Below are 112,406 nucleotides of genomic sequence, written 5' to 3'. Positions count from 1 at the left end.
CCGTCACTCCGTGTTGGCGACGACCAGCAGGGCGTTCCCGTCCACCGTGACCGGCCCCTCCGAAGCCGCGACGAAACATGACGCGCCCCGGGTCAGCGCGAGCTGATCGCCCGACGTGCCGTGCACCGTCGCCGCACCCTCCAGGCACAGCAGGATCCGGGGGCCCTTCATGGGCACCGCGGTCCGCCGCCCCGCCAGCGTGACCACCCCCAGCCCGAACTCGGGCACGGGCGCGTCGTACACCGAGATTCCCTCGCCGGCCTTGACGGGACTCAGCACGGGCACCGGCACGTCCGGTGCCGAGATCCTCAGCAACTCGTCCACGTCGACGTGCTTACCGGTGAGCCCCGCTCGCAGCACGTTGTCTGAGTTGGCCAGCACCTCGACCCCTACGCCCTTGACGTACGCGTGCACTCCGCCAGCGGGCATGAACAGTGCCTCGCCGGGAGGCAGCTGCACGTGGCACAGCAGCAGTGAGGCGACGATGCCCAGGTCGTCCGGGTGGTCCTCGGCGATCCGCGTCGCCACGTCGCACGCTGCGGCGTACCGTCCGCCCGCGGCGGCCACATGATTGCAGGCGGTCACCACCCGCTCCAGGAATGCCGCGCGGTCCGGCCGGGGCCAGGTCAGGATCCGACGAAGTGTCGCCGTGCGGGCTGCGGTGCCGTCGCCGGTGCGCAGCGTCTCGGTGAGGGGGCGGAGTTCCTCCAGGTGCAGCTCATCCAGAAGGTCCGCCGCGTCCCGGCTCGTGCGAAAGCCAGCGAGCGCCTCGAACGGTGTCAGGGTGTATACCAGTTCTGGCTTCGGCCAGTCGTCAACGTAGTTGCGGGTCCGGTCGTCCGGGGCGAGGCCGCGCTCGTTCTCCGCCCGGAAACCCGCCTTGGCCTGCTGGCGGTCGGGGTGGACCTGGATCGACAGCGGCTTCTCTGCGGCGATGACCTTCAACAGGAAGGGGAGCCGAGGTCCGAACCGTTCGACGTTGTCCCGCCCGAGAGTGCCGGTCGGGTCGGCGGACAGGACCTGGTCGAGCGTGGTGCGGATCCCGTCACACCGGACGCCGGAGGGGCCGCCGGGATGGGCCCCCATCCACAGCTCGGCCTCGGGCCCCTTGGAAGGTGCGGCACGTTCCTGTAGCTCGGCGATGGCGTGCCTCGAACCCCAGGCGTACGGTTTGATCACGGGTTCCAGAAGGTCCATGCGTCCAATCCTATTGATCTGCGCACCGGGCCGGCCTTCCTCGCGGGAAGGGATGCTCGGCCGCCGTAGCCCGTTGTCGGGCGTTCAGGCCAACTCACGCCGGTGGCGCAGCGAACTCCCCCAGAGCACCGCAGGTGTCAGGAAAGCCAGTCCGCAGATGATCCAGAAGGCCTCCCGGTTGCCCAGAGTGCTGGCCACGATACCGGCCGTGACGGCACCGAGCGGAACGGCCCCCCACGAGATGAATCGCACGGTGGCCATGACCCGAGGCAGCAGGTCCGCGGGCGTCGTGGCCTGCCGGTGGGTCCGGGTGAGGATGCTCAGCACCACCACCCCGGCGGAGAAGCCGGCGTTGCCGATCACGAACAGCAGGAGGCCGGCCCCGGGCATGGCCAGGGGCATCAGCAAGGACAACGTGGCACCGACCAGGGTCGCCCAGCGGAGCGTGCGGGCGCTACCCAGCCCTCTCGCCACCCGAGTGGTGACGGTGGCGCCGAGGAAGCTGCCGACGCCACCGGCGGCGATCACGATGCCGACGAGGCCCGCCGGCGCGTCGAGCGTGCGGATCAGGAACACCGGGGTGAGCGCCATCAGGGCGCCGGCGACGAAATTGGTGCTGGTCGCGGCCGCCACGCACGGCCTGATGACCTCGTGTCGGACGACGTACTGCCATCCAGCTTTGATCATCTTTGTCATCGACAGGCCACTGCCGGTCGGGGCGACTCGCGCGGGCCGGGGCACCGTCCACAGCAGAACGGCTGACACGAAGTAGCTGACCGTGTCCACCAGGAGGCTGTTCACCGCCCCGACGAGCTGCACGAGGATGCCGCCGAGCGAGGGACCGCCCACCTGGGTCACGGCCTGGGTGCTGGACATCAAACTGTTGCGGGAGGTTAGTTCCTCCTTGCTGACGATCGCCGGCAGGAACGTCGAATTGCCCACGTCGAACACGACGCTGGCGAAGCTGATGACCAGCGCCACGGCGACAAGCTGCCAGAAGTGCAACACGTCGAGGAACGCCGCGACCGGGATCGACAGGAGCGCGAACGCCCGTAGCAGGTCCATCGCGACCTGGGTGCCCCGCAGCGGCAGCCGTTGCACGATTACGCCGGCCGGGAGGCCGATGGCCAGCCAGGCCACGAAGCTGGCTGCGGTGATGAGACTGACCTGGAAGCTGCTGGCATCGAGGACCTGGACCGCCAGCAGCGGCAGAGCCACCGCCGTGATCGCGTCGCCCGTTTGGCTGACCGTCGACGCGGCCCAGAAGCGCCAGAACAGACCGGCCTGCCGCCCTTCCTCCGGCTTGGTCGGGCGCTCGGTTTCTGCCGTCATCATGCCTCTCCAGAACCACCGGGTGCAGACGGCGCGACTCTATCCAAATATTGATCGCCGGTGTGCCCCGCCGTGGTTGCGCGGCGACGCCGGGTGCGCGGCTTTCGGGACCGCGCCCCGAGCGGGCCGAGGTGCCCTGCCCCCGGGACCTGCGGCGCGACGTGCGGCCTGTGCCGCCGGGAGGTGAGGGATTGAATCGATGCCTGGTGGGGCGGGCGGGACTCGAACCCGCGACCGAGGGATTATGAGTGGCCCTCGTGGCGGAGACTGCGCCCGCTAGCTGCGACTACAGCCACAGTCGGGGCAACTTCCTTGCACTACAACCACTTGAACCGCCCTCGCTTCGCACCATGAGCCGCACCACGGCCGATCGCTGTTTCCCACCGCTTCACGGAAGCGGGGGCGCAACGGGGTGCCCACACGGTCCGGCAGGTCGGTAGTAAGCGGTCGGTGCTCTAGAGTGTTCCTTGCACCGCTTGAAGCACCTCTGATCGATGGCTCGACGCTCGGTCGTCGCCAACGACGTCGGGAGGCGACCGCCTTTCGTGTCGGTTCCTCGATCAAGGAGGTAATTCATGGGTGCAGCGGGCGAGCCCACCGGCTCGACCAACGCCACCCCGCCGGATGGCCTTAGCCGTCGGCAAAAGGTGGTGCGGGCGGCAATGCTGATCATCCAGGTGATCGCTTGGCTGGCCACGATCGCAAGCGCTGCGGTCGTGGTAAGCAGCAGGCTCACCTGACCGGATGGTCAGATGAGCCGCTGACTGCGCGTTCGCCCCCGTCGGGCCGAGAACCTAGGCGGGGGCGTTCGTGTGCACGAACGAGGGAGCGCTGCATAACCTCATCCGTGTTGTCATGGATGAGGTTACACCGACTCCCTACGCAACTCGATAGAAGTCACCCCTACCGAGTTGATTACTTCTAAGCGGTCCGGCTGCCCAGGGGGTTACCGAACGAGCGGCGTAGCCGCCTCCCGGAGTTTCGTCAGCAGCAGTTGGTCGCGATCCGCGAGGCGATCGCAGTGTTCCTGCGCGAGGGAGACGAGTCGGCACTGCAGGCGATGGTGCAGACCCGAGGGCCGCTGGAACCTGCACCACGGATGGCCTACGGATCCAGACGCACGAAGCCGCCACCCTCCTGTTCGAAGATGCAGGCGACGTTGACGCTGTGCAGCAGATCAACGAGGTCTGAGCCCGGGTAGGACGGAAGCAGGACAGCCCTGGACTTGTGCTCGACGTAACGCGCGTAGTCCAGCAACTGACCGAGAGCCAGCCGTACGTGGTGGCGAGCCGCAGAGCTCTTCGCCTCGACCAGCTCAGCCCGGCCCCCGTCGAAGAGATCGGTGTAGAGGGCCCTACCGAGGTCGGGAAGCTTGATCTCCTTGCGCGTCGTGGTGCCGCCTTCCGCTGTCACGGCGGCTACGTATCGGTCCACAAGGTCAGCCTCACGCCGCTCAGCGGTTGTCGGTTCACGTTTGGGCTCTACCTGGAAAGTCTCGGCGCGGTGGGCCTCCATCGGAACATCCCGCACTGTCGGCTTACCCGCGCTCGCCGCACCGAGCTCGGGCACCTCGGCATCGACGGGCAGGAGCCGGAATACGATGACCTTCCGCAGGTCCCCCAGCCGGTCCTTTGCCTCTTCCGCGTACCAGGGGTGCTCCGGGTCAACCCGGAACTCGCCGAGGTAGCGCACGACCGAACGCTTGACCTGGTCGAAAAAACGAAGCCGTAGACCGCGGTCAAGGTGGTCCCTCACTGCTCCGTTGCCACGCACGAAGGTCTGATCGCCGACCTGGCCCTCGCCCGTGTAGTGGAACGCCCCGTCAGGCCGCCACCCATCAAAGTCGTACCCGAAGCGAGCACCAGCCGGGGACGAGAAGAGAAGTACGTCCGCGCTCATTGCCGGCCGCGTGATGCCGCCCTGCCAGGAGCCGCCCACCCGCTGATGGAGCTGCCGCCGAACGATCACGTCGCCAATCTGAATGTCCCACGCCACGCTGAAACGATAGAGCAAGACAGCAAAGGGGCAGAAAGCGCAAACAACCCGATAGCCTCATATCGGCTATTCTGCATAAGCCTTCAAACCAGAACCATCGGCCAATGTCAACTCGTTACATTCTGAATTCCCTCAGATACCTTCAGTAGCCGAAGGCGCAACCCGCGAGACCTACAGGGGGCGGCTATGGCTCGATACTGGCCCGTACTCAAGGCACGCGCAGGCGAGTTCAAAGCGCTTGGGCAACTTCGAGACCACGAGGTTAGCCGTATGCATCCCCTGTTCGAGGTTTCCCCCTCGGATGACGGTCCAACCAAGGCCGGCCTCAAGTTCGTGCGTCAGGTCCGAGACGCAGCGCCGACTGGCCTGGCCCTCGGAGTCGACACCACCTACGTCAGGGTCAACGATGACGGCCGACCTCTGATCACGGAGATCGCTTACGACCTGGCGCAGTGGGGCGTCCCTATCGCGCCAGTCATCCGCCTACACGATCCAGACGAACAGTTGTCCGCTTGCGGTGAGGCGGCTCGCCTCCACAACGAAACAGCTATCGTGCGCCTCGGCAGCATCACCACAGATCCCGACCCTGTCGCCGATGCATCCCGGGTATCCAGAGCTTTGTCAATCGCCAAGGTCAGTCCGGAACAATGCCACTTGATAGTGGATATGGCCGAAGTTTCATCCGAAAGAGACGTCAGCCGAGCAGAGCAGGTCGTCAGAAACGTGCTTGACTCGCTGGGCAACCATGAATGGGCATCCATTGTGGTCGCATCAGGCGCCATGCCGGCCGCCATCACAAACCTTCCCCGCAACGAAGCGACACCTCTAACGAGATGGGATTGGGATCTCTGGAAGCGGCTAGCCGACCGCGGCCCAGACTTCGGCGACTACGCCATCGCACATCCAGCTCTGCCAGGAACTGGGGCCCGCGGTCCTCTGCCCAGTCTCAGGTACGCCACGAACGACAACTGGTGGATCTACCGTTGGGCCCGTAACGAGACCGGCGGTAATGACAGCTTCTATGACCTGTGCCAAGCCCTAGTCGCATCCGACCATTGGCCGGCCGAGGGCTCAGACTTCTCGTGGGGCGACAGCGAGCTCGCGCGGTGCGCCAGACGCCAGCCTGGCCCAGGAAGCGCCACACAGTGGCGAGCGTGGGGAACCTCCCATCACCTCGCGCACGTCATGAGCGAGTTGGCCAGTCCTCCCGCGTCCTAAGCACGCGCCGCACCTCCGCCTGCAACTCTCCCAACTCCAGAGTCTCGGCGAGGCGTTCCCAGACGAACCACCTTGGCGCCTTGGACAAGCCGCGGTGGTTGCCTCGCTCACGCAGGAGCGCCATTGCCTCATCTCGCCAGAGCAGCTGGGCCACTGAAAATGGATTGGGGCTTGGATTACGGGTGCCCCGGCGGACATTCCGAAGCTGGACCGCGCGCTTACCAGGAAGAGCGAGCCACACGCCCCACCAAGAGGGGACGATCTCGGTAGCCTGATCCAGGTATCGGCCCGTCGTCACTAACGAAGCCCGATCTAGCACCCGGCTATACAACTCGGCCTGGACCTCTAGCCGAGTCAGCCTGTCCTGGTCACTCTTGATCTCGAAACCCGAGATGTGACCGTTAATGACGGCCACATCGACTCGGGTTCGGCCAGCGCAGAGACCCAATTCGTGCCGAATCTGGGTGTCAGGATGCGAATCGTACTTTGTAGCGAGACGAGCCGTTAGCGCCTGACGGATATCGCTATCGCGCATCGCACCCCCACTCGGCCTACCGCTGCCCGAACACCCGCCAATACTTCCATACACGGTTTCCTGCCTCTAGCGCACCGGTGCCCGTGTCCATCCGGCGGCTCCTGCTGGCATCGTCAGCAGGAGCCGCACCAAGAGTCGGCGGAGGGCACAGATGGTGGCCAGGACTGCGAGTGAGTGCCGGCGCGCCCGGTAGCCCCGGGGGCATCCGTACCATCCGTACCAAGCTCGTTTTGCCTGGTCAGGGACGGTACGGATTGGATCGCGGTACGGATTAATGCGTACCAGGGGCAGCAGTGAGGGTGCGTCGTGGTACGGATCGATCCGTACCAGGGGGGCAATCCGTACCTGGGGTGACCTGCGGAAATGAGGTTGGTACGGATGGTACGGATACCCCGGTGGAAGGGGTTTCGGGTGCGGGGCAGTAGCGCTGCCAGGCATCGTTGAAGGAGTCTCGGGTGTAGCCCTTGGCCTGGCCCACGGGGAAGCGGATCGTGTCGGAGCGAATCTCGAAGTCGCGAAGCAGGTCGCCGAGTTTCTTGCCGGTGAGTCCGTGGGGGCCGCTGTCGGCCCAGGGTGCTTCAGGGTCGCCGTTGAGTGCGGCGAGCAGGTCCGAGGTAGGCGCGGCGGGCGGGTTGCCCAGGGTGGTGAAGGCGGTGCGGATGTCGGCGAGCAGCCGTACTCGCTGGGAGACGTTGCCGGCTTCGTCGGCTTCGGCGGTGAGGGTGGTGACGGCGTGTCGGGCACGCTGGGGCCAGGTGCTCCCGGCGAGGTCGGCGACGGCGACGAGGGGTTCCCAGGTGTCGGCGGCCCGGTCCTCTACGGGCATGGGCGGTTCCGCGGCTTCGAGTGCGGTGAGGTTGGTACGCAGCCATCCGGCTAGTTGCTGGGCGACCGCGCGCAGGGCGGGACCGTCGCGGCGGTGCCGGTAGGGAGAGACGGTTTCGCCGGGTGCGCGGCGTCGCATGCGGATGACGACGGCACGGTCTTCGATGGTGTCGGGCATCGCACCGATACCAGCAAGAGCGGCCATAGCGAAGGTGGGAATTCTCTCCAGTTGCTGGCTGGAGGCATCCCACCGGATGGCGGGGCGGTTGCGCTGGTGGCCGGCGTTGAGCAATCCGCGTAGGTCTTCGTTGGCGTCGGCGTTCTTTCCGCCGAACAGGGTGTCGGCTTCGTCTACGAGCAGGGTCGGCGGTTGGCCGGTGCCGATGGCTCGGTAGACGGCGGCGGGCGAGGCGTTGACCGTGATCAGCGGATCGTGGCAGCAGCCCTCCACCACGTCGAGCAGCCGCGACTTGCCGCATCGCTTCTCTGGTGCCCGAATCACGAGCCGGGGCGCGTGCGCCCATGCGGCTTGGGCGTGGGTTGCGGCGATCCACAGCGCCACCGCGTCAACGGCCTCAGCGCTGGGCAGAATCACGTACTTGGTGAGGCATGCATGCAACTGGTCGAGAATGGCCGCGCCGTCGATGGGCTGATCGGTGCTGGATGGTGGGTTCATGCGGCGAGTCCTTCGGCGCGGAAGCCACCACGGATGGCGGCGCGGATGTCGCGGTCGGTCTGGTCTGCCTGTCGGCCGGCGGTGGTGAGGGCGGCGATCGCGTCGTCGTGGCTGATCGCGTCTGCGGCGACCATGCGAGCCACACCCCGGGCTGCGCCGTAGAGGGTGGTGCGGCGCGCGCCCTCGGTGGCGGAGGCCACCGCATCGAGGTGTGCGGCCAGGAGGCGATCGGGGCAGGAGATGCCCCCCGCCGCGCGGATGGTGGTCGGAGATGGCGGCAGGGCCGGCGGCGGGGCGGGCGTAACGGGCTGGCAGGCGGTGACCAGCGCGGGGGGCATCTCCTGCATCTCCCTGCGCGGCGCCCACCGGTACGGGCGGCCCGTGCGCGGGTGCACGCTCGGAGGCAGCACGACGTATCCGCCATCTGCCTTCACGTCGATACCAGGGCCAAGTCCTTGGCCGGATTTGCCCTGGCTGCACTGCACGCGCTGTCCGGGGTGCCGGTAGTACAGGTGCAGGCCATCGGACCCGGTCACCACGTACGCGGTCGGTGGCAGCAGCCCATCGGCGATGAGCCCGTTCATGGTGTCTCGGCCGCCGTGGGCCGGGTCGACGTCGACCACGACCGTGCCGGAGGCGGCACCCGTGCGCAGCGCGAGTTGCCCGCGGGGCACGGCGTTGAGGATCGCGGCGATCCGGTCGGGGTCGGTGGTGGCGGCGTAGAAGTTGTGGCAGGTCAGGCAGGGGCAGGATTCCTGATCGTGCGTGGGATCTTCCTCTGCCTTCGGGCAGTCGGGGCAGTTCGCGACGGGCCGCTTTGACCGGGCGAGCATGAACACGGGCCAGCCGCGGGCGGCGTAGTCCAGGGCGGCGGCGAGTAACGCGGTGGTGTCGTGCATGAGGCTCCTTCCTGGCGGTTCGGATCGGCCAGCGAGGGCCGATGGCGTGTGGTCGGGACAGCGGGGGCCTTGCAGGTAGGGACGGACACCGTCCGGGCTGTGGCAGTAGCGCCGGTCCGCGCCGATCCAGTGCCCGCACCGGGTATCGAGCAGGTTCATGGCTGGTGTCCCTCCTTCCTGGTGCGGCGGGCGTGACCGGTGCCGGGGCGGGCGCTGGCCACCCGGGGGTGAGTGCGCGAAGCGCGCCGTTGATTACGTCGGGTAGTCGTGTGTGGGTGTGCGGGATCGCGCCGGGGGTGCTCCGGCGTGTGGGTGTGTGTGGGGCGTGTCAGGCGTGTGAGGGAAGGGGGGTGCTGGGCCGGTTTTCGGGCCGGGACCCCCCTGTTGGGGTGTGTGGGTCACACGCCTTCACGGGCAGTTCAGTGCATGGGACAGGGGTGGGACGGGGCGTGTGGGTCACACGGTTGTGTGAGGCGTTCGTGTGTGACCCACACGCCGGTTTGTGTGAGGCTCAGGCGGCGCGCTGGCCACCGGCCCGGTAGGCGTCGATGGCGTCACGCAGAGTTGCGGAGTGGTACCCGGGCTTTACGGCGTCGCCGATGCGGACGCTGCCGGTGGCGTTGTGCCGCTCGACGCCGACGTCGCGCAGCAGCCGGTTAAGTTCGGTGCCGAGGGTGGCCGGGTCCATGTCGAGGCGGGCGGCGAGGTCTCCGGTGTGGATGCGCCCGCCGTTGGCCTCCGTGGCGTCGAGAGCGCGGGTCAGCAACTCCGGCACCGGGTTGGGGTTGAGGTGGTTGAGGGCGGCGGCCATGTCGATGCCGAGTTCGGTCACGTTGCGGGCCGCGATGGTGCGGAAGCGGTCGAGCGCGGCGTCGAGGGTGTCTCCGGGGATCGGGTCGAACAAGTGGCTGATGTCGCCACCCCGACCACCGTTGGCCGGGGCGGTGCTGGTCGTCGGGGCCGCCGGGACGCCCGGCGCCGGCGGGGCCGGGGGCGGGGTGGTGATGGTGATGGGTTCGGTGAACAGGGTGGGCATGGTGCGCGTCCACCGGTCGGTGTAAGCGCGGGTGCCCCTGACCGTGACCTGTCCGGCCAACTGCTGGGAGATGGCGTCGAGGTCGGGCCGCCACGGGGCGACCGCGACCGCGGCGGCGTCGATGCGGCCGGGGTCAGTGCGGTAGCCCTTGAACGGCATCGGCGCGGCCTCACCGGGGGTGCCGGCGAGAAGGAAGCCGGTGCCTTGGTAGGGGGCGGCTTCGGCGTCGATGTTGTACTTCCAGCCGAACAGGTAGTTGAGTTCCTTGTCGTCGGTGACCCGCATCCCGATCCGGATCCGAGCCTGTTCCTTGATTGCGATGGGCAGGTAGTCGTCGGTGGCGCGCAGGGCGCAGCAGAGGGTGCGAACTCCGGCGGCGCGTCCGGTGTCGCTGATCTGGGCGAGCATGTTCACGATGTGCGGCGGCACGGTCTTGATCTCGTCCACCACGATCACGATCTCGGGCAGGTCCGGGCCGACCGGGATCTTGTCGTCGTTGGCCTGCCGCATCCGCTGCTGGTACGCGGGCTTACGACCGTTGATGATCTCGATCGCGGCGCGAACCATGATCTCCGCTTCCGCGACGTTCGTAGCCACCCAGTCGACGGCCGGACGAGGGGCGCGGCCTTCGGCGTAGGGGGTGACCCACGGCCGGGACAGCCCACCACCGGCCAGGTCGATTTGCCACACGATCGTGTCGACGCACCGCACGAGCTGCGTGTTGATGGTCTGCAACTGGTTGGTCTTACCCGAGTCGGTCTGCCCGACCAGCACCCCGCACGCGTAGCGGAGGTTGATCAGCGCCTGCTCGCCGTTGCGCAGCGGCCCGATGGCGAGGGGGTTGTTGATCGACAGGGGGCTGTAGTCGTCCAGGTAGTGATCCTGGGACAGGGCGTTGACGGTGGAGACGTGCAGCAGCACCGCGCCGCGGCTGTCGCCCGGCTCGACGGTGACCTCACAGCCGTGCGGCAGTCGGGCGTCGGCGGCGAGTCCTTCGGTGCGGCGGGCGATGTCTCGCCATGTCGCCCCGCCCGGGGGGAGGTCGGCGTCGAGGGTGAACCCGGTCCGGGTCGCCCACCCCTGCACGTTGCGCACCCGGACCTTCACGTCAGTGACCCGCGCGATGCGCGCCTCCCACACGGCGGCGAGCCGATCGCGGCGGGCGGCGGCGTCGAGCATCGCGGCCCGGTCCTGGGCGGCGGTGGCCCGGCGGCGGCGGGAGCGGCCGATCGCGGTCGCGGCGGTGGCGAACCCAGCCGTGCCGGCGGCCAGGGTGCCCAGTGCCCACCCCGACCAGATCGCGTCAGTCATCAGCGCGGTAGTGGCCCAGGTGCCGGGCATCATCCAGCAGCAGCCCCGCCACAGCAGCCGATGCCCCGGCTGGTCCTCCGCCATCCCCGCAGCGACCGCACCCGCCGCGCCCAGCGCACCGCCGATCGCGGCGAACGGACCCGGCACGCCAGCGGCGGCAGCCATGCTGGCCGCGCCGAGGGTGGCACCGGCGGCATTGAGGGTGCCCCACGCGGGGTGCGGGTGCCGCCAGTGCCACGTCGACAGGGCGTAGGCGGCCCACGACATGGCCCGCCCCCGTGCCGGCTTGGCCGGGGCGGGAGCGGTGGCGGGGGTGGGGGTGGCCCCCGGTGCGTTGGCCGGGGGCACCATCGGGTTGTTGGTGATGGTCATCAGACGTTCCACTCCTGCTCGTTGGTGCGGGGGGCCTCGCGGCGGGCGAGGTCGCGTTCGTGGACCTTGCGGAACACCGGGGCGATGGTTTCGGCGGCGGCGATCGTGGCGCGCTGCACCTGGTAGAGCGCGGCGAGGGCTTCCACCACGCGGGGGTCGACGGGCCGCTCGGCGTGCGTGCGCAACGCCATCGCCTTGAGCCCTTCGGCGATGTCGAGCATCGCGGCGGGCATCTGCGCCAGGTGCGCCCCGAACTCGTACATGTCATCGGGCGTGTACCTGCTCGCCGCACTGCGGAACTCGCTCGCGGCTCCGGGGAGAGGGAACTGACCCATCTGCGCACCTCCTGAGATGAGTGCCAGCAGACCGGCCACATCAGCCGGGCCGCTGTCGTTGCCGTTCTTGTCGGTCGTGGCCTTGTTGGTCTCGTCGGTCGTGGGCTTGGTCTCGTTGGCTTTGCGGGCTTCCTCGGCCTTCCGCGCGGCCTCATCCGGGCCAGCGATCGCCTTCGGGGACGCCTTCGGGCCGCTGGTCTTTCCTCGGGGCGTGGCGCCCGTGCGGGGCCGCAGCCCGGGGTCACTGATCAGGTGGGGCTTCATGCCCTTACCGGCGGGCTTGCTCCGGCCACCGGGGGTGCCCTTCGACCCGGCGGGCTTACCGCGATCGAACAGGCCACCCGGGGAGCCCTTCGACCCGCCGGGCTTGCCCTTGCCGAATAGGCCGCCGGGTGTGCCGGCGGAACCCTTGCCCTTGCTGGGCTTGCTCCGTCCGAACGGGCCACCACCGGCGGACGGCTTGCCCGCACCGCCGTTCTTGCCGCCGGGCTTGCTGCGGCCGAACACCCCGCCGGGGGTGCCCTTTCCGCTGCCGGGCTTGCCTCGGCCCCGACCACCCCCGCCGGGTATGCCGCCAGCGGCGGCGGCCCGGCGGGAGGGTCGCGCGGTCTGGCCGGTGCGTCCTGCGGCGGCGTCGCGCTTGCGCTTGTTCTTGCGCTCGGTCAGGGCGAGCCCTGCGGCGGCGGTCGCGGCGGCGGCCAGCAGCAACGCCCCCAACCCACCGGCACCGGCCAACACCGCCCCGCTACCTACGGCCAGGACGTCACCGACGCTGATCAGGATCGCGCCACCGGGAAACCCGGCCGGGCCGTCAGCCTCCGAATCGGGGTCGCTGTCGTCGCCGGGCGATTCCGCGGGCAGCTCGTCCGCGTCGGTCTCCGGCAGGTCGCCAGGGCTGGCCGGGTCGTCGGCGGCGGGATCCGGCTCGCTGTCAGCGGGCGGCGCGGCGGTGGCGTCGATGGTGGTGGTGCTCACCGCGAACCCGCCACCGACCGCAGCACCAGCCGCACGATCCCGTAACCACCGGCGGCGATCAGCACGGCCAGCAGGAGCCACGCGGTGAGCTGCGCGTCTCGCGCCATGCCGAACCCGGCAGCGAACACACCGACCGGGCCACCGACCGTCACCGCGACGGCTACCCCCGCCCGAGACCCCTTCGACCGAACCGGCGGGGTGACATGCGGTCGGTAAGACTGCGTACTCGACGTTGCTGACATGACAGGTGTTCCTCCCAGGACGAAGCCGGATACGTGGGATGCGGTCGGGTCTGGGACCATGGGTGTCCTCTCCCGACGTCCGTAAGGGCTGAGGGGCTGAGGGCCGGCGGCACGGCACGGGTTGCGAGCCAAGGGCCGTGCCGCCGGGCGGGGCTAGCTGCTGGTGTTGTGGTCACTGGTCTGCGCGGCGGCGAACACCTTGCGGACCGTGCGGTCACTGGTCTTCGCAAGCGCGGCAAGCTGCTTCTGGTTCGCCTTCGGGTTGTCCCGGCGCGCTTCGAGCACCGCCAGAACGGTTGCCGCGCTGACCCGCTCCACTAGCGGGATCGGCTTGGCGTTGAACAGCACCGGTTCGGCCTCGGTCCGTGCGGGCGCGGGGGTGCGGCGGGTCTTGCGGGCCGCCTCAGCGGCAGCCAGGGCAACCGCCGCCCGCAGCTCTTCGGCTTCCTGGCTGATGGTCTCGACGCGAGCCTCTGCCCGGTGCCGGGCTTCGCGCTCGCTGGCCAGCTCCTGCCGAACCCGTGCGGCGTCGGCCTCAACAGCCTGTAGGCGCTGCTGCCATTCGGCTTGCGCCGCGTCGAGCTGACCCTGTGTGCGGGCTGCTCGCGCCGTCTCGGAGCGCACATCGGTGCGCGCTGCTTCCGCTTCCATCCGAAGGCGCTGCAACGCCTGTCGTGCGTCCGCTTCCGCCTGACGCGCCAGCGCCACGTTCGCTGCTTCCGCTTCCGCCCGGCGCACCGCCGTTGCGGCGTCCGCTTCCGCCTTGACCCGACGCGCCGTTTCCGCTTCCGCCCGCTCGACGGCGGCGCGTGCGTCCGCTTCCGCCCGACGCACGATCGCGGCTGCTTCCGCTTCCGCCCCGGCGCGTCGCGCTGCTTCCGCCTTCGCCCGCTCGACAGCCGTGCGGGTGGCTGCTTCCGCTCGTGCCTGCGCCCGACGCGCCTCGGCGGCGTCGGCACGGGCGGCGTCTGCCTCTGCCCGGCCCGGGGACGGCAGGGCCAGCAGCGGGGCAGGGGTACCGGTGGACGCCAGCCGTACCAGCGCGGCGAGGGCGGCTCCGGCGTCGCCTTTGCGGGTGGCCTTGGTCGCGGCCTTACGCGCCCGATCGGCCACCTCCCGCACCAGCGCCTCACGACGCTGCGCGGCCCGGCGAGCCTCCGCGCGGGCGATCAGGTCGGCAGCGCCAGGGCTCAGCCGGTCACGGACGTCGAGCTTCCACGCCTCCAACGTCGGCCGGAAGTACGTCAGCCACCGGCGCCACCCGAACCGCTCCGGAGGCTCCGGGATCATCCCGGCCTCGCGCAGCGCCTTACGGTGCTTCGCACCCGAGCGAACCTCGTAAACGATGATGCCCAGCGCCGAAAGCACCGACAGACCCGCCGCCTTCACCGGCTCCGCACTGTGGCCGTAGGCGTTGATGCCGACCGCGATGGCCGTGCACACCCACACCAGCGACCGGGCGAGCATCGCGCGTTCGCCCTTGAGGCGCTGCTGCTGCGCGGTCAACGCCATCGCAAGGCCAGTGCCCTCGATCGCCACCGCGGCGACCACCCCCACCGGGGTGGGCAGGTTGTGCGCGCGGGCCGCGTCGACCTGCCCGTAGACCGCGCCGGACACGGCAAGGCCGTAGATCAGGCCGGAGTAGACCGCCGCGGCGTTGTCCCGCACGTAGGCAGTCTTCGTCGCCCACCAGCCGGCCAGCTCCTGGCGGCGGGCCTGCCGACGCTCCCGCTTCGCCGCCCGCGCGGCGTCCCGCTCGACCCGGCGGCGCTCGCGCCGGTTGGCCTTGACCTGGTCGCGCTGCGCGTCCAGGCGTAGCCGGCCTTCCTCAGTGCGCAAACGCCGATCCGCCGCCGCATTCTCGACCTCAATGCGCTGCTGCACCGCCAACCGCTCCCGCTCAGCGGCGGCCAACTCTCGCGCCACCCGCCGGTCGTTGCTGGCGAGGCCCGTCAGGTCACCGACCATCGTCATGCCGCCACCTCCACAGCCACGGCGGCGGCAAGCCGGTCGACGGTCTGCGCGTCGAGGTGCGCGCCACCGTCGGTGTAGTCGGTGGCGGTGGCGTAGAACGTCCAGCCGTGCCACGTCGGGTAGGCGTTCATCTGCCGGTACGGGCGACCATCGTCGGTGGTGCCCTGGTGCTCACCGGTCAGCATCTCCGGGTCGTTGAGCCCGGCCAGGTGCAGCCACGACTTCAGTTCCGCGATGCTGTCGAAGTCGACCGCCAACGACACGCCGGTGGAGTGGACGCGAATCGCAGCGGGGTTGGACAACAGCAGCAGTTCGGCCAACACGGCCCGCCGGCTCTTACGGATACTCACTCGTCCTCCTCGATCAGATAGGCACAGGTCAGGCACTCGCCAAGCGAGCGCGGGATGTAGTAGCTGCGCACCTGGCCGCAAATGCGGCAGGTACGGCGGGCGAGCAGCGCGGCGCGAACCGCCCGAAGCTGGGCGGGGGTGGCCGTGCGCTTCGGCCGGGCCAGATCGACCCGGTACAGGTAGGCGGCGCGGGTACCGCCGACACCGCGCCAGAGCACCTGAGCAGCCACCGGCTGACCACCGGGACACAGCCCAGCAGCGCACAGCTGCCGACGGGTGGCGTAACCGGCAGGGGCACCGCGCCACCAGAACGTGGGGATGCCGTACCGGGTGCCCTCCGGGTCATGGAAGGCGGCGCGGATTCGGCTCACCGTCACCACCGCCTACGCAGCCCGGCTGGCAGACGACCGGACAGCAAGCAGCTCGCGAGCTTCGCGCAGCACGCGCCGTTGCGCCCGACGCAGCCGCTGCCAGTCCAGCTCGGTCGGCCCGGAGTCGCTGGTCAGCACGACGATCTGTGCGTCGAGCAGCAGAACCTCGGCTTCGATCAGCGGCAACTCCTGCTCAACCTCAGCGAGTTCCGTCGCGCTGGGCTCACGGTCATAGGTCGTCATCACGCCACGCTCCGGGGGCAGTAGTCGGCCACGTCGACCAGGCCGTTGGTGAGGGCGCCCGCCTCGATCGCGTCGATGGCTTTCGCGGGGACGACGTACCGACCGCGAATGCGGACCGCCGGGAACTCGCCCGCACGAATCGATCGGTAGAGCGTCATGTCGCAGGTACGCAGCAGTTGAGCCGCTTCTGCGACGGTGTAGAACCGCTGGGGGTGGCCAGCAGGTCGATCGGTCCTCATCGGTGTCCTTCCGCTTCATCGATTGGGGTGCGCATAGCTTCCGATCGCGAAGGGTGACACCTTCACCACAGGGCTGGACGACTAGGGACGTCCTTGATAGCGTGCAGTCGTCCCTACTCGTCCCTTGGAGGCGACAGTGCCCAACGACCGGCTACGTGACGCGATGCTGCGCAAGGGCCTCACGCCGACGGCGATCGCCGAACATGTGGGCGTAGATCCGAAGACTGTGGAGCGTTGGATCACGCAGGGCCGCGCTCCATACCCGCGCTACCGGCACGCGATCGCCGCGCTGGTCAGGGAGAGCGAGTCGTACCTCTGGCCGAACGCCACGCCACAGGAACGCGCCAACCGCGTGGCGGAATCCGAGGTGGTACAGGTCTACCCGCGCAGGGCGGCCGTACCGGATGACCTCTGGCGACGGCTGATCTCAAAGGCACAGGACCGGATCGGCGTCCTCGTATACGCAGGACTGTTCCTGCCTGAGCAGCAACCGCAGCTGGTCGCCACGCTCAAGGCAAAGGCCGCGGCCGGCACCCGAGTCGAGATCCTCCTTGGCGACCCGGATAGCCCCGAGGTCGCGCAGCGAGGCGCCGAGGAAGGCATCGGCGACGCGATGGGCGGCAAGGTACGGAACGTGCTCGCCTTCTATCAGCGCCTACGCGACGTCCAGGGCGTGACGGTGCACTTCCACCGGACGACGCTCTACAACTCCATCTTCCGGTTCGATGACGAGATGCTCGTCAACTCGCACGTCTTCGGCTTCCCTGCGGCACACACTCCCGTCATGCATCTACGGCGGCTCGCCGGCGGCGACCTCTTCGACACGTACGCAGACAGCTTCGACCGAGTGTGGGAAACCTCAGTACCCGTGTGGGAGCCGGTGGTGGCAGGCTAACGATATGGCGAGGACCGAGTACTACAACGACCCCCAAGCACCGAAGCCGAACAGCATCGTTCCAGCGGTGACGGTGTTCGTCCTCGATGCGCAGGACCGGGTACTACTCATCCGACGGACCGACAACGGGCTGTGGGCAATCCCCGGCGGCGCCCAGGATTTTGGCGAATACATCGCCGAAACTGCGGTGCGCGAAACCAAGGAAGAGTCAGGGATTGATGTCGAAGTCATGGGCATTGTCGGCATCTATACCGACCCAAGGCACGTCATGGCGTACAGCGACGGGGAAGTGCGTCAGCAGTTCTCCATCTGCTTCCGCGCTTGCCCCGTCGGCGGCGAGCCGTCAACAAGCAGCGAGTCATCCGAAGTCCGCTGGGTCAGGCGCGAAGACCTGGATTCCTTGCCAATCCATCCATCCATGCGACTTCGCATCGATCACGGGTACGAGCATCGACAAGAGCCCTACATCGGCTAGCCTTTACGTGTCCCGAGCCGCCTCTCCGTTCGTCGCACAGCAGCGATAATTTGAGGCTGCGCCCGCGACCAGAAGCGCGTGACCACGTGATCCGGTCCGTAACGAGATCGAATCTCCGTTAATCGCTCCATAATTTCGAAATCCTGACCATCAGGGCCAGTCGTCATGTCGGCGTACCACAGCGCATCGGTTACATCTGACGCTTCATTCCGAAACTCTGTACGTAACTCCCGTTCAAGCTGTCGCTCTTCAGCTTCGAAAGCTGCGCAAGAGTGATAAGCGACGAGGTCCGCCACTCGCTTGTCCCACCCCGCCCGGCGCAACCACCTAGCCCCATCAAGGGCATGAAGCCCGGAGGATTCAACGCCGGGGGCGTATCCGATGTCGTGCAGCCAGGCAGCAGCAACGAGAATCGGTCGATCAGGCGCAGCGAGCACCGAAGAAACCTCGGATGCCTTGTCAGCAACCCTCTGTACGTGCAGCCAGCGACGCGGCAGCGCGTCAGCGAGCAGATCGTGAGCTAGGCCAGAGGCGGCTTCGAAGTTCGTCATCCGAGCGAGCGTACGCCAGCCCGAGGTCAACTGCCCGGATGTACACCATCGAAACCACTACTGTTTTGAGCGATTCAAGCGGTATGGGCAATTTCGCACTTAGGCCCGATACCTCCTATGGGGTTGCCTTACGCCACCAGCTTCGGGAAAATTCCATGCTCAACTCCGACCCCTCACCCGAAGTGGACCCTACTTTGCTCGGACTAGAGGAATCGTTCAAACTTGCGGTAAACCACATCTCACGCTGGGGAGATACGGATGTCTTCCCTTTCGCACCAGAAAATATCATCTTCCACGATCGCAAAGATGAGACTGTCTCCCTCCTCAAAAAGATCGACGCCAACTTGACGTCGGCCCTTGATTCGCATCCGCCATATATCGAGGGCGCACTTTCGCTAATCACCTACGAAGGATTCCGGTACGTATCCCAAATAGACCCCATTTGGAATGCGTACATGCTCGGCTTGGCGTTGAGGATATCCCCAGAGATAGAAGCAGCAAGAATTCCCCCTTCTCAGCAGGCCGTTTTCTCATATCGATTGAACATCAACCGCGAAACCTCTTCCATTTTTGAGATCGGTTCCTGGAATAGCTTCTCTGAGGCGAGCCAGAGTATCGCCCAGAACTACAACTACATAGCGATCTGCGATATCGCAGATTTCTACGGCAGGATCTACCACCACCGGCTGCAGAACTCCCTCAATCTTCTCGGAGAAGTGGGCGATGTTCCAAGTAAAATAATCAAGCTGCTCACAGGATTCTCTGGCGGCGTATCCTATGGCTTGCCAGTAGGCGGACAGGCGGCCCGGATATTCTCAGAACTCCTCTTGAACCGCGTTGACCGACTGCTAGTTTCGAGGGGGATCAAGTTCTGCCGTTACGCCGACGACTACCGGCTATTTGCAGACACCCGAGAAGATGCTTTCAGGGCTCTAGTGTTTTTGACCGAGGCGCTTCTACGGAACGAAGGGCTGACTCTGCAGAGACATAAGACCCGGGTGCTCTCCACCAAGGACTTCGTTAGATCCCCTCTACTTCTGCCCGAGGATTCGGACGAACTAAGCCCTCAAGAGCGCGACGAAAGACGACTGCTCAAGCTATCCCTGCGTTTCGATCCCTATTCGGATACCAGAGATGAGGATTACGAACGCCTGAGGCACGACGTCGAGCAGTTCGATGTTATCGGCATGCTAACTGCCGAGGTCGCCAAGAGTCGCGTTAACTCACCGGTGGTCAAGAAGTTGGCACGAATCATCAAGCTCTTCGACGTCGAGGTTCGCGACGCCGCCGCAGAAATGCTTGTGGCGAACCTAGACGTACTAGCTCCAGCACTTCCAGTTGTGCTGCGCGTTCTAGAGGAGGTGCTGCCGAATGTCTCTCCAGCACTGGCGAAGAAGCTCCCCGCAGAGATCCGCCGAAGGATTGAGGCTGAAGAGTACTGGGTCATGGTTCCCGTAAACCTCGCCTACGCACTCCGCATTCTCAAGCACGACCATTCCGAAGAAAACGTCCCTCTTGCAGCAAAGCTATTCGAATCGGCACCGCCTTTTATCCAGCGCGATATCGTGTACCTCATGCACGGCTGGAAGGCAGACTACTGGCTGTCGGACAAGCGAAAGCAATGGAGGAACCTCCATCCATGGGTGCAGCGAGCCATTCTCCTGGCCTCATTCTCACTTGGCGACGAGGGGCGCCACTGGCGACAGAGCATCAGCCGGGGCATTTCCGGATTCGATGACATCGCTAAGAAATGGATGGAGGAACGCGTGAAGGACAACCGCAAGGATCTTCCGTTCTGATGCCTACAGCTGAACGGTTTGCCACCACAAGTAGCTCATACTGGAATGCCATACTGCCCCGCCTGGAACACTTCGTAAGAATCTCAAATGCTGGCCCACGGCGATTCGCTCCCCCAATTGAATGGGCACATCGACCGAGGAGGCACGCCCTTGTATCTGAGACAGCGTTCTATTTGTGGGCGGATCATCAACGCGGCGATAAGCCCAACTTGCGGCGGGCAATCGAGAGGGCGACGAGCCGGCTCACTCAAGTAGCCAACCAAGTCGATCTAGGCGATCAACTCGATCAGGATGAAATCGAGGTTGCGCTGATGCTGGCAAAGCGCCTCAACAGCTATTGCACCCTCACGCACGCGTTTACCTCGATAGAGGTAGAGCCAAGCTTGCCCGGTTGCGGGTGGATCTCAGGGGGCCTACCTGACCTTATCGCGAACGACTACTCCTCAGGGATGTCAATTAAGACGCTCGTGGAGGTAAAAGCGGTGAACCGGCCATTCCGCTCGGTAGATCTTCGTCAGATGGTGGCATACGTAGTGTTGTACTTTGCCGCCCATCAACGCATACCAGACGCGCTTGCTGTCGTGAATCCCGTCAAGGGAATAGCGCTAGAGGTCGGCGTGAGCGAGTTTTTTGCCGATGTAGTGGGGGTTCCGTCGTCAGAAGTAATCAACAATCTGCTGGTTGACTGGTCCACAGCCGGCGTATCCCCCTAGGCCCCTGGATTTGCTCGCGAAACTGAGGGACGAGAGGGCATCCTTGCAGCCAGGGTGACAGCGGCACGCTGATCGGACTCTGATAGCCAGGCGGCATATACACGGAGGGTCGTTGCTCCTCCACCGCCGTGGCCCAGACGTCCGGCCACGGTCCGGACATCAACACCGGATGCGATCAATTCGGTTGCCGAGTAATGCCGCAAGGCGTGCAGGTTCGTAGTGATGCCGAGTCGCGCGGCCATCCGGCTAAATCGCTGGGTGGCCGTGTCTGGCACCAGCGGAGTGCTGCCGTCTGGGTCGGGCGAGAAAACGTAGCCGCCCTTGGGAAGCGACAGGCCAAGCGCTGATGCACGTGCCTCGCAGCGGGCCAATTGGTCGCGCAGCACCTCTACCGTCTCCGCGTCCAGGGCTACGCGCCGCTGCTGATGCGTCTTGGTGTTCTTCTCCCGCAGCTTCCCCGCGTCGTCCATGTACAGGGCGCTCCGCAGCGTCAGTACGGCCGCGTCCAGGTCGACTGCGGACCACCGCAGCGCGCACAGCTCACTCCGTCGCGCTCCCGTCGTCATGGCCACCCACACGAACGCGCCCCAATCCGGGTCCTTCCACGCCTGAGAGCGCGTTTGGTTTGTGGGTCGGCCGGGCGTGTCGCACAGTGGGTCCGGTCGATGGACGTAGCTCGGTCGGTAGACAGGCATGGATCGAGTGCGGCGGTACCCGTCTGACCTGACCGACGCCGAGTGGGAGATCATCGAGCCGATGCTGCCGTCCCCGCAGTGGATGGGCAGACCAGAAAAAAATCCCCGCCGGGCCATCATCGACGCCATCTTGTACGTGGTGCGCACCGGCTGCGCGTGGCGGTACCTGCCGGTCGACTTCCCGCCGTGGCAGACCGTGTACGCGCACTTCAACCGGCTGAACAACCGGGGTGTGACCGAGCGGATCCTGACCGAACTACGCGAGCAGATCCGGGTGGCTCACGGCCGCAAGCCCGAACCGACGGCCGGGATCATCGACTCCCAGAGCGTGAAAGGCGCCGACACTGTGCCCCGCGACTCCCGCGGCTACGACGCCGGGAAGAAGATCAACGGCCGGAAGCGGTTCATCGTCACCGACACCCTCGGCTTGCTGGTCACTGTCTGGGTCCTGGCCGCGTCCTGGCAGGACCGCGACGGCGCCAAAGGCGCCCTGCTCGCCACCTACGCAGCGACCCCGATCCGGCACGTATTCGCCGACTCCGGCTTCGCCGGCCGCCTCGTCGACTGGGCCCGCGACCTGCTACGCACCACCGTCGAGATCGTCCGCAAACCCGCCGACCAGAAAGGGTTCGTCGTGCACCCCCGCCGCTGGGTCGTGGAGCGGACCCTGGCCTGGATCACCGCCCACCGCCGCCTAGCCCGCGACTACGAAACCCACCGCGCAACGTCCGAGGCCATGATCCGATGGGCCGCCCTCGGCGGCATGCTCCGCCGCCTCACCCGAGGCGAAGCCGCCACCCGCCAACAACGCCGTACCTTCAACACGCCCGACTGACAGCAATGTGAAACGCGCTCTGAGTGACCAGTCGAGCCGCTTCTGGCGCCGTTGGTGGGTGCGGGTTGGGCTGAGGCATCCCGGGCTTCTCCGCTTGATCTGCCGGGTTGACCGCGATCCACCGCCACCGGACCGCCCGGTTCAGCGCCCCGGACAGGATCCAGTGGATCTGCCGGATCGACGCTGGCGCCAGCGGCTTGCACTCGTGCGGCCGGCACTTGTCGGTGCACTCGTGCGGTCCGACCTTCCGGTGTTCGATGGTCTTCCGGCCGCCTCCACAGTGGTCACGACACTTCCGCAGCACCGCATAGAACGACTCCAGCGTCTCGGCGTCCAGCCGACCCACCGGCAGCTTGCCGAGCAACGGCCGTACGTGCTTGTTCAGCTTCTTGACGTACCCCTGCCGGGTCGACGCCTCGACGTCGAGCACTTCCAGCCACCGGTCAAGAAGCTGGTCGACGGTCGCGCGGGTCCGCGGATTGCGCCGCTCGTCCACCTGGGCCAGGAAGCGCGTACGCGCCTTCTCGGCTTCCTTCCGGGCCGTCGGGCCGGGCGGGATGGTTTCGGTCAGGTAGTGCCGCTTCTTGGTGATGGGGTCGAGACCCGCGTAGACCTTCACCCTGAGCGACCCGCTAGGCAGTTCCTCAATCTCGCCGCGCTGACGCTTCGCACGCCCGTTCGCTGTCCCCATGGGGACAGACCGTAGCTCGCTCGCACCACGAGTGGCACCACGGAAAGATCCGATGAACTGCGTTTTGCCTGGTGGGGCGGGCGGGACTCGAACCCGCGACCGAGGGATTATGAGTCCCCTGCTCTAACCGGCTGAGCTACCGCCCCCAACACCGCGCCGGATCCTATCCCGTCCGGTGCGCCACCGGCCAGCCCGAAACGGCGCCGCTGCTCATCGACGCCGTCGGCGTAGCAACACGATAGGCAACGCGAGGATAACAGTGAGCAGCCATCCCACCGCGATGACGCCCCACAGCCAGCCCTCGTCGCTCTCGGCGGTCTCGGTGAGGAACATGCCGAGGGTGAGCAGGGCGTTCGGCCCGCCGACCGCCAGCGCGGCGAGGCCGCTGACGACCATCAGCGGGATCTCCCACCAGGAGCGCTTCGCCGGTTCCCGCCGCTCGGGTCCGGTCGCGGCCCGCGGCTGCGGGATGCGCTCCGGGTCGCGGGCCGGCATGGCCACCTGCCGGTCGGCCGGCACCTGGGAGTCGATCACCCGGACCGCGCCGGGGTGCAGGTGGAACATGGTCGGCTCGATGCGCATCGAGATGGCGTCGTCGCCGATGAGCTGCCGGGCGCCGTCGGGCCAGGCGAGCAGCAGGGCGCACCGCGCGTACCGCACGGTGAGCGGGCCGCCGGGGCCGAGCCAGCTCACCCCGTCGACCCCGACGTGCAGCTCGCCGTCGCCCTCCTTCTCCCGGTAGGCGGTGCCGGTCACGGTGTCGGCCGAGCGGGTGGGCGCCTCGGTGAAGCCGGCCCAGTCGGCCCGGTGCCCCTCGGGCACCATCAGCAGCGCGCCGGCCATCGCCTCGCGGGCCACCTCGTGCAGGTCGTCGGTGCTGAGGTCCTTCAGCTCGGCCCGGTGTTCGTCGACCGTGAGGTTGCGCTCCCCGGTGAGCACGTTGAAGGCGTACGACGGCAGCCGCGCCGCGTCCACCTCGGCGGTGCCGAGGAAGTCCTCGCGCTTCGCCACGACGGCGTCGAGGTCGGCCTGTTCGATCCGACCGACGCGCAGCTTGGCGAGCGTGTCCACGAAGCCGCCGAGCACGGCGTCCTGCTTCTCCGGCAGCGCGTCGGCCAGCGCCCGCAACGTGGCGTGGCCGTCGCCGCGCGGGTCGTAGGCCGCGGTGGTCTGGTAGGAGAGCCCGCCCTCCTGGCGCAACGCCCGGTACAGCTCGCGTTCCAGCACCCCGGCGAAGACGCCCGCGGCGGTCCGGCGTCGCACGACGGTGTCCAGCACCACCGCCCGCGAGCCGCCGACGAAGTACGCGGGGGTCTGCGGCAGCGCCGACGACGCCGCCGGCACCGGCTGGCGCACGCCCGCGGGCAGCGCCAGCCGCAGCCCGGCGGGCACCGCGTTGCCGGCGATCCAGAGCACCGCGTTCTCCCGGGTGAACCAGCGGGCCGCCCACTGCCGCAGGTCGTCGGCGGTGAGCGCGGCCAGGCCCCACTCGGGGTAGCTGGTGATGCCGAAGTCGCGGGCGCCGTGGCGCCACAGCGGGATGTCGTCGGTGGCGGCGGTGCCCCGGCTGCCGTACTCGGTGCGCAGGATCTCCTTCTCCACCTCCATGCGGCCCGTCGGCAGCTCGGTGAGGTTGGCGCAGACCGAGGTGAGGAAGGTGGCGATGTCCTGCGCGGAGCCCTGCATGTGGAACGTGGTGAACACCGGCGCGGTGGCGCCGTTGACGTGGTAGTCGGCCAACCCGAGGGGGGCCAGCGCGAGGTGTTCGAGCAGGTGGGTGATGCCGCCGCGGGCGAGCGTCTCGTCGGCGGTGCCGACCCGGAAGGTCAGCCCGGCGCGCATCGGCCCCCCGGTGGGGGCGAGCAGCGTGGGCACCCCGTCCACGTCCAGTTCCTGGATCACGACTGCCCACCCTTCGCGTACGCCTGGTCGCGGAACCGCTGGAAGTGCTTGGCCGCCCCGCCGCCGAGGTAGCCGAACATCGCCTCGTCGCCGAGCGGCCCCATGGCCGCGAACTGCTGCGCCGCCGCCGGATATTCGTCGAGCAGGCTGAAGGCCATCGCGAAGACGCTACGCACCCAGACCCAACCCCAGCCGTTGCGGAACTCGGGGTGCCAGATCGACTGCTGCGCCGCCTGGTGGATTTCGCGGCGCGCGTGGGCCGAGCCGCTGAGGTGGGCGCTCGCCTCGGCGAGGGTGCCGTGGTCCAGCGCCTCCTCCAGGTGCGCCTCGACCACCAGTACCGCCGTCGGGGCGCCGGGCGGGGCGGCCTCGGCGCACTCCCGGGCGAAGCCGTGTGCCCGCTCCCAGGTGCCGCTCCACTTCGGGCAGAACTGCTGCAGCAGCGACGCCTGGGCCGGCAGGTGGTGCCGGTGGTGCTTGGCGAGCTGGTCGTAGCGGCGGCGGGCCTCGGCCTGGCCGAGCTGCAGTCCCCGCGCGTTGGTGATCCGCTGCGTCCACGCCGCCGCGTCGTCCGGGTGCCGGGCGGTGGTGTCGATCAGCACCTGCTCGGCGCGGCGGAGGTGGGCGTGGAACTGGGCGAACTGCTCCCGGCTGACGTGCTGGGCGCGGGCGTCCGAGCGGATGCGCCAGCCGGCCCGGATCAGGTAGGACCCGAGCAGGGCGCCGGCGAGCGCGTCGTCGGGGTGCCGCTCCCGCACCGCCTGGAGGAACCCCTCGATGTCGGGGGTCTCGCCGACGTCGCCGACGAGGAAGGTCCGGCCGTGGGGATCCTGCCCGTCGACGAGCGCGCGCAGGGCCGGCCAGTCGCGCGCCGCCAGGGCCGCGCGCACCTGGCTGACCTGGGGGTACGCCGCCGCGGCATCGAAGTCGGGCGGCGCAAGGGGTGCGGGCATGGCGAGGAGCATAAATGATCAACAGACGGGCGGAACCCCCCGTTCAGCCGGTACGCAGCTCCGTCAGGACGGCTCCGGCGGCGCGCCAACCGCTGGCGAGGGCACCCTGGATGGAGGGGCTGTCACGGTGGTCGCCGGCCACGAACAGGCCCTCGCCCAACGCCACCGGCTTGCGCAACCGCCCCTGGGGCGGGGGCGCGGCGGGCAGCGCGTCGGGAATGGACACCGTGCTCAGGTGGGTCCAGTCCGTGGTGGACCGGCCGTAGAGCCGGCGCAGTTCCGCGCGCACCGCCGGCTCGGGCGGGGCCGAGGGGCCGACGACCGAGGTGGCGACCAGGTGCCGCCCGGCCGGGGCGTAGGTGGGCGCGGCCCGGCTGACCACCACCGTGTTGGCGACGATCTCCCGCCGGTCGCCGTCGACGAGCAGGATCGGCTCGTCCAGTGGCGGCTCCTCGGTGCTGTGGTAGTAGGTCGTGTAGCTGTGGGTGCGTACGGCCGGCAGGCCCGGCAGCAGGGTGGCCGCCGCCGGCGGGTCCACGGCGACCACGACGGCGCGGCAGCGGATGTCGCCGGCCTGGGTGCGGACCCGGCCGGGCGCCACCTCGGCGACCGGGGTGTCCAGGTCGATCAGCGCCGCCGGCAGCGGGTCGGCGACGGCGCGGGGCAGCGCGGCCATCCCCTCGGCGGGCAGTCCGATCCGACCTCGGGCGAAGGAGCGCAGCACCATCGCCAGCACGTGGCTGGAGGTCTCCAGTTCCCGGTCGACGAGGACGCCGGAGAGGAACGGCCGCAACAGTTCCTCGATGATCGCGTCGGAGAGGCCGGCTCGGCGTAGCGCGGTCTCGGTGGTGGTCTCCGGTGCGGCCAGCAGCCGCCGCTTCGGCAGGGTGGCGCAGCCGGCGGCGAGCGCCGCGAGACGCAGCCGGTCGAACAGCGAGCCGACGCCGGCCAGCGCGGTGCCGGGCGCGCCGGCGGGTTCGCGGAGGGGGTTCACCAGGCGGGTCAGCCGCTCGCCCCGGCGCACCAGCACGCCGGAGGTGAAGTGTCCGAGGCGCAGCCGGTCGACGTCGAGCAGGGTGCCGAGCCGGGGGTACGCGGTGTTGAGCACCTGGAAGCCCCGGTCCAGCAGGTAGCCGTCGACGGCGTCGGTGGCGACCCGGCCACCGAGCCGGCCGCCGGCCTCCAGCAGCCGCCACGGCACGCCCGCGCGGTGCAGTCGCCGGGCCGCGGCGAGCCCGGCCAGGCCGCCGCCGACCACGACCACGTCGGTCTCAGCGAGCATCGCGCGCCTCCCGCTTCCGTTCGTCCGGGACAGCCGGCCCGGCCGTCGCATCTTCGGCCGACATCGGCCATCCTGCCCGCCGGGCGGGCCGGGGGGAGCAGAACGGGCCGGGGCGCCCACGCGGGGGCGCGATCACCGGCAGCGGGCGGGTGGCGGGACGACGATCGCCCGTCGGCGCGTGGCCTCTTCGAACAGGAGGGTGGCGGCTTCGTGCGCCTGGATCCGTAGGCCACTCGTGGTGCGGGTTGTGGTGCGAAGCCGTGCATCACCTAGTGCGAGTTCGGTGAGACTCTTGCCGCTACACGGCCGCCTCCGGCGAGCCTTGACCCGACCGAGAACCCCGGGCAGGAACACGCCTGCCCGACCGAGGAGACCCGCCCAGCCGCACAGTCCGCTTGACAGCCGCCAATGAGACTCGCCCGGTAGGACGCTCCACCTTGTCCCCGTCCGGGGAGGCTGGACGGTCTGGCGACTGCCCGACGAGGAAATCTGCTGATCACGAGGCAGGTGCTTGCCGTTGGCCTGGCGGGACGTGGCCTACCTGCGTCGGAAGGTTCTCACCGACTGCCCAGGACGCCAGAGCTTCACGACCAGTTCGTCGCCTTCAACCGACGTGAACACCGCTTCTTCTAGCTCCAGACGAAAGGCATGGAAGCCGCCCGGTGGCTCAGCTCCTGAGGTGTAGGCGTCCTTCGCCCCGCCGGTAACCTCGATCGCGACCCCGGCAACCTTGGCGTCACCGCCTTTGGTCGGATGCGCGTGGATCGCACACCGGCCGTCCCGTTGAAGATCGCGTGCCTTGACTGCGTTCAGCATTGATCCGAACGACAGATCCGCTCCCTGGAAGGCCACCTCCGACCCGCTGACGCGTGGCGACCCGTCCTTTCGCAGCGTTGCGAGGACGTGTGTCTCTGCCCCCTCGAACCGAGCCCGGATCAGCTTTGCGAACTCGGCCGCCTCACTCTCGAACTGTCCCCAAGTGGCCATGGGTGCCAGTGTGGCAGCGGGCACCGACAGTCTGCCGGTGGTCCGCGTCGAGGTTCGGGCCGACGTTGTCACTCCGCACTGAGTCCGCAGCGGCGCGATCCGCTGCCCGGTCAGGGTGGCCCGCAGGCGGGGCGCGCCGGCCTGCTGGCGACCTCCGCCAGCATCGACGACAAGACCTTGAAGACCTCGGGGCTCGGCGCCGAACCCCGGCCCTCCACAGAGATCCGCTCAGCTCACGAGGCCGGACGCGGTTACAACGGATCACAGCTCCTCGAACAACTCCCACTGAATGTTGTCCGGGTCGCGGAAGACAACCATCGCCGGGCCCTTCGAGTCCGCCTTCACCCCACTGTTCGGGACCTGATTTGCGGTGAGCACCTCGGCGACGCGTGCGACTTCACCCACGGGCACGCCGATGGCGATGTGGTCCAGGCCGATGCGCGCCTCGGTGAAGCGGTCGCCGGAAGGCGTGTCGGGCAAGGCTGGGTGAAGCACCAGGCTAGTTGAGGTGCCTCCCAGCCTGAACCGCAGCTTCTCGCCCGGAAAATCTTGATCGACCCGCAACCCGAGGATTCCCTCGTAGAAGCGGCGAGACTGTCCCAGGTCGCTGACGCGCAGCGTGATGTGATGGAACTGATACGTCATCGAGCGGACGTTAGGTTGAGGCTCGCTGACGGTCAACGGCATTTGGGCTCAGTCCGCAACGAGTCCGCAAGCGGTCGACCGCCAACGGAGAGCGGACCGCACCCACCGGCTCCACGGCCGGCTGTCCCACGGTGGTCTCGGTCGTCATCTGGCGTCTCTCCCCTGATCGGCCGATCAGCCGTTATTTGTGCGGTCCCGCTCGACGGGTGATCCGGATGCAAGGCCGAAGGACCTGTTCCTGCACCGCTGCTCGGCCTGGGCGGCCAGGGCGACGCCGTACCACTGGGAATCGTCACCGCGCCCTGCACCGGGCTCGAACATCGCGGCTCTCGGATCTTGGGATGCCGGTTGGTGCGGCAACAAAATTGACGAACGTGGCATTAAGATCCTAGTCAATGCCACAGATCATCTGCACTGGTCGACGGTGCCAGCGCCCCCCTCGCGCCGCACCAGATGCCCGGCCTTCCGCTCGTCTGTCCGGGTGAACACGGAGTGATCATGTACAACGCCGGAGCAAGGTCCCGCCCCGACCAGGGGCAGTGGCTGGAGCGTCCAGCATGACGATTACCGTCGAGACCTGGGAGCACCCTCCCGAAGAGTTATTCGCTTCCTCCTGCCGCTACAGCGCGGTGAGTCTTTCGCCCCGGCGCGTGCGCTCCATGACCGCTGACGCCCGTTGGGACACCTGCTGGAGCGTGGCCCGATCCGGCGGACGGATCGTAGGCGCCGTCACCACCCACCGGCCGACGACCGCCCGCTTCTCGGGTGGGCCCTACGACCTGAGGCGGTTGGCGGGATCGTTGGGGCAGCAGGTACCGGACGACCCCCGCCACTGGGCCTTCGTCGGAGGCTGCCGTGACCTTGCCGCCGGCACGGTGACCGCCGGTGATCTGAACGAGGCGGAGACCGACCAGGTGCGCCGCGTCGTGGCCGCGCACGCGTTCGCCGAGGCGCACGCCGCCGGGGCCTTCCCGGTGGCGCTCCACGTACGGGAACCCGAGGTCAGTTCCTTCGTCGCAGGGCTCGGGGCGCGGGCTTCGGCCCTGGCGATCGACGAGACGGCCGACCTGCGGCTCGCGGGCGACGACGTGGAACAGCACCTGGCGTCGCTCGGGTCCTCGCAGCGAGAGCGGTGTCGCCGGGACCAGCGTAGGTTCGCGGCTCTCGGCTGTTCCACGGCCCGGGTGCCGGCAGCGTCAGTGCTGGCCGAAGCGGCCCCACTGGTGTGGGCCGTCAAGGAGAAGTACGGGGTGGTCGATCATCCTCGCTTATGCCTGTTCCGGCTCCAGGAGTGGGCCCGGGCTGTCGGGGAGGACGCCTGCTACGCAAGCCTGGTCCGCGACCCGGCGGGACGGCTCATCGCGGTGTCGTTCTTCGCCGTTGAGGGCGAGGTCCTCGAGGGGTACGAGATCGGTCTCGCCGATGACGTGCCCGGCCGGGAATTCGCGTACCTCCAAGCCATGATCCACGGTCCGGTCCGGTACGCCTTCGAACTGGGCTGCCGCAGCATCGACCTCGGCCTGTCGTCCAGCACGGTCAAGCGGCGGCGCGGAGCGGTGATCACCAGGACCTGGCTGGTCTCACTCGCCTCGGGCGGGGGCGCCTGCCCCGCTCCAGAGGCCGGCTTCGCTTCGTGACCCGGGGACGGACTCGACATGCCAGCGTCACACCGCTTCGCCATGCACGACATGCCGGGCTTCGCTCCCTATCTGGTAGCCCGGACCCTGACGATGTTCGGGGCGACCATGGCGCCGGTCGCCCTGGCCTTCGCGGTCCTCGGAGCTGACCGATCGGCCTCGTTCCTCGGGTTCGTCCTGGCCGCACAGACTGCCCCGCAGCTCCTGTTCATCCTGATCGGCGGGGCCGTCGGCGACCGGGCCCCGCGCAAGCTGATCCTCGTCACGACCAACCTGGTCATGGCCGGTTGTCAGGCCGGAACCGCAGTCCTGCTCGTCCTCGGCCAGGTCGATCTGGTGCCGATGATGGCGCTGCAGGCGCTCTGGGGCACCGCGCGAGCCTTCTTCACCCCGGCCAACACCGGTGTCGTACCCGATCTGGTGCGGCCGGAGCGGATCCAGGACGCCACCGCCCTGGTGACCTTGAGCAGGAGCGCCGCCTCGATCGGCGGTCCCGCGACGGCCGGCGGGCTGCTGCTCGTCTGGGATGCCGGCTACGTCGTCCTCATCGACACCCTCTTGTTTCTCGCTGGCGCACTGCTGCTCAGCAGGCTTCCGCTCACCCGGCCATCGGGCCGTCCCGAGGAGTCGCTGCGCCAGTCGCTGGTCACCGGCTGGCGGGAGTTCGCCAGCCGTAGCTGGGTCTGGGCGACCGTGGCCAGCTTCGGTTTCTACCAGGGACTGATCCTGCCGGCGATCTTTCTGGTCGGGCCGGTCCTCGCGGCCGGTGAGGGGGGCATGGGCCCGACCGGGTGGTCCGTGGTTCTCGTCGCCCAGGGTGTGGGAGCGGTGCTGGCCGGAATCCTGCTCATGTGGTGGCGTCCCCGACGGCCGCTGCTCGCCTGCAACCTGCTGGTCGGCCTCGAATCCCTCTTTCTGCTGGCGATGATCGGCACTTCCCGGGTGGAGGGGGTGGCGTTGCTCGCCTTGATCGGCTCTGTCGGAGTGACCATGGCGGACGCGCTGTGGCTGAGCACCCTGCAGCGGGAGATTCCCGCTGCGGCCCTGTCCCGGGTCAGCTCGTACGAATGGCTCGGGTCGCTGGCTCTCTACCCGCTGGGCATGGCCGTCACCGGGTTGGTTCTCGCGGCCATCTCCCCGACGGCGATCGTCTTGGCCGTGGCGATGCTCAACCTCGTCGTGCGTGCGGCCGTGCTGTTGGCCCCAGGGGTACGCCAGGTCCGAAACGTCTCTGCTGCCGATCCGCCCACCACGAGAACGACCGACTCCGACCACGCGACCGCCGCTGCGCCTTAGCCAAAGAACAATTCCACCGCCGCCGATGCCTCCCAGCCACCTCCTGTTCCTCGTCACGTTCTGGAGTTCACCGTGTCCGCACCGTCTGTTGTCGCTGTCGTCGAGACCCACTGGCGTGCCGTCCTGGGCACCAGCGTGAGCACCCCGCAGGACCGCTTCTTCGAACTGGGCGGTGATTCACTGCTCGCCATCGATCTGCTCGAGCGGATCGAGCGGGATCTCAAGGTGGAGGTCCCCATTGACGCGCTGTTCCTGGACGGCACGCTGGCCGCTCTCGTTCGGGCCACCACCGAGGCTGTCGAGGGATGAGAGCAGGCGACCGCCTCTTCGCCCCGGACGGCTCCCCGGCCACCTCCGCCTGGACGACCGTGCGGGGCGGCGTGGACCCGGGCGGGGCCAGCCCCGAGGCCGGGCGGGCGAAGCCCCGAGTGGGCGTCGTGTTGTCACCACGGGGTGCGGCTGGGGTCCGCGACATCCTGATCGCTGCGGGGCGGGACATCGTCGTCGTTCCGGTGCTGCGCCGCGAGGTTTCGGCGCAGTGGCCGGGTCTGGCCACCGTCGCCGGCCGGCTCTTCGGTGAGGTGGTGGAGGTCGACGCCGCGGACCCCGTGGTGCCCGGGCCGCTCGCGGGGATCGTGACTTTCGGCGACGCCGAGTTGGAACTTGCCGCCGCGATCGGAAGCCGGCTCGGCGTCCGCCACCGGGACGCGGGGCCCGCCGACAAGTACGTGCAGCGCAGCACGCTGGCCCGGCACGGCGTGTCCCGCATCGGTGCACTTCCGCTGGCTGGCCCGGACGATCTCGACTCGGTTCGTGGAGAGTGGGGTCTGCCGTTCGTCGTCAAGCCGCGCCGCGGCGCCGGCGGGGCGGACGTGACGGTGGCCCGCACCGAAAGGCAGCTCCAGGAGATCAAGGAGTCCTGGCCGCGGCAGGGCGTCCGCTTCGCCGAGCAGTTCATTCCGGACGCCGCACACCGGGCCGGCGCGTGGCACGCGGACTACGTCTCGGTGGAAGTGCAGAGCATGTCCGGCCGGCACGACGTCATCACCGTCTTCGGAAAGTTCCCGGTCCACACCCGCAGCGGGGCTGCCGCTCAGGTCGTCACCACCGGGGACATCCTGCCGGACGCGCTGGACGAGCAGACCCGGCGTCAGGTGACGGATCTGGTGCTGAGGGCTCACGAGGTGCTCGGCATCGGTGACGGGGTGACCCACACGGAGGTCAAACTGGGCGCCGACGGACCGGAGATCATTGAGATCAACTGTCGGATCGGCGGCCATCTCAATCGGCTGCTGCGCCGTCGCAGCGGGTTCGACCTCGTACGGCAGGCCCTTCTGTGCGTGGCAGGACTCCCCCTGCAGCCGCTGCCCGATGCGGAGGGTGAGCGCGCGGTGGCAGGGCTGTTCATACCCTTCGCCAGCACAGCCGGCACCGTCGCGTCCCAGGTCTCGCCCGTCGACCTGCGGGCGGCGGGTGCCGTGGCCGTGGACGAGGTAGCTAGACCAGGTGCTTCGCGATCGGAGAGTGACGGTATCGCCTGCAACGTCGTCCTCGACGGCGCCGACCCGTCCGCGCTGCGCCACAGCGCCGCCGTCTTCCTGGAACGAGTCCGGGAGTTGTTCGCCGCGGACGGCGTGGGTGTCGAGGACTGGACCGAAGCGATGGTCGCCAAGCTGCGCGGCGAGCCGAGCGAGGCGCAGGCCTGACATGGGACACCTGTACAAGCTCTACGCCGAAGCCGCCGCCGATGCCGGGGAGGAAGTCGCCCTCGACGGGGCCGGTGGAACCCTGACCTACGCCGCGCTGATGAATCGCGTCGACGAGCTGGCCGCCCGGCTGACGCGAGCCGGCGCGGTCCCGGGACTGCGCATCGGTGTCGCCGACGACCTCGGCGGCGACCTGCATGCCGTGGCCCTCGCCGTCTCGGCGCTGGAGTGCTCGATCGTTCCCTACGTGACGAACGGGGGACCGGGCGAAATCCGGCGGCTGGACCGGCTGGGAGTGTGGGCGACGATCGGCACCGGCACTCCGGAGGTCACTCCGCTCGGCGGCGGGCGTCCCCCGCACCGCTGCGTGCAACCAGAGGCGTACGTGCTGTCCACCTCCGGCTCGACCAGCAGGCCCAAGGACGTGGCCATCGGCGAGCGGAACCTGGAGAGCTACGCGGAGCATCTGCGCGCCGTGGCCTGGATGGCTCCGGGCGACCGCATCGGCCAGAACTACCAACCCTCCTTCGACCCGTTCTACGAGGTGCTGATGACGGCCGCCCTGGGCCGTGCCACCGTGGTGCTGCCGGAGGGCCGCGAACACCTGCTCGTACAGCGTTTCTGCCAGCGTTGGGGCCTCACCGTGTGGAACTCCGTGCCGTCACAGATCGCCATGGCCCACCGGATGCGCCAGTTGACTCCCGGATCGCTGCCCGGGGTGCGGACGGCGGTCTTCGGCGGTGAGGCCCTCAGTGCCCGCTGTCTGTCGCTGTGGCGTGCCGCAGCGCCCGCCTCCACCGTGGTCAACAGCTACGGCCCGAGCGAGGTGACCATCGCCTGCGCGGAGTACGTCCTGCCACCCACCCGACCACCCGTCGGGGACGACGTTCCCATCGGCCGGGTGCTGCCTCACCTGGAGAGCCGTCTCGTCGCGCCGGACGATGCGCCGGACGAACGCGAGCTGTGCGTACGGGGGGTGCAGCTGTTCGCCGGCTATCTGGACCCCCGGGACAACATTGGCCGCTTCTATCGCGAGGAAGGCGGCCGACTGAGAGTTCTGCGCGGTGACACGCCTGCGCCCGGCGACTGGTACCGCACCGGGGACATCGTCGAGGAGACCGGGCAGGGCCTGGTCTACCGGCGCCGGATTGGTCACGAGACCAAGGTCCGCGGCAGGCGGGTCGACCTGTCCGCCGTGGAGGCCGAGTTGGGCCGCCTGCCCGGGGTGTCCGACGTCCGGGCCCTGGTCGTCGACGACGCCGTGCACGCGGTCGTCGAGACTCCGGACACCGGGGCCGGCCAGCCCTTCCCCGAACTGCCCGGGCTGCGGGACTACGCGCGGCCACGCACTCTCGTCCGCACCGCCGCGTTGCCCCGACTCGGCAACGGCAAGAGCGACCTGCGCGCCATTGAACAGCTGATCCGGCAGAACCTCGACCGGTCTGCCGCGACCGTCACGACGAACACGGGGTAGATGTATGAACGTCGACACACTGCGGGCGGCCATGGTGGCCGTACTGCTCCAGCAACTCGACCGCGAGGACCGGCGCGGCACCGTCGCCGACACCGGTTGGTCCTGGGCCCGCAACGGGGGCACCTCTCTGGAGGCGTACGCCGCGGTGATGCGGATCGAACAGGAGTTGGGGATCGCTATTCCGGTGGCGCGGCTCCTCGGTCCCGCAGCGCTGGACGAGGTGCTCGCCTCGGCCCTGCAGTTCCCGGTCCAGCGGGACCGGGGGGAGACCTGGACGAGCGGGGATACCGTGCCGGCGACCGCGTCCCAGTGCCGGCACTGGCGGCACGCGCAGGGCGAGGGGTCGGCCGCTTTCCTCAACATGGGGCAGGCCATCCGCTGCCGGCGGGACTTCGACGCCGACCGCGCCGAGTCCGCCTTCCGCGCCCTGGTGTCCCGGCACGAGTCGCTGCGCAACCGTTACGTGCTGGATCCGGACGGCCGGCTGGTGCTGCAGGAGGTCGCGGACTGGCCGGACCAGGTGGCGTTCGAACGCCACCCGGCCGCGGTGTCCATCGACGCTGCGACCACGCTGATCCGCACCGCCGTCGGGCGGCCCTTCGCACTGGACCGGGAACCTCCCGTCCGTGGCGGTTGGGTACCGCTTCCTGACGGAGCGGCGGTGGTGTACTACGTCATCCACCACATCGCGGCGGACGGCTGGTCGACAGACCTACTGACCAGTGAGTTCCTGGACTTCTACACCACACCGCACGTCGTACCCGCCCCGGCCACCCCCTTCAGCGCCTACGCCGCGATGCTGGACGCCCGCGCCCGGGCGGGGATCTACGCGGACGACATCGCGTACTGGCGCAGGAAGTTCGAGCGGGTCTCCGCCGATTTCACCATCGCCCGACGCGACGCGCAGGCCGGTGGTCAGCGGGCCGGGTCGCTCCGGCTGGGCTGGGACGGCGCCGGAGAAGCCGAGGCCGTCCGCACTGCGGCCCGTGAATACGGTGTCACGACGTACAGCTTGCTGCTCGCGGCCCTGCTCGTCGCGGCCCACGTGGTGTCGGGCGAGGACGACGTGGTGGTGATGAGTGGAGTCGCCAATCGCAACTCCGCACGCGTCCGGGAGACGGTCGGCCTGTTCACCAACCAGATCTTCTTCCTGGGCGACTTCCGCCGTACCGACGTTCCAGTCCGTTCCTACCTGCAGGACGTGCACGCGGACGTGGTGGAGAGCCTGTCGCGCAGCGAACTGCCGGTCGAGGTCGTGCTTGATGGGCTCGATGCCTATGCCAGGGCCCGCACTCTCGCCCCGTACGCCAACGTCCTCTTTCAGGCGGCGGACGCCCCCATCGAACCGCCCGCGATCCGCGACGGCAGCTGGATCGTGCACCCGCTGGGCACCGGCACCATCAAGCGGCACTGCAACATCCACCTTGTCGACACGCCGGGGACCCTCGCCCTCGAGTTGGACTACAGCCTCGCCCTGGTCGGACCGGCGGACGCCGATCGGCTGCTCGCCACCGTACGGGCCGGCGTGGAGCAGTTGACGGCCTCGCCCGACGCATCCGTCACGCAGCTCGTGCGGTGTCTGCGCGAGACGGCGGGGGAGCGTGGCCCGGAACTCACCGTGTTCACCGTCGACTATCCCGGCGCACGCAGTGAACCGGCGCTCGCGTCGATCGTCCGGGAGTCGTTCCCCGAGTGCCACGTGGTGGAGCTGCCCGTGCCCAGGAGCCTGGACCCGGAGGAGTTCGAGAAGTGCCTGAGGCGGTGCCGGGAGGCCGTCGATCGGGTGGACGGACCAGCCACCGTGCTGTCGTACTGCTCGGCGTCGGCGTGGGCCCGGTATCTGACCGCTGAACTGTCCGACCGGGCGCTCCGGCTGATCACGGTGAACGGGAACGCGGTGACCACGGTCGACTGGGCCGAGGAGTGCGCCGCCGTGATACGCCTGCTGGCCCCGGCGATCGCACCGTCCCTGCCGCCGGTGGAGCCGCTCGACGGAACCGCCGAGCCCGCGGAGCAGTGGGCCGCCGCCGGACGCATCCTCGCCGCCATGAACCGGGCGCTGGAGTCCGCCTACCGGATGCGCTTCGGTGGATCGCTGAGCCGCGTCGCCCGCGAAACCATGGGGGTCCAGTTGGCGTGGCTCGCGTACCTCGGCAGCTGCGTCGTGGTGGGCAACCGCACCGCAGCCGAGGGCGGGCAGACCCTGGTGTTCCCCGGTGACCTGCGGGACGGCGGGGCCGAACTCGTCGCGAGGTTGCGGCCCGAACTCGTGCGGTGCGGACGACGTGGAAGAGCGGCGAGATGAGCAGTGACGAGTTCATCGAGCGGGCCCTGGCCGCCCATCACCTGCAACGGTCGCGGTGCCGGGATCCCCGTCAGGTGACCGCAGCGGTCTTCGACGATCTGCTCGACCAGGCCCAGGGCACGGCGTTCGGCCGAGACCACGGCCTGCGGTCCGTGCGGACCCCGGCGGACCTGGCCGCCGCGGTTCCGGTCCGCGACTACGAGGCGTTCTGCGGCTATGTCGGACGTATCCGGGAGGGCGAGGACCGGGTGCTGACCGTGAGCCGGCCGTACGCACTGCACCCCACCTCCGGCACCACCGGCAGGCCCAAGTACGTACCCACCACCCGGCACTGGCGCGATCGCTACCGTGGGCCCGGCCTCTACGCCCAGTGGGGCCTCTACCTGCACCGCCTGGGGCTGAGCCGTTACCACCCCGGCAACGTGTTCGACCTGTCCTGGGAGCGCGCCGAGCTGGACGACCCATGGACGTCGGGGGACACACTTCCGGTCTACAGCATCACCAAGCGCCCCTCCTCGGTCGGGCCGTGCGACTGGACACCGCCGTGGTATTTCGAGCCCTGGTTCACCGTCGAACCGGGCGAGCGGCACCTGTACACCCGGTTGCGCCTCCTGGCCAGCTCGGACGTACGGCTCGTGGTGGCGGTGAACCCGTCACGGATCACCGCTCTCGGGGAACTCCTCAACGCCGAACTCGACTGCCTGGTCGAGGACCTGCGGAACGGAACCGTCGACGGGAGATCCGACCCGCGGACCCGCCCCGACCCGCGCACTGCGGCGCGACTGAGAACCGCGCGCTCGTTCGGGGCCCGGGTCACTCTGACCGACCTGTGGCCCGGGCTGTCACTGCTGGTCTGTTGGAACTCGGCCTCCGCACGCTACTACCGCGGCTGGCTGGAGCAGATCGCCCCGGACGTCCCCCTCATCCCGTTCAGCACCACCGGGACCGAGGGGATCGTCACACTGCCCGTGGACTCGCACACCTCGGCGGGCCCCCTCGCGGTCGATCAAGGGCTCTTCGAGTTCGTGCCATGCGACCCCGCCGATCCGGGCAACCCACTCTCCGCTTCCGTCACCACCTACGGAGCCGAGGAGTTGGAGCACGGCGCCACCTACCGGCTGGTGATGAGCCAGGCCAACGGCCTGTACCGGTACGACACCGGCGACATCTACCGGGTCGTGGGCCGGGTCGGCCGCCTGCCGCGCCTGGACTTCGAGGGCCGGGCTGGTTCGGTCACCTCGTTCACCGGGGAGAAGCTGACAGAATCCGACGTCCACGCGGCGATCCGCTCGGCCGTCGGCCACGCCTCGGTCAGCGGTGGCTACTCGGTGATCCCGGTGTGGGGTCAGCCCCCGGGCTACACCCTCCTCATGGAGGAGCACGAGGCGACGGCCCCGGCGTACAGCGCGCGTTTCTGCGCGCGCGTCGAAGCGGAACTCGCCCGCCTCAACACCGAGTACGCGGACAAGCGCCGATCCGGACGGCTGTCCCCGCTGCGGGCCCAGGTGGTCCGAGCGGGCACCTACCGGGCACTGACCGAGCGCAGGGTGGCCGTGGGCGCGTCGGCGGCGCAGGTCAAGCACCGCTGGCTGCACCCCGACGACTCGTTGCTGCGCGAACTCGAGGCCGCGCCAGGCTCACCGCCCCCACCGATCAGCAACCAGCCACCCGGCCAGCAGAGGAGTACAGAATGACTGTTCCGTCGACCCTGGTTGAGGACTTCCACCGGGACGGCTACGCCGTGGTGCGCGGCATCCTCGACGAGGCGGACTTCACCGCCGTACGCGAGGAGTACGCCCATCTGATCGAGGAGCGCGCGGCCCAGTGGCGGCGCGACGGACGACTGGCCCCGGGCGAGGACCTGGCCGGTCGGCCCTTCGACGAGCAGCTGATCGCGCTCGCGGCGCAGCCGGACTTCGACCCCGCTCTGCTGAGCGAGCTGGACATCACCTTGCCCCACATGCCGTTCACCTCGCTGCAGCCGGACAGCGAGGTGCACACCGGTCCCGGTGTCCTCGGCCTGCTGCGCAATGCCAAGGTGCTCGACGTGGTGGGCCGGCTCGTCGGTGACGAGATCTCGGCCAGTCCCAACCAGCACGTCCGGCTCAAGCTGCCGGCCCTCGGCACGGCGAGCCGCTTCGGGGCGCGGCGCGGCGAGACCCTGCACGCGCCCACCCTGTGGCACCAGGACGCCATGACGCAGATGCCGCAGTCCGACGACACCACCCTGGTGACGTGCTGGATCCCCCTGATGGACGTGAGCGAGGAGCACGGCTGTCTGCTCGTCGTCCCGGGCCGGCACCACGAGGAGAAGTTGCTTCCCTGGCCGATGGATCCGGAGACGGTGCGCGGCCTGGAGGCCGAGGCGGTGCCGTTGCCGGTGCGGCAGGGGGACATCGTCCTGCTGCACAAGCGCACCCCGCACGGCTCCACCGTCAACCGCTCCTCCCGGCTCCGCTGGAGCTTCGACTTCCGCTACTTCCCCAGCCACGAACTCTCCGATCGGCCCTGGTTTCCCGCGGTGGTGGCCCGTAGCGCCTCCGCCCCGCAACTGGCAGCCACCGATGCGGACGCCTGGCGCCGTCAGTGGGAGCTGGCGCGCGAACTCTTCGTCAGCACGGGCCAGATGGTGCCGGGTCGTCGGGAGTTCTCCCAGCTCGTCGCGGACTCGCTGATCGCACGCTGGGAGTCGGGCGACCATCCGCGCCTGGCGCCGGAGGACGCTCGTGCGTGAGCCGTCGGCCGTCACCGGCCCGATCCTGCGCTACAAGAAGCGTGCCGACGTGCGCCTCGCGGTGCAGCGCTGGGGCAGCGGCCCGGCCGACCTTCTCTACATTCATGGGCTGCAGAGCCACGGAGGCTGGCTCGCCGAGACCGGTCCCGCGCTGGCCGGCCGAGGGATCAGGGTGTCGGTACCGGATCGGCGCGGGTCGGGGCGCAGCAGCGGACCGCGCGGGCACCTGGCGGACGCTGCCACGGTCCTGGAAGACTACGCGGCGCACCTCGCGGACACCGTCGCCGCGGGGCGTGCGCCGATCACCGTCGTCGGCCAGAGTTTCGGGGGAAGCATACTGGCCGCGCTGGTCGCCACCGGACGAGTTCCGGTGGGGGTCCGGATCGTGTTCTGCGCCCCCGCGCTCGGGCAGCAGCGCGCCCGCCTCGACGAGGCGGCCCGGGAACGGGCGCGGCACCGGACCGGCACGGCATACTCCGTCGTTGGCCTGGACGATCGGCAGTACACCAACCTGCCCCGCTACCTGCGGGCCATGGCGAACGACGGGCTCATGGTCCGGATGGTGACGGATTCCTTCCGGGCCGTCATGATCGAGATCGAGGATCTGTACCTGAGGGCGGGCGCCGAACCCTGGGCTGGTCGCCCGGTTCACGTGGTCCTGCCGGAGCAGGACCCGATCATCGATCTGGCGGCCTCGACGCAGGTGCTCCAAGAGCTCGCCCCGCAGGCACGGATCCACCGGCTGAAGACCGTGTACCACTACGTCGAGTTCACCGACGTTCGCCAGGCGTACTGGGACTGGCTGGCCGGGGTGACCCATGCCGGAGTTTGAGCTCTACGTGGCGCGGGTGCCGATGGCCCGTGCCTTTCGGCACTTCACCAAGTCCCGCACCGCCTCCTCCTCGGTGCTGATCGTCGTCCGGGAGGGCGACGTCGAAGGCTGGGGCGAGTCGGCACCACGCCCCTACGTCACGGGCGAGACCGTCGGTTCCGTGCTGGCGGCGTTGGCTCGTCCCGAGGTGTTGCGCCCGGCCGCCGAGGCGCTCCTGCTGCCGCTCGACGATGCGCTGGACGCGGTGGCAGGGCTCCCAGCGCCGCCGGGGCCGGGCGGGGCGGACGTCGCGGCTCTGGCCGCAGCCGCCGGCCTGGAGACTGCGCTGCTTGATCATCTGTGTCGACGCGAGGGGATCACCGGATTCGAGGCCCTGCACCGCGCCGGCTTCGGCGACGTGCTCGCCGCGACGCCCGCCCCGGCCCCGGTGGCGACCGTGATCGATCTGGAGCGAGACCCGATCACCTATCTGGAGTCCCTGCCCGAGCAGTGGCGCATGGCGATCCCGCACGTGAAGCTGAAGGCGGGATCGGATCTGCGGGCGACGGCCTCGCTGGCAGCCCGGGTACGCGACCTGCTTCCGGTCACCGCCACTGTGTCGGTGGACGCCAACGGCGCCTGGGATCCGGCTGCGGTGCTCCGGCACGCGGATGCGCTGCGCGAGTCAGGTCTGACGTGGCTGGAGGAGCCGCTCGCGGCACGGCGCTGGGGGGATCTCGCGGCCCTGCGCGGCAGCGGGCTGACGGTGATGCTCGACGAGTCCTGCGCGTCGGCGCACGACCTGGCGGCCTGCCTCGCTCACGAGGCGGCGGACATGGTCAACCTGCGGGTCTCCAAGTGCGGCGGTCCGCTGCGGCTGTTGGCCATGCTCAGAACGGCCCGGAGGGCCGGGCTCGGCGTACAGATCGGCGTGCAGGTGGGGGAGGTGGGGCCGCTGTGGGCGACGGGCCGGCTCGTCGCGACGGCCGTTCCGGACCTCGCGGCCGTGGAGGCCGGACGGCAGGACGAGTGGTTCCCGCCGGACCTCACCACGCCGACGTACGCGGTAGACCGGGCCGGTTCCCTGGCCCCCGTCCTGAACGGTCCGGGTATCGGGGTGCGGGTCACGTCCGCCCTGTTGGAGCGGTGTACACCGCACCCGATCGGGTCCATCGACCGACCGGCGGGCACGACCTCACGGGGGCCGGCGTGAAGGGACGGCGGGCGTGGATCACCGGCGGAGGTTCGGGCATCGGGGCGGGGGTGGCCCGGCGACTGGCCGACCTGGGCGCCGTCATCGTCCTGATCGACCGCGATGCCGACGCACTCGCCGCGGCCCGCCGGATGCTCCCGGCGGGGACGACGGTCCTCGAGCTGGACGTCACCGCGACCGAGCGGGTCACCGAAGCGGTGGCGGCGACGGATCCGGATGAGTTGCCGGACATCCTGGTCAACTCCGTCGGCGGGGACACCCGGCAGATCCCCTTCACCGAGCTGCGCGAAGAAGACCTCATGCAGTCGATGACGGAGAACCTGCTGGGCTGCTTCACACTGACCCGGCTCTGTGCGCCCGCCATGCTCCGCCGGGGGCGAGGGCGGATCGTGAATCTGGCGTCCGTCGCGGGTCGCAGCTACTCGATCTTCTCCAATGCCGCCTACGTAGCTGCCAAGGCCGCGGTGATCGGCTACACCAAGCAGTGCGCGTACGAGCTGGCCGGCACCGGAGTGGTGGTGAACGCCGTCGCGCACGGCCCAATCGCCACGGACCGGCTGCTACGTGCGCAGCAGGCGATGTCGCCGGAGCGCCGGCGGGAGATCATGGAACGTTTGCCGATGGGGCGTTACGGCGCGGTCGACGAGGCGGTGGGTGCTGTGGTGCAGCTGTGTGGCGACGACGCCGGGTACACCACCGGCTGCGTGATGGACGTCAACGGGGGTCTGCACATCTAGGGGCGTCGCGGGACCGACCCGATTCCGGACGGCATCGGGGACAACTGACGAGTACGGGAAGGAAACGGGCTGTGCGTGAGGGAATTGCGACCATGCGGGACATGGGCCTTACCGACAAGGTGGTCATGGTCACCGGGGCGGGCAGCGGTATCGGGCGCGCGACGGTGGCCGCGTTGGCTGCTGTCGGCGCACTGGTGGTCGCCGCCGGTCGACGCTTCGAACCACTGGAGGCCTCGCTCCGGATCGCGGGCCTGGGCTCGGCGAACGGGCTCGCCGTGAGCTGCGACGTCACCGACGAGAGCAGCGTCGCCAATGCTGTCGAAACCGCTATCTCACGATTCGGTCAGCTTGATGCTGCGGTGAACACCGCTGGTAGTTTTGGGCCCATGAGCCGGCTCGCCGCTTCGCGTTACGACGACGTGATGGAGGTCGTCTCGGTCAACCTCATCGGGACGTGGCTGTGCCTCAAGCATCAGGCGAGCGCCATGAGCAGTGCGCGGGGGGGATCAATCGTGACCACCGGCTCGGTCGCCTCGTTCCTCGGCCACTCGGGCAGCCCCATGTACGCGGCGGCCAAGCACGGAATTGTCGGCCTCACCAAGTCGGTAGCGCTTGAACTCGCCCCTCGGAACATCCGGGTGAACGCGATCTGCCCGGGGTCCACCGACACTCCGATGCTCCACGAGCTCTATCCCGACGCGGCACAGCTTCAGGCCCGCGCCGACCGCGCCCCGCTGGGCCGCATCGGGCAACCGGAGGAGGCCGCCGCAGCGGCTGTCTGGCTCGCCAGTCCCTGGTCGAGCTATGTGACCGGCCAGGCTCTGGCGATCGACGGTGGCGTCACCGCCGGCAGCCCCGCGCCGGTCCGGCAATCGGCCGACTGAGGACGCGACCTCCGGCGACCCGATCCACACATAGGAGAAGCATGAGCGCCACGCTCTACGACAAGGTGTTCGACCTGCACACGGTGCACGATTACGGAGACGGGCGGGTCCAACTGTTCGTCGGGCTCCACCTGGTCCATGAGGCCACCAGCCCGCAGGCATTCGCGATGTTGCGTGAGCGTGGCCTGCCCGTGGCCATGCCGGAGCGCAACGTCGCGACCGCCGATCACGTCATCCCCACCGACTCCATCAGGCGGCCCTTCCTCGACCAGTTGGGCGAGGACATGCTCAGTGCGCTCGAGACCAACACCCGGGACTTCGGGATGCGCTTTCTCGCCCCGAGCGGCGCCGAGTACGGCATCGTCCATGTCATCGGCCCTGAGCAGGGCCTCACCCAACCTGGCATGACGATCGCCTGTGGCGACTCGCATACCTCCACCCATGGTGCGTTCGGCGCGGTCGCGCTCGGCATCGGCACCTCGCAGGTCCGGGACGTGCTGGCCACCCAGACCGTCACCATGAACCGGCTCAAGGTGCGGCGTATCCAGATCGACGGCGCGCTCTCCGCGGGCGTCACCGCGAAGGACGTCATCCTGCACATCATCCACCACCTCGGTGTGGTGGGGGGCGTCGGCTACGCCTACGAGTTCGGCGGCGCGGTCGTGGACAACATGTCGATGGACGAGCGAATGACCTTGTGCAACATGGCGGTCGAGGGAGGTGCCCGCTGTGGTTACGTCAACCCCGACAGGACGACCTTCGAGTTCCTCAAGGGCCGACCCTCCGCCCCATCGGGAGAGACCTGGGATCGGGCCGTCGAGTGGTGGCGGTCCATCGCCTCCGACGCCGACGCGGAGTACAACGACGTGGTGGTCATTCGGGGCGAGGACATTCGGACGATGGTCACCTGGGGCATCAACCCGGGCCAGTCCGTCCCCATCGACGGCGTGCTGCCGGACCCGGCGGCACAGGAACCCGAAGTCGCCGTCTCGTACGCCGAGGCCTACTCCTACATGGGGATGAAGCCCGGTACGAAGCTGAGCGACTATCCCATCGACGTCGCCTTCATCGGCTCGTGCACCAACGGCCGCCTCTCGGACTTCCTGACGGTGGCCGAGGCGCTTCAGCGGACCGGTGCCCGCGTCACCCCCGGGGTCCGCGCGTTGGCGGTTCCGGGCTCCAACGCGGTTCGCGAGGAACTGGTCCGTCTCGGTGTGGACAAGGTGCTCGAGGAGGCGGGCTTCGAGTTCCGGCTCGCCGGCTGCTCCATGTGTCTAGCGATGAACACAGACAAGCTCGTCGGCCGTGAACTCGCCGCATCCTCGTCGAACCGCAACTTCAAGGGACGGCAGGGATCTCCCACCGGTCGAACGATGATCATGTCGCCAATCGCCGTCGCCGCCGCCGCCGTTAACGGCTCAGCCATCGACCCAGCCGAGGTCTTCGGCACCGTTGCCTCCTGAAGGAGACCCTTCCATGAGCACCACTGCCGACCCGCGTATCCGATCGGTCTCCGGGACCACGGTGGTCCTCGACGGCCACGACATCGACACCGACCGGATCATCCCTGCGCGCTTTCTGAAGCATCTGACCTTCGACGCCCTCGGTGACCACGTCTTCGAGGACGACCGCAAGCAGCAGCACGCCCAAGGCGGGCTCCACCCCTTCGACGATCCGGCCCGGGCCGGTGCCGTTATCTTGCTGACCTCCAAGAACTTCGGCTGCGGCTCCTCGCGCGAACACGCCGCCCAGGCTCTGTACCGCTGGGGCGTCCGCGCCGTCGTGGGCGAAACCTTCGGCGAGATCTTCCGCGGCAACTGCGGAACCATCGGCCTGCCCTGCCTCAGCCTCTCCGCCGAGCACGCGCAGGTGGCCCGGAGGATCGCCGCGGCGGATCCGTCGGTCCGGGCCGAGGTCGATCTCGTGCCGGGCGTCTTCCGCATCGGCGACCAGGAGTTCCCGGTGGAGATCTCGCCCTCCCTGCGGGACGCTTTCGTCTCCGGCACCTGGGACACCCTCACCGAACTGCTCAAGACCGTGAGCGATGTTCGGGCCACAGTCGACCGGCTGCCTTACCTGACCGGTTTCCGGACGGCATGAGCGGATCGGTGCCCGGCGGGGGCGGGGCCCGCCCGGGCAGGGTGTGCGTCGGAACCGACCGGGTACTCGACGACCTGCTCGACGAGGTGGCCGACGAACTCACGCGACGCGGCCACGAGGTCGTCCGGGCGGACGACCCGTCGACCGTGACCGCGCCGTTCGACGCGCTGCTGGTGACGTCGCGTACACCCGTCGGTCCCGACCTCCTCGATCGTCATCCGGAGTTGCGAGGGGTGGCCTTCGCCTCCAGTGGAGTCAACTCCATCGACGTCCACGATGCCACCCGGCGCGGCATCGTCGTGGCCAACGGAGCGACCCCGCAGAACCACGGCAGCATGGCCGAAGCGACCATCATGCTCGCCCTGGCACTACGGCTGAGACTTCCGGACCGGATGGCCGCGCTCGCCAACGGCCGGCGGCGGCCACGCCCGGCGGAACTGGACAGCCACTCGCTGCTCGGAGCCACCATCGGGCTGATCGGATTCGGCCGGATCGCCCAGGAGGTGTTCGCCCGGCTGGCGGGCTGGAAGGTGGGGCGGATCCTGTGCCATACCCGCAGCCCTCGTCCGGAGGCGTGGCCCGAGGTGGAGTTCTGCCCACTCGACCGGCTGCTGAGGGAATCCGATGTGGTCAGCGTCCATCTGCCACTGACCGGGGCCACCCGCGGCCTGATCGGCCGAGACGAACTCGGGCTGATGCGTCGAGAGGCCACGCTGATCAACACCTCCCGGGGCGGCATCGTGGACGAGGAGGCACTGGCCGAGTGCCTGCACCAGGGATCGATCGCGGGAGCTGCCATCGACACCTTCCGGATCGAGCCACTGCCCGCCGACAGCCCCTTGCGGGACGCGCCGAACGCGATCCTCACCGACCATGTGGTCGGCCACACCGTCGAGATGTACCGGTCGCTCGTGCCTGCCGCCGTAGCGAACATCGAGCAGATCCTGACCGGAGGGCGGCCACCCCATCTCGTCAATCCCGATGCGCTCGCCTCATCCGTGGTGGCTTCCCGCTGACGGCTCGCCCGGCGCCGGTGTGCTGCACCGCCGCCAGTCACCCGGTGATGCCCTCCCTCCACCCACTCTCGGAAGGCCGTCCATGCTGGTGCTGTTCGAATGCACCTACGGTGCTCAGCGGATGATCGGTTTCGGCGTGCCGGTGGTCGGTGCGCCGGTGCGGATGTACCCCGCCCCAGCGGTCGGACTCGCCGACCTGCTGGGGCGGTTGCGCCACGACGAGACGGCGCTCCGCAGCGCCCTGACCATGGACCGGCCATCCGTCGAGGTGCCGAGCGCCGAGATCTCGGCGGTACAGATGCGGCCGCCGCTTCTTCCGGAAGAGGTGGGCGACGCTCTGGTCAGCGGGTTCATGATGACCCACAACGTCAAGGCCGCCGCCGACGTGCCAGAGCAGCCCAACTGGTTCGTGAAGGGGCTGGGCGACGTACTCAGGACGCCCGACCAGCCGCTGTCCGTGCCCGCCGACGCCGTGGCCGTCACCGAGGAAGCAGAGGTCGTCCTGGTCTACCGGGACGACGAGAACGCGGTCGCGCAATATGTCGGTTACACCTTCGGCAACGACCTCACCGACATCGGGTTGTTCAAGCGGCACGCGGGGCACCTGTCGTACGCCAAGCTCTGTGACACCGCCGTGGCGCCCTGGCTGCATGTCGGTCCGCCCCCGAAATCCGTCACGGGCGAGACCATCATCGAACGAGCCGGGCAGATAAAGTGGAAGAGCGCCTTCACCACCGGTACGGACGCGCTCCACTACGACCTGCACACGATGGTGAGCCGGCTCTTCTCCTACCGGTCCCTGCACCGGCCGGGCCGTGTGCACTACGTCTTTGTCGGCGCGGATCGGGGCAGCTTCCACGGCGGTTTTCGCGCCCAGCACGGCGACCGGGTGATCCTCGACTTCGCAAGCCACGGAGTGACGTTGTCCAACCAACTGGCGTGGGATCTTGGGCAGTGAACCCTCCGATGCTGCTGGTCATGCCGCCTGGCGTGTGCCCTCCACGGGAGCCTGCTGATGAGGCGCGCCACGGCCGCCGGCCGGCCGGTCCTGGTCACTTTCCTGGCGGTTAGGGGCGGGTCAGGCCGAGGGTGGCGGCCAGGCGGGTCACGTCGGCGGTGGGGGAGCCGGCGCGGAGCACGGCGGTCAGTGCGGTACGGGCGGCGGGGCGGATGCGGATTTCGGCGGGGGCGATGGCATCGGCGGTGACCAGGGCCTGGCCGGCGGCGTGCGGGTCGCCGAGGTCGAGGTGGGCGCGGGTGATGTCGATCAGGTGGGCGGCCCGGTGCTCGGCGGGGAGCAGGTGCCAGGCGTCGCCGATCGCCCGTCTGCTGCACGAGGTGGGCTGGCAGCCGGAGCACCTCGCTCGACGCCTCAACGAGTGCGCTGAACGGCACGGGCGCACGGAACGACTGCACCTCAAGACGCCGTACAAGTGGAAGAAGGGCGATATCCCCTCGCAGTCCGTGGCCTCGCTTGACGATGTGTCTCGTTTGGACTGGGCCGAGTTGACGTGGATGGATCGCGCTTCGGTGCGACGCAGTGTCGCGTTTCGACGACGGCCGTCCTCGCGACTGGTGACGTAACTCACGGGCAGCGTCCAGTTGTCGGCGTATGGGGCGACTGCTGAGCGGGCCGCCGACAGGCAGGAGCCATCGACTGCGCAGGGTGATGCTTGCGGCCCCCTGGCGGCGTCCGGATCTAGCCGATGAGAGTAGTCACGTCCTGGACGTCCAGGAGTTCTTTGGTTCTCATGGGCAACGTGAACTCGGGCCTGACTCTCGCTCAAGTAAGGCAAATAGAGAGATGCCCGAGTGTGACCGCTGATGCCCTTGATTTCCGGGGTTTAGGGCAGCCCCGGATCGTCGAAGACCACCTGGGCGAGCGGACTCCCGGCCATCCATGCCTCCACCGAGGTCCTGCGGCCGATCCGTGCCGGGTCGTGCGGCTGGTTCATGTCGGTAACGAAATGGGTGAAAGCCGCGCGCCGTTCCCCCTCGTCGGTGACGATCCGGGCGGTGGCCGAGAGGTCGGCGTGGACGCCGTGCTTGAGGTGGAACGTGAATTGGGGGGTGGCTTTGAGATTGGCCAGCCAATTGCGCCGGCCGGGTAGGCCGCTGAGGTAGATCCGGTCCTGAAAGCGGTAGAACCAGGTCTCAATCCTGCGGGGGCGTCCCGTACGCGCCCCGACGGTGGTGATGTCGACCGTTCGCTCGCGGGCGCTGGAGGCCAAGCCGATGTCCAGCGCCCGGTGGATCGACTCGCTCATGCCTGCTCCGTCGGCAGCACGCGCAGCTCAGCGACCGCGACGTGCCTGGGGCGGGTCACGATGTAGCCCACCGTGTCCGCCACGTCGTGCGCCTGCAACGTCTCCATGGAGGCGTACCAATTCTGATTCGCCTGCCGCACTCCGTCGCGAATGTGATCGGTGAGCTCAGTGCTCACCGCCCCTGGCTCGACGGCCGACACCCGGACGTGCTCACTGCCGAGCTCTTGACGCAGGGCCTCGCTGAACGCCGTGACCGCAAACTTCGACGCCGAATAGACCGCCGCACCACCGTAGGCCGACCGTCCCGCCACTGAGCTGATGTTGACGATGTCGGCCACCGATCGTGGCGAGGTCTGTGCCGCCTCACGCAGATGAGGTAGGGCCGCGTGTGTCAACTCCAGCAACGCCGAGACGTTGAGATCGACGGTTCGCTGCCATTCCTCCAGCGGCGCTTCGACAGCGGGCCCGACCAGCATGACGCCAGCCGCGTTCACCAGGGTGTCCAGCCGCCCCATCTGGTCGACGATTCTGCCGAGCAGGCTTTCGCCGCGCACGGCGGTGATGTCGGCTGCGAAAGCCTCTGCGCGGGCGCCTCGGGACCGCAGTTCGGCGGCGAGCGCCTCGATGTGTTCCGCGCGGCGTGCCACCAAGGCGACAGCAGCCCCCTGGTCAGCGAGAGCCTGAGCCACCGCATACCCGATGCCGCTGCTGGCTCCCGTGATCACTGCGGCTGTCCCGTGGAGACGACTCGCCGTCTGCTGTAGTTCACTCATTTTTCCTCCGATACGAACTAGTTCGTATCGAACGATAACGCCTTCACCGGGACGAGGCAAACGAACTGGTTCGTATATCTTGGTGAGATGGATCGCTCCGAAGCCAGCCGCCGGCGCCTGCTCGAAGCCGCTACTCGTGAGTTCGCGGATCACGGCATCGCCGGAGCCCGCGTCGACCGCATCTCCCGCGAGGCCCGGGTGAGCAAGAACCAGATGTACGCCTACTACACCAGCAAGGAGGGTCTCTTCGAGGCCGTGCTCGCTGACGTGGTCAACGGCGTGGTCGACGACGTCCCCCTCACCACGGACGACCTGCCGGGCTACGCAGTTCGCCTCTACGACGCTTACCTCGAGCGGCCGGAACTGATTCGGCTATCCATGTGGGCTCGTCTGGAATGCACTCCGACCGGGCCGCTCTTCCCAGTGGACCCCGCCAAGACGGAGGCCTTGAACCAAGCCCAGAAGGCCGGCACCGTACGAGCGGACTTCCCGGCCGTTGACATCCACGCCCTGGTCATCGCCCTTGCGCTTGCGTGGTCTCCGGCAAGCCTCACTGACGCGGTCGACGCCGGGGCACCGACGGCAGAACACGACCGGCGCCGCAAGAGCCTGGCTGCCGCGGTCCGGAGCGCCTTCACCGCCGCCTGCAAGGTGAATCCCTCTCCGATGCCCCATTTCGTGGACGAGGCTGCGGCCCCGTAGCCGGGCAGCAAGCCTCTTCCAGAGCCTCGGGCAACTCGGAGATCGTTCGGCGCTCAGCCACGCTATGGTCGGTCGTGGTGGCCAGGCAGGCGACGGCCGTTCATTTCGCGAGGCGCCAGGTCGCCCTTTCCGTACGTCATGGCTTTGATCCTGCTCAGGATCGTTCCAGCGGGCACCGTGATGATGCCGATCAGGTCGGTTGGCGGGTGTGATGGCCCAGTACCCGGCTCAACAGGTGGGTCAGTTGCTCGCGCTCGTCGGCCGAGAGCGGTGCGAGCAGCTCGTCCTGCACCCTGGCGAGCTGCTTCTCCAGCCGACGCAGTTGCCGTCGCCCGGCGGGGGTGACGGTGATGACGTTGCGTCGCCGGTCGGCGGGGTCGGGGGCGCGGGTGACGAGTTCCTGGTCGGCGAGTTCGTTGACGGCCGCGACGATGTCGCTGAAGTGGATCCCGCTGCGGCGGCCGAGGGTGGCCTGGCTGGCGGGTCCGAACTCGTCCAGGGTGGCGAGCAGGCGGTAGTGGTGGCCCCGGGCGTCGACCGCCGCGAGGCCGGTGCTCACCAGCCGCCCGGCGTGCATGGCGGTCTGCGTGATCAGCCAACTCGGCAGGCCGGCCAGGCGGGCCGGTGTCAGGTCTGGGGTCGGAGCTTCCATGTGACCAGCCTAGACAGGCTCGTTGGCGCGACTAACGAACTCGACACGATCGGCCTGCTAACGTTGGTACGACAAACGTTAGTGGGACCAATGACCGACAGTCTCGGAGATGACCTTGATCAAGCCGTTCCGCGTCGACATTCCCGCCGCCCACCTCGATGACCTGGCCGGTCGGCTGGCCCGCACCCGCTGGCCGGACGAGCTGCCCGACGCCGGGTGGGACTACGGCCTCCCGCTGGCCCGCGTACGCGAGCTGGCCGAAAACTGGCGCACCGCGTACGACTGGCGCGAGCACGAGGCGGAACTCAACCGGTACCCGCAGTTCACCACCGAGATCGACGGGCAGAACGTGCACTTCCTGCACGTGCGGTCCGCCGACCCGGACGCGCTGCCGCTGATCCTCACCCACGGGTGGCCCGGCTCGGTCGTGGAGTTCCTCGACGTGATCGGCCCGCTGGCCCAGCAGTTCCACCTTGTCGTCCCGTCCATCCCGGGGTTCGGGTTCTCCGGCCCGACGCGGGAACGCGGCTGGGACGTCACCCGCGTCGCCCGCGCCTGGGCCGAGCTGATGCGCCGGCTCGGCTACCGCCGGTACGGCGCCCAGGGCGGCGACTGGGGTTCGGTGATCTCCAGCAGGTTGGGTGGGATCGCCCCGGAGAACGTCGTCGGCGTGCACCTCAACTACCTGCCCACGCCCCCGCCGCCCGGTTGGGCGGGGGAGGCCGACCTGTCCGCGGGGGACCAGGCGCGGCTGGCGCGGATCAAGCAGCTCATGGCGCAGCGGCACCCCCACCAACTCCTCTACGCCACCCACCCGCAGACGGTGTCCTACGCGCTGATCGACTCGCCCGTCGGCCAGCTCGCGTGGATCGCCGAGAAGTTCGCGGAATGGGCCGACCCGCAATCCGCGATCACCACCGACCGCATCCTCACCAACGTCGCGCTCTACTGGTTCACCGCGACGACGGCGTCCGCGGCGCGGCTCGTCCGCGAGAGCGCATTCGGCGGCCCACCACCGCCCTGCCCGCCTCCGGTGGGCGTGGCCGTCTTCGCCCACGACATCACCCAGTCCGTACGCCCCCTCGCCGAACGGAGCTACCGGATCACCCACTGGAGCGAGTTCGATCGCGGCGGCCACTTCGCCGCCATGGAGGTGCCCGACCTCTTCGCCGACGACGTCCGGGCGTTCTTCCGCGACCTGCGATGACGCCTGCCGACCCGGGTGGCACCAGGCCCGCAGCCGTCGCCAGGGCGGCGGTCCCGCGGCCCAGCCCAGGATGATCACGACGCCACGGACCCCGAAAGGGCCGCGAGACGTCCGTGGCGTCCTGATCAAATGGACGCCGGCGCGGCGGGGCGGCCGGTTGAGCGGGCGCCGCCCGTACGAACCGGGGTCTGGCGCGGCAGTCGGTCGCGTACGACAATCTCAGGACGCTGGCCGTGCCGTCAGCCGCAACGGTCGGATTTCACGAGGGAGCTGAGCAGACATGGGGCTTATCGCGTGGCGTAGGTCGACCCGCTCGGGCGACAGCGGCCGGTGCGCCGAGACGCGGGACCGCGATGCCCTGCTCGACGTGCGCGACCGCGAGGCTCCCGCCGTCGGGATGCTGAGCTTCGAGCATGCCGCCTGGGGCGCGTTCGTCACCGGCGGCAAGGCGGACGGCGACCGCCGCCGCTGAGCTGCGGCGGCACGGATAGTCGACTCTGCGGCTCTTCACCATCTACGAACGGGAACTCGACGACGCCCGCCGGGCCGCCGAGGTCTTCGCCGCGATGCGCGTCTCGTCGGCGAGCGGTAGGGCATCGGGACGGCGGTCCACCGCCCAACCGCGGCCGGGTCTACCGCGGCAGCAACTGAAGGCCGAGCCCCCGTCACCGGTCTCCGGCGGCACCCGTCGGGAGCACGGCCTCCCGCCCCGCGATCGTGCGCGCCCGCTGGCTCAGCTCGTCGACGCGCCCGACGAGCCCGCGTACGGCCGCGTCGTCGTCCGCGCCCACCGCCGCGACCCGGTCGAGCAGCGCGGCGTAGTCCGAGGCCAGCGTCAGGTACCTGCCACGGAACGCCCTCCCCGCGCGGGTCCGGCGCGGTGCCGCCGCGTACCGCTGGTCGAGGTCGATGATCTGCTGCGCCAGCACGGCGATGGCGGCGCTGAGCGCGCCGCGACCGTCGGCGATCTCCTCGCGGCGTCGGCGTCGGGCGTCCGCCAGCCGGCCCGCCCGGCGGCCACCCAGGTAGAGCGCCGCCGCCCCGACGACGACGGCCACGATGGCTGCCGCCGCGAGCAGGAAGCGGGGCAGCGACGGGCTGATCGTGCGCGCGCCGTCCGGCACGGTGCCGGCCTTCACCAGCAGGTCGTAGTTGACGGTGACGACCTTCAGCGCCTCCAGGGGGCGGTCGGCGAAGGTGTCGACACCCCGGTCGATGATCATCTCTGCCACGGCGGCCCGGCCGAAGTTCTCGTCGTCGCGCTCGGGCAGCAGCGCACACCCGTACGTGTCGTAGTCGTCCCCGTCGCGACTCAGCAGCAGCACGACGTTCCCGTCGGCGGCGCGTTTGACCTGGTGGCATCCCCGCCTGAGGTCGGCACCCGGGGCCAACAGCAGCACGACCAGCCGGCGGTTGCCGATGATCCGTTCGGCGGCGGCCCGGTCCAGTTCGACGCCCGGTGCCGCGTACACGGACGAGGTGCGGACCTGCCGGGCGGCCGGACCGTCGAGCAACCCGCCCGTCCACGACGCCCAGCCGGCCAGCACCAGGCAGGCCAGGGTGGCGAGGCCGAAGGGCGTGGCGAACGCCGCACCGATCCGCTGGCGGTGCAACCGGGTCACGACAGCCTGCCCTGTAGGTAGAGTTCCGGGCGGTAACCGGCGAGCCCCACCGTCTGGGCGCTGTCGTCCAGTTCGTCGGCCGCCTCGTTCAGCAACGCCCACACGTGCCGCTCCGGCAGCGCCTCGTCCAGCGCGGCACGGGCCGCCTGGAGCTTGCCGATGCCCCGGGTCAGCGCCGGATCGCTGCGGGTGTCGGTCAACAGGGACATCTCGACGGCGAGCGCGGTGAGACCGGCCAGCCGGGCCGGCGCGCCTCCCCGCCGGATCCCCGCGTTGACCGGCCGGCGCAGCGACCGGACCGAAAGGGCCAGGAACGCCGCCACGCAGCCCGCGAAGAGCCACGGCAGCGCGGGCAGCGCCACCCGCAGCGGATCGACCGGCCGGTACGGCAGCGGCCGGTCGAACAGCCCCGAGTAGCGGATGTCGGTGACCCGGTCCAGGTAGACCGCCAGCACCTTGTCCTGCGAGTAGTCGTACTGGCTGATCCGGTCGGCGAAATGGCCGTAGAAGCTGGCCCCGGCCACCTCCGCGAAGTCCGCGGCCGGGCCGTGGTATTCGATCCAGAGGCCGTACATCACGATGATCGGGGTGTCCGGGAACAGCCCGGTCAGGGCCGGCCCGTACCGGGGCAGGGGTTCGCCGAACGGCTGCGCGGGAAGCGCCACGTACCGGGCTCCGCCCGGGAACGCGGTCTCAGCGGTCTCGGTGGGCACGCCGGTGAGGGTCGCTCCGGCCGCGGCGTGCAGGCCGGTGGCCCGCAGGTCGGCGGCGACGGTGGCCAGCTCCCGGTCGCTCGGCTCGCGCCACCGCAGCTCCTCACGGTCGGCTGGGACGGGCACCTCCCGCAGCTTGGCGATCAACGTGACCAGCGGGCCCGTCACGTCGACGGTGGCGAACTGCGCGCGCCAGCCGGCCAGATCGTCGAGTGTGGCGCGGTAGAGGTCGCCGACGACCTCGGTGCCGATCACCACGATGGTGGCGTTCTCCACGTCCCGTACCCGGCGTTGTTCGTCCTCATCGAGAAAGGGCGGCGCGACCAGGATGCGCAGGGGGTGGTCACCGGCCGCCTCGCGGACGGCCTGCTCGTTCCAGCGGGCGGTCGCGCCGGGCAGCCGCACCACGGGACTGGCGGCCACCAGCGCGGTCATCTCCTCCACCGACGGTACGCTCGGGTCGCCCAGCCTCGGGGCCGGTCCCTTCCCGACCTTGGCCGAATCGGCCGGCGAACGCCCGTAGCTGACCTCGATGCCGTGCTGCTGCTGGGCGTGCAGGAAGACCACCAGGACGACCGCGGCGATACCGAGGAGCACCCAGCGCAGCAACTCCCGGCCGGCGGTCACGGGTGCGCCCGCCACAACCGGTCGGCCTCCCGGGCGTGCTGCGCGGCCAGCCGCGCGGCGGACACCCCGCCACCGGCGGCCGCGATCAGCTCGGCGCGGCTCAGCGACTGCTCGGCCGCCGGCACCGGGCTCGTCGCCGCGTCCCGGCTCACGGCCGCGCTGTCGATGGCCGCGCGGGCGGCGGACCAGGCGGTCCGCCGTTCCCGGTCGCGCGCCCGCCGCCCGGGCAGCAGGGTCGTCGCGACACCCGCGCCCACCAGCAGGACACCACCGACCAACCAGACGAAGAGGGTGTGGGACATGGGCTCCAACCGTCGGACGAAGGGTACGGGGGCGATCGGCAGTCGATGGGCGGGCACGGGTACGACCGAGTCTGACTGACGGAGTCGAACCTCGTGCCCGAGCCGGCGGGCGCCGTCTCGGAGTTCGCCCGCGTCATCCCGCCCGGTGGGGTGGCAGCCGCTACGTGGCGCCGGACGGGTCGATCCGGCTCACCGCCCGGGCGTGGGCAGTCCGGGGCACGACACCGGCCTGAGCCTCGGCCGGGCTGGTGCTGCTGTTGACCACGCCCGACATTCACCCTCGACTGCCGCGCCGCCGCCCCCGGTCGACCCGGGGGCGGCGGGGGCGTCAGCGACCGCTCTTGGGCAGGTCGAACTGGTCGGCGGCCCGGCAGTCACGCTGGCCGCCGACCGCGTCCGGCCCGGCCCGGTCGAGCGCCGCGCGCGCCCGGACGCGGCCGAGGTTCCAGGCGTACCAGGGGTCCTGTTCCTCCAGGTCCTTCGCGATCCAGCTCAGCGTGCAGCGGCGCACCGGACCGGGCAGGCGGGTCAGGGCCGGCGTGGCGTCCGCCGAGAGCGCCCGCAGGTACCAGGCGTCGATCTTGCCCGTCTGCTCGTACCGGGCGATGTTGCGGCGGGCCGCGTAGTCCTCCGGGTTGAGTACGGCCAGGCCCAGCAGCATCACCACGGCGAGCGCCACGGTCGTGCCGGGGATCCAGGCCCCGCGCCAACGCAGCCCGGCCACCAGGATCATCAGGAAGACGGTGCCGAGCAGCAACTCGAACGCCATCACGAAGAGCCGCTCGCCGGTGAAGCTGTAGACCTTCTGGTACGTGTACATCCGCGACAGCGCCGACACCACGATGACGAAGCTCAACGCGCTGAGCAGGCCCAGCAGGATGCGCAGCAGGTGACGCTCGGTGGCGCTGTCCCGCCGTGCCCAGCGGGCCACCCCGCCGAGCACCGCCAGCGTCAACATGGTCACGACGACGAGCTGCCAGAAGCCGCTGCGCGCGTACTGGGCGTAGCTGAGGCCGGCGGTGCGCAGCACGTGCCGCTGCCCACCGAACAGGACGGTGAACTGCACCGCCACGAAGCCGGCGAACAGCAGCGTCAGGGCGGTGATGACCGGAGCCCACTCCACGAGACCGAAGCGGCGCGTGCCGGGCCGGTCCACCGTCGACAGGTCGACCGGCGCGGCCAGCGTGTAGACGGCGGCGACGGCGCTGAGCCCACCCACGGCGGCGAGGAAGATCCAGCGGACGACCGTGCCGACGTTGACCTCGGGAATAACCTCGCCGAGCAGTACGGAGAAGGCCCCGTCGGCCGAGGAGAGCAGCGCGCCGAAGACGACCAGCGCGGCGAGGGTGGCGGCGGCCGACCCGACGACGCGCCGGGCCAGGCCGGGGTTCACGGAACCGCGCAGGTGACCGCGTACCCACGGCTGTCCCCGGAACGCCGCGAACGGCGCCGCCACCATGCTGAACAGGATCGACCGGACCCGTTTGCCGCCGACGATCGCCAGGGCCGCGCAGCCGAGCGCGCCGAGCACGCAGAACGTCACCAGCCACCAGGCGTTGCGGAAGGTCAGCACCGACAGCAGCGCGAGCGCCGCCACCGCCCAGCCGGCGCGGAGCCGCCGGTCGGTGCGGGACAACTCCGCCCCCGTGCGCCGGACCGCGAGGAGCACCGCGACGGTCAGCACGAGCCAGCCGAGGAACCAGCCGATGCCGGTGCGGGTGAGCGGCACGAAGAACGCCAGCCCCAGCGCCCCGGCGAGGACCGCGGCCGGCACCGACCGGTCCCGGGCGGCCTTCGGCCCCGGCCAGCGGGTGGCGAGGAACGACGGCTGGCGAGGCGCCGGCTGGCGGCTGCCGTACGGCCTGAAGGCGCCAGCCGGCTCCCCCGTCCAGTAGGGCCCGTGCAGTTGGGTGGTGACCGGGGTCGCGGCGGCCAGCGGCGGGTGACCCGCGGGGGTTTCGGCGGTGACCGGCTCGGTGACGGCTGCCGGGGCGGCGGCGGGCGTTTCGGTGGCGGCCGGCGCGGTGCTGGCCGGCGGCGCGGTGGTGGGCGCCCCGGTGGCGGTCGGCGGCGTGGTGGTGGGCGCCTCGGCGGCGGTCGGCGAAACGGCGGCGGTCGGCGCGGTGTCGGGTGCCGGCGGCGCGACGGCTGACGGCGGGCCGTCGGCCTCGGGCACCGGGGCTCCGGTCGGCCGGGACCCCGCGACCGGCGTGGCGGCGACCGGCGTGGCGGCGACCGGCGTGCCGCCCTTGTCCGGCTCCACGACGGGTGCCGGGGCGGGCGGAGCCGTCGACCCGGACGACGTCGCCTCAGGGGCGACCGGCACGAGCGGGATGAACACCACGTAGCCGCGCGTCCCGGCCGGGATGTCGACGGGGATCGCCCAGGCGGGGGCGCCCTCCGCCCCGGGCCACACCAGCGGCGGCGGCGCACCCTCGGTGGCCGGCATGGCGAGCAGGTGTGGCGTCGCGGCCCGACGATCGTCGCCGCCGGCGCTACCGGAGGTCTCGCCGGAAGCTCGGGGTTCCGGCACCGGAGGCGGCTGAGTCATGGAACCCCTCTCTGATCAGTTAGGTCGGCACACTGTACGGCTGGGCCAGGCCCGCTGCCGCCCCTGACGGGGCAGGCGCGCCGTCGATCCCCGGTGACGGGCACCGCCCTGGTCGGCGGCACGGCCCGCGGCACCTGTGGGCGGCCGTGCCGCACGGGCAGGTCAGTCACCTGCCGGCGTCGCTCGCCGGCCCGCAACCATGGCCTCGGGCTGACCAGGGTGGCCGCGCAAAGGACCCCCCGTTCGCCAGGGTGGACACCCCGATGCGCCGCACCCGCCACCCCGGAGGCGCCCCGCGCCCGGACGAGGTCGTGGCCAGGGCGGGGTCGGCACAGCTTCGGCCGGAGCACAACAACCTCCGGCCGTCGGATGACCGACAGGACGCCGAGCGCCTTCCCGACGCACTGTTATAGCAGGTGAGAGGCGTAAGGATGGCGGTCCACATCCACCCCTCGGGCCCGGCGGGGACAGCAGCGTCCCCGCCGACACCGCCATCACCGAGCCCGACCCCATGACGGCCCCGGCGTAGCGTAGCGCCGGCGCACCCCACGGACCTCCGCGCTTCGGTGGCCTCGGTCCGGTCGTCGCCCCGCCTCATCCTCCCCGCCGGATCCGCCGTGGACACGAACCGGCCGGTCCGGTGACCGAGCACGAGAGGAGCCGGCCATGGCCGCTCCCACCGTCACCGCCTCCCTGAACGCCTCCACCTACTCGCCCGGCGACCAGATGACCATGACGATCACCTACGGCGACGCGGACACGAAGCCGGTGACCGTCACGATCGTGGTCACCGACGCGCAGGGCAACAGCAGTGCCCCGGTCAAGGTCACCGCCGTCATCGACCCGCTCACCGTCACCGTCGCCGACGACTCGGGCCGCACCTGGAACAGGGTGTCCGACAACGGGTCGGTCGCCGTGCACCGGGCGGTGGCGTGATGCCCCGGGTCACCGTCACGGTGCGCGACAACGGCGGGCGTACCGCCACCGCCACCGCCGACTACACGATCGCGTCCCCGGTGCTGGGCGGCTACTACCTCTCCGGCGGCGCCGACCCGACAGCCGACATGGCCGGTGGGAACTTCCGCTCGCTGACCCAGTACCGCAGCTTCGCCGACGGCTACATCTTCCCCGGCTATCAACGCCCGTGGCTGATCACACTCGGCCGCGCGGGGGTGCGGATGAACATGGTGCTGGAGCTGAAGCACTACGGCGCGCCCAATGCGGGGCCACAGACCTTCACCGTGGACGGCGTCACCTACACCGTCCCGGCGCCCGCGATGACCATCCAGCAGCGCCCCGGCACGACCTGGCCCCGGGCGTACGGCTACGGCCAGGTCCTGGCCGGGCACTGCGACGGGCTGTTCGCCCGCGCCCTGTCCCAGTACCGGACCCTGGGCTTCGGGGTGAACATCCAGCTCGCCTCCGAGCTGGACACCGACCACGAGTTCGGCACCACCGAATCCGGCGTCGCCTACACCTGGGCGCAGTCGGACGCCCGCGCGGTGCAGGCGATGACGTACATCGTGAACTGGTTCAAAGCCCGGCAACTGCCCGCCGGCAGCACCTTCTCGGTGGGGGTCGGCGGCTTCGACCGGGCCTGCTACCAGCGCACCCACCCGGAGGCGCTGATGGCCCGGCTCGACTTCCTCCAGTGGAACGTCTACGCCACCAGCCCCACCCACACGGCGCTGGCCCGGTTCCGCCGGACGAAGGACTGGGCGGTGGCCGACCTCGGCCCCGTCGCCCTGTCCCGGCCGGTGATCATCGCCGAGTGGGGCGTACGGGTGGCGGAGGTGCCGGACCAGGCGGCCTGGATCGCCACCGTGCCGGCCGCGATCACCCAGCTCAACGCCGAGCGGGGTCCCCGGATCGCGCGCACCAACTACTTCAACTCCGGCTGGGGGACGCTGTCGCCGAAGCAGGCGGGGCTGGCCGCGTTGCGGCGGGCGTACGCGACCCGGCCGTACGTGTAGGGGGAACCGGCCGGCGTCGGGTCCGACGCCGGCCAGGCCCGTCCCGGCGTCAGTAGGCCAGCTCCACCGGCCGGCCCAGCACCCGGGCGCCGTTGTTGGCGAGCCAGCCCTCGGCCGCCGCCGCGTGCTGGCTGAAGGTGTGGACGTCGCGGAACCGCCGCTGCAACGGTGACGAGTCCCGGGCCGCCCCGCCGCCGGCCGCCCGGTAGCAGGTGTCGACGGCGGCGGTGGCCCGCTCCGTCACCCAGGGCAGCGCGGCGGAGATCCGGGGGTGCAGGGCGGGGATCGTCGTCGGGTCGGTGGCGCAGGCCGCCCAGAGTTCGTCGGCCAGGTCCCGCAGCAGCGCCCGGGCGGCCCGTACGTCGAGGTCGGCGCGGCCGAGCTGGAGGCGGAAGGCCGGCGAGTCGGCGAGCGCCTGCCGGGCGTAGAGCCGCTGCCGGCCACCGTCGAGCAGCGCGACCATGTCGTCGAGCGCGCCCTGCGCGATGCCGACCGCCACCGCACCGAGGTGCAGCACGAAGTGGACGAGCGGCGCCACGAAGCCCGGCCCCGGTACGCAGGGCACGCCGGTGAACAGGTCGAAGCTCTCCGGCCCGGGGCAGAACTCGTCGGCGACCTCGATGTCGTGGCTGCCGGTGCCGCGCAGGCCCAGCACGTGCCAGGTGTCGTGCACGGTGACCCGGGCCGCCGGGAAGAGCATCGAACGCACGGCCGGCGGCTCGCCGTCCCCGGTCAGCAGGCAGTTGCCGAAGAGCCAGTCGGCGTGCCGGGAGCCGCTGGCGAACGCCCACCGGCCGGTGACCCGGAAGCCGCCGTCGGTCGGCTCGGCCCGCCCCTGCGGCGCGAACCCGCCCCCGGCCACCACGTCCGGCCCGTCGGCGTAGATCTTGTCGAACCGGTCGCGGGACAGCATCGCCAGCAGGTGCGGCGTCTCGGCGCCGATCATCACCGTCCAGCCGGTGGAACCGTCGGCCCGGGCCAGCGCCTCCAGCACCCGCAGGCCGGTGCGCAGGTCCGCCTCGTACCCGCCGTGGCTGCGGGGGACGAACATCCGGAAGCAGCCGGCCGCCCGCAGCGAGTCGAGCAGGTCGGCGGGGAGCGCCCGGGCCGCCTCGATCTCACCGGCCCGGCGGGACACCTCGGGCAGCAGCGCGTCCACCGCCCCGACCAAACGGTCCCGGTGCTGGTCCTCCATCGGTTCCTCCCCGCCTCGTGGCCTGGCCTCCACTCTGGACCGGAGCCCCGGCCGGTGGCCAGGGCACCCGCTATCGGATGCCCGCCACTTCGCCGGCCCCTCGCCGCTCCAGCCGCCGGTCGGCCCGCCCGCCGTGGGGTTGGGCCGGATCCGAGCGCCGGGCCGGGGCGGCTCCCTATGCTCGAGGCATGGAACTGCGGATCTTCACCGAACCCCAGCAGGGCGCGACGTACGACGACCTGCTCGCCGTGGCCCGCTGCGCGGAGGACGCCGGCTACGGCGCCTTCTTCCGCTCCGACCACTACCTGAAGATGGGCGCGGTCAGCGGCGACCCCGGTCCCACGGACGCGTGGACCACCCTCGCGGGCCTGGCCCGCGACACCCGGCGGATCCGGCTGGGCACTTTGATGACCGCCGCCACCTTCCGGCTGCCCGGCCCGCTGGCCATCACCGTCGCGCAGGTCGACCAGATGAGCGGCGGCCGGGTCGAGCTGGGCATCGGCACCGGCTGGTACGCCGAGGAGCACACCGCGTACGGGATGCCCTTCCCGCCGCTGGGGGAGCGTTTCGACCGGCTGGAGGAGCAGCTCGCGGTCATCACGGGGCTCTGGGCGACGCCGCCCGGCGACACCTTCGACTTCGCCGGCACGTACTACCCGGTCAGCGACTCGCCGGCGCTGCCGAAGCCGGTGCAGAGCCCACGCCCGCCGATCCTGCTCGGCGGCATGGGCCCGAAGCGCACGCCCCGCCTGGCCGCCCGGTACGCCGACGAGTTCAACCTGCCGTTCGCCTCGATCGAGGACTCCGTCGCCCAGTTCGACCGCGTCCGGGCCGCCTGCGCCGGGGCCGGCCGGGACCCGGGCGAGCTGTGCTGGTCCAACGCCCTGGTGCTGTGCTGCGGGCGGGACGACGCCGAGGTGGCCCGGCGGGCCGCCGTGATCGGCCGGGACCCGGCCGAACTGCGCGAGAACGGCCTCGCGGGCACCCCCGCCGAGGTCGTCGACAAGATCGGCCGGTACGCCGAGATCGGCAGCGAGCGGCTCTACCTCCAGGTGCTCGACCTGGCCGACCTGGACCACCTGGAGCTGGTCGCGGCCGAGGTCAAGCCGCAGCTCTGAGAAGCCGCCCCCGCTCCCCGGCGAGCCGTCAGGGGCGCGTCGGTTCGACGCCCGCGCGGGGCGCCGGCCCCGGGTGGGGCACCGGGCGCGGCGCGGGCGGGGGCGCCGGCGTCGGCCGGGGGCCGGGGGAGGTGCGGGCGGCCGGATCGCGGTAGCTGCTCATCGGCGCGGGGTTCCCCGGCCGGCCCGGCGTAACCCTGCCCGATCGACCGGTTTCCGTGCGGCCGTCGGTCGTCGGATGATGCGTCGGGTGAGCACCCCGGCGGCCGTGCCGCGTCACAACTGGGCGGGCAACGTCCGCTACGCGGCGCGCCGCCGCCACCGCCCGACGTCGGTGGACGAGCTGCGCCGGCTGGTGGCGGGCAGCGACCGGCTCCGGGCGGTCGGCACCGGGCACTCCTTCAACCGCCTCGGCGACACTACCGGCGACCTGGTCTCGCTGGCCGGGTTGCCCGCGACGGTCGAGCTCGACCCGGACCGCCGGCGGGTCACCGTGCCGGCCGCCATGCGGTACGGGGACCTCGCGGCCCACCTGCACGAGCGGGGGTACGCCCTGGCGAACCTCGCCTCGCTGCCGCACATCTCGGTCGCCGGGGCGGTCGCCACCGGCACCCACGGCTCGGGGGAGACGGTCGGCAACCTGGCCAGCGCGGTCGCCGGGCTGCAACTGGTCACCTCCGGCGGTGACCTGCTGACCGTGGACCGGGCGGCTGACGGGGACACCTTCGCCGGGATGGTCGTGGCGCTGGGTGCGCTGGGTGTCGTCACCCGGGTCACCCTGGACGTGGTGCCGGGCTTCGCCGTCCGCCAGCACGTCCGTCTCGGGCTGTCCCGCGCGGCGCTGGACGCGGCGTTCGCCTCGGCGTACAGCGTCAGCGTCTTCACCGACTGGCGGTCGCCGCTGCTGCGGGAGGCCTGGGTCAAGCAGCGCGCGGACGCGGACCCGCTCCCGGCGGACTGGCTCGGCACGACGGCGGCCGACGCGCCGCGGCACCCGGTGCCGGGCATGCCCGCGCGGCACTGCACCCCGCAGCTCGGCGAGCCCGGTCCCTGGCACGAACGGCTGCCGCACTTCCGCCTCGGGTTCACCCCCAGTAGCGGGGCGGAGTTGCAGTCCGAATACCACGTGCCGCGCGCCTCGGGGGCGGCGGCGCTGGCCGCGCTGGACCCGGTGGCGCACCTGATCGCGCCGGTGCTCCAGGTCTGCGAGCTGCGGGCGGTGGCCGCCGACGGGTTGTGGCTCAGCCCGAACCACGGGCGGGACAGCCTGGCCATCCACTTCACCTGGACCGCCGACGCGGCGGCGGTGCTGCCGGTGGTGGCGGCGGTGGAACAGCGGCTCATGCCGTTCGCGCCGCGCCCGCACTGGGGGAAGGTCTTCGGTCTCGCCCCGGCGGCGGTCGCCTCCGCCTGGCCCCGGTACGCCGACTTCCTCGACCTGGCCCGCCGGCTCGACCCGGACGGCACGTTCCGCACGGATCTGCTCGACCGCTACCTCGTGCGGTCCTAGCGGCCGGGCCGCACGGCCGACTGCTCCCGGAGGCTGCCGCGCTGCACGGCCCGGCTGATGTCGCTCGGGGAGACGATCCCGACTAGCCGGCCGTCGGCGACCACCAGCGCCCGCCCGTCGGCGCACTCGCTGAGCCGGGGCAGCAGTTCGTTGAGCGACTCGTCGGGCCGGGCGAGCACCAGCTCGTCGGCGCGGCAGGCCACCTCGGCCAGCGTGGTGCTGGCCCGGCGCTCCGGCGCGATCCCGCGTACCCGGTCGAGGGTCACCAGGCCGACGGGCCGTTCGTCCTCGGTCAGCGGCAGCGCCGTGTGCCGGTACGCGAAGAGGTAGTGGTCCACGAAGTCGCCCACCGTCATCTGCCCCGAGGCGGTCTGCGGCTGCGGCGTCATCACGTCGGCCACCCGCACGCCCTGCAACGCGCTGCCCATCCGGGCCTGCCGCTCCTCCATGCCGGCGGCGCCGATCAGGAACCAGCCGATCAGGGCCAGCCACAGCCCCCCGAAGCCCACGCCGGCCAGGAACTGCCACAGCCCCAGGCCGATCAGCACCGCGCCGAGCACCCAGCCGGCCCGGGCGGCGACGACGGACGCCTTCGTCCGGTCGCCGGTGAACTTCCAGACCGCCGCGCGCAGCAGCCGACCGCCGTCCAGCGGGGCGGCCGGCAGCGCGTTGAAGACGGCCAGCAGGACGTTGATGCCCGCCAGCCAGGCCAGCGAGCCGAGCAGCAGCCCCTGCACCCCGGCCAGGGCGAGCGCCACCGCGATCGCGCCGAAGAAGAGCCCGATCAGCAGGCTCACCAGCGGGCCGACGCCCGCGATGCGCAGCTCCGCGCCGGGGTCGCGCGCCTCGCCGCGCAGCTCGGCCACCCCGCCGAAGAGCCAGAGGGTGATCCCGCCGACCTCCAGCCCGTTGCGCTTGGCGACGATCGCGTGCGAGACCTCGTGGGCGAGCAGACCGAGGAAGAAGACGACCGCCGCGGCGAGCCCCGCCAGGACGTACGCGACGACGGACTCGTCCGGGTAGGCCCGGGGGAACTGGTTGGCCGCCAGCCCCCAGGCGATCAGCGCGAAGATGACCAGGACGCTCCAGTTGACCCCGACCGGTACGCCCGCGATCCGGCCGAGCCGGAAACTCGCCCTCATGTTCGGGTACTACCCGCGACAGCCCAGCCCATGCCCGCGCGGGTCAGGCAGTCCTGCCGGCCGGGGAACGGGCGGATCGAGGCGGTGCCGGGCGGAACTGTGCGCAGGCCCGTCGATCGCCGGGGGCCCGTCAACCGTCCGACGGTATTTATTTAGATATTTACATGTATTACAGTGACGCCGTGCCTACCCGTACGGGTAGGGGCGGCCCACGGTGGCCTCCCCGGCACCCTACCTTCTGTGGAGAGGTGCTCGTGATCAGTAACTCCTCAGCGCGTCGTCGTACCCTGCTGGCCGCCGCCGCGGGTCTCGTCGTGGCTCCGTTCGCGGCGACCGGGACCGCGCAGGCGGCGGTCCCGAAGGTCTACCTCGACCCCGGGCACGGCGGCACCGACCCGGGCGCCGTCGGCAACGGTCTGACCGAGAAGGCCCTGACCCTCAGCATCGCGCTGCAGACCCGCGACATCCTGAAGGCCAACTACAGCGTCGACGTGCGGATGTCGCGCACCAGCGACGTCACCCGCAGCCTCTCCTCCCGCACGAGCGACGCCAACGCGTGGGGCGCCACGATCTTCGTCAGCATCCACATCAACTCCGGCGGCGGCACGGGCTTCGAGAGCTACCGCTACCCGGGCACCGGCAGCGCCCTGCACAGCGCCATCCACTCCCGGGTCCTGTCGGGCATGCGCAGCGTCGCCTCGGTCACCGACCGCGGCCTGAAGACCGCCAACTTCCACGTGCTGCGCGAGACCGCGATGCCCGCCGTGCTGACCGAGAACCTCTTCATCGACACCCTGGCCAACGCGAATCTGCTCAAGCGCGCCGCCTTCATCACCGCCACCGCCCGGGGGCACGCCAACGGCATCGCCGCCTACCTCGGTCTGTAGCGGGCCGAGCAGCAGAACGCCGGCAGGCCGCGACGGGTCCCGCGGGACCCGTCGCGGTCCTGGCCAGGTACGTGCCGCCGACACCCGCGCCGCGCTCCTCCGGTCCCCCGCTCCGTCGCCCTGCCGACGGGCGACCCGGCTCGGGCGCGGGTCGTCCGTCGGGGATAGTGACGAGGTGGCGAGGCAGACCGTGGAGACCGACGACCCGTACCACTGGCTGGAAGACCTTGACGGCACGGACGCCGCGCGGTGGGTACGGGACCGCAACGCGGAGACCGTGGCCGCCCTGACCGGCGGAGAGGCGTTCGTGGCCCTGCGGGCCGAGCTCCGTCAGGTGCTCGACGCGGACGACCGCATCCCCTACCCCGGGTGGCGCGGCGACCACCTCTACTACAACTTCTGGACCGACGCGACGCACCCGCGCGGGGTCTGGCGGCGGACGACGCGCGAACAGTACCGCCGGCCGGAGCCGGAATGGGACGTGCTGCTCGACCTGGACGCGCTGGCCGCCGAGGAGGGCGAGAACTGGGTCTGGGGCGGCGCGACGGTGTTGCGGCCCGGCTACGGGCGCGCCCTGGTGAGCCTCTCCCGGGGCGGCGGCGACGCGGTCGTGGTGCGGGAGTTCGACCTCGACCGCCGCGTCTTCGTCGCGGACGGCTTCACGCTGCCCGAGGCGAAGAGCGACGTGGACTGGATCGACGCCGACCACGTCTACGTCGCCACCGACTTCGGGCCCGGCTCGTTGACCTCCTCGGGCTATCCCCGGGTGGTCAGGCGGTGGCGGCGGGGCACCCCGTTGGCCGAGGCCGAGGTCGTCCACGAGGGGCACGCCGACGACGTCGCCGTGTGGGCCGCGCACGACCCGACGCCCGGCTTCGAGCGCGACTTCGTGGGCCGCCGGCTGGACTTCTACCGCTCGGAGCAGCACCTGCTGACCGCATCGGGCGAGCGGATCCGGATCGCCGTGCCGGAGGACGCCGGGTGGGACGTGCACCGGGAGTGGCTGCTGATCCGGCCGCGCTCGCCGTGGACGGTCGGCGGGGCGACCCACCCCGCGGGCGCCCTGCTGGCGACCCGGTTCGACGCGTTCCTCGCCGGGGAGCGGGAGATGACGGTGCTCTTCCGCCCCGACGACCGTACGGCGCTCAGCGGCTGGTCCTGGACCCGTAACCGGCTGATCCTGGCCACCCTCGCCGACGTGCGGAGCCGGCTGGAGGTGCTGACGCCCGACGGGGAGGGCTGGCGGCGGGAGAGCCTGCCCGGGGTGCCGGAGTTCGACCACAGCGAGATCGTGGACACCGACCCGGACAACGAGGACGCCTACCTGCTCACCTCGGAGGGGTTCCTCCAGCCGGCGACGCTGCGCCTCGGGCAGGTCGGTGGCGCGGTCGAGACGCTCAGGCGGGCACCGGCGTCCTTCGACGCGGGCAACCTGGCGGTACGACAGTTCTTCGCCGCCTCGGCCGACGGCACGCGGGTGCCGTACTTCGTGGTCGGGGACCCGGACGCGCCCGCCGGTCCGACGCTGCTCACCGGCTACGGCGGGTTCGAGATCCCCCTGACCCCGCACTACAGCGGGGTGATCGGCCGGGGGTGGCTGGCCCGGGGCGGCACCTACGTGGTGGCGAACATCCGGGGCGGCGGGGAGTACGGCCCCGGGTGGCACCGGGCGGCGCTGCGGGAGAACCGGCCCCGGGCGTACGAGGACTTCGCGGCGGTGGCGGCCGACCTGGTGACGCGGGGCATCACCACGCCGGAACTGCTCGGCGTCGAGGGCGGCAGCAACGGCGGGCTGCTGGCCGGGGTGATGCTGACCCGCTACCCGGCGCTCTTCGGTGCGGTCGCCGCGCACGTGCCGGTGCTGGACATGCGGCGGTACCACCGGCTGCTGGCCGGTGCTTCGTGGCTGGCCGAGTACGGCGACCCGGACGTGGCGGCCGACTGGGAGTTCCTGCGCGGCTACTCGCCGTACCACAACGTCGAGGGCGACCGGGCGTACCCGCCGGTCCTGCTCGTCACCTCGACCCGCGACGACCGGGTGCATCCCGCGCACGCCCGCAAGATGGCGGCCCGGCTGCGCGAGCACGGCCACGACGTCTCCTACTACGAGAACGTCGAGGGCGGGCACGGCGCGGCGGCGAACAACGAGCAGCGCGCCTTCGTCTGGGCGCTGACCCTGGATTTCCTGTGGCGGAAGCTGGCCGGACGACCGCACCAGCCCCTGCCGCGCCAACTTGTGCTGGATGACGTCGAGTCGGCTACCGGGGTGTCAGTCGGCGGTGCCGGCCGGGACGACCCAGGTCGTGGGCTGACCGGTGATTGAGGTGATCATGTCGAAGTCGCCGTCGTAGTGCAGGACGGTGACTCCATGTCGCTCGGCGGTGGCCGCGATGAGCAGGTCCGCCATCGAGAGCGCACGGTGGTTGCCCTTGTGTAGCGCCTGCACCTGGACGTCGATCGCTCGGTCCCAGACCTCGTCGGGCATGGACAGCCACCGGAAGCCGCTCAGCAGCCACCGTGCACGCTGTGCGTCCTTGGCGGTGCGGGCGCTGTGGATGACCTCGATCTCGACCGCCCCGCACACCGCGAGGAGCCCCCGCTCGGAGAGTTCTTCGAGTACCGGGGCCACGCGCGGCTTGGGCCAGCGGGCGAGGGCTGACTTGTCCAGCAGGTAGTGCTCGTGGTTCACGCCGCGTCCGGCTTGGTCACCTCGACGGGGCCGGTGAGATCGGGCAGCCCTCCGCTCTTGAGCCAGTCGGCGAACTGCCGCCGCTTCTCGCGGTCGACGATCGCCTTGAGGGCTGCGTTGACGGTGGCCTTCTTGGTCGTGGTGCCGAGGATCTTGCTGGCCTCGGCGAGCAGTTCATCATCGACGTCAAGGATCGTCCGGCTCATGGGTGACTCCCTCCGGTAGGTGATACCAGCTGATGATATCCATCTGACGTCTCTTTGATATCTGCAGCCAGGCGCGCCACGCAGTGCGCGGGCGATGAGCCCCCGAGCAATATCTACGGATTCGTGCGGTTCGTGCGATAAAAGGGTGTGAGTGCGGTCGGGCGTGCCGGCGCAGCGGTGCAAGCCGTCAGGGCTGCGCACGGCAAGCTCGACGTGCCGAAGGAACGGTTCATCTCGTACCCGCAGGCGGGGCGGGACAGCGGCGGCAGCGAGCTGCTGGGCTGGGCCGGGTGGGACCACCTGGCGCAGGCGCTTGCCACCGTCTACCTGGACCGCAAGACGCAGGAGGCGTGGCCCGCCGAACGGCTGCTGCCGCTGCTCGCCGGGCTGCTGTAGATCGAGCCGATGCGCGGGCAGCCTAAAGCTGCCCGCGTTGGCTCCCAACGCTCAGCCGATCCGAACCGGCTTCAGCCGTGAGCCGGCTCCGCCTGCTGACCCCACGGGCTTGGGCCGGCCGCGCCATGAACTGCTTCGCGTAGCGGGTGCAGGAATGGCGCCTGTTGCCACTGGCTCGGTCCGTACCGCGCATAGGCGAACATGACGGCATGGCACCAGATGGACGGGCCGGAAAGCCGTAACGGTTCCACATCGGCGAAGGACAGGATGCAGTTGAGCCCATCGATGGAATAACTGAGAACCACATCATGGTCGAACGCCAACCAACGGCCGCTCAGGCAGCACCATGTCGTGGTTGACGTCACGATGACCCGGACGTAAGCGAACTCCCGCCATTGCGCCTGCGCCAGGCTGGCTGCGCGGGACCGAGCGATGCTGCCACCAATGAGGTTGCCGACGACCGCGCCGGTGACGACCGCTGGCGAACCGTAAACGAAGGTTCCGCCCTGTTCGTAGCTGACCGTGGTGCCGTAGAAGCGGGAGTAGGTGAACGGCGCGTCGAGGTAGATGGCACCCGGCCCGATGAATCCGGGCGCGACCACGGTGGGCGGTGGCTCGCCTTTTGCGAGCCGCTGGTAAAGATGGATCGCCTCGATCCAGCCTTGGTGCTGGGCGGCCACGGAAGGGGGCGGTCGGTATTCGGGTGGTCGGAGAGCAGGCAGTAGCCGGCCCAGCCCGTAGGCGAGGGCGTAGGCAAACATCGCCCACGGCCCGGCAATGCCTACCACGATGGCGTACACCCAGCGGCCGTGCGCGAAGCGGTGTCGCGCGCGCCCGTCAGTGACGCCGAGGACGAAGCCCACGATGACGGTTGCCGCGATGACCGTGATGAAGCCGAGCGAGAAGGCGCCTGCCCACATCATGACCGTGTAACACGGTCCCGTGACGCCGTTGATGTTGTCGGCCGATGCCGCTCCGTGCTCTGCAACACACCTTTCGTACTGCCCGTTCAGCCGGATGGCAAGCAGTCCCAACAACTGCAGCGCGGGCATGCCAGCCGCGGCGACGATCCAGTGTCGCCCGCCGCGGCGTTGGGGCTGCGACCGGCGCTGGGCGCTGCCGGGATGTGGTCCATGGGCCGACCTGCTACCGCTCGGCGGCCTACCATCCGCTGCGGCCGTGGCAGGTGCGGGAGCGGCGGTTCCGGCCGACGCCGTTCGGCCGGCGCAGGCTCGACCCACAGGAGGTGACGGAGTTCCTCGGCCGGGTCAGGGACGCGCTGCGCCGCTGGCAGTCGGAGCAGGCGCGTGCCCGCAACGAGCGGAGCTATGGCCGGTGAGCGAGCGTTGGGTGGCCCACCTGCCGGTGGTGGCCGGTGACCTGCTCGCCGCGCAGCGCCTCGCCCGCGTGGTGGCGCACTGGACGCACGTGCTTCCGCAGACCGATCCGGCGGGCACCACCGTGTCGGCCGAGGACGACCAGAACGCACGCCACTGGGTCTTCTGTGACCGGCGCCTCTCCAGCGGCCTGCGGTGCCTGCTCTGGCCCGACCACGACGGCGAGTGCTCGCGGCGGCCGAGGTGGCGGTGAGTCCAGGATCGGTGGACCGGCACCCGGGCGACGTTTCAGGCGGTCGGGGGCGGGGCCGGCAACTCGTCGACCACCACGACCTCGGTGCCGGGGCGCACCTCGGCCAGCAGTTCCCGCTGCCCACTCTTGGTGAGCCGGATGCAGCCGTTGGTGGTCTTCCTGCCCAGCTCGCCGTCGTGGTACCAGCTGTGGATGCCGATGTGCGCCCCGCGCAGGCCGGTCGGCACGGCGTCCGGGTCGTCGGGCACCGAGCCGAGGGCGTAGATGTCGACGCCCCCGTACACGCCCTCGGGCGGCGGGGTGCGGCCCAGGACGAAGGTGCGGCCCAGTGGGGTCTCCTGCCCGCGTTGGCCCAGGCTGACCTGCCAGGTGCGCATGGCGCGGCCGGCGCGGTACCAGGTGAGCCGGTGCGGCCTGCGCTCCACCACGATCTGGTCGGGCAGCGCCACCGTGGTGTGGCCGCCGGGCGGCAGCCAGGCGAGCGTGCGGTTGGCCGAGGGGAGCAGCACCGCCGCCCAGCCGGCCCGGCGTTCGGCGACGGGCATGGTCAGCTCGACGCCGCTGATGGTGGGGTCGAGGAACGCCAGGGGCCGGCCCCCGGGGGCGGTGTAGGCGGCGATGCGGCGGGTCGGGTGCAGGCCCTCGGTCAGCGGCGTGGGGTCCAGGGCGTCCGGGTCGGCCGGGAAACCGGTGGGCGCCGGTCCGTAGTCGACCACCGGCAGGTCGTCCGGCGCGGGCGCGGCCACGGGCACCCGCTGCGGCGTGGGCGCGGCGCTTGTCGGTGCCGCCCGGGTCGCTCCGGCGGGAGGCGGCGCGGTGGGCGCGGTCTCCGGCGTCAGCGCCCAGCCCGTCGCTCCGGCGGCCAGCAGGAGCAGGGGTACGCCGACGACGGCCAGCACGCGCACCTGCCATCGGTCCATTCGGTCAAAACGCACAAACATACTCTAACGGCCAGAGGGTGGCGAAAACCCCGCCCAGGCCGAATGTCGGCCGGGACGGGGCTCGCGGTGCCTCCCCGCGTCACGCCAGCCGGGCGCCCACGTGGATGGCGACGGCGTCGTGGGCGGGCACGTTCGCGGCGAACCAGCCGTTGCCGTCCACGGTGACCACCGGCCCGCTGCACGTACCCGCGCTGAAGGTGCCGTGGATGACGTCGCAGTAGCGGCCGGCCGGCAGCCCGCTCTGGTACGACCGGCCGTTGACCGCGGAGTCCTCGTCGTTGATGGTGACGTAACCCTTTCCGGCCCGGCCGAAGGCGATGTGGTTGTTGCCGTTGTCGTACCAGTTGACGACGCCGGCGCCCTCGGTGGCGTTGCGGAAGCCGACCATGTTGGCGATCGCCGCCCAGCGGTGCTCGCACTCCCAGCCCGAGTAGCAGGCGGCGTTGAGGGTCTTGCCGGAGCCGTCCGAGGGCGGCCCCTGGTCGCGCTGGCTGAACGTGTAGCTCGACATCACCGTGGGGGAGCCGTACGGCCAGGCGAGCATGAACGCGTTGGCGAGCGCGTAGATGCCCCGGTCGCGGTAGGTCAGCACCCCGCCGACGTCGCGCTGGGTGTCGTGGTTGTCCACGAAGACGGCCGCCGAGGCGCTGGGCAGGTGCCCCCAGCCCGTACCGAAGTTGCGCAGGTAGGCGAGCTTCTCCGAGCGGAAGACCCGGGCCAGGTCCTTGCCGTAGCGGAACTCGTGCACGTCGCCGTTGCCGGTGTACTCGCCCGGCTGAATCGGCTCGCCGGCACCGTGGATTACCTCCTGCACCACGTACGCCGAGCGCGACAGCTTGCCCTTGATGGCGGCGATGTCGGCGGCCGGCATGTGCTTGCTGGCGTCCATCCGGAAGCCGTCCACGCCGAGGGAGAGCAGGTCGTTGAGGTAGCCGGCGATCTTCGTGCGGACGTAGTCCGACTCGGTCTTCAGATCGGAGAGGTTCACCAGTTCGCAGTTCTGCACCTCCCACCGGTCGTTGTAGTTGGCGATGTCGTCGCCGCCGTTGCGACCGCAGTGGTGGAAGTCCTGCGTCTGGTAGATCCCCGGGTAGTCGTAGTGCCCGTACGACGAGCCGGCCCAGCCGGTGCCGCCGTTGTCCTGCCCGGACATGTGGTTGACGACCGCGTCGACCACCACCTTCACCCCGGCGGCGTGGCAGGCGTCGACCATGCTCTTGAACTGGGCGCGGGTCCCCTTGCGGGACTCGATGCGGTAGCTGACCGGCTGGTACGCCAGCCACCACTGCGAGCCCCGGACGTGCTCCTGCGGCGGCGAGACCTGCACCCAGCCGTAGCCCTTCGGGCCGAGCGTGGTGCGGCACTCGGTGGCCACCGAGGCCCAGTTCCACTCGAAGAGGTTGGCGATGACCTTCTTGGCGCCGGCCGGGGCCGCCGTGGCCGGGGGCGCCGTGGCGGCGGTGGGGACGATCATGCCCGCGATCACGCCGAGGGCGACGATCGCCGACAGACGTCGACGTCTCTGCATCGAAGGACTCCTGACGGGGGTGGGGTGGCGGGTACGGGTGGGGCGGTGGGCCCGACCCGGAGACGCTGGTGCTGGTGCTGGTGCTGGTGCTGGTGCTGGTGCTGGTGCGGGGTGTTGGTGCTGGGCGTCGGGCGGGTTGACGGCTGACCGCGTGAGCCGGGTGCTGGGAGTGGGCCGATGGGGCGGCCGGGCGGCTGGAGCGGAGTCGATGCGGGTGGTCCTGAGGCTGTCAGGATCTTGCAGCGTGGATGGAAAATTTCCGAAAGGTTACAAGCTTATTGCAACCACTGTCAATGAATGCCTATCTGTCGATGTCTGTCGTGTCGAGGGTGCCGTCGACCAGGGCGTCGCCCTTGCGGGGCGGAGTGTCTCTGCACGGGGGTGTGTTCCTGTGGCGGCGTGCCCCCGGTGGCGTGCCTCCTGCGGGGCGCATCATCGCCAGGGCAGGGCAGGATCGTTCAGAAGGTCATCGAGGGTCTCGGTGCTCTATCGAAGCGTCCAAAGCGAGTAGTCCATTGTCGCCGTCATCGCTGATCTGGGGCGTTGGCGTGCGTGCCGCTGGGCATCGTCGCGCCCATCGTCGCCGCCGGGCTGCCGCGCGCGGTATGGCCCCGGCCAGCCAGTCGCCCTTCTCGATGCAGCGACCGGCCTCATCGGAGATCTTGGTGGAAACAGGCCCCTCCAGGGGCCGTTTCAGGCCAAGATCTACCTTCATCCTAGTTAGTGGAACGCATATCCCGGAAAGTAGACCTGCTTCGGGCAGGATCGGCAATGGGCCGGTAGCGAGCACCCCTGGGCAGCGAGCACCTGGGGGCAGCCAGCATTCTCCGGCAGTGAGCCGTCGGAGGGGTGCTCGGCGGCTTCCGGTCCCGTCCCGCAGCGACCCCGCCCCAAGATCGCGCACTCGGTGATCCAGCAAAGGGAGCTGCAAGATCGAGAGCGGCAGCGGAAGCGGGGGCGACGGCGACGGCGGGATGGGTCAGCGGGGGGTGAGGCGGTCGGTGCCCAGGCGGTCGCGGAGGACCTCGGGCACCACCACCGACCCGTCGGGCTGCTGGAACTGTTCCAGGATGGCCGGGAAGAGCCGGCTGGTGGCCAGGGCCGACCCGTTCAGGGTGTGCACGAAGCGGGTCTGCTTGCCGCCCGGCTCGCGGTAGCGGATGGCTGCCCGGCGGGCCTGGTAGTCGCCGGCCCAGGAGACCGACGACACCTCCTTGTATTTGCCGGTGCTCGGCATCCACACCTCGATGTCGAGGGTCTTCTTCATCGACGCGCTGGCGTCGCCGGCCGACAGCAGGGTGCGCTGGTAGTGCAGGCCCAGCTTCTCGACCAGGCTCTCCGCGTGCAGGAGCATTTCCTCCAGTGCGGCGTCGGCCTGATCCGGCAGGCAGAACTGGAAGATCTCCACCTTGTTGAACTGGTGACCCCGGACGGTGCCCCGCTCGTCGGAGTGCGACCCGGCCGCTTCGCGCCGGTAGCACGGGGTGTAGGCGAACGCCTTCAGCGGGAGCTTCGGCGTCTCCAGGATCTCGTCCTGGTATGCCCCCAGGATCGCCGTCTCGGAGGTGGGCAGCAGGAACTGTCCGCGCGGGGCGGACTCCCGGTCCAGGTGGTAGACGTCGTCGTAGAACTTGGGGAACTGCCCGGCGGCGAAGCCGGCGGTGTCGAGCAGCAGGTGCGGCGGGAGCAGGAACTCGTAGCCGGCCCTGACATGCTCGTCGACGAAGAAGTTGAGCAGTGCCCATTCCAGCCGGGCGCCCATGCCCGTGTACATCCAGAAGCCGGAACCGCCGAGTTTCACCCCGCGCTCGTGGTCGACCAGGCCCAGCATCCGGCTCAGCTCGACGTGGTCGCGGATCTTCTCGATGGGCGGCGGCTCGCCGAAGGTGTGGACGACCCGGTTGGCCTCCTTGCCGCCCGGCACGACGTCGTCGGCCGGGAGGTTGGGCAGCTCGCTCATCACGGCGCGCAGCCGGGACTGCACCTCGTCCAGCTCGGCTTCCAGCTCGGCGAGCTGCTTGCGGCCCGCCTCCGGCGCGGAGACCTCCGGCTCGGTGCCGGCCCGCTTCGCCGCCGCGTACGCCCGGGACTCCGCCTTGCGGCGCTGCCGCTCGCCGTCGATCCCGCTGATCAGGGCGCGACGTTCCTGGTCGAGCCGCTGGATCTCGTCCAGGGTCCGGTTGACCTCGGCGGGATCCAGTCGCTTCGCCAGCGCGGTCGCCACCGCCTCGCGATCCTTCCGGATCAACTCCATGTCGAGCATGCTGCTCCGTACGCTCCGTCCGGACGTCGGGTGGACCCACCGATGCTACCGTCGCGGCCGATCGGGCCCCCGGCCCGGTCTCGCCAACCCCCGACCGACCCGGCGCGGCACGCCGGCTGGGCCGACCGGCACGGCGGTCAGAGCCGGATCGGCATCAGCACGGAGAACGCGTCCGCGTCGTCCGGGCGGCGCAACGCCAGCGGCGCGATCGGGCCGTCCCACTCCAGCAGCAACTGGCCCGGGCCGGCCGCGGCCACGGCCTCGAGCAGGTACCCGCCGTTGACCCCGAGGCGGAACGCGTCGGCCTGCCCGGTCAGCTCGTCGGGCCCGAGCAGCCGCACCCCGCCCCGGCCGTCCGGTCCCAGCACGGTCACCGCGAGCGGTACACCGTCGTGCCGACGCGTGACGACGGGGGCGTCGGCGCTGGTCAGGGCCGCCCGCAGGGCGTCGGCGTCGACCGTGAGCCGGTGCGCCGGCCCGCCGTCGGGCGTCCTGCGCAGCAGGCGGCGGTGATCCGGGAAGTCGTACGGCAGGACGTCGGCGTCGACGGTGCGGCCGGCGACGCGGAGCGAGATCGTGCCGGCCGCCACCGTCAGCCGTGCCTCGGCGACGAGCCCCACGTCACCGTCGAGCAGGGCGCGCAGTTCGTCGACGAAGGCGACCGGGGCGAGTACCCGCACCGCCGGCCCCTCGACGCGGGCGGTGGCCCGCGCCACGGCCAGCCGGTACCGGTCGGTCGCGACCAGCCACACGCCGGCCGCGTCGGATTCGAACAGCACGCCGGCCATCGCCGGCAGGTCGACGTCGGTGCCGACCGCGAAGCGGACGGCGTCCACGGCGGCGGCCAGGTCGGCGCGCGCCGAGACGAGACGGGTGGTCATGGCGGGCTCCTCGGCGTCGATCAGGGCACGGACGCGGGACAGCTCCCGGCGGGCGTCGGCGAGGCCGTCCTCCAGCCGGCGCAGGTGCGCGTCGAGCAGGCGGTGCGCCTGCGCGGGCTCGGCGCGCAGCGCGGCGGCGATCTGCGCGACCGGCATGCCGACCCGGCGCAGCCCCGCCACCAGCCGGGCCGGCGTCACCTGGTCGGTCGTGTACCAGCGGTAGCCGGTCACCGGGTCGACCAGGGCCGGGATCAGCACCCCGGCCGAGTCGTAGAACCGCAGGGCGCTCACCGTCAGCCCGCTGGCCCGGGCCAACTCGCCGATGCTACGCAGGTCGCTCTCCACGGCCCCGATCCTGCCGCCTCAACCTGGTCGAGGGTCAACCCGGCGACCGGCGGACGCACCCGCCGACCGGCCGGGCGGGATCTAGCGCGGCCGGTCCAGCACCCGGAAGGTCATCCCCGCCCGCACCAGCCGGTCCAGCAGCGCGTCGCCCATCGCGGTCACCGGGGTGACCTGGCCGGCGGTGGCCGGCAGCTCGTCGGTGGCCAGGCAGAGCGCCGACTCGGCGAGCATCTTCGCCGTCTCGTCGTAGCCGGGGTCGCCGCCGGCCACCTCGGTCAGCACCCGCCGCCCGCCGCCCGTGGCGACGAACCGCACCCGGAACCACGATTTCGCCCGCTGCTGCGGCGTCGGCCCCTGCCCGGAGGCGAGCCGGCCGAGCAGCCAACGCCGCGTCGGGGCCAGCTTCACCAGCGCCACCAGGCCGCCCATGCCCACCCCGGCGGCCAGCAGGGTGGGCACCCGCTTGACGGCGGCGAAGTGCCGGTAGCGGAAGTCCGGCCCGTACTCGGCGCGGGCGGCGGCCGATCGGCGCACCACCTGCGGGTCGATGGTCGGCAGGGGCACGATCCACATGCCCAGCTCCTTCGACCGGGACACCCGGCCGGGCACCGCGCGCACCCGCCGCCCCGTCGGCCGCGGCTCGATCTGCCGCCGCTCGCGGGCCGCCCGGGACGCCTGCGCCGTACGCGAGAAGGCGGTGAGCGCCGAATGGTACGTGCCGGCGGAGAACCGCCCGCCCGCCCGGACGAAACCGTCGACGGCGATCGGCCCGTCCTGCGGGAGGTGCCTGAGTGTGAACCAGACCCCCAGGTCGTGCGGGATCGAGTCGAACCCGCAGGCGTGCACCAGCCGCGCCCCGGTGCGCTGCGCCTCGGCGTGGTGGCGCACGTACATCAGGTCGACGAACTCCGGCTCGCCGGTGATGTCCAGGTAGTCGGTGCCGGCGCGGGCGCACGCGGCCACCAGCGGCTCACCGTGGTGGACGTACGGGCCGACGGTGGTGGCGACCACCCGGGCCGCCTCGGCCACCGCGCGCAGCGACTCCGCGTCCGTGACGTCGGCGGTGAGCAGGGGCAGCCCGGCCAGCGCCGGGTCGATCGCGGCCAGCCGGTCCCGGACGGCCGCCAGCTTGCCGGGGTTGCGTCCCGCGAGCGCCCAACGCAGCCCGGGCGGGGCGTTGCGGGCCAGGTATTCCGCGGTCAGCCCCCCGGTGAAGCCGGTGGCCCCGAACAGGACGACGTCGTACGCCCGCTGCTCACGCATCCGCCGAGTGTGCCACCCGGCACGGCGGCCCGCAGCGCCGTGCTCAACCGCCGGCCGCCGGGAGAGCGGGGTCGAGCACGGCGCGGACGCAGCCGTCGGCCCGCTCCCGGAACAGTGCGTACGCCTCCGCGCCCCGCTCCAGCGGCAGCCGGTGGGTGGCCAGGTGCTCCGTACGCAGCTCGTCGCGGGCCATCCGCCGCAGCAGCATCGGGATGTAGCGCTGCCCGTGCTGCCGTGCGCCCCGCACCGTCAGCCCCTTGTTGGTAACCGCACCGAGCGGGAAGGCGTCGACGAAGCCGGTGAACTCGCCGAGCAGGAAGACCGAGCCGCCCTTGCGGCACGCCTGCACCGCCTCGCGTACGGCGGCGGGCCGCTCGGCGCCGCCGGTGAACCGGTCGGCCAGCGACCGTGGACCGTGCCCGTTCCAGGCCGCCCCGACCGCCTCCACGCACACGTCCGGGCCCCGCCCGCCGGTGCGCTCACGCAGCTCGGCGGCGACGTCGGCGAGCCCGTGGTCGATCGTCTCCGCGCCGGCGTGCCGCTCCGCCATCCGCAGCCGGTCCTGTTCGGTGTCGATGACGATGACCCGTTCCGCGCCGAGCAGCCGCGCGGCCCGGGCCGTGAGCTGCCCGACCGCGCCCGCACCCCAGACCGCCACCACGTCGCCGGGGCGCACCCGGCCGAGGTCCGCGCCCATCCAGCCGGCCGGCGCGGCGTCCGAGGCGAACAGCGCGCGGTCGTCGCTCACCGGCTCCGGCACGGCGAACGCGCCGACGTCCGCGTACGGCACCCGGACGTACTCCGCGTGGCTGCCGGCGAAGCCGCCCAGCGCCCGGGGCTGGCCGAACGCGCCCGCCGTGGGGTGACCCCAGGTCGCCTCGGAGAGCGCCGGGTCCGCGCTGCCGTTGTCGCAGCAGGAGGGCAGGTCGCGCCGGCAGTACCAGCAACTGCCGCAGGCCACCGACGAGCAGACCACCACCCGGTCGCCGGCCCGGTGCCGGCGCACCTGCGGGCCGACCTCGACGACCTCGCCGAGGAACTCGTGCCCGAGCACGTCGCCGACGGCGAGGAAGGGCACCCGCCCGGCGAGCAGCGGCAGGTCCCCGCCGCAGGTGGCGCTCTGCCGGACCCGGACGATCGCGTCGTGGCCGTTGCGCAGCTCCGGGTCGGGCACCCGCCGTACCGCCAGCTCGCCGGCGCCGACCCAGCACAGCGCCCTCATCGGGGTGTGCCCGCCGGACGGTCGGCTGCGGCGCGGTCCGCGCGCAGCGCCTCGCCGGTCTCGGCGAGCTGCCTGACCTCCCACAACGCCCGGCGCACCAGCAGCCCCGGATCGTCGCCGACCAGGTGGGCGGCGAGCCCGGCGGGTGCCGGCGCGCCGGCCAGCGGCCGGGCGGCCAGCTCCGTGCCCCGGCAGCCGGGGGCGGGCCGCAGCTCGACCTGCACCGCGCCGCCGAGTCGACGCAGCGGCTCCGGCCAGCGTCCGCCGGGCAGCACCTCGCCGGGCGCGCGGTCGATGGTCACCACCTGCCAGCGCCCGGGCTGCGGATCGGCGCCGGCCGCGCGGGGCCAGGACGACCCGCGTCGCCGTACGACCAGCGTCCGGCCAGCCGCCGCGACGGCCAGTGCCGCCCCGGCCGTGCCCGCGACGCGTCCCATCCGTGCCCGGCGTCCCCGCCCGTCCACCCCGGCCCGCCTTCCGTCGGTTGCGACGCCGGGCGCGCACCGGGGCGCGCGGCCCGGCCGTCCGCGTACCACCCAGGCTCGGCGGTGACCGGGTGAAGCCGGCTCCCCCCGAAGGGGTGAACGCCGCCGGGCCGGGTAACCGCCGCCCGCAGGGCCTGGGGTGTGGACGCGTCCGTGGGGGTGGGGCCGGGTGGCGGAGGACGTACGGGACACGGGAGTGGTCGCCTTCGCGCGCGATCCGGCCGGTGCGCCGGTGCTGGCGTCCCGGCTGACCCCCGCCCCGACGCCGGAGCCGCTGGTGTTGCGGCCCCGGCTGCTGCGGGCGCTGGACGAGGGGACCGCCGGGCCGGTCACGCTGGTGCGGGCCCCGGCGGGGTGGGGCAAGACGACCCTGCTCGCCTCCTGGTTCCGGGCCGTCGGTGCGGCCGGCGCGCACCGGGACCGGGTGGGGGAGGGGCCGGTGACCGCCGCCGCCGGGGGAGCCCGGTCCGACGTGTCGGTCGGCGCCGCCCCGGGCGACTTCGGTGCGGCGGGCGACGTCGGCGTCCCGGCGGATCCCGACGGGCCGCGGGCGGCCTGGGTCTGCGTGGAGGCCGGCGACGACGGGCAGCGGCTCTGGTCCTACCTGGCGGCGGCGCTGCGCGCGGTCGTGGCCCCCACCGACGACGAGCCGGTGCCCGACCGGTCGCCCCGGCCCGACCAGTTGGAGCTGCTGGCCGCTGCCCTCGCCGCCCGGGAGCGTCCGGTGCTGCTGGTCCTGGACGACCTGCACCGGATCGCCGACCCGCAGGCGCTGAGCGGCCTCGAGTTCCTGCTCCGCCACGCCGGGCAGCGGCTGCGGCTGGTCGTCGGCGCCCGCGCCGGGCTGCCGCTGGCCGTGCAGCGGCTGCGGCTGGCCGGGGAGCTGACCGAGGTCGGCCCCGACGAGTTGGCCTTCAGTGACGACGAGGTCGCCGACCTGCTGACCGCGCACGGGGTGGCGCTGCCGGCGGCCGGGGTACGCCGGCTGCGGGAACGCACCGGCGGCTGGCCGGCGGCCCTGCGCTTCGCCGCGCTGGCGTTGCGCGGGCAGCCGGACCCGGCCCGCTGGGCCGCGCAGTTCGGCGGCGACCAGCCGGAGGTGGCGGGCTACCTGCGCGAGGAGGTGCTCGCCGGGCTGGACCCGGACGCGCGGGACGTGCTGCGCCGCTGCGCCCTCGCCGACGCGGTCTGCGCCGGCCTCGCCGACGCGCTCACGGGGCGGGCCGACGCCGAGCAGACGCTGGCCGCCCTGGCCGGTGACGGCGGCCTGCTGCGCCGCGACGACAGCCGTCCACCCTGGTACCGCTGCCCTCCGCCGCTGGCCGACCTGCTGCACGCCGAGCTGGGCCGGCTGCCCGCCGACGAGCTGCGTGGCCTGCACCTGCGGGCGGCCGGCTGGTACGCCGACAACGGGCGGCCCACCGAGGGGCTACGGCACGCGCTGGCCGGCGGCGACCACGCCGGGGCCGTCGCGCTGTTCGTGGCCCGCTGGCCGGATCTGGTCCGGTACGACCGGGAGGCGTTCGCCGGCCGGACGCCCCCGTCCCCGCCGCCGGAGGCCGTGCGTCGCGACCCGGAGCTGGGGCTGGCCTGCGCCGCCGAGCGGGCCGGGGCCGGCGACGCCGCCGCCGCCACGGCGCACCTACGCGCCGCCGTCGAGGCCGCCCGGACGCTGCCCGCGCCCCGCCGGGACCGGTTCCGGCGGCTGGTCACCGCGCTGGAGCTCACCCTGGCCCGGCTCGCCGACGACCCCGAAGCGGTACGCGCCGCCGCGTCCCGGCTGCTCGCCACCCGCCCCGCGCCGGCGGGTCGGGCGCCGTCGTCGATGCCGGCGGGTCCCGGTCCGTCCCCGGCGCCGGCCGAGCCGTGGGGCACCGCCGCCGAGGACGCCGACGTGCGGGCGGTGGCCGGCACCGCGCTGGCCCTCGCGGACCTGGCGGACGGGGACCTGGGCGCCGCCAGGGTCGCCTTCGCCGGGTCGTTGGGGGCGGCCCGGGAGGCCGGGCGGTCGCGGACGGAGCTGGTCTGCGCCAGCCGGGCGGCCCTGCTGCACGCCGTGTGGGGGGAGCTGCGGAGCGCCGAGGGGCTCGCCCGCGACGCCCTCGCGATGCCGCCCTGCCACGGCTGGGCCTGCCGCGACGACTGCGCCCACGCGTACCTGGCGCTGGCCCTGGTCGCCCTGCACCGGGACCAGTCCGAGGAGGCGGCGGCGAACCTGGCGCTGGCCGCGCCGGCCACCGGCGATCCCGTGGTGGGTGCGCTGGCGGCGCTGTGCCGGGCGTACCTGCTGCGGGACGCCGGCGACCTGCCCGAGGGGCACCGGGTGCTGGCCGAGGCGCGGGAGCGGCTCACCGGCCGGCCCCGGGCCGGCGAGCTGACGCACTGGCTGCTCGCCGTCGAGGCGGACGTGCACGGGGCGCGGGGTGACCTGGGCGTAGCCCGGGAACTGCTCACCGAGCGGGTACGCGACACGGCCCCCGCGCCGCTTGCCGTCGCGCTGGCCCGGGTGGAAGTCGGCGCCGGCGACCCACGCGCCGCCGGGTACGCGCTGCCGGACTGGGAGTCGCCGGAGGCGGCCGGGTGGCCGCTGCCCGTACGCCTGGAGGCCGCCGTACTGGACGCGGTGCTGGCCCGGGACGCGGGCGACGAGCGGCGGGCCGGGCGGGTGCTGGAGCGGGCCCTGGACCTGGCCGGGCCGGAGGGCTTCCGGCGGGTTTTCACCCGCGCCGGGCCCGGGGTCCGGGACCTGCTCGCCGCGCACCTGGACGCCGGCACGGCGCACTGGTCGACGGTCAGTGACCTGGTCCGGGGCGCCGACGCGCCGGCCGAGCGCGCCCCGGCGCCCCGGGCCGCGGCGCTGGACGAGCCGCTCACCGAGCGGGAGCTGACCATCCTGCGTTACCTGCAGAGCATCCTGTCCAACGTGGAGATCGCGGCCGAGTTGTCCCTGTCGGTCAACACGGTCAAGACCCACGTGCGCAACATCTACCGCAAGCTCGACGCGGGCCGCCGCCGCGAGGCCGTCCGCCGCGCCCGCGACCTGCACCTGATCTGAACCGCCGCCCGCCGCTTCCGGCCCCGCCCCGTCCGGGCGTCAGGGGGTGGCGGCGTCGACCGCCGCCAGGAGGTCGGCCACGTCGTAGTCCCCGTCGAGGCGCTCGCCGTTGACGAACAGGGTGGGCGTGGCGTCGACGCCGCTGCGGATGCCGCCCACGAAGTCGTGCCGCACCCGGTCGCCGTGCGCCTGCCGCCGTACCTCCGCGGTCACCTCGTCGCCGGGCAGGCCGAGCTGCTCGACGCCGAGCGACAGGTGTACGGGGTCGAGCTGGTCCTGGTGCTCGTAGAGCCAGTCGTGCATCGGCCAGAACGCGCCGCGCCCGCCGGCCGCCTCGGCCGTCTCGGCGGCCTGTTCGGCGTACGGGTGCAGGTTGGTGATGGGGAAGTGCCGGTAGACCAGTCGCACCGTGTCGGCGCGTTGCCGCAGCAGTTCCCGCAGGTTCGCGTACGCGGCACCGCAGAACCGGCACTGGAAGTCGGCGTACTCGACGATCGTCACCGGCGCGTCCGCCGGCCCGCGGGCGTGGTCGTGTCCGGTCACCGGGGTCCGCAGGCGGGCGGTGACCTGGAGCGGGGTGGTCATCGGGTCGTCACCTCAGTCATGTCGTCCAGCCTTCCCGGCGGTGGGGTGAGGGTTCCTCACCCCACCCGGATGGTTCGGCGGACCGGGGCCTCCCGGGTCGCCCCGGCGCTTGGGAGCGCTTCCAGAGGGCCCGGTGGGTCGGTTAGGGTGAGCCCGTTCCTCGGGTGCGGGAGCCGTCGCGCCGATGCCCGGAGCCAGGGCAGCTCCGGCGCGATCCCGCACGTCTCCGTCGCCGGGCCGTGGCCGTCACCGCGTCCGCCCCCGGCGTCCGAACCCGGAAGGAACCGTCGATGCGCAGAAGTCACCTCGGCGCGGTCGTGTCCGCGCTACTCGTCGCCGCGGCAGTCGTGGCGACCCCGTTCACCGCCGCCGGCGCGCCCGCCGCCGCAGCCGAGTCGTACACCTGGAAGAACGTCCGGATCGACGGCGGCGGCTTCGTCCCCGGCATCGTCTTCAACCCCACCGAGAAGGACCTGATCTACGCCCGCACCGACATCGGCGGCATGTACCGCTGGGAGCAGGCCCGGCAGTCCTGGACGCCGCTGCTGGACTGGGTCGGCGCCGACAGGTGGGGCTGGAACGGCGTGGTCAGCGTCGCCACGGACCCGGTGCAGACCAACCGCGTCTACGCGGCCGTCGGGATGTACACCACCGGCTGGGACCCGGACAACGGCGCCATCCTCCGCTCGGCCGACAGGGGCGCCACCTGGCAGGCCACCGAACTGCCGTTCAAGAACGGCGGGAACATGCCCGGCCGGGGCATGGGCGAGCGGCTCGCCGTCGACCCCAACAGGAACAGCATCCTGTACTACGGCGCCGAGGGCGGCAACGGCCTGTGGCGCAGCACCGACTTCGGGGCGACCTGGGCCAAGGTGACCAACTTCCCCAACGTCGGCAACTACCGGGCCGACCCGAGCGACCCGAACGGCTACAACGGCCAGAACCAGGGCCTGACCTGGGTCAGCTTCGACAGGAGCACCGGTACGGCCGGCACGGCCACGCAGACCGTCTACGTCGGCGTGGCCGACAAGGAGAACCCGGTCTACCGCAGCACGAACGGCGGCGCGAGCTGGGAGCGGATCGCCGGGCAGCCGACCGGCTACCTCGCGCACAAGGGCGTCGTCGACCCGGTGGGCGGCTTCCTCTACATCGCCACCAGCGACACCGGCGGCCCGTACGACGGCGGCAAGGGCGACGTCTGGAGGTTCGACCGCGCCACCGGCGCGTGGACGCGGATCAGCCCGGTCCCGTCCACCAGCACCGACGCCTACTTCGGTTACAGCGGCCTCACCATCGACCGGCAGCGGCCGAACACCCTGATGGTGGCCACGCAGACCTCGTGGTGGCCGGACGCGATCTTCTGGCGCAGCACCGACGGGGGCGCCACCTGGACCCGGATCTGGGAGTTCACCAGCTACCCGAACAGGTCCAAGCGCTACACCATGGACGTCAGCTCGGTGCCGTGGCTGACCTTCGGCAGCAACCCCGCCCCGCCGGAGGAGGCCCCGAAGCTGGGCTGGATGAACGAGTCGGTCGAGATCGACCCGCACGACAGCAACCGCTTCCTGTACGGCACCGGCGCCACCATCTACGGCAGCACCGACCTCACCAGGTGGGACGCCGGCGACCAGTTCACCATCAGGCCCATGGTCAAGGGCCTGGAGGAGACCGCGGTGCTCGACCTGGTCAGCCCGCCCTCCGGGGCGCCGCTGATCAGTGCGCTCGGCGACATCGGCGGCTTCCGGCACACCGACCTGGACGCCGTGCCGCCGATGATGTTCACCCAGCCGAACTTCACCAGCACCACCAGCCTGGACTACGCCGAGACGAAGCCGGCCGTGCTGGTGGGGCCGGCAACTTCGCCGACGCGGACCGCCCCGACGACAGCCACGTCGCGTTCTCCACTGACGGCGGGGCGACCTGGTTCCAGGGCACCGAGCCGTCCGGCGTCGACAGCGGCGGCACGGTCGCCGCGTCGGCCGACGGCAGCCGGTTCGTCTGGGCGCCGGGCGACGCCGGCCAGCGGGTGGTGCACTCGGTCGGGTTCGGCACCTCGTGGGCCGCGTCGACGGGCGTCCCGGCCAACGCGACCATCGAGTCCGACCGGGTCAACCCGAACAAGTTCTACGCCTTCGCCGGCGGCATGCTCTACGTCAGCACCGACGGCGGGGCGAGCTTCACCGCCTCGGCCGCCGCCGGCCTGCCCACCACCGGCAACGTCAAGTTCAAGGCGCTGCCCGGCAGGGAGGGCGAGTTGTGGCTGGCCGGCGAGGGCGGGCTGTGGCGCTCCACCGACTCCGGGGCCACCTTCGCCAGGCTGGCGGCGGTGAGCACCGCCGGCAACGTCGGCTTCGGCAAGGCCGCGCCCGGCCGGACGTACCCGGCGCTGTACCTGTTCGGCACCGTCGACGGCCGACCCGGCGTGCACCGCTCGGACGACACCGGCGCGACCTGGGTGCGGATCAACGACGACCGGCACCAGTACGGCAACGCGGGGGAGGCCCTGACCGGCGATCCCCGGGTCTACGGCCGCGTCTACCTCGGCACCAATGGCCGGGGCGTCCTGGTCGCCGACCGGCTCGGCGGCACCCCCGACCCGACGCCGACCACCTCCACCCCACCGCCGACGACCCCACCCCCGACCACCCCACCCCCGACCACCCCGCCGCCCACCAGCGGGTGCGCGGCGACCTACCGGGTGACCGGCTCCTGGCAGGGCGGCTTCCAGGGCGAGGTGGTGGTCCGCAACGCCGGCAGCGCGGCGATCGCCGGCTGGACGGTGGGCTGGACCTTCCCGGACGGTCAGAAGATCACCCAGCTCTGGGGCGGCACCCACACCCAGACCGGGGCGAGCGTCTCCGTCCGGGACGCCGGCTGGAACGGCGCCCTCGGCGCGGGTGCCACCGCCACCGTCGGCCTCCTGGCGACGACGGCCGGCACGAACACCGCCCCGGCGACCGTCACCTGCGCCGCCCGCTGACCGCCTCCCGGCCGCGTCGTCACGACCGGGGCGGCTCGGTCCCGCCCGCCCTCGCGCGGTGTGCGCCGGGCGGGCGGGACCCTAGGCGCGGGGGACCATCCGTCGAGGGAGGGCTCGTGGATCCGATCCGGGCCGAGCGCGCGCCGGCGAGCATCGCCGCCCTGTGAGGGGCCGGGCGTAGGCGGGGGCCGTCGCCCGGTGCGGTGCCGGGCGCGGGCGGGGCGTCGCCCGGCACGGCACCGGGCCCCGGCCGACCCGCTGGGGGTCGTCGGGGCCCGGCGCCGCGAGCGTGTGTCGGACCGGTCAGCCGTCCAGGCCGGCGGGGGAGTTGGGCCGGTCGACGTCGACGAACTCGATGTCGTCCATCGCCCGGTCGCCCCGGCTGCCGGCGGCCCGCGCGGCGGTGCCGGCGGCCCAGCCGAGCGCCGCGCCGACCAGCGCGGCGCTGATCAGCAGCGTCCAGGGCAGCGCCGGCCGGCGGCCGGCCAGCGCGTCGAAGGCCAGGGTGGCCCGGCGGCGGGCCTGGTCCGCCGCGGAACCCACCAGGTCGCCGGCGTCGCCGGCGAGGCCGGAACCGCCCTGGCGGGCCGAACGGGCGGTGTCGCGGACGCTGTCACCGGCGGAGCTGACGGCCGAGGCCAGGTGCTGCCACGCCTGGTCGGCGATCCGCTCGGGCTTGCTGCGGCGGTCCAGCAGGTTGGTTCCGAACATGGTGGATTACCTCCTCGGGTGCCGAAACCGGCGGCCACTTCGGACTCCGGCGTCTCACCGGTGAATGCGGTTCGCTCGTTTCCGCCTGTGCCCGGTGGGGCGGCTGCGCAAACCCCCGCCGCACACGCCGGCCCGCCACGGCGGGTGGGGGTCAGCCAAGGACGACCGCCGCCGGCACGCCCCGCGCGAAGTCGTCGTCATCGTCGTCGTCATCGCCTCCGCCGCCGCCGAACCCGCAGGCGAGCACGAGAGCCAAAAGCGCGCCGACGCCGGCCAGTGCGGCAAGTCTCCTGAGCATCGATGGTCCTCCGGTCGTAGTCGGGTCTCCGAGCCGATGCTAGGCAGTGCGGGCAAGGCCGGGGCCGAAGCGGCACAGGCCACGCCGGGGGACGGCTGCTGGGCGCTGTCAGGTGGGCCGGCTACCCTGGGGCCCGACGCGCCAGCGCCAGCTGGCCGTGGGGTGATAAGACCAATAGTCCGGATGAGGGCGGTTTGTTCACGTCCGCGTTCGTGAATTGCTCATCCCGAGGGGTGGCGACCGAGGCCATCGGAGGAATACTCTCGGTCGCGGCCCGCGTACTGATGAGGCGCCCGTCGGACGGGCGAGTGGAGGTGCTCGCGTGAGCCTGTCGATCGTGAAGTCGGTCCTGCCGGGTGGGGTCATCGAGATCGCCCCGCGGGGCGAGATCGACGTCGACACCGCGTACGAGGTGCGCGAGGCGATCGCCGAGGTCCTGACCAAGGGGCGCCCGGCTCGGATCGAGCTGAACATGCGCCTCGTCACCTTCATCGACTCGGTGGGCATCAGCGCGATGGTCGCCGGCTTCCAGACCGCCGAGGTGAGCGGCGTCAAGCTCGTCGTCACCGAGCCGAGCCGGTTCGTGCACCGGCAGCTCTGGGTGACCGGCCTGCTGGGCCTCTTCGGCGCCCCCGAGCCCTACTACGCCGGCGCGGCCACCCCCGAGGTCCTCCCCGGCGCCTGACCGCCGCGGCAGCCCACCCGCCCGCGCCCGGCCGCACCGCCGTCGGCCGCACCCGCCGTGACCGGCGCCAGCGAGGCGGCCGGCGACGTTCAACGGGCAGGCAGCACGCTGACGGCCCCGCAGCAGCCGCGACGCCACGCACCCGACGCACGCCACGCGACGCAGGCGACGCACGGGACGCACGCGACGCACGCGAGGCACGCGGCACGGCACGGCGCGCGGAAGTGTGCGGCGCTCAGTCGTCGCCGAGGCCCGACAGGTCGACGTCCGTCACCTCGGTGACCGCGCGGATCGCCGTCACCGAGGCGTACCCGCCGGCCAGCAGGGCCAGGTCGGTGCCGGACTGCACGGCCTGCCCCGGCTCCTCCAGCGACGTGCGGACGAAACCGTGCCCGGCCTCCGCCACCGTCATCTGCACCTGGCCGAAGCTGGCCAGCGCGCCCCGGCGTACCCCGCGCAGCCGGTCGTGCGGCAGGTCCGGCGCGTTCACGTTGAGCACGCTCTCCACCGGCCCGGCGGTGAGCCGGGGCAACAGGTCCAGGGCGACCCGGGCGGCGGTCGCCCAGTGCCGCTCGGCGTCGCGGACCCGGGCGGCGGCGGCCACCGCGGCACCCCCGCTGGCGGCCGTGGCCTCCCCGGCCGAGAGCACGTCGAGCGAGACGGCCATCGCCCGGCAGCCGTTCGCCGCGGCGGTGAAGGCGGCGCCGACCGTGCCGGAGTGCAGCACCGCGCGGCCGGCGTTCGCGCCCCGGTTGATGCCGGAGAGCACCACCGACGGCGGCGGACCGAAGGCGCCGTGCAGCGCGATCAGCGTGATGAAGCCGGGGGAGCCGCCGACCCCGAACGCCGGCACCTCCGGCAGTTGTGGCAGCGGGTGCTCGTGGACCACCACGTGCCCGTCGCGCTCCACGGCGGTCATCGCGGCGCTGGTGCCGCTCGCCTCCTCCAGCGGCGCGGCGACGACCACGTCCAGGCCGCGGTCCGCCGCCGCCCGCGCCAACGCCTGGATGCCCGGCGCGGCGATGCCGTCGTCGTTGGTGATCAGCACCCGCAGTGTCATCGCTCGACTGCCCGGCCGGCCAGTTCGTCGGGGGTGGTCCGCTCCTGCGGCCGGCAGCCGGCCGGTACGAGGCGTACCCGCTCCACCAGGCCGGTGATCGAATCGATCCGGCCGGTGCCCAGGCCGTGCCGGGTCACGTTGAGCGCGCCGGCCGCCGCCCCGGTACGGATCGCGGTGCGCACGTCCCCGCCGCGCGCCACCACGGCCGCCACCCCGGCGGTCATCGAGTCGCCCGCCCCGCGTGGGTCGGCCGCCTCCAAGTGGGGCATCTCCACCTCGAAGGCCTCGCCGTCGACCAGGGCGAGCGCCGGCTTGTCGGCCCGGCTCACCACCACGTTCTCGGCGCCGGCGGCGTGCAGGTCGTACAGGGCGCGGGTGAGCTGCTCCTCGTCGTCGCCGTCGGCGCGACCGTCGGCGATCAGCTCCTCGTGACTGATCTTGAGGAAGAAGACCCCGCTGTCCAGCACGGCGTCGAGGTGCTCGCCGCAGAGGTCGACCACGACCCGGCTGCCGTTGGCCCCGAGGTCGGCGGCGAAGCGCCGGTAGAGGTCGGCCGGGACCAGCGACGGTTCGTTCGGTCCGCTCAGCACGCTGACCGTGGCGCGCAGCCCCTCGCCGAGCGCCAGGTTGTAGAGCTCGTCCAGCTCGTGGCGGCTGAGCGGCTGGCCGGGCACGTCGACGATCTCGTGCCGGGAACCGTCGCGGCGGTCGTGCACGTACCCGCCGCTGCCGGACTCGCGCAGCACGACCTTGAGGTCCACCCCCTCGCTGACCAGCAGCGGCTCAAGCACCTGGCCGATCTCGCCGCCGAGGGCGGTGCAGAGCACCACGTCGACCCCGAGCGACATCACCATCCGGGCCTGCCAGACGCCCTGCCCGCCGGGGTGCAGGTGCAGCTCCGGCGCCTCGCTGGGCTGGTCGACGGTCACCGTCAGCCGGGGCGTGGGCGCGAAGACCATCACGTGCCCGCTCATCCGTCGTACCCGCCCATACGCCCAGTCCTCGCCAATCGACACTTTTGGGGACAATCCATGAACTGACCGTAGCGGGAGCGGTGCCCGGACGTCCGGACTCCGGGGGCGATCGGCGCGGCGTTGCCAGCACGCCCGGCATACGCGACGATCGGGCGACCATCGACGGTGGGAGACGGCGTGCTCAGGCGGGACTGCTTCAGCTACACCATCCAGGCGCGCTGCTCCGTCGCGCGGGCCGCGGCGTTGCTCGTGGACCTGCGCCGGCAGGAGGACCTGCATCCGCTGATCGTCCGGGTGCGCCGGGTGCCGCCCCGCCCCGGCGCGCGCGCCAGCTACGACATCACCGATCGGCTGCCCGTCGGGCCGGTGCGCCTGACGACCACCTACCGGGCCGACGTCCTCGTCGACGACCCCGACGAGATCGTCACCGTGGCCCGGCAGTGGCCCGCCACGACGGTGCGCAACCACACCCGACTGCGGGCGGAGCCCGACGGCGTGGTCCGCATCGACGTGGAGATCACCCTCGCCGCGCCCGCACCGCTGTTCGGCTACGCGTTCCGCCAGGCCCGTGCCGCACACCTCGGGCTGGCGGCCCGCCTCGGCGCCGCCCTCGACCGGCACCCGCCCGAGCCGTCGACCGACTGACCCCACGACGGCGCCGGCCCCGCTCGCGGCGGACGCGATCGGGGCCGGTCAGGTCGGGCGGTCCGCCCGGTGGCCCGCGTCGTGCGGGGTCACCGGGGGCGCGGGCGTCAGTACACCGACAGGTGCACGTGGTTGGTGTGGTCGCTGGAGGGGTCGCCGTTGGCTCCGCTGTAGGACTTCCACCCGCTGCTCGGCAGCCAGATCTGCCTGTACCAGATCACGTAGAGCACGGCGAGGCGGTCGGCGTTGCCCACGAAGTACGCCGCCAGGTTGTTGCCGTACGTCCGGTCGCCGCCGCTGGCGTCGCCGCCGAAGCCGCCCTTCTGGGCCGCGAAGTCGCAGGCGCGGCCCTTCGGGTGCTCTCCGGAGCCGCCGGAGCGGTGGCAGGAGACGTAGCGGGTGAAGCCGGCGGCCTTGGCCTGGTTGAGCGCGTGCAGCGTGCGTGGGGTGATGCAGCCGTTGGCGGGGGTGGGATCGTTGACGCTGCACGACTCGGAGGGCCAGGAGCCGTCGGAGTTGCGCGGCGCGGCGCGCGCGGTCTTGTTCGAGGTGCCGCCCGGCGAGGTGCCCCCGCCGGCCGACTGCTGCCGCTGCTGGTTGTTGGCGACCGTCAGCGCCCGTTCGGCCTGCTCCTTGCGCTTGGCCATCACGGTGACCTGCTTGCTCTGCTCCCGGATCTCGCCGTCGAGGGCGAGCTTGGTGCGGGCGACCTCGTCGCGGGTCTCCTGGAGCTGACGCAGTGCGCGGTCCTCGTTGGCGGCCACCGCGTCGAGGGCGGCGGCGCGGTCCATGAAGCCGTCGGGGGAGCCGCTGTTGAGCAGGGCGGACGCGACGCTGAGCCGGCCGGTGCGGTAGGCGGCCTCGGCGATCTCTCCGACCTTGGCCGTGCGCGAGGTCATCTCGACCTCGGTGCTCTTGAGCTGCGTGGCGAGCTGCTGTTGCCGCTTCACCGACGTGCCCAGGGCGCGTTTGGCGTCGAGGTAGCCCTTGCTGGCGGCCTCCAGTTGGGACCGCAGGGCGGGGGTGCCGCCCTCCTCGTCCTGGCCGGGTGCCGCCGCGGCCAGGCCGGCCCGGGCGGCTGTAGCCGGGGCGGCGGTGACCGGTGCCACCGCGCTGCCGAGGGCGAGCGTCGTGGCGATCAGGGCCGCCGTACGGGCGGCGCGTCGTCGTACGGGTGCCATCACTGGCATACACGTGTCCTTCCGTCAGCCGCCGACCGGGTTAGCTGACGGGTTCGGGACGGAAGATCCCTACCGCTGACGCGGATGCACCCCACGAACATGGTTCCCCGGTTCGCCCCGTCGGGCGATTAGGCGGCGGCCACCGCCGGCACCGGTGGGTGCCGCCTGGCGGAGGCCGAAGCCGAGCCTACCGGTGCCGGTGTGACAGGGGCAGCCCAGGTGACGTACGGTGCGCGTCTGCTGTCAGTCAAATCCGGCATAAGCCCACAATACTCTCCCAGACTTAAGGTTGTGCTCATTACCACTCGACTGCCTCACAGGCCCCGGGCGACGCTCCGGGTTCGAGTTGCAGCGTGGCGTGCGCGATCTGGAAGTCCTCGCGCAGCGCGGCCCGGGCGGCGGCCAGCACCGCACCTACCTCCGCGTCGGGGGCCAGGCTCAGGTGCGCCGAGACCACCTCCATCCCGGAGGTCAGCGTCCAGACGTGCAGGTCGTGCACCTCGGCGACGCCCGGCACGGCGGCCAGCCGGTCGTGCACCGCGGTGACCTGGAGGTGCTCCGGTGCGGCCTGCACCAGGATCCGCAGGGCGGCGCGGGCCAGCCGCCAGGTGCGCGGCAGGATGAACGCCCCGATCGCGACCGCCACCAGGGGGTCGGCCCACCACCAGCCCGTGGTGACGATCAGCAGGGCGGCCCCGATCACGCCGAGCGACCCCAGGAGATCGCCGAGCACCTCCAGGTACGCGCCCTGGAGATTGATGCTCTCCTTCGCCCCGGCGCGCAGCAGCGCGAAGGCGCCGATGTTGGCGAGCAGGCCGAGCACGGCGACCACAAGCATCGGGCCCGCCAGCACCTCCGGTGGGTCGCCGAAGCGGCGGACGGCCTCGATCACGACGTAGACCGCGACGCCGGAGAGCAGTACGGCGTTGGCCAGCGCGGCCAGCACCTCCAGCCGGTAGAGGCCGAAGGTGCGCTGCGGGTCCGTGACGGCCCGGCGGGTGGCGGAGATCGCGGCGAGCGCCATGCCGATGCCGAGCACGTCGGTGAACATGTGCCCGGCGTCGCTCAGCAGGGCCAGTGAGCCGGTGCGGAAGGCGGCCACCGCCTCCACCACCATCAGGCCGGCGAGCAGCCCGAACGCCGCCCAGAGCCGGCCCCGGTGGCGGTGTGCCGCGTTCGCCACCGACCCGTGATGGTGGTCATGACCTGCGCCCACGCGCCCATCCTCCCTCGGGGGATCCGGATTCGCGTTCAATTTATGCTCACATCGCTATGTGTGCAAGTAAGGGGTCCTCAGTCGATCGGGTCGACGGTGGTCAGCCGCTGGGTGGCCCGGGACAGTGCCACGTAGAGCGTCCGCACCCCCGACCCGGGGTCTGCCCGGATCTCGCCCGGAGCGACGAGGACGACCCCGTCGTACTCCATGCCCTTGGCCTCCAGGCTCGTCACCACCTGCAGGCGCCGCGCGTCCAGCCCGCCCAGCCAGCCGGCCACCTCGTCGCGCCGGGACGCCGGGGTGATCACACCGACCGTGCCCTCGACCTCGGTGAGCACCGTCGCGGTCGCCGCCACCACCGTGGCCGCCAGCTCCGGGTGCGGCACCGTCAGCTCGACCGGGTCGACACCCGTGGAACGCACCGCCCGGGGCAGCGGCAGATCCGGGTGCAGCCGGCGGATCTCGGCCGCCGCCACCGCGAAGATCTCCGCCGAGTTGCGGTAGTTGGTCGTCAGGGTGAAGTGGTGCCGCTTGCGCCGGCCCAACGCCTGGTCCCGGGCCCGGGACAGCTCCTCCGGGTCCCCCGTCCACGCCGTCTGGGCCGGATCGCCCACCACCGTCCACGAGGCCAGCCGGCCGCGCCGGCCGACCATGCGCCACTGCATCGGCGAGACGTCCTGCGACTCGTCGACCACCACGTGCGCGTACTCCCGGTAGTCCTCCGGACGCTCCCGGCCCGCCTCCCGGGCGGCGCGCTGCCGGTCGGCGTAGGTGCTCAACTCGCGGACCCCGCCGGCCAGCTGGTACGGGTCGCGCTTCGCCCGGGCCGGCCGCATCGGCTTGCCGAGCAGCGCGTCCAACTCGTCGAGCAACGCGATGTCGGCGATCGTCAGCCCCGCGGAATCCAGGCTCCGGTACGCGTCGGTCAGCAGCCGGATCTCGGCGCGGGAGAGGATCCCGTCGGCGTAGCGGTGCAGCCGGTCCGGGCGGGCCAGCCAGCCCAGCACGTGCCGGGGGTGCAGCCGGGGCCACCAGGCCTTGAGGAACTCCCGGAAATCCGACCGCTCGGCAAGCTCGCTCTCGAACGCGCGCTGCTCGGGCAGCCGGCCGACGCCCAGCCGCCGGGCCTGCGCCCAGAGCGCCGCGAAGACCCCGTCGAAGCCGACCCGGCGCACCTCGTTACGCCGGGCGCCCCGCGACAGCGCCCGCTCCCGGATGCCGTCCAGCTCGCGACGCTCCAGCCGCAGCAGCGACCCCCGGTACAGCAGGCGCAGCTCGCCCGGGCCGTCCGGCACCGCGTCGCGCGCCGCCCGCTCCAGCACCCGCCGCATCCGCAGCGAGCCCTTGACCGCCGCGACGGCCGGCGAGTCGGCGCGGGTGGCCGCCATGCCCGGGAAGAGGGTGCCCAGCGAGTGCAGGGTGGCGGTGTTCTCGCCGAGCGACGGCAGCACCGAGGCGATGTACTCCACGAAGACCGAGGACGGGCCGACCACCAGGATGCCGCCGCCGGCGTACCGGCCCCGGTCCGAATAGAGCAGGTACGCGGCCCGGTGCAGGGCGACGGCCGTCTTGCCGGTGCCCGGCCCCCCGGACACGATCGTCACGCCCGAGCCGGGGGAGCGGATCGCCTCGTCCTGCTCCCGTTGGATGGTGGCGACGATGTCGCGCATGCCCCGGCCGGTGGCCTTCGACAGCGTGGCCAGCAGCGCGCCGTCGCCGACCACAGCCATCTCGGCGGGGGCGGCGACCGGATCGAGCAGGTCGTCCTCGATGCGGGTGACCCGCTCACCCGAGGACTGGATCGTGCGCCGCCGCACCACGCCCAGCGGCTGCGCGGGGGTGGCCTGGTAGAAGGCGGCGGCGGCTGGGGCCCGCCAGTCGACCACCAGGGTCGACGCGTCGCCGTCCCGGATGCCCAGCCGGCCGACGTGCAGCACCTGCCGGTCGAGCAGGTCCAACCGGCCGAAGACCAGGCCCTCGTGCTCGGCGTCCAGCATGTGCCGCCGCCGCGCGGCGTGGAACACCATCGCGTCGCGCTCGACCAGCGCCCCGAAGTTGCCCACCCGGGCGTGCCGGTAGCCCTCCTTCTCGGCGTCGACCGCCGAACGGCGCAGCTCGGCCAGCCGGGCGTACACCCGGTCGAGATGCCGCTGCTCGACGGCGATCTCCTGTTCCAGGGTGGTCTGGTCGGTCACCGCTCGCTCCTCCTGACGTCGGCGGCGCGCGGCGCGAACCGCGCCAGGCCAACCGCAAGAGGGTACGGCCCCCGCCCCACCGGCGGCGCAACCGGTACGGGAAAGAAACCCTCGTCACGGCGCCGCGCTCCCGGGCGGGCGGCTCACGCCTCGCGGGTGCCGGCCGTCCGGGCGGTGCCGGCGTCCTCCGTCGGCGCGTCGGTGGCGGCCAGCACGCGACGGAGCACGCCGCCCAGCGCGGCGTTGACCTCGTCGGGGCGCTCCATCATCAACATGTGCCCGGCGCCGGGGCACACGGTCAGCTCGGTCGCCGGCAGCGCGGCGGCGATCGACTCCGCGCACGGCGGCGGGGTGAGCCGGTCCCGGTCGCCGACCAGGGCCGCGGCCGGCAGGTGGGCGAGCGCGGCGAGGGTGTCCAGCCGGTGCTGCGTGCCGATGGAGGCGCGGAACCCGCCGATCGAGCGCAGGGACGCGCGGGCCACCGCCGAGGTGACCAGCCGGATGTCGTGCGCGTCGCAACGGTCGCCGAAGAGCATCCAGCGGATGCTGGGGCGCAGGGCGCGCAGCAGCGCCCGGGGCGGACGCCAGGCCCCGCACCGGGCCAGCACGCCGGCCCCGGTGGTCTCGGCGAGCCGGAGCAGCCGGGCGATGCGGGGCGAGAGGCCGTAGACGGTGTGCGTGTGGCCCTCGGCCGTGGTGGAGACGAAGACCAGCCCGGCCGTGCGGGCGGCGAAGTGCCCGGGATGCCGGTGGGCGTACTCCATGATGGTCATTCCGCCCATCGAGTGGCCGACCAGCACCACCCGGCCGGTCGGGGCCACCTCGTCCAGCACGGCGGCGAGGTCGTCGCCGAGCTGGGCGACCGTCGCGGTGGGCAGCGGCATGCAGCTCGACCGGCCGTGCCCGCGCGCGTCGTAGCTGACCGTCCGCACCGCGTCGCCGAATCGTTCCCGCAGGTCGGCGAGCTGCCGGTGCCAGGCCCGCCCGTCCAGGGTCCACCCGTGCAGCAGCACGACGGTGACCTCGGCGTCGACCGGCCCGCTCGCCTCGACATGCAGGCGTACGTCGTCGGGAAGCCGTACCTCGACGTGCTCCGGCATTGCCACCTCCCAGGTCGCAGTCGACCGCGACACCGGGGATACCCGGTGGTAACACCGGCTACCCGCCATGAGACCACGACAATCGTGTCCGTGTGAAGATTGGCGACCCGCTCGCGGGCGCCCGGCGCGCCCGCAAAGCTGGGGGCATGGGATCGCCGCAGGCAGTGCCGCCCGGGTCCGCGTCTGACGGGCGTGCGTCCGGCGGCACGCCCCGGGCCGCCCTGGCGGAACTGCTCGCGGGAAACCGTCGCTTCGTCAGCGGCCAGCCGATCCACGGCCACGACGTCACCGCCGCCGCGGCGGCGGCCTCCGGCGACCAGCAGCCGTACGCGGTGCTGCTCGGCTGCATCGACTCGCGGGTGCCGCTGGAGGCCATCTTCGACCAGACCTTCGGTTCGATCTGCGTGATCCGCACCGGCGGGCACGTGCTCGACCGGGCGGTGCTCGGGTCCATCGAGTACGTGGTCGGTGAGCTGGGCGTGCCGCTGGTGATGGTGCTGGGGCACGAGCGGTGCGGCGCGGTGGCCGCCGCCGTGGACACCCTGCGCGGCGGTGGGTCGCCGGGCGGGGCGCTGGCGTACCTGGTCGACCGGATCGCCCCGGCGGTGGCCGAGGCCGGCATCGACGATCCCCAGGTGCACCCGAAGGCGCTGCGGCGGCACGTGCTCCGTACGGTGGCGGCCCTGCGGGCCGACGCCCTGCTCGTCGGCCCGGTCGCCGCCGGCCGCCTCGACGTGGTCGGTGCCCTCTACGACCTGGCTACGGGCGAGGTCGCCCTGACCGGGGGGTGAGCGGGGGCCGCCGGACGCGGAAACGCCCGCCGGGTGCTCCCGGCGGGCGTTCGCGGTGTCGCGTGGGGGTTGCTCAGCCCTCGAAGACGCCGGCCTCGACGAGGCGCTTCTCGGTGGCGTCCCAGCCGTCACCCGGGTGGGTGGCGTTGAGGTTGTTGAGCTCGACCCGGATCTTCGTGGCGTGACCGGCGGCGGCCAGCACGCGGATCTCCTCGATGAAGGCCTCGGAGTCGGTGCGCAGGTGCGCGGTCTTGCCGTTGGTCAGGTTACGCACGTAGGCGTGCTTGCCGCCGTTGAGCGGGATGACGTACTTGAACTCGCCCAGCACGCTGAGGGCGCCACCCTGGCCAGCCTGGCCGGCCCGGACTGACGCGCGCGCGGTCTTAGAGGTGTTGCTCGCCACGGAGGTACTCCTTGCAAGACGTACGGGAGGACGGAACGTCCGGGGGCTGTGCGGGTCGCACCCGGATGGGCGGGCCCGCGAAGATGTGCGCGGCACAGGCCGCCGATGGAACTGTACACGAACGCGGTCCCTGGCTGGTCACCGTGTCGTGAGGGGTAACCCGGGCCGACCGTCCGGCTATTCCGGGGCGCGAATTTTCCGATTCCCTGGCGCACCATCCGTCACTCGGGTCATCATGTGTTCCAGAAACCACTCGGTGGTCGAGGTCGTAGGGGAAGACGCACCTCGCTCTCCGGGAGGTCACCGTGCCAACGCGTGGCGTCGTATACGTCCACTCGACCCCGCTTGCCGTGTGCTCACACGTCGAGTGGGCGATCGCGCGCGTCCTCGCCGCGCCGGTCAACCTGCAGTGGACGGCTCAGCCCGTCGACCCCGGCGCCCGCCGGGCCGAGTGCGGGTGGACCGGTCGTCCGGGGACGGGTGCCGAGCTGGCTGCTGCCCTGCGGCAGTGGCCCATGATCCGTTTCGAGGTCACCGAGGAGCCGAGCGTCGGCGCCGACGGCGAGCGTTTCATGTACGTGCCCGGGCGGGGGCTGTTCCGGGCGACCGTCGGGGCGGCCGGCGACATCCAGCTCGGCGAGGACCGGTTGCGCAGCATCATGGCGGGCGCGCGGGCGCCGGAAGCCCTCGCGCACGCCCTCGACAAGGCCCTCGGCACCGCGTGGGACGCGGAGCTGGAGCCCTACCGGTACGCGGGCGACGGCGCGCCGGTGACCCTGCTCACCCGGGTGGGCTGACGCCCAGGCCGGGTGCCCGACCGGGTGAAGGTCAAGTTGCCCCGAAAAGGGGTGAACTGGTGGGATGGGGCACGTGTCGACTTCACCGCGACGTGCCGGCGTCGCGTTCGCCGCCCTGACCGCCCTGCTCGTCTCCGGATGCTCCGGGCCGGCGGACCGCCGCCCCGATCCCGCGTCGACGACGAGCGCCCCCGCGCCGACGGCCGGCCCCACACCCGCCGCGGCCGACCCCGCCGCCCGCGCCGCCGCCCTCGTCGGCTCGCTCACCGACGAGGGCCTCGCCGGCCAGGTGCTGATGCCGTACGCCTACGGCGACGCGGCCACCCGGGTCTCGTCCGGTTCGGCGGCCGGCAACCGGGCGCTGGCCGGGGTGGACACCCCGGCCCAGATGGTGGAGAAATACCGGCTCGGCGGGCTGATCCTGGTCGGCTTCAGCGCCGACGACCCCACCAAGGGCAACCAGGAGACGACGAACGTCGACAACCCGAAGCAGGTGCGCGCCCTGACCGACGGCCTGCGCGCCGCGGCCGACAGGCTGCCCGCCGGCTCGGCGCCCTTCCTGATCGGCACCGACCAGGAACACGGCGTGGTCACCCGGATCACCGAGGGGGTGACGCTGCTGCCCAGCGCCCTCGCCGCGGGCGCCGCCGGTAAGCCCGAACTGACCGAGGCCGCCTGGCGGGCCGCCGGCGCGGAACTCGCCGCGATGGGCATCAACCTCGACTTCGCCCCCGTCGCCGACGTGCTCGCCACCCGCAGCACCGTGATCGGCTCCCGGTCGTACGGGGCGAACCCCGGGACGACGGCGGGGCAGGTCGCGGGCGCGGTCCGGGGCCTGCAGGCCGCGGGCGTCGCGGCCACCGTCAAGCACTTCCCGGGACACGGGCACAGCGCCGCCGACTCCCACGAGGGCCTGCCGGTGCTCGGCCAGCCCCGCAAGACCCTGGAGAGCGGGGCGTGGCCGCCCTTCTCCGCCGGCATCGACGCGGGCGCGATGGCCATCATGTCCGCCCACCTCGACGCGCGCGCGGTGGACCCGGGCACCGCCGCGACCTTCTCGCGCAAGCTGCTCACCGACGTGCTCCGTGGCCAGCTCGGCTTCCAGGGCGTGGTGATCACCGACGGGATGAACATGCCGCCGGCGAAGCGCTGGTCGCCCGGCGAGGCCGCGGTGCGCGCCCTGAAGGCGGGAAACGACCTGATCCTGATGCCGCCGAACGTCGGCCAGGCGTACGACGGGCTGCTCGCCGCGCTCCGCGACGGCTCGCTGCCCCGGGCCCGCCTCGTCGACGCCGCGACCCGCGTGCTGACCATGAAGTTCAAGCTCGCCGACCGGCCCACGCCCGAGCTGTCCACGCTGGGCGGCCCGGCGCACCGCAAGGCGGCGGACGACCTGGCCGCGGCGGCGGTGACGGTGCTGCGCGGCGCCTGCGGCGGCGGCGTACGGGGCCCGGTGACAGTGACCGCCTCCGGCGGGCGGGAGCACACCCGGGCGGCGCTGACCGAGGCGCTCAAGGCGGCCGGGGTCAAGGTGGTGGCCGGCGGCGGCACGGTGGTGCACCTCGTCGGGTACGGCGACGGCGCCGGCGACCTGCGCGCCGACGCCGCCGTCACGGTCGCCATGGACACCCCGTACGTGCTGGCGAAGGCCAAGTCGCCGACCCTGCTGGCGACCTACTCGTCCGGCCGGGCCTCGATGACCGCACTCGCCGGGGTGCTCGCCGGCAAGACGCGCCCCGACGGCCGCTCCCCGGTGCCGGTGACCGGCCTGCCGGCCACGACCTGCGGCACCTGAGCCCGTCAGTCGCGGTTGATCCGGGCCGACTGCCGCACCAACTGGTACGCCGGCAGCAGCTCGGCGCGCCCCGCGCCGTCCAGGCTCAGCACGATCGGGCCGTAGAGGGAGGAGACCGCGACGGCCCGCTCGTGGACCTTGCTGCCCTCGCTCTTGCGGTAGCTCGCCTCCACGGCGTCCACGCTGCCGGCCTTCCCGCGCCGGTACGTCAGGTCGGCCGCCTTCGGCGCGTACGCGCCGACGAAGTGCTTCAGGTGCGCCTCGGCGCCCCCGGCGACCCCGTCGACGCGCCACAGCCGCAGGCTCCCGACGGCACCGGACGACGGGGCCTCGATCTCGCACAGCAGGTGGGCCTTGCCGCGGTTCGTCGGACTCCCGGCGGCCTTCACCTTCCACTTCGCCGGCACGGAGAAGGTGACCGGCAGCTCGCAGGGCGTGCCCTTCCGGCCCACGGTGGTGCCGGCGGGCGCGGCCACCACCTCGTCGTACCAGGGCGGCCCGGGGGTCACCGGGGAGGCGGTGGGGCTCGGCGCGGCCGACGGGGAGCCACCGGCCGGCGCCGGCTCCTTCGCGTCGGCGCAGCCGCCCGCCAGTGCGATGGTGAGCGCCGCGAGCACGGCGGCGCGGGTACGACGTCGCATGTGGAGGTCCATTTCCCGTTGACGATGAGCCGGCCCATCAAAGCGGCACGGACGCGCGCCGTCAACCCGCCCACCCGCCGGGTCGCCCCGCCCGGCCGCCGGGCGACAGTCGTTCACCCGGCGTCCGCGAGCCCCCGCGTCGCCAGCCGGTACGCCGGCAGCACGTCGTCCCGCTCGGCGATCAGGCCCTCGCTGACCGTGATCACCAGCGTCGGCCCCTCCGTCCGGACGGCCAGCGCCCAGCCGCGCGACTCCTCGTCGATCAGCGTGCTGGTGGCCAGCCAGGTGGCCTCCGTCGCCTCGAAGGCCCCGGCCCGGACCTCCCGGAACTGCTGACCGCTGAGCTTGTCCTCGGTGCCGGCGACGAACGCCTCGAGCGCGGCGCGGGGCGCGACGCCCGGCTGGTCGGTCGCCCACACCCGCAGGAAACCGCCGCCACTGCTGCGCCCGTCCACCTCGCAGCGGGCGGTGGTGCCGCCCCGCTTGGTGAGCGCGTCGCCGAGCAGCTCCGCCAGCTCGCCGGTGGGGACCTCGACGGCCTTCGCCTTCCAGCCCTTGGCCAGGGGGAACGAGACCGGCAACGGGCACGGCGTCCCCGCACCGCCCACCGTGCCGTCGCCCGGCGCCCCGGCGGGCACCTCGTCGTACCAGGGCTCACCCGTCGCCTGGGGCGCCGGCCGGTCGCTCGCCTGGCCGGCGGGGCGTCCGGTCTCCTCGGCGCACCCGGCGAGCAGTCCGATGGTGAGCGCCGCCAGCACGGCGGCGTGGCTACGAGGTCTCATGTTTTCCATTCCCCCTTGACGATGGAAGCCGGCTCATCAAAGCGGCACGGCGGGGCGCCGTCAAACCGGGTGGTCGCCGGGCCGGGCGGGTCGCCGGGAAAACGGGTCGCGGTGGGCCGCCCGCGCTGGCACCGTCGGCGCACATGGGGACAGCAGAGAATTTCGCGTACGTCGAACGGGCCGACGGCACCGTGGTCATCACGCATCACGGCAGGCCGGCGGGCACCCTGCGCGGCGGCCGTGCGGCGCAGTTCCTCGCCGAGGTCGGCGACGACCCGCAGCTCGTGATGGCCCGGTGGACGGGCAACTACCGCCGGGGCAACGAGCGGACCGCCCGCCAGCACCCCCGCAACCGGGGCTGAGCGGTACGGAAGGGTGAGCGGGTCTTCCGGTGGCACGTCGGCCCGCCCGGTGCGGGCGGATCCCCGGCCGCCCGGTGTGGGCGGATCCCCGCCCGCCCGGTGGGGACGGCTCCCGGCCGGCACGCGTCCTGCCTGATGCCGGCGTCGGCCGGGTCGCCGCGCCCGGCGCGGTGGTCGGGCTAGAGGGGGATGTTGCCGTGGGCGCCCCGGGCGGCGGGGGCGGCGGCGAGGGCCTCGGCGATGCGGCGGCGCGTCTCGGCGGGGGCGATGACGTCGTCGACGACGCCGATCTCGAGGGCGCGGTTGACGCCGCCGGCGATGCGGGTCTGCTCCTCGACGAGGTGCGCACGCAGGGCCTCGCGCTCCTCGGCGGGGGTGGCGGCGAGTTTCTTGCGGTGCAGGATGTTGACCGCGGCGCCGGCGCCCATGACGGCGACCTCGGCGTTGGGCCAGGCGAACACCGCGGTGGCGCCCAGGGAACGGGAGTTCATCGCGATGTACGCCCCGCCGTAGGCCTTGCGGGTGACGAGGGTGACCCGGGGCACGACGGCCTCGGCGAAGGCGTGCAGGAGCTTCGCACCACGCCGCACCACGCCGTCCCATTCCTGGCCGAGCCCGGGCAGATAGCCGGGGACGTCGACCAGGACGATCAGCGGCACGCCGAGGGAGTCGCACATCCGCACGAACCGGGCGGCCTTCTCGGCGCTGGCGGCGTCCAGGCAGCCACCCAGCCGCAGCGGGTTGTTGGCGACGACCCCGACGGTGCGTCCGGCGAAGCGCCCCAGGGTGGTCACCACGTTCGGTGCCCACCTGGCGTGCAGCTCCACCCCGGGGTCGTCCAGCAGCGCCTTGACCACCGGCCTGACGTCGTAGGCCCGGTTCGTCTGCGCCGGGATCGTCGCCGTCAGGTCGTGCGCCCCCTCGTCCCGGGCGGCCACGTCGTCGGGGGACAGGCGTCCCTGCCGGCCCAGCAGCGCGGCGAGCCTGCGCGACTCGCCCAGCGCCGTCTCGTCGTCGGCGCAGGTCACATGGACCACCCCGGAGCGGCGGCCGTGCGGCTCCGGCCCACCCAGGCGGGCCATGTCGACCTGTTCGCCGGTGACGCTACGCACCACCTCCGGGCCGGTCACGAAGATCCGGCCCGCGCCGCTCATCACCACGATGTCGGTGAGCGCCGGGCCGTACGCCGCGCCACCGGCGGCCGGACCCAGCACCGTGGAGATCTGCGGCACCCGCCCCGAGGCGCGCACCATCGCCGCGAACACCTGACCGACCGCGTCCAGCGCGACGACGCCCTCGGCCAGCCGCGCCCCGCCCGAGTGCCACAACCCCACCACCGGCACCCGCTCCCGCACCGCGGTGTCGATGGCGTCCACGACGTGCCGGCACCCCTCGGTGCCCAGCGCCCCGCCCATCCGCGTCGCGTCCGTCGCGTACGCGACGACCGGGGAACCCTCGATCTCGCCCCGCGCCCACAACGCCCCCGAGGTGTCCCGGGGCACCGACAGGCGCAACGAGCCCGCGTCGAACAAGGCCCGGAGCCGGAACTCCGGGTCGCGGTGGTCCACGACGGGAGTCTCGTCCACGCCGACGGCGGTGGTGGTGGTCACGTGAGCCTCCAGGGCGGTGGTGCGCTCAGGCCCGCGTGAAGACGAGAGCCACGTTGTGTCCGCCGAAGCCGAACGAGTTGTTCAGCGCGGCCGGGATGTCCATGTGGCGTGGCTTGTTGGCGGCCACGTCCAGGCTCAGGCCGTCGTCCGGCTCGTCTAGGTTGATCGTCGGAGGCACGACACTGTTGCGGATCGCCAGGATGGTGAGGATCGACTCCAGCGCGCCGGCCGCACCGAGCAGGTGACCGGACATCGACTTGGTGGAGGTCAGCACCGGGTGGTCGCCGAGCGCGGCCCGCAGCGCGGTGATCTCCGCCAGGTCGCCGACCGGGGTCGACGTGGCATGCGCGTTGACGTGGACGATGTCCCGCTTGTCGATGTCCGCGTCAGCGATCGCCTTCGCGATCGCCCGGATCGCGCCCTCGCCCTCCGGATGCGGCTGGACGATGTCGTAACCGTCGGAGGTCAGGCCGGCGCCGGCCAGCCGGGCGTAGACCCGGGCGCCCCGGGCGGCGGCGTGCTCCGCCCGCTCCAGCACCACGATGCCCGCGCCCTCACCGAGCACGAAGCCGTCGCGGCCCTTGTCCCACGGCCGGGAGGCCCGCTCCGGATCGTCGTTGCGGGTCGACATCGCCCGCATCGAGCTGAAGCCGGCGATCGGTAGCTGGTGGATGACGGCCTCGGTGCCGCCGGCCACCACCACGTCGGCCCGACCGGCGCGGATCATGTCCATCCCCAGTGCGATGGCCTCCGCCCCGGTCGCGCAGGCGCTGGCCACCGAGTGCACCCCCGCCTTCGCGCCCAGTTCCAGCCCCACCCAGGCGGCGGGACCGTTCGGCATCAGCATCGGGATGGTGTGCGGGGAGACCCGCCGCGGGCCGGACGCCTCCAGGATGTCGTCCTGGGCGAGCAACGTCAGCGCGCCGCCGATGCCGGAGCCGACGCTGACGCCCAGCCGCTCCCGGTCCATCCCGGAGTCGGCCAGGCCGGCGTCCGCCCAGGCCTGCTGCGCCGCGATGATCGCGATCGCCTCGGAACGGTCCAGCCGGCGCAGCTTGACCCGGTCGATCAGGCCGGTCGGCTCGACCGCGAGCCGGGCGGCGATCCGGACCGGCAGTTGCGCGGCCCACTCCTGGGTGAGCGAACCCACCCCGGAGCGGCCGGCGAGCATGGCGTCCCAGGTCGACGCGACGTCCCCGCCCAGCGGGGTGGTCGCGCCGAGCCCGGTGACGACGACGTCGGTGTGAGCCATGATCAGGACTGCGCCTCGATGAAGCTGACGGCGTCCCCGACGGTCTTCAGGTTCTGCACCTCGTTGTCCGGGATCTTGACGCCGAACTTCTCCTCGGCCGCGACCACGACCTCCACCATGGAGAGCGAGTCGACGTCCAGGTCGTCGGTGAAGGACTTCCCCTCGGCCACGTCGTCCGGGTTCACCCCGGCAACCTCTTCGAGGATCTCGGCGAGGCCGGCGGTGATCTCGTCACGGGTCATTGCGGTTGGTTCCTTTCATCGGTGGATCGTTCGACGGCCGACGACGTCGGCCGTCACTCCCCGGCGCGGCGGCCGGAGGGGCTTTCAGGGGCAGCGGACGACCTGACCGGCGTAGGTCAGGCCGCCGCCGAAGCCGAAGAGCAGCACCGGGGCGCCGGACGGCACCTCCCGCCGCTCGACCAGCTTGGACAGGGCCAGGGGCACGCTCGCCGCCGACGTGTTGCCGGACTCGACGATGTCCTTCGCGATGATCGCGTTCGGGATGCCGAGCCGCTTGGCGATGCCGTCGATGATGCGGGTGTTGGCCTGGTGGGGTACGAAGGCCGCCAGCTCCGACGGGTCCACCCCGGCACGCTCGCACGCCTGCCGGGCCAGCGGGGCCAGCTCGGTGGTGGCCCAGCGGAAGACCGACTGGCCCTCCTGCCGGATGTACGGGCGCCAGCCCTCGATGCGTACCGCCTCGCCCTTCTCGGGCACCGAGCCCCAGACCACCGGGCCGATGCCGGCGGGCTCGCCGTCGGCGACGGCCGACACCACGGCGGCGCCGGCCCCGTCGGCGAAGATGATGCAGGTGGAGCGGTCCGTCCAGTCGATGATGTCGGACAGCTTCTCGGCTCCGATGACCAGGGCGTTGCGCGAGGCCCCGGCCCGGATGGCGTGGTCGACGGTGCCCAGCGCGTATGCGAAGCCGGAGCAGGCGGTGTTGAGGTCGAACGCCCCGGGCGCGGCGATGCCGAGCTTGGCGGCGACCCGGCAGGCCACGTTCGGGCTGCGGTCGGCGGAGCTGCACGTCGCGACCACGACCAGGTCGATGTCGGCGGCGGTGAGCCCGGAGTTGGCGAGTGCCTTGCCGGCGGCGGCGGCGGCCATGTCGGCCACGGTCTCGCCGTCGGCGATCCGCCGGCTGACGATGCCGACGCGGTCCCGGACCCACTCGTCGTTGGTCTCCACCAACCGGGCGATGTCGTCGTTGGTGACCACCTGCGAGGGCTGGTAGTGCCCCAGCGCGACGATCCGGCTGCCGGTCATGCGTGTCCTCCGATGCGGACGAGCGGTTGCCCCGGCGCGACCGGGTCGTCGTGGTGGGCGAGCCACTCGGTGAGGACGCCGCTGCCGTGCGCGGTCACCTCGACCGGGCCCTGCCGGGTGGCCACCCGGCCGACGACCTGGCCGACGTGCAGGGTGTCGCCCTCGGCGAGCGCCCCGGCCGGCTCGAAGGTGCCGGCCGACGGGGCCACCACCACGCGGAAGTGCATGGTCGGCTCGTGGCTGGGCGCCATGCCGTGCCGGGCGATCAGATCCCGGGCGGCCGGCAGGTCGTCCGGGGTGTTGAGGGTGACGACCTCGGGGGCGTCGGCCCCCTTGAGTTCCCGCTTCACCAGGCCGGCGAGGGTGCCGGCGGGCGGCAGCTCGATCACGCCGGTCACCCCGGTCCCGGCGAGGGTGCGCATGCAGAGGTCCCAGCGCACCGGCGCGGTGACCTGGCGGACCAGCCGCTGCACCATGTCCCGCCCGTGGTTGACGGCGGTGCCGTCGAGGTTGGACAGCAGGAGCCGGGCCGGATCGGCCGGGGTGATCCCGGCGGCCACGGCGGCCAGCGCCGCCTCGGCGGGGGCCATGTACGGCGTGTGGAAGGCGCCGGCCACCTTCAGGCGGATCACCCGGGCCTTCGCGGGCGGCTCGGCGGCGAGCTTCTCCAGACCCTCGATCGTGCCGGCGGCGACGAACTGGCCGGCGCCGTTGCGGTTGGCCGGGTGTAGCCCGTGGGCGGCGATCGAGGCGAGGACCTCGTCCGGGTCGCCGCCCAGCACGGCGGCCATCCCGGTCGGCTCCAGCGCGCAGGCCGCGGCCATCTCCCGGCCGCGTAAGCCGGCCAGGGTGATCGCCGACTCGGCGGGTAGCACCCCGGCGAGCGCCGCCGCGCCCAGCTCGCCCACGCTGTGTCCGGCGGTGAGCGTGACGTCGTGCATCGGCAGGTGCTCGGCGGCGAGCAGGGCGGCGGCGACCAGCAGCGGCTGGGTCCGGGCGGTGTCCCTGATCTCGTCCGCGTCGGCGGCGGTGCCCAGGTGCAGCAGGTCGACCCCGGCCAGCGCCGAGAACCAGCGCAGCCGCGACTCGGCACCGGTGAGGTCGAGCCACGGAGTCAGGAAGCCGGGTTTCTGGGAACCCTGGCCGGGCGAGAGTACGGCGAGCACGCCTATGACTCTCCCGGATACGCGCGGGTAACGCTGTGCCGCCTCCGACCAAACCGCACTAGAACCTTTGGAGGAATCCTACAAAGATCGGCGGCGATCATCGCCTGTGTGTGCCGTTCTGGGGGGTCCGGAGCTGTTTGTCGGGGTTGGGGTGATCGGGACCACCGGGTCGAGTCGCCCGACGGTGAGGGCCACCTGGAGCGCGAACGCGTCGCGGGCCGTGAGCGGCGAGAAGCCGGTGACGTCGGAGACGCGCCGCAGCCGGTAGCGCACGGTGTTCGGATGCACGAAGAGGGACCGCGCCGCGCTCTCCAGCGTGCCGCCGGCGGCGAAGAAGGCGTCGACGGTCTCCAGCAGCTCCCCGCCGGCGCGCACCAGCGCGGCGTAGACGTCGTGCCGCAGCCGGCGGCGTGCCTCCGCGTCCCCGGCCAGCGCCCGCTCGGGCAGCAGGTCGTCGGCGGGCACCGGCCGGGGCGCGGTCGGCCAGGCCGGTGCGGCCCGGAAGCCGGCCAGGGCGGCACGCGCCGACTCCGTCGCCTCGTCCAGGCTCGGTACGGCCGGACCGACCACCACCGGACCGTCCCCGAACGCGCCGAGCAGCTTGCCGGTGGCCTCGATCGGGTCGGCGGCGCCGCCGAGCACGATGACCAGGCGGTCGCCGTGCACCCCGCCGATCACCTCCGTGCCGATGCGTCGGGCCTGCCGGTGCACGGTGTGCAGCACGGCGGAGACCTCGCCGCCGGGGGAGCGGCCGACCGCCACGGCCACCGGCGGGGCGTCCGCCCAGCCGAGTGCCGCCGCCCGGCTCGCCAGCACGTCCGGCGAGTCGCCGCGCAGCAACGCGTCCACCAGCAGCGCCTGCAACCGGGCGTCCCACGAGCCGCGGGACTCGGCGGCCCGGGCGTACACGCGGGCGGCGGCGAAGGCGATCTCCCGGGAGAACCGCAGCACCGCCTCGCGCAACTGCTGCTCCTCGCCCTTCGCCGCCAGGTGTGCGACCTGCTCCTCGACCACGTCGATCATCACCTTCACCAGCGCGACCGTCTGCTGGAGGCTGATCGACCGGGCGAGCGCCTGCGGCGCGGTGGCGAAGACCTCGTCCGAGACCTCCTGGGTGCTGTCGGCCGTGCCGCCACCGTCGCGCAGCCACTGCACGAGGGAGCGGGCGCCGGCCTGCGCCACCAGCATCACCCAGGAGCGGTGGTCCGGCGGGAGGTCGCGGAACCAGGGCAGCGTCTCGTCCATCCGGGCCACGCTGGCGCTGGACAGGGCCCCCGCCGCCCGCTCGATCTTGCGCAGCGTGGCCGACAGTTCCGTCCCGCCCGGCTCGCTCACCGCCCCAGCCTGACACGCCCCGACCTGCGGCTCCACGCCGGGCGGACCCCGGCCGTCACCACCCGGCCGTCACCACCCGGCCGACCCCGGCCGCCGCGACCCGGCCGACCCCGGCCGGTCACTGTCAGGCGGGCGGCGGGGCGGGCAGCCCCAGCTCCTGGGCCAGGATGGCGGCCTGCACCCGGCTGCGCAGGTCCAGCTTGGCGAGGATCCGGCTGACGTGGGTCTTGGTGGTGCTCTCGGCCATCGCCAACCGGTCGGCGACCTGCTGGTTGGACAGCCCCAGCCCGAGGCAGGCCAACACGTCGCGCTCCCGGGGCGTCAGCGCCTGCACCGCCCGTCGGGTCGCGTCGGAGGCGCTCGGAGCGGTCGCCGCGAACGCGGTGATCAGCCGGCGGGTGACCGCGGACGCGATGAACCCCTCGCCCCGGGCGACCGTGCGTACCGCCGCCACCAGCCCCTCGGCGTCGGTGTCCTTGAGGATGAAGCCCGCGGCGCCGGCCCGCAGCGCCCCGAAGACGTACTCGTCGAGGTCGAAGGTGGTGAGCACGAGCACGTCGGCGAGCCGGCCGGCGGTGATCTCCCGGGTGGCCGAGATGCCGTCACGCCGGGGCATCCGCACGTCCAGCACGGCGACGTCCGGGCGCAGTTCCCGGCACAGCCGGACCGCCTCGGCGCCGTCCTCGGCCTCGCCCACCACCTCGACGCCGGCCGCGCCGGCCAGGATCAGCGCCAGCCCGGCCCGCACCGCCGGCTGGTCGTCGGCGAGCAGCACCCGGATGACCCCGGCCCCGGCACGCGCCGTCACGTCGTCGCCCCGGTCGGCAACTCCACCCGTACCCGCCAGCGGCCCTCCGCCGGGCCGGCGGCGAAGCGGCCGTTCAGCAGCAGCGCCCGCTCCCGCATCCCGACCAGGCCGGCGCCCGCGCCGGTCAGCGCGCCACGGCCGGCGCCGACCGGGTTGTCCACGCCCACCACCACCCCCGCCGGCTCGTACGCGACCAGCAGGTCGGCCTCGCCGCAGCCGTGCTTGAGGGCGTTGGTCAGCGACTCCTGCACGATCCGGTACGCGGCCAGGTCCACCCCGACCGGCAACGCGCGCGGCTCGCCGCGCCGGGTCGCCCGGACGGTCAACCCGGCGGCGCGGGCCCGGTCGAGCAGGACGTCCACCTCGCTGAGCCGCGCCCGGGTGGCCTCCTCCGCCGGGTCGACGGCCGGTGCGCCCTCCGCCGGTTCCCGCAGCAGGCCGATCATCTGCCGCATCTCGCCGAGCCCCTGCACGCTGCTCTCCCGGATCACCCGCAGCGCCGAATCGACCTGCGACCGGTCGAGCCCGGGCACGGAGAGCACGGCCGTGGCGTGGATGGCCACCGCGCTCAGGTGGTTGGCGATCACGTCGTGCAGCTCCCGGGCCATCCGGGCGCGCTCCGCGCCGACGGCCTGCCGGCGGTCCAGCTCCACCAGCCGGGCCGTCTGCTCGGCCCGGGCCCGCTCGGCGGCTGCCTGGTCGCGGGACTGCCGCACGCTGATCCCGGTGAGCACCGGCAGCAGCCCGGCCAGCACCACAGGCATCCCGAAGCCGACGCCTCGCCAGTCGCCCGTCACCAGCATCCCCGCCGCCGTGCCGGCCAGGCTCAACCCGATCATGATCAGCAGCAGCCGTCGCCACGTCCGGGTCGAACCGAACACGCACGCGTCGTAGAGCACCTGGGTGTAGACCAGCAGGGTGGCCAGGGAGCCGCCCATCGCCAGGTCCGCCAGCGTGGCCACCGTGCCGAGGGTCAGGCTGCTGCGGGTGGCGACCCGGCGTACGCCCACCGCCGCGCAGGCGACCGCCAGCGGCAGCAGGAACAGCGGCTCCGGCAGTCCCGGCTGCCAGACGAACTGCGGCTGGGTGTCCAGGCCGTACATGACCGCCCCGCCGACCAGGGCGGCGCCGGCGAGCGTGAGGTCCCGGCCGGCGGTGCCGGGCCCGAGCCGGATCGGCGGACGCATGGGCCGATCCCACCACACCTTCCGCCGGCCGGGCTCAGCCGGCGGGAGGAGCCCGCCGCCGCCGCATCCTCCGAAAGACCTACGCACAGCGCCGTCCACCGGCCCTGACCGGGGGCCTTGCCGCGCGACCGGGTCCGGCTGCACGCGCCGTCGGTCCCGGCCAGTACGGTGGCAGGGCCCGTCGGAGCGACCCCGGCGGGCGGGGCGAGCGTGAGGAGACCGGGATGGCGCACGGGGAGGCCGAGCAGGGCTGCGCCCAGGGCGAGCCCTGTCGGCCGGGCCACCACGAGCAGCCGGCGGCGGCCAAGCACCGCCGGCTGACCGGCGGGTTCCCGGCCCACTCGGCGGAGCACCCGGCCCGCGCGCCCGAACGGGCCGAGGACGACGTCGCGGTGCCCCGCCAGCGCGGCACCGAGCCGGCCGAGGCCGGGTCGGCCGCGCCGCAGGGCTGCCAGAGCGACCTGCCCGGCTGGGCCGGCGCGCACCGCCACGGCCCGGTCCGCCCCCGGCAGCGTGACGCCCGCCGCGAAGGGCCCCCGCGTCGCTGGTGCTGAGCACGGGAGCGCCGTCCGACCGCTAGCGTGGTCGGTGTGGAGGCGATCGCGATCGACACGTACGGCCCGGCCGACCTGCTCGCCGTCCGGGAGCTGCCCGACCCACCCGTCGGCCCCGACACGGTGCTGGTCCGGGTCAGGGCGGCCGGGGTCAACCCGGTCGACTGGAAGGTGCGCGAGGGGCATCTGGCCGGGGCGATCCCGGGGCACTTCCCGCTCGTGCCCGGTTGGGACGCGGCCGGCGTGGTCGAGGCGGTCGGGCCGGCGGTGACGGGGTTCGCCGTGGGCGACGAGGTCGTCGGGTACGTCCGGCGCGACCACGTCCAGTACGGCACGTACGCCGAACTCGTGCCGGCCCCCGAGCGCACGCTGGCGGTCAAGCCGGTCCGGGCGTCCTGGGCCGAAGCGGGCGGGCTGCCGCTGGCGGGTCTCACGGCGTACCAGGCGCTCCAGGCGGCCCGCACGGGTGCCGGCGACACGGTGCTGGTGCACGGGGCGTCCGGCGGGGTGGGCCACCTGGCGGTGCAGATCGCCCGCGCGCTCGGTGCCGACCGGGTGATCGGCACGGCCGGTCCCGCCAACCACGACTTCGTCCGGTCGCTGGGCGCCGAGCCGGTCGCGTACGGCGACGGGCTGGCCGACCGGGTCCGTGCGGTCGCGCCCGACGGGGTCGACGTGGTGCTCGACCTGTTCGGCGGCGACGCCCTCGACGTCTCGGCCGAGCTGGTCGCGCGCCCCGCCCGCGTGGTCTCCACCGCCGACCCGGAGCACGTCACCCGGCTGGGCGGCAGCTATCTGTTCGTCAAGCCGTCGACCGTCGACCTGGGGGTGCTCGCGGGGCTGGTCGACGCCGGCCGGCTGACCGTCCACGTGCAGCGGACGTTTCCCCTGGCGCGGGCCGCGGACGCGCAGCGCCTGGTGGCGGCGGGGCACGTGCGCGGCAAGGTGGTCCTGGAGGTCTGAGCCCCGGGCGGCGCGTGCGCCGGCCGGGGCACGGCGGTCAGCGGGTGCGGCGGCGGACCAGCAGGGCGATCCCGGCGAGGCCCGACGTGATGACCAGCACCACCGCGATGTTGAGCAGCATCAGCCGCTGCAGCTCGCCGAACGCCTCGTCGAGATCCTTGGTCGGGTTGAGGGCCTCCTCCGGGATGACCCGCTCGCCGCCGCCGGCGCCGCCGCTGACGGCGTCGAACTGCCGCTCCAGCGGCACCCCCGCCGTGCGCAGGGTCTCCGACATGTTGAGCCGGCCGAGGAACCAGCCGGCGGTGGTCTTGCGGGCGTCCGGCTGCTTGGCCGGGCGGAAGACGCGCGGGCCGCCGACCGCCTTCGGATAGAGGTCGTAGGTCTGCTTGGCGACGTCACCGGCGAACACCACGACCGTGTACCTGGGACCGAGGTCGGCTGCCTTCGGGCCCTTGGCCTGCCCGGTGCGGGTGAGGAAGTTGACCTGGTCGAT

At 71.9% G+C, this 112,406-nt stretch carries 106 protein-coding genes, 2 tRNA genes, 2 pseudogenes and 1 riboswitch (1 of these 111 only partly in view); of the genes and pseudogenes, 46 read left to right on the top strand and 64 right to left on the bottom strand.

Annotated features, from left to right (window positions below; all coding sequences use genetic code 11):
* Window positions 1-3 precede the first annotated feature (3 nt).
* The 3 genes from manA to ACQ452_RS21560 all read right to left on the bottom strand — a co-directional run bounded on the left by manA (window position 4) and on the right by ACQ452_RS21560 (window position 2,825).
* Complete coding sequence (gene manA / locus ACQ452_RS21570) at window positions 4-1,197, bottom strand: mannose-6-phosphate isomerase, class I (RefSeq protein ID WP_433386926.1); 1,194 nt, start codon at window positions 1,195-1,197, stop codon at window positions 4-6.
* An 84-nt stretch (window positions 1,198-1,281) separates the two neighbouring features.
* Entirely contained in the window at window positions 1,282-2,532 is a 1,251-nt protein-coding gene (locus ACQ452_RS21565; RefSeq protein ID WP_433386925.1) for an MFS transporter, read from the bottom strand.
* 201 nt (window positions 2,533-2,733) lie between these two features.
* Window positions 2,734-2,825, bottom strand: a tRNA-Met gene (locus ACQ452_RS21560).
* A 279-nt stretch (window positions 2,826-3,104) separates the two neighbouring features.
* On the opposite strand from ACQ452_RS21560, the gene ACQ452_RS21555 reads away from it, so the two are divergent.
* Complete coding sequence (locus tag ACQ452_RS21555) at window positions 3,105-3,269, top strand: hypothetical protein (protein WP_433386924.1); 165 nt, start codon at window positions 3,105-3,107, stop codon at window positions 3,267-3,269.
* A gap of 364 nt (window positions 3,270-3,633) precedes the next feature.
* On the opposite strand, the gene ACQ452_RS21550 is transcribed toward ACQ452_RS21555, so the two are convergent.
* Window positions 3,634-4,524: a hypothetical protein gene (locus ACQ452_RS21550; RefSeq protein ID WP_433386923.1), complete on the bottom strand. Its 891-nt coding sequence runs from the start codon at window positions 4,522-4,524 to the stop codon at window positions 3,634-3,636.
* Window positions 4,525-4,710: 186 nt separating this feature from the next.
* Between ACQ452_RS21550 and ACQ452_RS21545 the strand changes: the two genes are divergently transcribed.
* Window positions 4,711-5,742, top strand: a complete 1,032-nt coding sequence (locus ACQ452_RS21545) for a beta family protein (RefSeq protein WP_433386922.1) — start codon at window positions 4,711-4,713, stop codon at window positions 5,740-5,742.
* On the opposite strand, the gene ACQ452_RS21540 is transcribed toward ACQ452_RS21545, so the two are convergent.
* From ACQ452_RS21540 to ACQ452_RS21495, 10 genes are all read right to left on the bottom strand, one after another.
* Entirely contained in the window at window positions 5,708-6,277 is a 570-nt protein-coding gene (locus ACQ452_RS21540; RefSeq protein WP_433386921.1) for a sce7726 family protein, read from the bottom strand. The two genes, ACQ452_RS21545 and ACQ452_RS21540, sit on opposite strands and share 35 nt — an antisense overlap.
* Before the next feature lie 271 nt (window positions 6,278-6,548).
* A complete protein-coding gene (locus tag ACQ452_RS21535) occupies window positions 6,549-7,778 on the bottom strand; it encodes a DUF3631 domain-containing protein (RefSeq protein WP_433386920.1) in 1,230 nt (409 codons plus the stop codon).
* Complete coding sequence (locus tag ACQ452_RS21530; protein ID WP_433386919.1) at window positions 7,775-8,677, bottom strand: bifunctional DNA primase/polymerase; 903 nt, start codon at window positions 8,675-8,677, stop codon at window positions 7,775-7,777. Before ACQ452_RS21530 ends, ACQ452_RS21535 begins: the two co-directional genes overlap by 4 nt.
* Before the next feature lie 511 nt (window positions 8,678-9,188).
* Complete coding sequence (locus ACQ452_RS21525) at window positions 9,189-11,399, bottom strand: hypothetical protein (RefSeq protein WP_433394304.1); 2,211 nt, start codon at window positions 11,397-11,399, stop codon at window positions 9,189-9,191.
* Window positions 11,396-12,706 (bottom strand): hypothetical protein, encoded by a 1,311-nt coding sequence (locus tag ACQ452_RS21520; protein ID WP_433386918.1) that lies wholly within the window; start codon window positions 12,704-12,706, stop codon window positions 11,396-11,398. Before ACQ452_RS21520 ends, ACQ452_RS21525 begins: the two co-directional genes overlap by 4 nt.
* 395 nt (window positions 12,707-13,101) lie before the next feature.
* Window positions 13,102-14,922 carry a DUF2637 domain-containing protein gene (locus ACQ452_RS21515; RefSeq protein WP_433386917.1) on the bottom strand — a complete coding sequence of 607 codons (1,821 nt, stop codon included), beginning with the start codon at window positions 14,920-14,922 and terminating at the stop codon, window positions 13,102-13,104.
* Entirely contained in the window at window positions 14,919-15,242 is a 324-nt protein-coding gene (locus ACQ452_RS21510) for a hypothetical protein (protein ID WP_433394302.1), read from the bottom strand. The genes ACQ452_RS21515 and ACQ452_RS21510 overlap by 4 nt, the downstream gene beginning before the upstream one ends.
* A 26-nt stretch (window positions 15,243-15,268) precedes the next feature.
* Window positions 15,269-15,643, bottom strand: coding sequence for an RRQRL motif-containing zinc-binding protein (locus ACQ452_RS21505; protein WP_433386916.1), 375 nt, complete (start codon window positions 15,641-15,643; stop codon window positions 15,269-15,271).
* 12 nt (window positions 15,644-15,655) lie between these two features.
* Window positions 15,656-15,886, bottom strand: coding sequence for a DUF6284 family protein (locus ACQ452_RS21500; RefSeq protein ID WP_433386915.1), 231 nt, complete (start codon window positions 15,884-15,886; stop codon window positions 15,656-15,658).
* A complete protein-coding gene (locus tag ACQ452_RS21495) occupies window positions 15,886-16,125 on the bottom strand; it encodes a helix-turn-helix domain-containing protein (RefSeq protein ID WP_433386914.1) in 240 nt (79 codons plus the stop codon). Before ACQ452_RS21495 ends, ACQ452_RS21500 begins: the two co-directional genes overlap by 1 nt.
* A 136-nt stretch (window positions 16,126-16,261) precedes the next feature.
* Here ACQ452_RS21495 and ACQ452_RS21490 point away from each other — a divergent pair, with 136 nt between their 5' ends.
* Window positions 16,262-17,020 (top strand): XRE family transcriptional regulator, encoded by a 759-nt coding sequence (locus tag ACQ452_RS21490; RefSeq protein ID WP_433386913.1) that lies wholly within the window; start codon window positions 16,262-16,264, stop codon window positions 17,018-17,020.
* Window positions 17,021-17,024: 4 nt separating this feature from the next.
* Complete coding sequence (locus ACQ452_RS21485) at window positions 17,025-17,495, top strand: NUDIX hydrolase (RefSeq protein WP_433386912.1); 471 nt, start codon at window positions 17,025-17,027, stop codon at window positions 17,493-17,495.
* On the opposite strand, the gene ACQ452_RS21480 is transcribed toward ACQ452_RS21485, so the two are convergent.
* Window positions 17,492-18,046, bottom strand: a complete 555-nt coding sequence (locus ACQ452_RS21480) for an HDIG domain-containing metalloprotein (protein ID WP_433386911.1) — start codon at window positions 18,044-18,046, stop codon at window positions 17,492-17,494. The two genes, ACQ452_RS21485 and ACQ452_RS21480, sit on opposite strands and share 4 nt — an antisense overlap.
* 38 nt (window positions 18,047-18,084) lie before the next feature.
* Between ACQ452_RS21480 and ACQ452_RS21475 the strand changes: the two genes are divergently transcribed.
* Both ACQ452_RS21475 and ACQ452_RS21470 read left to right on the top strand, forming a co-directional pair.
* On the top strand, window positions 18,085-19,845 hold the full coding sequence (locus ACQ452_RS21475) for an RNA-directed DNA polymerase (RefSeq protein ID WP_433386910.1): 1,761 nt from the start codon (window positions 18,085-18,087) through the stop codon (window positions 19,843-19,845).
* 311 nt (window positions 19,846-20,156) lie between these two features.
* Window positions 20,157-20,558 carry a hypothetical protein gene (locus tag ACQ452_RS21470; protein ID WP_433386909.1) on the top strand — a complete coding sequence of 134 codons (402 nt, stop codon included), beginning with the start codon at window positions 20,157-20,159 and terminating at the stop codon, window positions 20,556-20,558.
* Here ACQ452_RS21470 and ACQ452_RS21465 read toward each other — a convergent pair.
* Window positions 20,555-21,172 (bottom strand): annotated as a pseudogene (locus ACQ452_RS21465) (site-specific integrase); the annotation flags it as partial. The gene ACQ452_RS21470 and the pseudogene ACQ452_RS21465 overlap by 4 nt on opposite strands.
* Before the next feature lie 51 nt (window positions 21,173-21,223).
* On the opposite strand from ACQ452_RS21465, the pseudogene ACQ452_RS21460 reads away from it, so the two are divergent.
* Window positions 21,224-22,088 (top strand): annotated as a pseudogene (locus ACQ452_RS21460) (IS5 family transposase).
* On the opposite strand, the gene ACQ452_RS21455 reads toward ACQ452_RS21460, so the two are convergent.
* The 7 genes from ACQ452_RS21455 to ACQ452_RS21425 form a co-directional block, all read right to left on the bottom strand.
* The gene (locus ACQ452_RS21455) at window positions 22,072-22,779 is read right to left on the bottom strand and encodes a hypothetical protein (protein ID WP_433386908.1); all 708 of its coding nucleotides are present in this window, start codon (window positions 22,777-22,779) and stop codon (window positions 22,072-22,074) included. The pseudogene ACQ452_RS21460 and the gene ACQ452_RS21455 sit on opposite strands and share 17 nt — an antisense overlap.
* Before the next feature lie 69 nt (window positions 22,780-22,848).
* Window positions 22,849-22,925: transfer RNA gene (locus ACQ452_RS21450), tRNA-Ile, on the bottom strand.
* Window positions 22,926-22,989: 64 nt separating this feature from the next.
* Window positions 22,990-24,681, bottom strand: coding sequence for a M16 family metallopeptidase (locus tag ACQ452_RS21445; protein ID WP_433386907.1), 1,692 nt, complete (start codon window positions 24,679-24,681; stop codon window positions 22,990-22,992).
* Window positions 24,678-25,634 carry a hypothetical protein gene (locus ACQ452_RS21440; RefSeq protein ID WP_433386906.1) on the bottom strand — a complete coding sequence of 319 codons (957 nt, stop codon included), beginning with the start codon at window positions 25,632-25,634 and terminating at the stop codon, window positions 24,678-24,680. Before ACQ452_RS21440 ends, ACQ452_RS21445 begins: the two co-directional genes overlap by 4 nt.
* 43 nt (window positions 25,635-25,677) lie before the next feature.
* Window positions 25,678-26,916 carry an NAD(P)/FAD-dependent oxidoreductase gene (locus ACQ452_RS21435; protein ID WP_433386905.1) on the bottom strand — a complete coding sequence of 413 codons (1,239 nt, stop codon included), beginning with the start codon at window positions 26,914-26,916 and terminating at the stop codon, window positions 25,678-25,680.
* Window positions 26,917-27,453: 537 nt separating this feature from the next.
* Complete coding sequence (locus tag ACQ452_RS21430; protein ID WP_433386904.1) at window positions 27,454-27,903, bottom strand: pyridoxamine 5'-phosphate oxidase family protein; 450 nt, start codon at window positions 27,901-27,903, stop codon at window positions 27,454-27,456.
* 261 nt (window positions 27,904-28,164) lie between these two features.
* Window positions 28,165-28,548 carry a VOC family protein gene (locus tag ACQ452_RS21425; protein ID WP_433386903.1) on the bottom strand — a complete coding sequence of 128 codons (384 nt, stop codon included), beginning with the start codon at window positions 28,546-28,548 and terminating at the stop codon, window positions 28,165-28,167.
* A 659-nt stretch (window positions 28,549-29,207) separates the two neighbouring features.
* On the opposite strand from ACQ452_RS21425, the gene ACQ452_RS21420 reads away from it, so the two are divergent.
* The 16 genes from ACQ452_RS21420 (at window position 29,208) to ACQ452_RS21345 (ending at window position 47,419) form a co-directional block, all read left to right on the top strand.
* Window positions 29,208-30,185, top strand: a complete 978-nt coding sequence (locus tag ACQ452_RS21420; RefSeq protein ID WP_433386902.1) for a GNAT family N-acetyltransferase — start codon at window positions 29,208-29,210, stop codon at window positions 30,183-30,185.
* A gap of 18 nt (window positions 30,186-30,203) precedes the next feature.
* A complete protein-coding gene (locus ACQ452_RS21415) occupies window positions 30,204-31,481 on the top strand; it encodes an MFS transporter (protein WP_433386901.1) in 1,278 nt (425 codons plus the stop codon).
* A gap of 72 nt (window positions 31,482-31,553) precedes the next feature.
* A complete protein-coding gene (locus ACQ452_RS21410; RefSeq protein WP_433386900.1) occupies window positions 31,554-31,790 on the top strand; it encodes a phosphopantetheine-binding protein in 237 nt (78 codons plus the stop codon).
* Complete coding sequence (locus tag ACQ452_RS21405; RefSeq protein ID WP_433386899.1) at window positions 31,787-33,187, top strand: ATP-grasp domain-containing protein; 1,401 nt, start codon at window positions 31,787-31,789, stop codon at window positions 33,185-33,187. Before ACQ452_RS21410 ends, ACQ452_RS21405 begins: the two co-directional genes overlap by 4 nt.
* 1 nt (window position 33,188) lies before the next feature.
* Entirely contained in the window at window positions 33,189-34,661 is a 1,473-nt protein-coding gene (locus ACQ452_RS21400) for an AMP-binding protein (RefSeq protein ID WP_433386898.1), read from the top strand.
* A gap of 4 nt (window positions 34,662-34,665) precedes the next feature.
* Window positions 34,666-36,966 carry a condensation domain-containing protein gene (locus ACQ452_RS21395; RefSeq protein ID WP_433386897.1) on the top strand — a complete coding sequence of 767 codons (2,301 nt, stop codon included), beginning with the start codon at window positions 34,666-34,668 and terminating at the stop codon, window positions 36,964-36,966.
* Window positions 36,963-38,660: a GH3 auxin-responsive promoter family protein gene (locus ACQ452_RS21390; RefSeq protein ID WP_433386896.1), complete on the top strand. Its 1,698-nt coding sequence runs from the start codon at window positions 36,963-36,965 to the stop codon at window positions 38,658-38,660. The genes ACQ452_RS21395 and ACQ452_RS21390 overlap by 4 nt, the downstream gene beginning before the upstream one ends.
* Window positions 38,657-39,700, top strand: coding sequence for a phytanoyl-CoA dioxygenase family protein (locus ACQ452_RS21385; protein ID WP_433386895.1), 1,044 nt, complete (start codon window positions 38,657-38,659; stop codon window positions 39,698-39,700). Before ACQ452_RS21390 ends, ACQ452_RS21385 begins: the two co-directional genes overlap by 4 nt.
* Window positions 39,693-40,532 carry an alpha/beta hydrolase gene (locus tag ACQ452_RS21380; RefSeq protein WP_433386894.1) on the top strand — a complete coding sequence of 280 codons (840 nt, stop codon included), beginning with the start codon at window positions 39,693-39,695 and terminating at the stop codon, window positions 40,530-40,532. Before ACQ452_RS21385 ends, ACQ452_RS21380 begins: the two co-directional genes overlap by 8 nt.
* Window positions 40,519-41,724, top strand: a complete 1,206-nt coding sequence (locus tag ACQ452_RS21375) for an enolase C-terminal domain-like protein (protein WP_433386893.1) — start codon at window positions 40,519-40,521, stop codon at window positions 41,722-41,724. Before ACQ452_RS21380 ends, ACQ452_RS21375 begins: the two co-directional genes overlap by 14 nt.
* Window positions 41,721-42,461: an SDR family NAD(P)-dependent oxidoreductase gene (locus ACQ452_RS21370; RefSeq protein WP_433386892.1), complete on the top strand. Its 741-nt coding sequence runs from the start codon at window positions 41,721-41,723 to the stop codon at window positions 42,459-42,461. Before ACQ452_RS21375 ends, ACQ452_RS21370 begins: the two co-directional genes overlap by 4 nt.
* A gap of 101 nt (window positions 42,462-42,562) precedes the next feature.
* Window positions 42,563-43,345, top strand: coding sequence for an SDR family NAD(P)-dependent oxidoreductase (locus tag ACQ452_RS21365; protein WP_433386891.1), 783 nt, complete (start codon window positions 42,563-42,565; stop codon window positions 43,343-43,345).
* A gap of 41 nt (window positions 43,346-43,386) precedes the next feature.
* A complete protein-coding gene (locus ACQ452_RS21360; RefSeq protein ID WP_433386890.1) occupies window positions 43,387-44,808 on the top strand; it encodes a 3-isopropylmalate dehydratase large subunit in 1,422 nt (473 codons plus the stop codon).
* Between the two features lie 61 nt (window positions 44,809-44,869).
* Complete coding sequence (locus tag ACQ452_RS21355; protein ID WP_433386889.1) at window positions 44,870-45,445, top strand: 3-isopropylmalate dehydratase small subunit; 576 nt, start codon at window positions 44,870-44,872, stop codon at window positions 45,443-45,445.
* An 86-nt stretch (window positions 45,446-45,531) separates the two neighbouring features.
* Window positions 45,532-46,461 carry an NAD(P)-dependent oxidoreductase gene (locus tag ACQ452_RS21350; protein ID WP_433386888.1) on the top strand — a complete coding sequence of 310 codons (930 nt, stop codon included), beginning with the start codon at window positions 45,532-45,534 and terminating at the stop codon, window positions 46,459-46,461.
* A 121-nt stretch (window positions 46,462-46,582) separates the two neighbouring features.
* Entirely contained in the window at window positions 46,583-47,419 is an 837-nt protein-coding gene (locus ACQ452_RS21345; RefSeq protein ID WP_433386887.1) for a hypothetical protein, read from the top strand.
* Between the two features lie 109 nt (window positions 47,420-47,528).
* On the opposite strand, the gene ACQ452_RS21340 is transcribed toward ACQ452_RS21345, so the two are convergent.
* The 3 genes from ACQ452_RS21340 to ACQ452_RS21330 all read right to left on the bottom strand — a co-directional run bounded on the left by ACQ452_RS21340 (window position 47,529) and on the right by ACQ452_RS21330 (window position 49,501).
* On the bottom strand, window positions 47,529-47,837 hold the full coding sequence (locus tag ACQ452_RS21340; RefSeq protein WP_433386886.1) for a hypothetical protein: 309 nt from the start codon (window positions 47,835-47,837) through the stop codon (window positions 47,529-47,531).
* 468 nt (window positions 47,838-48,305) lie between these two features.
* Window positions 48,306-48,728 carry a nitroreductase/quinone reductase family protein gene (locus tag ACQ452_RS21335; protein WP_433386885.1) on the bottom strand — a complete coding sequence of 141 codons (423 nt, stop codon included), beginning with the start codon at window positions 48,726-48,728 and terminating at the stop codon, window positions 48,306-48,308.
* Window positions 48,725-49,501: an SDR family oxidoreductase gene (locus ACQ452_RS21330; protein WP_433386884.1), complete on the bottom strand. Its 777-nt coding sequence runs from the start codon at window positions 49,499-49,501 to the stop codon at window positions 48,725-48,727. The genes ACQ452_RS21335 and ACQ452_RS21330 overlap by 4 nt, the downstream gene beginning before the upstream one ends.
* Before the next feature lie 87 nt (window positions 49,502-49,588).
* Between ACQ452_RS21330 and ACQ452_RS21325 the strand changes: the two genes are divergently transcribed.
* Window positions 49,589-50,203 (top strand): TetR family transcriptional regulator, encoded by a 615-nt coding sequence (locus ACQ452_RS21325; protein ID WP_433386883.1) that lies wholly within the window; start codon window positions 49,589-49,591, stop codon window positions 50,201-50,203.
* 190 nt (window positions 50,204-50,393) lie between these two features.
* On the opposite strand, the gene ACQ452_RS21320 is transcribed toward ACQ452_RS21325, so the two are convergent.
* The gene (locus tag ACQ452_RS21320; protein WP_433386882.1) at window positions 50,394-50,855 is read right to left on the bottom strand and encodes a MarR family winged helix-turn-helix transcriptional regulator; all 462 of its coding nucleotides are present in this window, start codon (window positions 50,853-50,855) and stop codon (window positions 50,394-50,396) included.
* Window positions 50,856-50,964: 109 nt separating this feature from the next.
* On the opposite strand from ACQ452_RS21320, the gene ACQ452_RS21315 reads away from it, so the two are divergent.
* A complete protein-coding gene (locus tag ACQ452_RS21315) occupies window positions 50,965-52,062 on the top strand; it encodes an epoxide hydrolase family protein (protein WP_433386881.1) in 1,098 nt (365 codons plus the stop codon).
* Between the two features lie 280 nt (window positions 52,063-52,342).
* Window positions 52,343-52,534 carry a DUF397 domain-containing protein gene (locus tag ACQ452_RS21310; RefSeq protein ID WP_433386880.1) on the top strand — a complete coding sequence of 64 codons (192 nt, stop codon included), beginning with the start codon at window positions 52,343-52,345 and terminating at the stop codon, window positions 52,532-52,534.
* Window positions 52,535-52,727: 193 nt separating this feature from the next.
* Here the strand turns inward: ACQ452_RS21310 and ACQ452_RS21305 are convergent, their stop codons facing one another.
* The 4 genes from ACQ452_RS21305 to ACQ452_RS21290 all read right to left on the bottom strand — a co-directional run bounded on the left by ACQ452_RS21305 (window position 52,728) and on the right by ACQ452_RS21290 (window position 57,877).
* On the bottom strand, window positions 52,728-53,684 hold the full coding sequence (locus ACQ452_RS21305; protein WP_433386879.1) for a hypothetical protein: 957 nt from the start codon (window positions 53,682-53,684) through the stop codon (window positions 52,728-52,730).
* Window positions 53,681-55,039, bottom strand: coding sequence for a hypothetical protein (locus ACQ452_RS21300; protein WP_433386878.1), 1,359 nt, complete (start codon window positions 55,037-55,039; stop codon window positions 53,681-53,683). The genes ACQ452_RS21305 and ACQ452_RS21300 overlap by 4 nt, the downstream gene beginning before the upstream one ends.
* The gene (locus ACQ452_RS21295; RefSeq protein ID WP_433386877.1) at window positions 55,021-55,326 is read right to left on the bottom strand and encodes a DUF6403 family protein; all 306 of its coding nucleotides are present in this window, start codon (window positions 55,324-55,326) and stop codon (window positions 55,021-55,023) included. The genes ACQ452_RS21300 and ACQ452_RS21295 overlap by 19 nt, the downstream gene beginning before the upstream one ends.
* A 328-nt stretch (window positions 55,327-55,654) precedes the next feature.
* On the bottom strand, window positions 55,655-57,877 hold the full coding sequence (locus ACQ452_RS21290; RefSeq protein WP_433386876.1) for a DUF4153 domain-containing protein: 2,223 nt from the start codon (window positions 57,875-57,877) through the stop codon (window positions 55,655-55,657).
* Between the two features lie 666 nt (window positions 57,878-58,543).
* Between ACQ452_RS21290 and ACQ452_RS21285 the strand changes: the two genes are divergently transcribed.
* A complete protein-coding gene (locus tag ACQ452_RS21285) occupies window positions 58,544-58,813 on the top strand; it encodes a hypothetical protein (RefSeq protein WP_433386875.1) in 270 nt (89 codons plus the stop codon).
* Window positions 58,813-59,850 (top strand): hypothetical protein, encoded by a 1,038-nt coding sequence (locus ACQ452_RS21280; protein WP_433386874.1) that lies wholly within the window; start codon window positions 58,813-58,815, stop codon window positions 59,848-59,850. Before ACQ452_RS21285 ends, ACQ452_RS21280 begins: the two co-directional genes overlap by 1 nt.
* 49 nt (window positions 59,851-59,899) lie before the next feature.
* Here ACQ452_RS21280 and ACQ452_RS21275 read toward each other — a convergent pair whose 3' ends face one another.
* Window positions 59,900-61,045 (bottom strand): acyl-CoA dehydrogenase family protein, encoded by a 1,146-nt coding sequence (locus tag ACQ452_RS21275; RefSeq protein WP_433386873.1) that lies wholly within the window; start codon window positions 61,043-61,045, stop codon window positions 59,900-59,902.
* 188 nt (window positions 61,046-61,233) lie between these two features.
* Between ACQ452_RS21275 and ACQ452_RS21270 the strand changes: the two genes are divergently transcribed.
* Together ACQ452_RS21270 and ACQ452_RS21265 are read left to right on the top strand one after the other, a co-directional pair.
* Window positions 61,234-62,163: an LLM class F420-dependent oxidoreductase gene (locus ACQ452_RS21270; RefSeq protein WP_433386872.1), complete on the top strand. Its 930-nt coding sequence runs from the start codon at window positions 61,234-61,236 to the stop codon at window positions 62,161-62,163.
* Window positions 62,164-62,431: 268 nt separating this feature from the next.
* Window positions 62,432-63,673 carry an FAD-binding protein gene (locus tag ACQ452_RS21265; RefSeq protein WP_433394300.1) on the top strand — a complete coding sequence of 414 codons (1,242 nt, stop codon included), beginning with the start codon at window positions 62,432-62,434 and terminating at the stop codon, window positions 63,671-63,673.
* Here the strand turns inward: ACQ452_RS21265 and ACQ452_RS21260 are convergent.
* The gene (locus ACQ452_RS21260; protein WP_433386871.1) at window positions 63,670-64,815 is read right to left on the bottom strand and encodes a site-2 protease family protein; all 1,146 of its coding nucleotides are present in this window, start codon (window positions 64,813-64,815) and stop codon (window positions 63,670-63,672) included. The two genes, ACQ452_RS21265 and ACQ452_RS21260, sit on opposite strands and share 4 nt — an antisense overlap.
* 248 nt (window positions 64,816-65,063) lie before the next feature.
* Here ACQ452_RS21260 and ACQ452_RS21255 point away from each other — a divergent pair, with 248 nt between their 5' ends.
* Complete coding sequence (locus ACQ452_RS21255; RefSeq protein ID WP_433386870.1) at window positions 65,064-65,702, top strand: N-acetylmuramoyl-L-alanine amidase family protein; 639 nt, start codon at window positions 65,064-65,066, stop codon at window positions 65,700-65,702.
* Between the two features lie 175 nt (window positions 65,703-65,877).
* The gene (locus ACQ452_RS21250; RefSeq protein WP_433386869.1) at window positions 65,878-68,025 is read left to right on the top strand and encodes a prolyl oligopeptidase family serine peptidase; all 2,148 of its coding nucleotides are present in this window, start codon (window positions 65,878-65,880) and stop codon (window positions 68,023-68,025) included.
* Here the strand turns inward: ACQ452_RS21250 and ACQ452_RS21245 are convergent.
* Together ACQ452_RS21245 and ACQ452_RS21240 are read right to left on the bottom strand one after the other, a co-directional pair.
* Window positions 67,972-68,391 carry a PIN domain nuclease gene (locus ACQ452_RS21245; protein WP_433386868.1) on the bottom strand — a complete coding sequence of 140 codons (420 nt, stop codon included), beginning with the start codon at window positions 68,389-68,391 and terminating at the stop codon, window positions 67,972-67,974. The two genes, ACQ452_RS21250 and ACQ452_RS21245, sit on opposite strands and share 54 nt — an antisense overlap.
* Window positions 68,388-68,597 carry a type II toxin-antitoxin system VapB family antitoxin gene (locus ACQ452_RS21240; protein WP_433386867.1) on the bottom strand — a complete coding sequence of 70 codons (210 nt, stop codon included), beginning with the start codon at window positions 68,595-68,597 and terminating at the stop codon, window positions 68,388-68,390. Before ACQ452_RS21240 ends, ACQ452_RS21245 begins: the two co-directional genes overlap by 4 nt.
* Window positions 68,598-68,774: 177 nt before the next feature.
* On the opposite strand from ACQ452_RS21240, the gene ACQ452_RS21235 reads away from it, so the two are divergent.
* The gene (locus tag ACQ452_RS21235; RefSeq protein ID WP_433386866.1) at window positions 68,775-68,993 is read left to right on the top strand and encodes a DUF7008 domain-containing protein; all 219 of its coding nucleotides are present in this window, start codon (window positions 68,775-68,777) and stop codon (window positions 68,991-68,993) included.
* A 71-nt stretch (window positions 68,994-69,064) separates the two neighbouring features.
* On the opposite strand, the gene ACQ452_RS21230 is transcribed toward ACQ452_RS21235, so the two are convergent.
* Window positions 69,065-70,045 carry a hypothetical protein gene (locus tag ACQ452_RS21230; RefSeq protein ID WP_433386865.1) on the bottom strand — a complete coding sequence of 327 codons (981 nt, stop codon included), beginning with the start codon at window positions 70,043-70,045 and terminating at the stop codon, window positions 69,065-69,067.
* Window positions 70,046-70,119: 74 nt separating this feature from the next.
* Between ACQ452_RS21230 and ACQ452_RS21225 the strand changes: the two genes are divergently transcribed.
* A complete protein-coding gene (locus ACQ452_RS21225; RefSeq protein ID WP_433386864.1) occupies window positions 70,120-70,332 on the top strand; it encodes a DivIVA domain-containing protein in 213 nt (70 codons plus the stop codon).
* Complete coding sequence (locus ACQ452_RS21220; RefSeq protein ID WP_433386863.1) at window positions 70,329-70,583, top strand: hypothetical protein; 255 nt, start codon at window positions 70,329-70,331, stop codon at window positions 70,581-70,583. Before ACQ452_RS21225 ends, ACQ452_RS21220 begins: the two co-directional genes overlap by 4 nt.
* A 35-nt stretch (window positions 70,584-70,618) precedes the next feature.
* Here ACQ452_RS21220 and ACQ452_RS21215 read toward each other — a convergent pair whose 3' ends face one another.
* The 7 genes from ACQ452_RS21215 to ACQ452_RS21185 form a co-directional block, all read right to left on the bottom strand.
* Window positions 70,619-71,524: a L,D-transpeptidase gene (locus ACQ452_RS21215; RefSeq protein WP_433386862.1), complete on the bottom strand. Its 906-nt coding sequence runs from the start codon at window positions 71,522-71,524 to the stop codon at window positions 70,619-70,621.
* Between the two features lie 79 nt (window positions 71,525-71,603).
* Complete coding sequence (locus tag ACQ452_RS21210; protein ID WP_433386861.1) at window positions 71,604-73,052, bottom strand: alpha-amylase; 1,449 nt, start codon at window positions 73,050-73,052, stop codon at window positions 71,604-71,606.
* A 979-nt stretch (window positions 73,053-74,031) separates the two neighbouring features.
* Entirely contained in the window at window positions 74,032-75,315 is a 1,284-nt protein-coding gene (serS, locus tag ACQ452_RS21205; RefSeq protein WP_433386860.1) for a serine--tRNA ligase, read from the bottom strand.
* Between the two features lie 137 nt (window positions 75,316-75,452).
* Window positions 75,453-76,529: a MerR family DNA-binding transcriptional regulator gene (locus ACQ452_RS21200; protein WP_433394298.1), complete on the bottom strand. Its 1,077-nt coding sequence runs from the start codon at window positions 76,527-76,529 to the stop codon at window positions 75,453-75,455.
* Window positions 76,530-76,622: 93 nt separating this feature from the next.
* Window positions 76,623-77,804 (bottom strand): saccharopine dehydrogenase family protein, encoded by a 1,182-nt coding sequence (locus tag ACQ452_RS21195; protein WP_433386859.1) that lies wholly within the window; start codon window positions 77,802-77,804, stop codon window positions 76,623-76,625.
* A gap of 43 nt (window positions 77,805-77,847) precedes the next feature.
* Window positions 77,848-79,026 (bottom strand): zinc-dependent alcohol dehydrogenase, encoded by a 1,179-nt coding sequence (locus tag ACQ452_RS21190; protein ID WP_433386858.1) that lies wholly within the window; start codon window positions 79,024-79,026, stop codon window positions 77,848-77,850.
* Window positions 79,023-79,463, bottom strand: a complete 441-nt coding sequence (locus ACQ452_RS21185; RefSeq protein ID WP_433386857.1) for a hypothetical protein — start codon at window positions 79,461-79,463, stop codon at window positions 79,023-79,025. The genes ACQ452_RS21190 and ACQ452_RS21185 overlap by 4 nt, the downstream gene beginning before the upstream one ends.
* A 217-nt stretch (window positions 79,464-79,680) precedes the next feature.
* On the opposite strand from ACQ452_RS21185, the gene ACQ452_RS21180 reads away from it, so the two are divergent.
* Window positions 79,681-82,566, top strand: a complete 2,886-nt coding sequence (locus ACQ452_RS21180) for a LuxR C-terminal-related transcriptional regulator (protein WP_433386856.1) — start codon at window positions 79,681-79,683, stop codon at window positions 82,564-82,566.
* Window positions 82,567-82,605: 39 nt separating this feature from the next.
* Here ACQ452_RS21180 and ACQ452_RS21175 read toward each other — a convergent pair whose 3' ends face one another.
* Entirely contained in the window at window positions 82,606-83,151 is a 546-nt protein-coding gene (locus ACQ452_RS21175; protein WP_433386855.1) for a DsbA family protein, read from the bottom strand.
* Window positions 83,152-83,441: 290 nt separating this feature from the next.
* Between ACQ452_RS21175 and ACQ452_RS21170 the strand changes: the two genes are divergently transcribed.
* On the top strand, window positions 83,442-85,481 hold the full coding sequence (locus tag ACQ452_RS21170; RefSeq protein WP_433386854.1) for a xyloglucanase: 2,040 nt from the start codon (window positions 83,442-83,444) through the stop codon (window positions 85,479-85,481).
* Entirely contained in the window at window positions 85,478-86,131 is a 654-nt protein-coding gene (locus ACQ452_RS21165; protein WP_433394296.1) for a cellulose binding domain-containing protein, read from the top strand. The genes ACQ452_RS21170 and ACQ452_RS21165 overlap by 4 nt, the downstream gene beginning before the upstream one ends.
* 303 nt (window positions 86,132-86,434) lie before the next feature.
* On the opposite strand, the gene ACQ452_RS21160 is transcribed toward ACQ452_RS21165, so the two are convergent.
* Together ACQ452_RS21160 and ACQ452_RS21155 are read right to left on the bottom strand one after the other, a co-directional pair.
* Window positions 86,435-86,842 carry a hypothetical protein gene (locus tag ACQ452_RS21160; RefSeq protein ID WP_433386853.1) on the bottom strand — a complete coding sequence of 136 codons (408 nt, stop codon included), beginning with the start codon at window positions 86,840-86,842 and terminating at the stop codon, window positions 86,435-86,437.
* A gap of 151 nt (window positions 86,843-86,993) precedes the next feature.
* Window positions 86,994-87,140: a hypothetical protein gene (locus ACQ452_RS21155; RefSeq protein WP_433386852.1), complete on the bottom strand. Its 147-nt coding sequence runs from the start codon at window positions 87,138-87,140 to the stop codon at window positions 86,994-86,996.
* 322 nt (window positions 87,141-87,462) lie between these two features.
* Between ACQ452_RS21155 and ACQ452_RS21150 the strand changes: the two genes are divergently transcribed.
* Window positions 87,463-87,825 (top strand): STAS domain-containing protein, encoded by a 363-nt coding sequence (locus ACQ452_RS21150; protein ID WP_433386851.1) that lies wholly within the window; start codon window positions 87,463-87,465, stop codon window positions 87,823-87,825.
* A 235-nt stretch (window positions 87,826-88,060) separates the two neighbouring features.
* Here the strand turns inward: ACQ452_RS21150 and surE are convergent, their stop codons facing one another.
* Together surE and ACQ452_RS21140 are read right to left on the bottom strand one after the other, a co-directional pair.
* A complete protein-coding gene (gene surE, locus ACQ452_RS21145; protein ID WP_433386850.1) occupies window positions 88,061-88,885 on the bottom strand; it encodes a 5'/3'-nucleotidase SurE in 825 nt (274 codons plus the stop codon).
* Window positions 88,882-89,859 (bottom strand): 1-phosphofructokinase family hexose kinase, encoded by a 978-nt coding sequence (locus ACQ452_RS21140; RefSeq protein WP_433386849.1) that lies wholly within the window; start codon window positions 89,857-89,859, stop codon window positions 88,882-88,884. The genes surE and ACQ452_RS21140 overlap by 4 nt, the downstream gene beginning before the upstream one ends.
* Window positions 89,860-90,036: 177 nt before the next feature.
* On the opposite strand from ACQ452_RS21140, the gene ACQ452_RS21135 reads away from it, so the two are divergent.
* Window positions 90,037-90,504 (top strand): SRPBCC family protein, encoded by a 468-nt coding sequence (locus ACQ452_RS21135; RefSeq protein WP_433386848.1) that lies wholly within the window; start codon window positions 90,037-90,039, stop codon window positions 90,502-90,504.
* 107 nt (window positions 90,505-90,611) lie between these two features.
* On the opposite strand, the gene ACQ452_RS21130 is transcribed toward ACQ452_RS21135, so the two are convergent.
* The 4 genes from ACQ452_RS21130 to ACQ452_RS21115 form a co-directional block, all read right to left on the bottom strand.
* On the bottom strand, window positions 90,612-91,685 hold the full coding sequence (locus ACQ452_RS21130; protein ID WP_433394294.1) for a coiled-coil domain-containing protein: 1,074 nt from the start codon (window positions 91,683-91,685) through the stop codon (window positions 90,612-90,614).
* Between the two features lie 13 nt (window positions 91,686-91,698).
* Window positions 91,699-91,830, bottom strand: a riboswitch (cyclic di-AMP (ydaO/yuaA leader).
* Window positions 91,831-91,983: 153 nt separating this feature from the next.
* Window positions 91,984-92,901, bottom strand: coding sequence for a cation diffusion facilitator family transporter (locus ACQ452_RS21125; RefSeq protein ID WP_433386847.1), 918 nt, complete (start codon window positions 92,899-92,901; stop codon window positions 91,984-91,986).
* 77 nt (window positions 92,902-92,978) lie between these two features.
* On the bottom strand, window positions 92,979-95,096 hold the full coding sequence (locus ACQ452_RS21120) for a HelD family protein (RefSeq protein WP_433386846.1): 2,118 nt from the start codon (window positions 95,094-95,096) through the stop codon (window positions 92,979-92,981).
* A 143-nt stretch (window positions 95,097-95,239) separates the two neighbouring features.
* Complete coding sequence (locus ACQ452_RS21115) at window positions 95,240-96,196, bottom strand: alpha/beta fold hydrolase (protein ID WP_433386845.1); 957 nt, start codon at window positions 96,194-96,196, stop codon at window positions 95,240-95,242.
* Between the two features lie 146 nt (window positions 96,197-96,342).
* Here ACQ452_RS21115 and ACQ452_RS21110 point away from each other — a divergent pair, with 146 nt between their 5' ends.
* A complete protein-coding gene (locus tag ACQ452_RS21110; protein WP_433386844.1) occupies window positions 96,343-96,987 on the top strand; it encodes a carbonic anhydrase in 645 nt (214 codons plus the stop codon).
* Window positions 96,988-97,060: 73 nt separating this feature from the next.
* On the opposite strand, the gene ACQ452_RS21105 is transcribed toward ACQ452_RS21110, so the two are convergent.
* Window positions 97,061-97,390, bottom strand: coding sequence for a hypothetical protein (locus ACQ452_RS21105; RefSeq protein WP_433386843.1), 330 nt, complete (start codon window positions 97,388-97,390; stop codon window positions 97,061-97,063).
* Window positions 97,391-97,695: 305 nt separating this feature from the next.
* Here ACQ452_RS21105 and ACQ452_RS21100 point away from each other — a divergent pair, with 305 nt between their 5' ends.
* Window positions 97,696-98,187 carry a DUF3145 domain-containing protein gene (locus tag ACQ452_RS21100; protein ID WP_433386842.1) on the top strand — a complete coding sequence of 164 codons (492 nt, stop codon included), beginning with the start codon at window positions 97,696-97,698 and terminating at the stop codon, window positions 98,185-98,187.
* 64 nt (window positions 98,188-98,251) lie between these two features.
* Window positions 98,252-99,982 carry a glycoside hydrolase family 3 protein gene (locus tag ACQ452_RS21095; protein ID WP_433386841.1) on the top strand — a complete coding sequence of 577 codons (1,731 nt, stop codon included), beginning with the start codon at window positions 98,252-98,254 and terminating at the stop codon, window positions 99,980-99,982.
* A 5-nt stretch (window positions 99,983-99,987) separates the two neighbouring features.
* On the opposite strand, the gene ACQ452_RS21090 is transcribed toward ACQ452_RS21095, so the two are convergent.
* Together ACQ452_RS21090 and ACQ452_RS21085 are read right to left on the bottom strand one after the other, a co-directional pair.
* A complete protein-coding gene (locus ACQ452_RS21090; protein WP_433386840.1) occupies window positions 99,988-100,623 on the bottom strand; it encodes a lipoprotein in 636 nt (211 codons plus the stop codon).
* Between the two features lie 113 nt (window positions 100,624-100,736).
* A complete protein-coding gene (locus ACQ452_RS21085; RefSeq protein WP_433386839.1) occupies window positions 100,737-101,405 on the bottom strand; it encodes a lipoprotein in 669 nt (222 codons plus the stop codon).
* A 143-nt stretch (window positions 101,406-101,548) separates the two neighbouring features.
* Between ACQ452_RS21085 and ACQ452_RS21080 the strand changes: the two genes are divergently transcribed.
* Window positions 101,549-101,767, top strand: coding sequence for a hypothetical protein (locus tag ACQ452_RS21080; protein ID WP_433386838.1), 219 nt, complete (start codon window positions 101,549-101,551; stop codon window positions 101,765-101,767).
* A 179-nt stretch (window positions 101,768-101,946) separates the two neighbouring features.
* Here ACQ452_RS21080 and ACQ452_RS21075 read toward each other — a convergent pair whose 3' ends face one another.
* From ACQ452_RS21075 to ACQ452_RS21040, 8 genes are all read right to left on the bottom strand, one after another.
* Entirely contained in the window at window positions 101,947-103,335 is a 1,389-nt protein-coding gene (locus ACQ452_RS21075; protein WP_433394292.1) for an acyl-CoA carboxylase subunit beta, read from the bottom strand.
* A 67-nt stretch (window positions 103,336-103,402) separates the two neighbouring features.
* On the bottom strand, window positions 103,403-104,629 hold the full coding sequence (fabF, locus tag ACQ452_RS21070; RefSeq protein ID WP_433386837.1) for a beta-ketoacyl-ACP synthase II: 1,227 nt from the start codon (window positions 104,627-104,629) through the stop codon (window positions 103,403-103,405).
* 2 nt (window positions 104,630-104,631) lie between these two features.
* Window positions 104,632-104,871: an acyl carrier protein gene (locus tag ACQ452_RS21065; RefSeq protein ID WP_334485728.1), complete on the bottom strand. Its 240-nt coding sequence runs from the start codon at window positions 104,869-104,871 to the stop codon at window positions 104,632-104,634.
* A gap of 84 nt (window positions 104,872-104,955) precedes the next feature.
* Entirely contained in the window at window positions 104,956-105,900 is a 945-nt protein-coding gene (locus tag ACQ452_RS21060; protein ID WP_433386836.1) for a beta-ketoacyl-ACP synthase III, read from the bottom strand.
* Window positions 105,897-107,066: an acyltransferase domain-containing protein gene (locus ACQ452_RS21055; protein WP_433386835.1), complete on the bottom strand. Its 1,170-nt coding sequence runs from the start codon at window positions 107,064-107,066 to the stop codon at window positions 105,897-105,899. The genes ACQ452_RS21060 and ACQ452_RS21055 overlap by 4 nt, the downstream gene beginning before the upstream one ends.
* A gap of 78 nt (window positions 107,067-107,144) precedes the next feature.
* Window positions 107,145-108,437: a PucR family transcriptional regulator gene (locus ACQ452_RS21050; RefSeq protein ID WP_433386834.1), complete on the bottom strand. Its 1,293-nt coding sequence runs from the start codon at window positions 108,435-108,437 to the stop codon at window positions 107,145-107,147.
* 88 nt (window positions 108,438-108,525) lie between these two features.
* Window positions 108,526-109,209, bottom strand: a complete 684-nt coding sequence (locus ACQ452_RS21045) for a response regulator (RefSeq protein ID WP_433386833.1) — start codon at window positions 109,207-109,209, stop codon at window positions 108,526-108,528.
* Entirely contained in the window at window positions 109,206-110,396 is a 1,191-nt protein-coding gene (locus ACQ452_RS21040; RefSeq protein WP_433386832.1) for a sensor histidine kinase, read from the bottom strand. The genes ACQ452_RS21045 and ACQ452_RS21040 overlap by 4 nt, the downstream gene beginning before the upstream one ends.
* Window positions 110,397-110,620: 224 nt before the next feature.
* Between ACQ452_RS21040 and ACQ452_RS21035 the strand changes: the two genes are divergently transcribed.
* Both ACQ452_RS21035 and ACQ452_RS21030 read left to right on the top strand, forming a co-directional pair.
* Window positions 110,621-110,950, top strand: a complete 330-nt coding sequence (locus ACQ452_RS21035) for a hypothetical protein (protein ID WP_433386831.1) — start codon at window positions 110,621-110,623, stop codon at window positions 110,948-110,950.
* A 36-nt stretch (window positions 110,951-110,986) separates the two neighbouring features.
* Window positions 110,987-111,913 carry an NADP-dependent oxidoreductase gene (locus tag ACQ452_RS21030; RefSeq protein ID WP_433386830.1) on the top strand — a complete coding sequence of 309 codons (927 nt, stop codon included), beginning with the start codon at window positions 110,987-110,989 and terminating at the stop codon, window positions 111,911-111,913.
* 37 nt (window positions 111,914-111,950) lie between these two features.
* Here the strand turns inward: ACQ452_RS21030 and ACQ452_RS21025 are convergent, their stop codons facing one another.
* Window positions 111,951-112,406, bottom strand: partial view of a hypothetical protein gene (locus ACQ452_RS21025; RefSeq protein WP_433386829.1) — the 3' portion only. It continues 195 nt past the right edge of the window; 456 of the gene's 651 nt are visible here — the last part of the coding sequence; its start codon lies off the right edge, out of view; the stop codon is at window positions 111,951-111,953.

Origin of the sequence: Micromonospora sp. KLBMP9576, assembly GCF_050941805.1 — a bacterium.
In the GTDB taxonomy this organism is placed as follows: Bacteria; Actinomycetota; Actinomycetes; order Mycobacteriales; family Micromonosporaceae; genus Micromonospora.
This window is presented reverse-complemented; position numbering and strand designations above follow the sequence as displayed.

Bases quoted from the DNA above. Each gene is read 5' to 3' on its own strand.
- ACQ452_RS21270 (WP_433386872.1), top strand. From the start codon at position 61,234: ATGGAACTGCGGATCTTCACCGAACCCCAGCAGGGCGCGACGTACGAC.
- ACQ452_RS21325 (WP_433386883.1), top strand. From the start codon at position 49,589: ATGGATCGCTCCGAAGCCAGCCGCCGGCGCCTGCTCGAAGCCGCTACT.
- fabF (WP_433386837.1), bottom strand. From the start codon at position 104,629: ATGGCTCACACCGACGTCGTCGTCACCGGGCTCGGCGCGACCACCCCG.
- ACQ452_RS21170 (WP_433386854.1), top strand. From the start codon at position 83,442: ATGCGCAGAAGTCACCTCGGCGCGGTCGTGTCCGCGCTACTCGTCGCC.
- ACQ452_RS21160 (WP_433386853.1), bottom strand. From the start codon at position 86,842: ATGTTCGGAACCAACCTGCTGGACCGCCGCAGCAAGCCCGAGCGGATC.
- ACQ452_RS21290 (WP_433386876.1), bottom strand. From the start codon at position 57,877: ATGACTCAGCCGCCTCCGGTGCCGGAACCCCGAGCTTCCGGCGAGACC.
- ACQ452_RS21420 (WP_433386902.1), top strand. From the start codon at position 29,208: ATGACCGCTGACGCCCGTTGGGACACCTGCTGGAGCGTGGCCCGATCC.
- ACQ452_RS21285 (WP_433386875.1), top strand. From the start codon at position 58,544: ATGGCCGCTCCCACCGTCACCGCCTCCCTGAACGCCTCCACCTACTCG.
- ACQ452_RS21335 (WP_433386885.1), bottom strand. From the start codon at position 48,728: ATGAGCGAGTCGATCCACCGGGCGCTGGACATCGGCTTGGCCTCCAGC.
- ACQ452_RS21385 (WP_433386895.1), top strand. From the start codon at position 38,657: ATGACTGTTCCGTCGACCCTGGTTGAGGACTTCCACCGGGACGGCTAC.
- ACQ452_RS21310 (WP_433386880.1), top strand. From the start codon at position 52,343: ATGGGGCTTATCGCGTGGCGTAGGTCGACCCGCTCGGGCGACAGCGGC.
- ACQ452_RS21175 (WP_433386855.1), bottom strand. From the start codon at position 83,151: ATGACCACCCCGCTCCAGGTCACCGCCCGCCTGCGGACCCCGGTGACC.
- ACQ452_RS21535 (WP_433386920.1), bottom strand. From the start codon at position 7,778: ATGAACCCACCATCCAGCACCGATCAGCCCATCGACGGCGCGGCCATT.
- ACQ452_RS21185 (WP_433386857.1), bottom strand. From the start codon at position 79,463: ATGGGACGCGTCGCGGGCACGGCCGGGGCGGCACTGGCCGTCGCGGCG.
- ACQ452_RS21555 (WP_433386924.1), top strand. From the start codon at position 3,105: ATGGGTGCAGCGGGCGAGCCCACCGGCTCGACCAACGCCACCCCGCCG.
- ACQ452_RS21530 (WP_433386919.1), bottom strand. From the start codon at position 8,677: ATGCACGACACCACCGCGTTACTCGCCGCCGCCCTGGACTACGCCGCC.
- ACQ452_RS21430 (WP_433386904.1), bottom strand. From the start codon at position 27,903: ATGGCCACTTGGGGACAGTTCGAGAGTGAGGCGGCCGAGTTCGCAAAG.
- ACQ452_RS21315 (WP_433386881.1), top strand. From the start codon at position 50,965: ATGACCTTGATCAAGCCGTTCCGCGTCGACATTCCCGCCGCCCACCTC.
- ACQ452_RS21495 (WP_433386914.1), bottom strand. From the start codon at position 16,125: ATGAGGACCGATCGACCTGCTGGCCACCCCCAGCGGTTCTACACCGTC.
- ACQ452_RS21440 (WP_433386906.1), bottom strand. From the start codon at position 25,634: ATGCCCGCACCCCTTGCGCCGCCCGACTTCGATGCCGCGGCGGCGTAC.
- ACQ452_RS21280 (WP_433386874.1), top strand. From the start codon at position 58,813: ATGCCCCGGGTCACCGTCACGGTGCGCGACAACGGCGGGCGTACCGCC.
- ACQ452_RS21080 (WP_433386838.1), top strand. From the start codon at position 101,549: ATGGGGACAGCAGAGAATTTCGCGTACGTCGAACGGGCCGACGGCACC.
- ACQ452_RS21210 (WP_433386861.1), bottom strand. From the start codon at position 73,052: ATGCAGAGACGTCGACGTCTGTCGGCGATCGTCGCCCTCGGCGTGATC.
- ACQ452_RS21085 (WP_433386839.1), bottom strand. From the start codon at position 101,405: ATGAGACCTCGTAGCCACGCCGCCGTGCTGGCGGCGCTCACCATCGGA.
- ACQ452_RS21140 (WP_433386849.1), bottom strand. From the start codon at position 89,859: ATGAGCGGGCACGTGATGGTCTTCGCGCCCACGCCCCGGCTGACGGTG.
- ACQ452_RS21375 (WP_433386893.1), top strand. From the start codon at position 40,519: ATGCCGGAGTTTGAGCTCTACGTGGCGCGGGTGCCGATGGCCCGTGCC.
- ACQ452_RS21295 (WP_433386877.1), bottom strand. From the start codon at position 55,326: ATGTCCCACACCCTCTTCGTCTGGTTGGTCGGTGGTGTCCTGCTGGTG.
- ACQ452_RS21480 (WP_433386911.1), bottom strand. From the start codon at position 18,046: ATGACGAACTTCGAAGCCGCCTCTGGCCTAGCTCACGATCTGCTCGCT.
- ACQ452_RS21360 (WP_433386890.1), top strand. From the start codon at position 43,387: ATGAGCGCCACGCTCTACGACAAGGTGTTCGACCTGCACACGGTGCAC.
- ACQ452_RS21345 (WP_433386887.1), top strand. From the start codon at position 46,583: ATGATCGGTTTCGGCGTGCCGGTGGTCGGTGCGCCGGTGCGGATGTAC.
- ACQ452_RS21095 (WP_433386841.1), top strand. From the start codon at position 98,252: ATGGGGCACGTGTCGACTTCACCGCGACGTGCCGGCGTCGCGTTCGCC.
- ACQ452_RS21040 (WP_433386832.1), bottom strand. From the start codon at position 110,396: ATGCGTCCGCCGATCCGGCTCGGGCCCGGCACCGCCGGCCGGGACCTC.
- ACQ452_RS21365 (WP_433386891.1), top strand. From the start codon at position 42,563: ATGGGCCTTACCGACAAGGTGGTCATGGTCACCGGGGCGGGCAGCGGT.
- ACQ452_RS21545 (WP_433386922.1), top strand. From the start codon at position 4,711: ATGGCTCGATACTGGCCCGTACTCAAGGCACGCGCAGGCGAGTTCAAA.
- ACQ452_RS21540 (WP_433386921.1), bottom strand. From the start codon at position 6,277: ATGCGCGATAGCGATATCCGTCAGGCGCTAACGGCTCGTCTCGCTACA.
- ACQ452_RS21035 (WP_433386831.1), top strand. From the start codon at position 110,621: ATGGCGCACGGGGAGGCCGAGCAGGGCTGCGCCCAGGGCGAGCCCTGT.
- ACQ452_RS21065 (WP_334485728.1), bottom strand. From the start codon at position 104,871: ATGACCCGTGACGAGATCACCGCCGGCCTCGCCGAGATCCTCGAAGAG.
- surE (WP_433386850.1), bottom strand. From the start codon at position 88,885: ATGACACTGCGGGTGCTGATCACCAACGACGACGGCATCGCCGCGCCG.
- ACQ452_RS21110 (WP_433386844.1), top strand. From the start codon at position 96,343: ATGGGATCGCCGCAGGCAGTGCCGCCCGGGTCCGCGTCTGACGGGCGT.
- ACQ452_RS21330 (WP_433386884.1), bottom strand. From the start codon at position 49,501: ATGAGTGAACTACAGCAGACGGCGAGTCGTCTCCACGGGACAGCCGCA.
- ACQ452_RS21190 (WP_433386858.1), bottom strand. From the start codon at position 79,026: ATGAGGGCGCTGTGCTGGGTCGGCGCCGGCGAGCTGGCGGTACGGCGG.
- ACQ452_RS21130 (WP_433394294.1), bottom strand. From the start codon at position 91,685: ATGGCACCCGTACGACGACGCGCCGCCCGTACGGCGGCCCTGATCGCC.
- ACQ452_RS21470 (WP_433386909.1), top strand. From the start codon at position 20,157: ATGCTGGCAAAGCGCCTCAACAGCTATTGCACCCTCACGCACGCGTTT.
- ACQ452_RS21400 (WP_433386898.1), top strand. From the start codon at position 33,189: ATGGGACACCTGTACAAGCTCTACGCCGAAGCCGCCGCCGATGCCGGG.
- ACQ452_RS21500 (WP_433386915.1), bottom strand. From the start codon at position 15,886: ATGACGACCTATGACCGTGAGCCCAGCGCGACGGAACTCGCTGAGGTT.
- ACQ452_RS21425 (WP_433386903.1), bottom strand. From the start codon at position 28,548: ATGACGTATCAGTTCCATCACATCACGCTGCGCGTCAGCGACCTGGGA.
- ACQ452_RS21395 (WP_433386897.1), top strand. From the start codon at position 34,666: ATGAACGTCGACACACTGCGGGCGGCCATGGTGGCCGTACTGCTCCAG.
- ACQ452_RS21390 (WP_433386896.1), top strand. From the start codon at position 36,963: ATGAGCAGTGACGAGTTCATCGAGCGGGCCCTGGCCGCCCATCACCTG.
- ACQ452_RS21090 (WP_433386840.1), bottom strand. From the start codon at position 100,623: ATGCGACGTCGTACCCGCGCCGCCGTGCTCGCGGCGCTCACCATCGCA.
- serS (WP_433386860.1), bottom strand. From the start codon at position 75,315: ATGCTCGACATGGAGTTGATCCGGAAGGATCGCGAGGCGGTGGCGACC.
- ACQ452_RS21260 (WP_433386871.1), bottom strand. From the start codon at position 64,815: ATGAGGGCGAGTTTCCGGCTCGGCCGGATCGCGGGCGTACCGGTCGGG.
- ACQ452_RS21320 (WP_433386882.1), bottom strand. From the start codon at position 50,855: ATGGAAGCTCCGACCCCAGACCTGACACCGGCCCGCCTGGCCGGCCTG.
- ACQ452_RS21155 (WP_433386852.1), bottom strand. From the start codon at position 87,140: ATGCTCAGGAGACTTGCCGCACTGGCCGGCGTCGGCGCGCTTTTGGCT.
- ACQ452_RS21415 (WP_433386901.1), top strand. From the start codon at position 30,204: ATGCCAGCGTCACACCGCTTCGCCATGCACGACATGCCGGGCTTCGCT.
- ACQ452_RS21275 (WP_433386873.1), bottom strand. From the start codon at position 61,045: ATGGAGGACCAGCACCGGGACCGTTTGGTCGGGGCGGTGGACGCGCTG.
- ACQ452_RS21240 (WP_433386867.1), bottom strand. From the start codon at position 68,597: ATGAGCCGGACGATCCTTGACGTCGATGATGAACTGCTCGCCGAGGCC.
- ACQ452_RS21195 (WP_433386859.1), bottom strand. From the start codon at position 77,804: ATGCGTGAGCAGCGGGCGTACGACGTCGTCCTGTTCGGGGCCACCGGC.
- ACQ452_RS21565 (WP_433386925.1), bottom strand. From the start codon at position 2,532: ATGATGACGGCAGAAACCGAGCGCCCGACCAAGCCGGAGGAAGGGCGG.
- ACQ452_RS21405 (WP_433386899.1), top strand. From the start codon at position 31,787: ATGAGAGCAGGCGACCGCCTCTTCGCCCCGGACGGCTCCCCGGCCACC.
- ACQ452_RS21485 (WP_433386912.1), top strand. From the start codon at position 17,025: ATGGCGAGGACCGAGTACTACAACGACCCCCAAGCACCGAAGCCGAAC.
- ACQ452_RS21230 (WP_433386865.1), bottom strand. From the start codon at position 70,045: ATGCCCGCGCTGCAGTTGTTGGGACTGCTTGCCATCCGGCTGAACGGG.
- ACQ452_RS21115 (WP_433386845.1), bottom strand. From the start codon at position 96,196: ATGCCGGAGCACGTCGAGGTACGGCTTCCCGACGACGTACGCCTGCAT.
- ACQ452_RS21060 (WP_433386836.1), bottom strand. From the start codon at position 105,900: ATGACCGGCAGCCGGATCGTCGCGCTGGGGCACTACCAGCCCTCGCAG.
- ACQ452_RS21475 (WP_433386910.1), top strand. From the start codon at position 18,085: ATGTACACCATCGAAACCACTACTGTTTTGAGCGATTCAAGCGGTATG.
- manA (WP_433386926.1), bottom strand. From the start codon at position 1,197: ATGGACCTTCTGGAACCCGTGATCAAACCGTACGCCTGGGGTTCGAGG.
- ACQ452_RS21435 (WP_433386905.1), bottom strand. From the start codon at position 26,916: ATGCTCGCTGAGACCGACGTGGTCGTGGTCGGCGGCGGCCTGGCCGGG.
- ACQ452_RS21515 (WP_433386917.1), bottom strand. From the start codon at position 14,922: ATGACGATGGTCGGTGACCTGACGGGCCTCGCCAGCAACGACCGGCGG.
- ACQ452_RS21215 (WP_433386862.1), bottom strand. From the start codon at position 71,524: ATGTTTGTGCGTTTTGACCGAATGGACCGATGGCAGGTGCGCGTGCTG.
- ACQ452_RS21455 (WP_433386908.1), bottom strand. From the start codon at position 22,779: ATGGGGACAGCGAACGGGCGTGCGAAGCGTCAGCGCGGCGAGATTGAG.